This is a genomic window from Niallia oryzisoli, from assembly GCF_043641075.1.
GTDB classification, from domain to species: domain Bacteria; phylum Bacillota; class Bacilli; order Bacillales; family Cytobacillaceae; genus Bacillus_BD; species Bacillus_BD oryzisoli_A.
Genome location: NZ_JBHZRC010000001.1, coordinates 834855 through 950197 on the forward strand (window position 1 = coordinate 834855; position 115343 = coordinate 950197).

A 115343-nucleotide genomic window follows, 5' to 3' on the forward strand; every position below is an offset into this window, starting at 1 on the left:
ACTCCAATTGGACGGCGGAAACCGTAGTTAATTGCACCGTGAACTTCATCTTGGAATGCTTCTGTTCCTACAGAAATCATATAGTCAGCAAAGAAATGGAAGTTTGCTGCTGCACGTGGAGCATCAACGTGACGTGAGAATTTAAGGTGTTTACCAGTATCTAATGATTCTAATTGTGCGATTTCTTCTTGTCTTGCTTCTAAAATATCGCCAACCTTACGGATAATCTTTGAGCGTTCTTGTGTACTCATTTTACCCCATGGTCCTTCTTCAAAAGCACGTTTAGCAGCTGCAACCGCTAAATCAATATCCGCTGCACTTCCTTCAGCAACTGTAGCATATACTTCCTCTGTTACAGGGTTTACGTTATTAAATGTTTTTCCATCTACAGACGGTACAAATTGACCATCAATAAAGTGTAAACAATCAAATGCTTTTACGATAGGTTCAACAATAGTATTTTTAGCTTCTACTGCCATTATATATATCCCCCTTGATTATAAATCATATTGGTTTGTTTTTCTACAGTAATGATAACGCTCTCGTGTTTCATATACAACTCCGTAGTTGCTCTATACGCAACAACTGAAATAATTTGATAAATTTTTTCATCTATTCACTTCTTTTAGATTTTTATGAAAGAAAAAGTCTGGTTTACGAAAGAATTCGAGGCCCATCTCTTTTATTTATGATATTTTTCTGATATATTGTTTCATATATAGCAACTGCGTTTATTTATATGAAATTATTATAAAGGAGAAGTTACTATGCCGCAAACAAATGAAGGGGAAAATTATCTTTCCTCTGTAAAAAACGCTTTACGAATCTTAAATAGCTTTACAATGGATGAACCAGAAAAGAAAATCGGCGAAATATCTGCTTCTCTTGGATTAAACAAAAGTACGGTAAGCAGGACAATGGCAACGCTGGCAAGTGAAGGGTTTGTTTTTAAGGATCCCAAAACGAAAACCTATCGTTTAGGTTTTTCCATATTAACGTTAAGCGGAGTCATTAACAGCAACATGGATATCTACCGAGAATCACAGCCTGTTCTTAATAAGCTGGTTGAAACAATTGGTGAAACTGCGCATATATCCGTTTTTGATAATTTGGAAGTGATCTATATTCAAAAAGTCGAATGTAATCATCCTGTTCGATACTTAACCCATGTCGGCAAAAGAAATCCTCCGTATTGCACCAGCTCAGGAAAAGTATTCATGGCTTTCTCTAGCGATGCTGTCGTCGATGCCATTATCGGAAATGGATTAACAAAATATACGAAATATACGATTACAAACCCTGATGAATTAAGGGCGCATTTGAAAGAAATAAGAGAACAAGGCTTCGCCTACAGTTACGAGGAATTTTCGGAAGGAGTGGTAACAATTGCGGCTCCAATATTTGATTATACTGGAAAAGTAATTGCCTCCCTATCTATTGTGGGACCAAAACAGAGGATTAATCAACAAAAGGTTCCATCGTTTTCAAAAAAAATCATTAGTGCAAGTTTAGAAATTTCGCGGAATATGGGCTACTCAAAATAACATGACTAAATAGAAAGGACACTTAGATTCTAAATCTAAGTGTCCTTTCTATTTAATCACGTATACCAAGAGCAATTTTAGCGTAGCGAGACATCTTTTCCTTCCCCCACGGTGGATTCCATACAATATCAATCTGTATATCCGTTAATTCCTTCATATTCATCGATAATTTCATTTTTGCATCAGCCATAATTTGACCTGCCATTGGACACCCCATTGATGTCATGGTCATTTTAATAAAAGCTTTATTTTCTTCGTTTACCTCGACCCCATATACAAGCCCTAAATTAACAATATCAACACCGAGCTCCGGGTCTACTACCTCTTCAAGGACTTCATATATTCGATCCACTAATTCCTTACTCATGAACCTCACCTCTTTTAATAATGAATAAAATTATTCAAAACAAAAATAATTGATAACCTTTCTCAGTAATAATGTATCATAAAGCTTATGCAGGGACTGTGATTCCTATCATATCTCTAATGGTTTTCTCCATTAAAGCGACACGATTAAATACCATCATAGTCCTTGTGTCTTTTTGCAAAACAGGAATCACATATTGGATATCGATGGTCCCAAGGTAATGTCTTGCCGCATTGACGGCATTTTTTTTGCATATTTTTTACTTCAGTTTTCAGTTTTTCATGAACTAATAAACTGATTTCTTCACGTATTCTTTCCCAATAAACAGCATCCGTACGCTTGTTTAAGCGGTATAAAAATAATAGATGAAGTCCAATGGCTTTATAGGAAAGTTCCAGCTCCTCCAGTGTTCGTTTTTTAATTCGCGGCTCAGGTAATTCGTATCCTCCAACAATGGCTTCAACATTCTTCTCCCACTGCTTGATCAATTCAGGCTCCCGCGTTGAAAATGGCAAATGCAATAATCCATATAGATCAGTCAGTGCCAAACGTGCCTCCAATTCCGTACCTCTGATACGTTCATATAGCTCCCTTTCCTCTGAAAGCGATGCTTTTTTTGTTCCCTTTGGACTCTTAAACTTATCCCACAGTTCAAAAAAAGTTCCGAGATCACGATAATACCTTTGGAATCGCTCGAAAACACTGTTTGTTGGAGCAATGGCAAAGGTGTGTATCGGTTCATCCTCTTGAATAAGAAGTTGACTCATTTTTTTGCGATCATCAATAAATGCCACTTTTCCAATATTATAAAGACCTTTTCGTCCAGCACGCCCGGCAATCTGCTTTACTTCCTGTGATGTAAGAAACCTTCTTGAAATCCCGTCAAACTTACTATTTTCTAAAAAGACAATTCGTCGAATCGGTAAATTCAACCCCATACCAATTGCATCTGTTGAGACAACAATGCTTGTCTCACCATTGATAAATCGTTCAACCTGTTTTTTACGAGTTTCCGGCGGCATGCTGCCATATATCATACTGACGGAATGGCCATCATTTTGGAGACGTGATGCTGTTTCAAGAACTCTTTTTCTAGAAAAACAGATTAACGCATCACCTTTTTTTACATGTTTGATTTTAAATTCCTTTTCTTCTACCTGTAATGGAATATCCCGTTGGTATTCAACAAGTTCAATGGTAGAATCCCCCAACAGCTGAATAAGCATGTCTTTTGCATTCTTGCTTGCAATAATATGAACTTCGTTTGCCTGAACCTTTGTGATGGCCTTATACCAAGAAAAACCACGATCTTTATCAGAAATCATTTGCGATTCATCAATCACTACAACGTCATAAAAGTCCTTTTCATGGAACATCTCAACCGTACTTGATACATGTCTGGCATCCGGTATCACTTTTTCTTCTTCACCCGTCTTTAGTGTGCAAGGGGTGCCCTTTGTATTTAAAAAGTCATATACTTCAAGTGCTAACAATCGAAGCGGCGCCAAATACATGCCGCTTTCCGCATTCATCATCCGCTGAAGAGCATGAAAGGTTTTTCCTGTATTTGTTTCACCAATATGTAATACATAATGAACATTTCTACTAGACGGAGGATTGTACTCAAATTCAAAGATTTCTTGTAAAATTCTCGCTTCCTCCGCTTTTTTCCGGTCTCTTTCTGCCTGCTCTTCTGCTTTCCTTTTCTCTCTTAATTGAATATCCTCAAAGAAAATCTTTTCATGCAGTTCTTCATCAAAAGGAATCTCTGATAATTTAACTAAATCCGCGATATATTCATCAGCAATATATGTTAAGTATTCTCCGCTTAAATCATAAAGTAGATCATGGAATAATTCGGAAAGAACATCCTGTATAAGTGCTTCTTCATAACCGGAATAGGCCTTAGGTGAGAGCAGTTGTTTTACTTTATTCAGAACAGTGTCTGCTAAAAATTCCTGAATCCTAATGTCGTATACATGGTAAAAGGTTTCATACTCATAATCAGAGCTATATGAATAATTAACTTTTTGAATCGTTCCTGTGACTTCTTCAAAAAAATCTTTGGCAAATGAATAGTCCTCTACCAAAAAAAAGCCTTGCGGGATTAACCGTTCTTCAATATCATGCGGGTTTAGCTTTTGGTATCTTGTCCTTGTTGCAATGTCAGCTTTAAGACGGTCTGCCACAAATTTTCTCGTGTATAAATAAAATAGATGGTGATTTTTTCTTATGATCGAATAGACTTCGTTTTCTATTGCCTGGATCACCTGCTGTTTTTTCTGATGAAGTACTTCCTCCTCTTTCCTTTTTTGATAATCCATTCTTGCTTTTTCATACATACTTGTCCATTGTGCATCAGCATTTGAGAATGTCTCATAGAGCCACTCCTCAGTCGAAAATGGATCATACTCCTTTATTTCATTGCGAAATAATTTATTAATGGTTTTACGGTCAACGCCATCTACTTCAAAGCCACGGGACCGTAAATATTGTTTTTTTTCCTCGCGTGGAGTTTTGTTAGATGCAACATTTATCCATACATTTATCCAAATTTGTTCAACATAATGCTTACGATCATGGACATAGTCCGCAAAGGAAGGCATTATTTCTTTGTCTTGTAAGTAGGAAATAATATCATCACGAATTTTTTGCTTTGTATGTTCTACCGCGTCTGGATAAATGGAAGCTATTTTCTTCAATTTCATTCCCACCTTCAGATTCAATACTTTGTCTTAATCCAATTAGAGCAAATGTTCGATTTTAATCACCCAAAGTATACTATTATTATTGATCTTATTCCATTGAATCTTTCATCATCACGTAAAAAAGCAGGATAGATGGACTATCCTGCTTTTATTTAATCTATATCGATTTCGAGCATAATAGGACAATGATCGCTCCCTAAAATATCACAATGAATATGGGCATCCTTTAATTTATCTTTAAGTCGATCCGATACGAGAAAATAGTCAATTCTCCAGCCAATATTCCGCTCACGTACTTTGCTCATATAGCTCCACCAACTATAAACATCTGTACGATCAGGATAAAAATAACGGAAACTATCGATAAAGCCCGCTTCCAACAAATTGGTCATTTTGTTTCGCTCTTCAAAGGTAAACCCCGAATTCCCAATATTGGGCTTTGGATTTTTCAAATCAATTTCATGATGTGCTACATTTAAATCGCCGCAGAAAATAACCGGTTTTTGATTATTAAGCATGATTAAATGCTCTTTCATAGCATCTTCCCAAACTAAACGATAGTCTAGCCTTGTTAAGTCTCGTTTTGAATTTGGCGTATACACATTTACTACAAAATAATCGTCAAACTCCAGTGTAATCACTCGGCCTTCGGTATCTTCCTCAGGTAGCTCAATTCCATACGTTACAGCTAAGGGTTTCTTTTTTGAAAAAATAGCTGTACCGGAATAGCCTTTTCGTTCGGCATAATTCCAAAACTGATGATAGTCTCCGAGCTCAAGAGTTAGTTGCCCCTCTTGTAATTTCGTTTCCTGAATACAAAAAACATCTGCGTCAACATTTGTAAAATAATCTAAAAAACCTTTACGGACACATGCTCTAATTCCATTTACATTCCAAGATACTAATTTCATTCCATTTCCCCTTGATGTTTTCTAATAAAAGTATAGTCATTTTAAAATCGGCACTTAATAGCCATTGTCCTGCCGCTGATGATTAATTTCATTTTTTCGAACGTAAGCCTGTTCGATTTCCTCCGTGCTGAACCCAAGCATTCTTCCTAAGTCCAAATAAGCAGAAAATGCCTCAACATAGTGAAATACCGCCTTTGTTGATTTCATGGTAATAATCTTCTCTGTCACATGAATAAAGGCAGAAACTAAACTCTTTTCTTCTTCTTGCTGCTTAAAATCATTTGTATAGAGCTCAAGCAGGCGGTCTACTTCATATTCATTGTGATTGGCAATACTTAAAAAGAAATGTAATGAATCAACATATTCCTCTAATAACACGTGATTCTCGCTTGGCCCTTTTGTACTCCAATGTTTAAAGCAGCGCGTCTCATTTGCTAATTCACTAATTTCCACTAGCAAGGCCAGGATGATATTTTCCTCTAAATCTAGGTCTTCGAGTTTATGCTCATTAACGATTCTATCATCCAGAACCCTTTGCATTTGACATAGCCTTTTCAAATTCATCTCGTTTTTCATCCTCTTACCCTGTCATTATATTCTAGTTAACATAATAAAATTATATTCAAGTTACATTACCAATTGTTAACTAACACAATTTTACCAATCGCTTGGTTTGAATCTAAATATTGGTGGGCAGCGGCAACTTCATCGAAGGTAAATCGTTTTTGGTCGATTAACGGACGCAGCCTTCCTTCTTCAATAATTTCTGTAATTTTCTTTAAAAAGTCACCATTTTGCTTTCGGTGTTCTTCGTTTAATATATGCAAAAGCATGAAAACAACATGGAAAGATAAACCCTTTGAATGAAGCGGAGTTAAATCATGTGTGGACCTGGCAGCAATCGCAACCACTGTTCCATGCAAAGCGGCAGCAGCAAAGGAACGATCTAAGTTATCCCCTCCTACTGTATCAAATATATAATCAAAGCCTTTGCCATTCGTATACTTGTTTACATAGTCCTCGACTGAGGTTTGTTTATAATTTATTGCTGCATCAGCTCCAAGCTCTTTCGCTATCTGGAGCTTTTGTGGACTAGAAGCAGTTGTATATACTTTTGCTCCTGCCCACTTCGCTAATTGAATGGCTATATTTCCAACACCGCCTGTTGCTCCATGAATTAATATTTCATCTCCAGCAGATAATTTAGCACGGTCAAATAAGGCTTCCCATGCAGTTATGGCAACAAGCGGAATCGCTGCCGCTTCCTCCATTGTCAAATTCTTTGGTTTATGGGCTAGTAACCTAGCATCTGCAAGCATATATTCAGCAAGTGCACCGCCTGTCCCCTTGAACCCTCCGGCACAGCTGTATACCTCATCACCAGGTTTAAATTCCGAAACTCCTTCACCGACTTCCACTACAACTCCCGCTACATCTCCATGCAGAATGGCAGGAAAAGCCGGAGATACTGCCGGAACGAACCCGCTCCGTATTTTTGTATCTATCGGGTTGACACTTGAAGCCTTCACTTCAATTAAAACATGTCCCGGGATTACTGTTGGAACCGGCACTTCCTCAATTTGAAACACCGAAGGATCTCCAAATGAATGAATCACTTGTGCTTTCAATTAAATCACTCCCTGCTATTGCTATGTAAAAATAAAAGTTACATTGTATTTATTGTAACATGAAATTGAAAAAGAGAGCATCGCTGAACGATGCCCCCTGCTCTTCCTTTATTTTGAAACAATTGTTTCCCTTTCGTCAGACTTTTCATGACGAATCGTTGCTTGTGCTGCTGCAAGACGAGCTAACGGTACACGGTATGGTGAGCAGCTTACATAATCTAATCCTGCTTCGTAACAGAATGCAATGGATGATTTTTCACCGCCATGCTCCCCGCAGATACCTGTTTTTAATTGAGGCTTCACTTGACGACCAAGCTTAACACCCGTTTCAACCAGCTTACCAACACCTTGCTGATCTAGGACAGCAAATGGATTGTCAGGAAGCACCTTTTGCTCGATGTAGGCTTGTAAAAACTTACCTTCTGCATCATCACGGCTGTAGCCGAACGTCGTTTGTGTTAAATCATTTGTACCAAAGGAGAAGAAATCAGCTTCTTCAGCGATTTGGTCTGCTGTTAATGCAGCACGCGGAATTTCAATCATTGTTCCAACTAAATAATCAAATGATTTACCTGTTTCTCCTTGCACTTTTTCCGCTGTCTCTACAACAAGCTGGCGCATTGCCTTAAGCTCATTCACATGACCAACAAGTGGAATCATAATTTCAGGCTTGACTGGAAGTCCTTTATTAATAAGTGTGACAACAGCATTGAAAATTGCTTTTGCCTGCATTTCATAAATCTCTGGAAAAATCATACCTAAACGGCAGCCGCGGTGCCCAAGCATTGGGTTAAACTCAGCCAATTGATTTACTTTTTTCAATAAGAATTCTTTTTCCTTTAATTCAGGTGAATCAGCTGCTGTAATTTGGAGCTTTGTCACTTCAACTAAAAGCTCTTCTTTATCCGGTAAGAATTCATGCATTGGTGGATCAAGTAAACGTATCGTTACAGGATGACCTTGCATGGCTTCAAAAATCCCTTCAAAATCCCCTTGTTGCATTGGCAACAGTTTATCCAATGCGATCATGCGCTCTTCATAGTCTTCAGCTAAAATCATTTCTTGAACGATTGGAATCCGTTTAGGATCCATAAACATATGCTCTGTTCGGCATAGTCCAATTCCACCAGCACCAAATTCCAAGGCTTTCGCAGCATCCTCTGGATTGTCAGCGTTCGCACGAACACCTAATTTTCTTGTTTCATCTGCCCATGCAAGTAATAGTTGAAACTCATCAGATAGTTGAGGGTCAATCATTGGTATTTCACCAAGCATAATCTCCCCAGTTGATCCATCAATTGTAATGACATCACCATAATTTACAACGGTTTCACCAACTGAAAATTTCTTTCCAGCTAAATCTATTTTTAGTGCTTCACAGCCGCAAATACATGCTTTACCCATCCCCCGTGCAACAACAGCAGCATGACTTGTCATTCCTCCACGGCTTGTAACAATTGCCTGGGAAGCCACAATACCATGAATATCATCTGGAGTTGTTTCTGGGCGAACAAGGATAACCTTTTTTCCATCGTTTCCTAATTGTTCTGCTTCATCTGCATCAAAGACGACAAAGCCTGTTGCTGCGCCAGGTGATGCAGGCAGTCCTTTTGCCAATTGTTTACGCTCAAATGAATCATCAATTCGACGGTGAAGCAGCTGATCTAACTGCTCTGGATCTACACGTAATAAAGCTGTCTCTTTATCGATAATTCCTTCTTTAACCATTTCAACAGCGATTCGAATAGCAGCCTGAGCAGTCCTTTTTCCTGTACGTGTTTGAAGGATAAATAATTCTCCACGCTCTACAGTAAACTCGATATCCTGCATATCCTTATAATGATTTTCAAGCAATTGACAAGTTGCCGTGAACTTGCCATATACTTCAGGCATGTCTTTTTCAAGCACATGAATAGGTTGTGGTGTACGGATTCCTGCTACCACATCTTCCCCTTGAGCATTAATTAAATATTCACCATAAAGAATGGCTTCACCTGTAGATGGATTACGTGTAAACGCAACACCTGTACCAGAATCATTTCCCATATTACCGAATACCATGCTTTGGATGTTAACAGCTGTTCCTAAATGATCAGGAATTTTGTTCAAACGACGGTAAATAATGGCACGCTGATTGTTCCAAGAATCAAATACAGCATTAATAGCTAAGAACAGCTGCTGTTTTGGCTCCTGCGGAAAATCATTTCTTGTATGTTTTTTAACAATTTCTTTATATCCGGCAATGACTTCCTGCCAATCCTCTGCCGTTAGTTCAGGGTCTGCTTGATAGCCCTTTTTCTCACGTGTTTCTTCTAAATATTGTTCGAAATAAAAGCTGTCAATGCCGAGCACAACATTACTGAACATTTGAATAAAACGGCGATAGGAATCATAGGCAAAGCGGGCATTTTCTGTTAAACCGGCAACACCCTTTACTGTTTCATCATTCATTCCAAGGTTTAATACAGTGTCCATCATACCAGGCATAGAAAAAACTGAACCTGAGCGAACAGAAACAAGCAATGGATTTGCAGGATCACCTAATCTTTTCCCGGTTTTATCTTCTAATGTTTTTAATGCTGCCAATATTTCTTCTTCTACATATTGGGATATTTTTTTACCGGCTTCATAATAATCATTACAAGCCTGAGTAGAAATGGTAAAACCAAATGGAACGGGCAGACCGATATTCGTCATTTCAGCCAAATTTGCCCCTTTTCCACCAAGTAATTCTTTCATATTGCTATTTCCTTCATTAAATAGGTAAACAAATTTACTCATTATTACCTGCTCCTCTCACTTTTCAAAATATCAACTATTAGGTTAGCCGTTTCTTCAACAGCTTTGTTAGATACATTAATAACTGGACAGCCTATCCGCTTCATAATTTTTTCGGAGTATTCAAGCTCCTCGAGGATTCTTTCAAAGCTAGCGTAGTTAGCCTCAGACCTTAAGCCCAGTGCCTTGAGACGTTCTTTTCGGATTTCGTTCAGTTTGTCTGGTGTAATAACCAACCCAACACATTTATTACGCGGAATATTAAATACTTCTTCAGGTGGTGAAACCTCCGGTACTAACGGGACATTTGCCACCTTAAAGCCTTGATGTGCCAAGTACATCGACAGCGGCGTTTTTGATGTGCGCGACACTCCGATTAATACGATGTCCGCACGCATAACCCCTCGTGGATCACGTCCATCATCATATTTAACAGCAAATTCAATCGCTTCCACCCTGCGAAAATATTCATCATCAAGCTTCCTCATTAATTTCGGCTGATGATTCGGCTCTTTTTTAAATCTTTTCATAAAGGATTCCATAAGCGGATTTAATAAGTCAACAGCCATAATTCCCTCTTCATTTGCACGTTGATCCAGGTATTTCTTTAATTGTGGAATCACGATGGTATAAGCAATAATTGAATTCGTCTGCCTTGCCATTGCAATGACTTCTTCAATATCTTCTCTATCCTCTGCATAGGAATGCCGGCGTATGTCAACATAGCCCCCATTAAACTGGGTTGCAACTGCCTTTACGACAAATTCTGCAGTTTCACCGACAGAATCCGAAACAACGTAAACAACTTCTTTTTCTGATAAAATAATACTCACACCCTTTTCCTTTAACGAGGGATATCATAAATATTTTTGCAACGTTATTAGAGCAATCATCTATAATTTTTTCCCATAAATTCATTTAGCTAGAAACTACTTTATGAACCGCATGTTAGGTCTCGCTCATTACACTAAAAGCATTAATGATTAACAATCACTTAAATATGTTATACTTTTTATGAATATAGAATAACACATTTAAAAAATATCGTGAACATTTTTTTCGTTAAAAAGTGAACATTTTTACAAAGTGCAGGTAAATTAAATACATTATATAGCAAAAAAGGACAGATATATAGGCTTTTGCCCTTATTATCTATCCTTTTTAAATATTAAAATATTTTCCTAGTAAAATATTGTTTTTTTCACAAATACTTCAATCGTTTACAATTTCTTCAATCTTTTGCCCGACAGCAAGTGTCAGCTCCTCCGTCATTTCCGGTATACTTGTTTTTAAAAGTGGATTCATGACCTTCGCCAGTTTCCCGCCTGCTGTGATGTCCAAGAAGCCCGTCATACTCGTTTTATGTTCTGATATTTTAGCAGCTTTAAAATATCCATATCCATTAAATTTTTCATTAATGCCCATTAAATTAAATGTGACTTTTTCCGGTTCAATCCAATTTGTTATATCCACTTTAAGGTGTATTTTCTTCTTAATAATTCCGAACGCACTTTTGAAGGTCCAAGTAGATTCTCTTTCATTTATGATCTCATGGTCTATATAGCCTGGAATAAGCGGTGCCCAGGCATCCATTGATTGAACAAATTTCCAAACCGTTTCAATCGGGACATTCACTTCCATTTTGTGAACATGAGAAGACATTATGATCCATCCCCCTTTGTTGTAAAGGCATATGTATAGACTTATTCCAATTCTATCGGGATTATTCTTACATTAAGCAAAATGATAGTGAAAAAAATAAGCCCAGCCAGTCTGGCGGACTTATTTTCTCTCACCATACACTCTATCTATTTTTTGATCCAAGCGTTTTAAAAGACGGAAGGCCCGATTTGTTTCAATCTGTCGGTAGTGATGACTGCCCCCAGGCTCCTCATCTTTTTCATCTGCTTTTTTGACAATTTCCTGCAAAGGAGTCCTGACAATCTGGCCTCCGGGAAAATATGAATCTGTATGAAATAAGATCGCAAGGGCAATTTCCTTTGCTTTCACCGGATTTTCACCTAAACGTATCAATAATTTATGTGCTCTCTCAGCGCCTTTTATGGCATGGATATCATTTTGTCTATATAAATCATAATCCCATTTGCCATTTTTGTACCAAGTATAATGTCCAATATCATGCAGGAAGGCAGCTTTTGCTGCACTATCAACATCAACATCCTGCTCTTTAGCATACTGAAAAGCATGATACGCACAGGCAATTGCATGAACCAAACCAGATCGAGTAACATATTTTTGGGCTATGTGGTGGTTGAAAATATCCGTTAATGCAACATCTCTCATACGTTCTCCCTCCAGTTGAAATTTATCGGTGTTTGGAACATGAAGATATTTTATCTATATTACTCTTTTTTTGTATCTGCTGACAATTATTTTGTTCATCTATTATATTTTTCTTTTGGACAATTGGTCACTGCTAATTTAGGATAAAGGAATACATTGAAACCACCATTATGGTGTAATTCCCTTATATCTGACTAATTAAATAGGAAATGGATAAAATATGAATGAAAATTGACTTTTTTTTGTTAAAAATGTGTTAATATATGTTTGACGAAACTTGAAATAATTTATAAGTTTCACAAATAAATTTTACATAAGGAGTACGAATATGGAAAAAATTCTTGTTCTCGGACATAAAAATCCTGATACAGATTCGATCTGTTCCGCAATCGCTTATGCAAACTTAAAATCTGCGATTGGTTTAAATGCTGAGCCTGTCCGTCTTGGCGAAATTAATGGGGAAACAAAATATGCATTAGATTATTTTCAAGTAAACGTTCCCCGTTTAGTAGAAAAAGTTGCTGCTGAAACAAACCAGGTCATTTTGGTTGACCACAATGAGAGTCAACAAAGCGCGGACGATATTGATCAAGTCCGTATTCTTGAGGTAATTGACCACCATCGTATTGCAAATTTCCAAACAAGCGACCCGCTCTATTATCGTGCTGAGCCAGTTGGCTGTACAACAACGATTTTAAACAAGCTGTATAAAGAACATGGGGTTGAAATAAAGAAAGAAATCGCCGGATTAATGCTTTCAGCTATTATTTCTGACTCCCTATTATTCAAATCACCTACATGCACAGAGCAGGATATCGCTGCTGCACGTGAGCTAGCTGAAATTGCAGGCGTTGACGCTGAAAAATACGGCCTGGATATGCTAAAGGCTGGCGCTGACCTTAGCGACAAAACAGTAGAACAGTTAATCTCTCTAGATGCAAAAGGCTTTGACATGGGTAATTATAAAGTCATGGTAGCTCAAGTGAATGCTGTCGATACAAATGATGTGCTGAAAAACAAAAAAGAAATTGAAGAAGCCATTACAAAGGTCATTGCAGACCAAAATCTTGATTTATTCTTTTTTGTTGTGACAGATATCTTAACTAATGACTCCGTTGGTCTTGCGCTTGGAAAAATGACTAATGCAGTTGAAACAGCGTTTAATGTAGAGCTTGATAATAACGCAGCTATCTTAAAAGGCGTTGTATCTCGTAAAAAACAAATCGTACCGGTTTTAACTGATACATTAAAGGCTCTATAATAAAAAAGAAGCATGGAAATCCCATGCTTCTTTTTTATCCAATTATTAGACATACATGCTATCCTTCACGTACAAAATCATGGCAATTTCATCACAGTTATGCAGCTTAGGGCAGGTAATACAATCCTTCCATACCTTTTGCGGCATATTATCCTTTACTGTCACTTCGAAGCCGCATTTTTGAAAAAATTCAACTTGATACGTAAGAGAAATTAACTTTTCAATTCCTAATCGATTGGTTTCCTCGACTATTTTTTCCACGAGCATTTTCCCGATACCCAGCTTTAAAGCAGGAGTATCAACAACAAGCGAACGAATTTCAGCTAATTCCTTATCTAAAATGGTTATACTTGCGGACCCTACAACTTCTCCGTCCTTTTCTGCAACAAAGATTGAAAAAATATTTTGATAGAGTGATTCTTTCGTTCTTGGCAGCAATATCTCTTTTTCTGAATAAATATTGATTAACTCATGTAATCTATCAATATCTGAAATTCTTGCTCTTCTGATTTCAACCATTGTTGTCCTCACCTTTACGAATTATCTTTAATGTTTATTATCATACTTTATTTTTGGAAAAAGTCAATAAATAATCACAAAATTGTATAATTATAAATCATTTTATTTTACTGCCTACCTTTTTGTGCACGAAAAAAAGCAGCTAAGTTCTAAATCACTTAGCTGCTTTCTTACAAATGTTTGATTATGCGTCGAATACTTCAACTTTTTCCATTACATCGCCATTTTTCATGGAAAGTACTGTATCCATTCCGGATGTTACTTTACCGAAAACAGTATGTACTCCGTTTAAGTGCGGCTGTGGCTCGTGAACGATGAAAAATTGGCTGCCACCTGTATCTCTGCCTGCATGTGCCATTGATAATGAGCCTACCTCATGCTTATGTGGGTTTCCTTCTGTTTCACATTTGATTGTATAACCAGGACCGCCCATGCCAGTTCCTGTTGGATCTCCCCCTTGTGAAACAAAACCAGGGATTACGCGGTGAAATACAACACCATTATAAAAACCGCTGTTAGCTAGTTTTTCAAAATTTTCCACTGTATTTGGTGCTTCATTTGGGAATAAATCAAACTCGATTTTCTCACCATTTTGCATCTGTATGTATCCTTTTTTAGCCATTCGTATCCAACTCCTTTTTATTTTTATGAAACAAACAAAATAATCATAACATTATTTACATCATTACACAAAGATAAGGGAACAAACGATGGGGTCTTTATTTAGCATCATAGAAATTCGCTAGTTCCACAATCATTGCACCCATTCGTTCATGCTCTGGTACAACGATTCGGTCAACGCTCATTTCACGTAACGCTTCTGCCGTCACCTTACCAACTGCTGTGGCAACTGTGTTATCCGTAAAAGAAGCGATAAGTTGATTTTCAATTCCTTGTTCTTTCGCATAACTGAATAAGGAATGAACTTGAATAGCAGTTGTAAAACAAACAGCGTCAACTTTGCTATTTAAGATTTCCTTGCACAATGTTTCAACAGTATCCTGTAATGGTGGTATATGCTGATAAGGCAGAAGCTGAGTTGTCTCCGCACCTTTTGATGTTAGAAAGCTCATTAAGGCCGGAGCCTTTTCACCATGCAGCTGAACAACCACTTTTTTTCCCGAAAAATCTACATCCTTTAACTGACGGATCAGTCCCTGTGTCGTACCATCATCATCAGAGGCTTCACACTTCAATTCAAATTTCTTTATCGCAGCAGCTGATTTATAGCCTCTGGTCGCTATTTTTGCCTTATGAAGCTGTTTAATAAACGCCTCTTTAATAGCTAAATTCTCGGCAAGCTCGAGAAGGGTTTGAAAGCCAATGCCCGTTGTAAAAATCACCCAGTCTGCACCCTGTTCAACAAAGGTCACAAGATCCTGCCTTACTTCCTCATCTGCTTTAAATACGGTTCCCTGCAGAGAGCGTACTATGGCGGTTCCTCCCTGCTTTTCAATTAAGGCTGTCATTTCCTCTGTTTTACGCGATGCTCCAAGTACGATATGCTTTCCTGCCAATGCATTCCCCAATAAAATCACCCTTTTCCATTATTCATCCACTATTTATTTTTACATATATTAATTGTTTTTGATAGATTATTATGTGAACTTACCTCCTATACTATCAAAAAAGCCTCGGTTCATGGCTGAATCCGAGGCTAAGACTAGATCTCATATTAATGATGGTGACCATGATGAAGCCGGTCTTTTACAGGGTTTGTAATCACAAAGCCTTCGTTAGGAACATAGTAATATTGAATCCAAACACCGTCTAAAAACTCTTCTCTGGCATCCAGCAATATCTCAATATCCTTATCGGTTTGCACTACTTCATCATATTCTGTTGGCTCATCAAAACGAAGATCATAATGCGCGTGGTCACCATGCATATGGGTGATATAAACACGGATCATTTTCCCTGTTTCCCCTTCATTGGCTATCATTTCCTTCAATATCTTAGCTGCATGGCGGTTGATTTTACATTTCATTTTCTACTGACTCCTATCACAAAGAATAAAAATATAATCTCATTCTTACAGAAAAATTGCAAATACCTGGAGTCAGCCGAATTTCTAGTTTGATTCTTTCACTTTTAGGCTGTCTAAAATAGTAAAAAGCTCATCTAATTGTTTAATTTCATAGTCTGGTACCACTTCATTGCGTTCTTTATTTGTTCGGTTTATCCAGACTGATTGAATGCCTGCACGCGTTGCACCTAATATATCCGTCATTAAGTTATCCCCAACCATTAATACTTCATCCTTTTGAAGATCAAGCAATGATAGCGCATGCTCAAAAATAGATGGGTCAGGTTTCCCTTTTCCGAAAGCACCTGAAATGACAATCTGATCAAAATAAGGAACGAGTTCAGGTGTGATCGTAAGCTTTGTTTGCTGCAGGTCAGGTGAACCATTTGTTAGTAATAATAATTTATATTTTCCTTTTAGTTGCTCTAAAACAGAAAAACTATCTTCGTATACAAATGGTTTACGGCGCCTCTCTTCTGGAAAACGCTCAGCCAACAGGGCAGCAAATTCATCATCATTAATTCCATGCTGCTCCAGGCCTCTCTGCCATGATTCTTTTCGATAACCTGGTACAATCTCCTTCATTTTGCGGAATTGATCGTCATCATCGAGAAAGTTCCCCCATAGGCCTTCAAATGGATTGATTCCAATCATTTGCGTAAATGCATACGTTTCATAGCTTGAATACAATTTTCTTGCTTCTTCCCGAACAGACTCTTCAAGTTTTTCAGGGTCTACTTGGTATTTATCAGCCGCCACTCGACATGTAGCAGTAAAGGCTTCCTTCACACTTCTTTGGTCCCATAGAAGTGTGTCATCCAGATCAAAAAAAATCGCTTTTATCATGCTGTATTTCCTCTCCCCTTTAGAAACATGCTTCTATTGATTTATCGCTTTCTGCTCTACTTCGACTACCCATCCAAATGGATCTTGCTCTTTTCCAAGTTGGATACCTGTTAATGTATTATATAATTTCATTGAAAGCTCGCCTGTTTGGCCGCCATTTACGATTAACTTTTCATTATTCCAATATAACTCGCCAACTGGTGAAATAACTGCTGCTGTACCAGTTCCAAATACTTCTTCTAATTGGCCCGCTTGGTAGGCCTGATAGATTTCATCAATTGAGACTCTTTTCTCCACAACTGGTACATTCCAATGCTTTAATAAATGGATAATAGAATCTCTAGTTATACCTGGTAAAATACTTCCATTTAATTCCGGAGTTACTACTTCACCATTAATCCTAAAGAAAATATTCATACTTCCTACTTCTTCAATATATTTTCTCTCGACCCCATCAAGCCATAAAACCTGTGAGTACCCTTTCTCCTCAGCAACTTCCTGTGCTTTTAAGCTTGACGCATAGTTACCTGCGGTTTTTGCTTGACCTGTACCGCCAGCCACTGCACGAACATATTTATTTTCAACAGCAATTTTAACCGGATGGATTCCTTCCTTATAGTAAGAACCAACTGGTGACATAATAATCATGAATTTATAGTTATTTGCCGGATGAACCCCAAGTGTCGGCTCAGTAGAAATAATAAATGGACGAATATAAAGTGAGGTTCCCTCAGCCTGTGGAATCCAATCACGATCAATATTGATAAGTTCTTTCAGTGCTTCAAGCGCTAACGCTTCATCAACAGGAGGGATACAAAGTCGATCATTCGATTGATTTAATCTTTGCATATTTTTTTCAGGTCTGAACAGCAGCACTTTCCCTTCAACGGAGTAATATGCTTTTAGACCCTCAAATACCGTTTGTCCATAGTGAAAGATCATAGCAGACGGTTCAATTGTAATAGGTTGATATGGAATGATTTGCGGATCATGCCAGCCTTTATCTGATGAATAATCCATCACAAACATATGATCAGTAAAAACCTTACCGAATACAAGATTATTTACATCAGGTTTTTGTCTTTTATTTGTGGTTAGAGTGATACTAATGTTTTCGTTTGACATGATTTTCGTCTCCAATCTAAATATAAAACTAAAAAATGAAAAATCTGATAGTAATACTTTATCACAAAATATCAAATTTTAAAGAAGAATTATTTTGAAAAATGTTTATTTTATCATTTTTTATCGAATTACGTCATTACATTTTTACGGTTCAATGTAAGAATCTATTAGGTCCTTTAATTGTCTGCCCTTTTCTTTGGCATCATTGATTCCCTGATTTAATCTATCTCCCCATTTAGGTGCCTCTTCACTCAGCTTTTCTTTCCATTTTTCAGTTTGATCAATCAGCTGCTGTTTATAATCTGATTCCCCTGATTGTTGGGTACGAACAGATTCTGTATTAAATTCCTCTGATTCGATATATGGCTTTACACTCTCCATTATGGTTTTAAAAATGGGAACAACCGTTTCAGAGCTGCTGGAGGATAAATAATGCTCTCGGTCTGTTTGGTCATAACCTAACCAAACTGTACCAACAATGGTAGGTGTATAGCCAACAAACCATTGATCTTTTGTACCATTTATATCACTGTAGGGAAGCTGTGTTGAACCTGTTTTACCAGCAAGCTCCATACCAGGAATCTTAGCTCCCTTTCCTGTTCCAGTCTCTACAACGCCAAGCAGCATCGATGTGATATCCTGTGCTACTTTTTTCGAAGTAACTCTAGTTGATTTCTTCTTATACTGGGCTATTTCATTTCCCGTTGGGCCGATAATCTTCGCAATAAAATGGGAGGTTTCTTTTTTCCCGTCATTAGCAAACACGGAATAGGCCTCAGCCAATTGTAATGGTGAAATTCCTTTACTCATGCCGCCTAAGGCAATCCCTAAGTAATGATCCTCCTTTTCAAGTGGAATACCAAACTTCTCTAAAGAAGCGATCCCTTTCTCTAGACCAATTTCATTTAAAAGCCATACTGCCGGAACATTTAATGATTGTTCCAGTGCTTCATACATTGGAACTTCACCTTGAAAAGTACGCGAGAAGTTCTCAGGTGCGTAATCACCAATTTGAAGCGGCTCATCCTTTAGGATTGATGTTGTTTTATAGCCTTCTTCCAGAGCAGGAGTATAAACAGCAAGCGGCTTTAATGTCGACCCGGGCTGTGCTTTCATATGGGTTACCCGGTTAAAACCGCGAAAAACATAATCACCTCTGCCCCCCACAAGCCCAAGAACACCCCCGGTTTCGGGATTTAACAGAACAGATCCGCTCTGCACAAGCGTTCCTCCTTTTCCGGAGGGGAACACCGAATCCTGGCTATACACTTTCTCTAACATAGATTGGATATTTTGATCCATCTCTGTATAAATTCGGTAACCACGTGTCATAATTTCTTCCTGTGTTAATCCATATTTAGAAATGGCCTCATCTAAAACAGCATCCACATAATAGGGATATTCACGCTTAATATAGCTTCCACCGCCATCTTCTAAAATAATCTTCTCATTCTTTGCAGTATTGTATTCTTCATTTGTAATCACTCCAAGCTCCTTCATACTATGGAGGACAACATCTCTTCTTTCCATTGCCCTATCATAATGACGATATGGATCAAGGGCAGATGGCGACTGCAGGAGCCCGGCTAACATCGCAGCCTCACTAATTGTCACGGTTCTGATGTCCTTATTAAAATATTTCTTTGCTGCTTGGTCAATTCCCCATGAACCACTTCCGAAAAAAACTTGATTTAAATACATACTTAAAATTTCATCTTTTGAATAGTTCTTTTCAATTTCAACAGCCAAGAACAATTCTTCAATTTTCCTGCGATAGGTTTGCTCAGGGGAAAGAAGGGCATTTTTGGCGAGCTGTTGTGTAATCGTGCTGCCGCCGCCAGTAATACTGCCCGCAAAAAGGTTATTAAAAAACGCTCTTGCCATTCCTTTTAAATCGAAGCCATTGTGTTCCTTGAACCGACGGTCTTCAATTGCTATCACTGCATTTGGAACATATTCTGGCAGGTCCTTTACATCAATTCCCTCGGTCCGATTTGTATCAACCCTTGTTGCTACATCACCATCTTTATCGTAGATGACCGTTGTTTGTGTTAACCCTTCCTGAAGCGACTGAACATTAGCCTGAGATGCCGTAAAGGCAAAAAAGAGAATGGTCAATAGTACAAAGGTTAAACCGCTAAGTAATAAAATTTGCGTCAGATGCTTCTTCCTCCAAAACCTTCTAATTGCATTTATTAGTGGTTTTAGTAGTTTGATCATAGGAGGACTGATTACCCTCCAGATTTTTTTTATGACATTCCATATAGATTGAAATCTTTTCATTTCTTCTCCTCTAATCTATTTAAAGCTTTTCCTTATTATTTACTTATATTAGCTTATATTAAATAGAATTGAAAAGCCTAATACAAGGGCAGCATGGATGACAATTCATATAAGCTACTGAATTCAATTTTAAATTTTCTGATTTTTTATAAAAAACTGTTTTATTTTCCTCCAACATCATATATACTGTATTATAACAACAGGAAAATAAAATATACTGTATTATAAAAGGAGAGGGTAAGAATGAACATGTTAACAAGTAAAATTTGTCCTGAGTGTGGTCAAACGGTGAACGAACAAATAGAGTCACATTTAATGGAATGTGACCGCTGCCTCTCAAAGAAATCAGAATAACCACAACCATACATGTATACTCATAAAAACCATAAAAAAAAGCCCTCCATTGAAGGAGGGCTTTACTTTTAACACCTTTAGAGACCCAACCATTGTCATTAGCTGATATGCGAACACCGTTCAAAATATAGCCTGCGTTCATTTCACTATAATTCTAGCTTTTCAGCCAATGTGTGTTTGTTTCGCTATCACTTATTTGACTACTGCATTATCGAACTTCCCATTCGATAACTGGTTTTCAAGGGTATTTGGATTCTAATCATATACCAGAGTGAAATAATGATTTCACTTTTACGAGTATAATGATTTTTGGGTTTAGAGTTTAATTATTAGCGTATAATTTATTGAAATTCGTCATAACTCTTAACTGCTGTCATCTTGCTATAACCTAATACTGCTACTAATTTCAGTTGCTTTTTTACTAGTAACTGGAATAAATGTTTTGGCATTATGTTATAACTATGCCGGATGAATACAAGTTATTGCAGTTTGTTAAACTAGCGCATGTAACTTTTTAAGTTGTTGGCAACATCGCTATAACCATTGTACTTGCAACTATCTAGCTACCGTTTGTTCGTTATCACTTAGTGCTTGTAACTTTTAAAGCTGGCATATTGTTATAACACTTTGCTCCAGAACATTTTAAGTTCTTGCGGTTTATCATAACTATTGCTCATATCTTTTTAAGCTGCTTGCATTTTGCATAACCAATACTTGTAACTTTTGAAGCTGCTTGCATGTTGTTATATCTTATTGCTAATAAACTTTAATCGTTATTGCATTTAATTTAACTATCTGTTTCTAACCGATTTACCTCGCTAGCAGTTTGAATTACCTATGATTATTTACTGTTATCATAGATATTACATGCTATGCTTATTTCAAGATTATAGGCTTAATTTTCTACTCTATTCCGTTTGAATTCCCCCTTGTATTCAATTTTTTTGAAGCTCCCCTTCAAATTTCTTACTAAACAGTGTTGTGTTTGACTGTTAAACAATTACTGTCGTTCTCATTTGAAAGGATATTATAGTTTCATTTCTTTAACGAAACGAACACTATATGGTTGAGCCTCTAAAAGTGTTAATCTGTTGTAGAATGTTTTTTATCTTTTCTACACTTTTATTATAGCTTAAAATTTGTATCTGTAAACGCTTTAAATGTGAATTTTCCGTGAATAAAGTTTATTACAATAATTTATCTTGATTCTTTCGCAGGTGTCTCCGTGCCTTCCCCTGAAACCACCATCTGTTCATAATCAACATTTTGCTTTAGCACATAAAAAGAAAAACTACACGGATATGTGTAGTTTAAATCTTGGGCAGTTCCCGAATTTCCATCGTCATTTCGTGACCACATAAAGGACATTTTAAATCGTCGGATGCAAAGTCTTTCCTCATCCAGCCGTTACAAACAGAATCACTGCAGGAATATACTTCAACATCCTCCATGATATTTTCTAATTTATCATCCTGACCTTTTCTGTTAAAAAAAATCGGAATCGCCCCCTAGTTTTTATGGCAGTCCTTTCATTCATTAGATGAAATGGAACTACTCATGTTTAAGATACCCATCACTTAGATTAATGGGTTAAAAATTCAATTAGTCTCTAATAGTATAATCAACTTGAAAAAATTTAACAGGGAATCTAAAAAATAGCAGCTGAAGACGTTATTGTTTTGTTTACCTATCCGTACCATTTTATTTTCAAAAGCTAATCAATAGAATATTTAATGTTCAGAACTTTCTCCTCCTTTATTATTATACCATGACTTCAATAAAAATGATGGTTAACTCAGAGTTTATTCTATTCATGGAATGGTTTCTATGGCTGCAGCGCAAGACTGTTCTTTATTTTGCGAATAATCACTCATGTTCACATTTTATCCATATGATTCTCTCCTATTTTTATATATCTTAAACATGGGAGGGGTAAGCGTGAAAAAGATCTACATGATTAGTGCCATTATTGTCATTATCGGAATTACTGCAGGCATTTCGTTTTTTGTCATAAGAGATATATCTGCCAAAGTGCCTGATGATATCTCCCTGGTTACCATGCATGATAAAGAGTATGTGTTTGGAGAATCGGATAAGAAATTAAAGCTAGTTGAATTTATGTATACATATTGCCCGGACATCTGTCCAACAACTACATTAAAAATGAATATGTTAAAGAAGGATTTAGAAAAAGCAGGTGTATATGGAAAGAATATTCAATTTCTAACAATCACCATTGATCCATATCGTGATACAACGGATAGGCTAAAAAACTACATGAAAACCTTCGAAATTGAAGATGATGGAAACTGGCTACTTTTGACTGGTGATCCTAAAAATATCAAACAAGATCAGCAGGAAATACAAGAATTAGCTAATACATTCCAGTTCCAATATAGAGATCCTGGAGATGGTTTCTTTGTTCATAGCACATTTGTCTTTTTAATTGATGAAAAGAATAAATACATTAAAAAATTTCCAATGGGCGAGGAATTTAATAAAGAGGAAATCTATAATAAAATTATGGCTGAAATCCAATAACACTATAAAGCCTAACAGATAAATAGTAACGATAGGCAAGAATAGTAATCATTCTTGCCTGTATTCTTATACAAACTTAAGTACTGTCAGCTTTCTCTTACTTTTCCCGTCCTGTTGCAGCGAATTGTCTCCCATTTCTCTGGGCAGATCAGTTTTATCAGGTAAATACAATGACATTTTGGATCGCGGCTCTGAAAAGCTTATTTGTATCCCCGACTTTCTTAACCGATTTACTAAATTAATAAGCTGTTTACTAGGCATGCTAAAAACCCCTTTAACGATCTCTATGATTTTATTGTACTTGGTAATTATTAATATTATATGAACGAATAATGATAAATGGATGAAAAGCGCTGTTCCTTACTATTAAATACGTGTTCTCTTCACTGTTCTCCTGCAATAAGTTAAAACTTTCATAAAATTTACTACTTTTTCCTTACCTTTCCTCCATAGACATCTATAGGATTCCCATCCGCCCTCTTAAAACTGCGATATAACAGTACTTATCCTATTTGTAGACATGAAAGGTGTTCTTCCTCACTAAAAATGGTATAATCGTTTCATATTGTGTTTTGGAGGAATATACGTAAATGATTACTGTAAGCAATGTAGGTCTTCGTTATGGAGATCGTAAATTATTTGAAGATGTTAATATTAAATTTACACCAGGGAATTGCTATGGATTAATTGGTGCAAACGGTGCAGGAAAATCGACGTTTTTGAAAATTTTATCTGGCGACCTTGAGCCGCAATCAGGTTCTGTTCAAATGGGACCTGGAGAGCGTTTGGCCGTATTAAAACAAAACCATTTTGAATATGAAGAAGAAGAAGTTTTAAAAGTCGTGGTAATGGGTCATAGCCGCCTTTATGAAGTCATGCAGGAAAAAGATGCTATCTATATGAAGGCTGACTTTACGGATGAAGACGGTATGCGCGCTGCCGAACTAGAAGGTGAGTTCGCTGAATTAAATGGCTGGGAAGCAGAATCAGATGCAGCCATCTTATTAAAAGGTCTTGGAATCGAAGAAGACCTTCATACAAAGAAAATGGCTGATATTTCCGGTGCTGAGAAAGTAAAAGTATTGCTTGCACAAGCATTATTTGGAAGACCTGATGTACTTCTACTAGATGAGCCGACAAACCACCTCGATATTAAAGCTATTCAGTGGTTAGAGGAATTTCTTATCAACTTTGAAAATACGGTTATAGTTGTTTCCCACGACCGTCATTTTTTAAATAAGGTTTGTACACATATCGCTGATCTTGATTTTGGAAAAATTCAAATTTATGTAGGAAATTATGACTTTTGGTATGAATCCAGTCAATTGGCATTGAGAATGGCACAAGATGCGAATAAGAAAAAAGAAGAAAAAATAAAGGAACTGCAAAATTTCATTGCTCGTTTCAGCGCGAATGCGTCTAAATCCAAACAAGCAACGTCTCGAAAAAAACTACTTGATAAAATTTCCCTGGACGATATTAGACCGTCATCACGTAAGTATCCATATGTTGGATTTACACCTGATCGTGAAATCGGTAATGATTTGTTGCGAGTAGATGGAATTTCGAAAACGATTGACGGGGTTAAGGTATTAGATAATATCAGCTTCATCATGAACAAAGATGACAAAATTGCTTTGGTTGGAACAAATGAAACAGCTAAGACAACTTTATTCAAAATCCTAATGGGAGAAATGGAAGCTGACAGCGGCTCTTATAAGTGGGGTATCACTACCTCTCAAGCCTATTTCCCTAAAGATAACTCCCGCTATTTTGAACATGACGATGTAAATCTCGTTGATTGGTTACGCCAATTTTCACCGAAGGATGATAGCGAAAGCTTTTTAAGAGGATTTTTAGGAAGAATGTTATTTTCTGGTGAAGACGTACTGAAAAAAGCGAGTGTTTTATCAGGTGGAGAAAAGGTTCGCTGTATGCTTTCAAAAATGATGTTAAGCGGAGCCAACGTATTATTGTTGGATGAGCCGACAAACCATTTAGACCTTGAATCAATCACTGCATTAAACAATGGGCTCATTGCCTTTAAGGGTTCTCTAATCTTTTCGTCCCATGACCATCAGTTTATTCAGACCATTGCTAACCGCATTATTGAAATTACACCAAGCGGTATTGTTGATAAACAAGTAACATATGATGAATATTTAGAAGATAGTGAACTACAGAAGCAAATTGCAGCCATGTACCAAAATTAAAGCATTCTTCAATAAGAAAACGCAAAGGGAAATCCTTTGCGTTTTCTTTATGTCCGTTTTGTCTTTTTTCGTGCAGAGGATACTTCTCTCATACCTGTTTCCTCAGTTGTTGTTCCTTGTCCCTCTACCCGGGATGAGCTTAATCCTGTTTTAGATGGATCTTGCTTGCGTTTTCCCATATCCAAACACCTCCATCCTTATGGTGCCGAATTTCACGAATTCTTATGCTTGGATATTAAGCAGATTCTTTCATCATAAGGCAGACATCCCAAACATAAAAACAAGGTCATTATCCTTTATTTTTATTATTCTTCATGTATTCAGTATATTGATCATCTCTTGATAAAGCCGCATTGTATTGTCTTTTGACAAAGTGTTCAGCTTCAAGAAAACTGCTAAAAGAAAGCGGTAATGTTTTACTCCCGCTCTCTACAATCCATTGTTGATTATGTTCTTTAATAAGCCATTTCTCGCGATTATTATTTTCATAAAGCGAGCCTTCCGGATTATTTTTAAGATTGTATTGATTTTTTGGAGCATCCAGTCTGGAAGGGTCAAGAGGAAAAACCTCATGCACAAATAGCTTGTAGGCAGTTTCATTCATAGTGCAGCCAGAAGCCTTCACATGTCCACCGCCGCCAAATTTACTTGCTACCTCAGATACATCAACATGATCATGTATTGTACGGAAGCTTACCTTTTTCCCGCCCATGTTAAGGATAACAATATAATCAAGATGACTATTTTCTTTACCAAGCTCATTACCCAGCTCGGAGTGATACATTTCAGCATGTACGATACCAACACAATGCTCATCAATAAACGTTTGGACAAGCTCTCGATTTTTCTTGCGTATATAGCGATTAATTTTTTCCTCTTCCATTTTTAATAGCTGCTGCTCAAACTCATTAAAGCTGAAGATATCTTCTGATTTTAATCTTTCTATCATTTTTCCTTCAAAATCATCAAGCGATAGCAGTGAGAATAAATCATTTAACTGCTTGGCTTTTATTTCGTTATGTTTTTCCCATTCCCAAGTATCATATAATCTGATTAGCTCTACAAATTCTGTTATTGAGCCTTTTGCTGCAATCCATTGATTTTCTAGTAGATAATCAAAAAATAATGATGTAGCAGAAGTAAGTCTTCCATCATCATATTCAACGGTTACCTTTGCCCAGCTATATTCATTTAAATGCAAGGCTGTTTTATGATGATCGATAAACTGTGCCTTCCCTCCCTCATGAACAAATTGTTCAATTCGTTTACTGTTTGCCTCATTAACACTTAGATCTGTAATCCAAATTGTATTTTCTTTAACCTGATTTTGCTTCGTCCCGTCAAAAAATCGTTCAACCTGCGAGTTTAGCCTAGCTACAGAATTATAATGAACCTCCACTTCCTCACCAAAGGCAATTTTCGCTAATATTCCGCATCCTAAACCATCCAAATCATTATGAGTATATAAATGAATCAAAGTAACCCACCTCTCCGGTATTAATTAATTGTATGTAAAAGAAAAGCATAAGCTCTGCTTGAACGTCCCTTTCTAGCTTGACCAGTTTTCATGTATTCTCTAAGTACTATGGAAAGAACATAATATATAAAACATTATAACTTTACTTGCCTGTTGTCAAAAAGAAATCCTTGTTTCATACAAAATGTTTATTCGAGTGGAAAGAAAAAAAGTAATCCACCCTGATATAACTAAATCTTTTTTATTTGCTGACAAGTTGACACCCCTTGTCCGCATATACTGGCTAATAAGATTATTTTAGAATTGCAGCCTTAAAAATATAAGGAGGGAAATTATGAAGCTTGTCGTCATTAAAAAACGGCTCTTATTGTATTGTATTATTTTCTTGGTACTATTAGCATCTGCAGGAGGATGGATTTTTATAAACCAGCAGAACGAAGTAGTGTTTAATCAGGAGGAACAGCAAGGACATGTACGGGAAATCCATCTTGTTACAAGTGAGTTTTCTTCCGAATTGCCAAATGGCACCAAAATAGAAGCGTATCGTTGGGATCCAGGAACTATATTCATGGAGGTTGGCGAGAAGGTGAATCTTTCCATTTTAGGAGTAAATGGCAAAGAACACCCCTTTATGATTGAAAACACAAATATAAAAGGAACGGTGAAAAAAGGTGAGGAAACAGTCGTCCCTCTCCAATTTCAAAAAGAAGGTATCTATCGTTTAATATGCACTTCCCATTCCGATAAAAATCATGAAGGACCAATGATTGCCTATATAGTAGTAGATTAATCAAGTGCTATTTCAAAAGTAATGCAGGCTGGATATACCTGTCTTTATCCAGTCTGTTTTGTATAACAGCTAAACAATAGCTAGGTTGTTTATAATACAGTTTAGATAAATATAAATAATTATTAAAACTATCCAAATTCAAAGAAAAATTTAAACCCTTGTAAAATAAGGGTTTATTTAACATTCATAAAATGTTCATATATAATGTGAGTACTTTAACAATCTATCTGTTACACTACAAATATAGTCATTGTACTACTACCTACTAGCTAACAATGAAAAACTATTCTAACCCATGAGGTGACATAACAATGGAACAATGGAAAGGTTTTACAAATGGAGTATGGCAAAAAGAAGTGAATGTAAGAGACTTTATTTTAAAGAACTTTACTCCTTATACTGGTGATGATAGCTTTTTAGAAGGTGCAACTGAAGCAACAGCAAAATTATGGGATCAAGTAATGGAACTTTCTAAAAAAGAACGTGAAGCTGGCGGTATCCTGGATGCTGACACAAAAATCGTTTCTACTATTACTTCACATGGACCTGGATATTTAACACAAGAACTTGAACAAATTGTTGGTTTCCAAACAGATAAACCTTTTAAACGTTCATTAATGCCTTTTGGCGGAATCCGTATGGCAAAAACTGCTTTAGAATCATATGGATTTGAATTAGACAAAGAGGTTGAACATACATTTACTGATTATCGCAAAACTCATAACCAAGGCGTTTTCGATGCCTACACACCAGAAATGAGAGCAGCCCGTTCTGCTGGTGTCATAACAGGATTACCTGATGCTTATGGACGCGGACGTATTATTGGTGACTATCGCCGTGTGGCATTATATGGTGTTGATTTCTTAATGCAGCAAAAACTTAAAGAATATCAATATATTGGCGACGGTACTATGACAGATGATGTCATTCGTGATCGTGAGGAATACAGTGAACAATATCGTGCCTTAAAGGAATTAAAACAAATGGCTGCTTCATATGGCTTTGATATTTCACAGCCGGCAAAAAGTGCAAAGGAAGCCATCCAATGGTTGTACTTTGGCTATTTAGCTGCTATTAAGGAACAAAATGGGGCGGCCATGAGCCTTGGACGTACATCTACTTTCTTAGATATTTATATTGAGAGAGATTTACAGAATGGTACACTAACTGAAAAAGAAGCACAGGAATTAGTAGACCATTTTGTTATGAAGCTTCGTCTTGTAAAGTTTGCTAGAACACCGGAATATAACGAATTATACAGCGGTGACCCAACATGGGTAACAGAATCAATCGCAGGTATGGCACTTGACGGTCGTCCATTAGTAACGAAGAACTCTTTCCGATTCTTACACACACTAGATAACCTAGGACCTGCTCCAGAGCCAAACTTAACCATTCTTTGGTCTACTAAATTACCTGAAGCATTTAAGGCCTACGCTGCAAAAATGTCAATCAAATCAAGTGCAATACAATATGAAAACGACGATATGATGAGAGAATTATGGGGCGATGATTACGGTATTGCCTGCTGTGTATCCGCAATGCGAATTGGTAAACAAATGCAATTCTTTGGAGCTCGTGTTAACATTGCAAAAGCATTGTTATATGCAATTAATGGCGGTATTGATGAAAAGAAAAAGATACAAGTTGGACCTGCTTACCAGCCTATTACTTCTGAGTATTTAGATTACGAAGAAGTTGCCAGCAACTATGATAAAATGCTTGACTGGCTATGCGGATTGTATGTGAATACACTTAATGTAATCCATTATATGCATGATAAATACAGCTATGAAAGAATTGAAATGGCACTTCATGACCGTGAGATTCTGCGTACGATGGCTTGTGGTATTGCTGGACTTTCTGTTGCAGCTGACTCACTTAGTGCCATTAAATACGCAAAAGTTAAAACAATTCGTGATGAAAACGGACTAGTTGTTGATTACGAAATCGAAGGTGACTATCCTAAATATGGTAACAATGATGATCGTGTCGATCAAATTGCTGTAGATCTTGTTAATGGTATTATGAACCGAATTAGAAAACATAAAACCTATCGTGGTGCAGTACCAACACAATCAGTGTTAACCATCACATCTAACGTTGTATATGGTAAGAAAACTGGTGCAACTCCTGATGGTCGCGAAGCTGGTAAACCATTTGCACCAGGAGCTAACCCAATGCATGGCCGCGACACTAAAGGAGCACTTGCTTCACTTACTTCTGTTGCAAAATTACCTTACGAAGCATCATTAGATGGGATTTCCAATACCTTTACCATCACACCAAAGGCACTTGGACGTGAAGATCAATCACAAGTAAGTAATCTAGTGGCAATGCTTGACGGATATATAGCAAAACGCGGCCATCATATCAATGTGAACGTCTTGAATCGTGACACATTATTAGATGCTGTGGAACATCCAGAACTATATCCACAATTAACAATTCGTGTATCTGGCTATGCCGTTAACTTTATTAAGCTTACTCGTGAACAACAAATCGACGTAATTAATCGTACATTCCATGAAAGCATGTCTGCTGCCGAAACGAAAGTACCTGTTCATGTAAAATAAGTACTAAGAGTTTAAGAGAAGGGCCTTTCCCTTCTCTTTGAATTTTTTTACAGCATAACGGTAGATGGGAACTTATTAACAATAATTAACTAGATGGGAGTTTATCAACATGAAGGGAAATATTCATTCCATAGAGACATTCGGAACAGTTGACGGACCTGGAATTCGTTATGTAATTTTCACACAAGGCTGTCTGCTTCGTTGTCAGTATTGTCACAACGCAGATACTTGGGAGATTGGAATAGGAAAGCAAATGTCTGTTGCTGACATTATAGAGGATTTAACCTCCTACCTTCCTTTTATCGAATCCTCAGGCGGCGGCATTACGGTAAGCGGCGGTGAACCTTTATTACAAATTCCTTTCCTTATTGAATTGTTTAAGGAATGCAAAAAATTAGGGATTCATACAACGATTGATTCATCCGGCGGCTGCTATTCAACAGCTCCCCTATTCCAAGAGCAATTCAACGAGTTATTAAACTATACAGATTTAATTTTAGTAGATTTAAAGCATATTAACCGAAAAAAACACATTCAATTGACAGGGATGGCAAACGAGCACATTATCCAATTTGCAAAGCATTTATCCAAGCGCCACATTCCTGTTTGGATTCGTCATGTTTTAGTCCCTACCATTACAGATAATGAAAAGGACCTAGAAGAGCTTGGTGAGTTTATCGGCACGCTTGAGAATGTCGAGAAGTTAGAGATACTACCCTATCATAAGTTAGGCGTTTATAAATGGGAGGCTCTTGGTTTAGATTATCCACTAAAAGACGTCGAGCCGCCGAGTAACGCGAAAGTAAATGCTGCATATGAAATTTTAACAAAAACACTTAAGTTCAACAAAAAAGTGCTGTCTTGAACATCAGGACAGCACTTTCTATCTTCACTTTTATCAGCTAATTGACGGATGCCTATTTCCACCAGTCATCAAACATATTTGCTGGCATTTCTCTTTTATGCTGTGTCACCAAATATCTCTTTTCAATTTTCTCCGCGCTTTCTAAAGGAACCGACTTACCTTCTAGATAATCATCTAATTCTTCATATGAAATACCAAGCTCTGTTTCATCTGCCTGTCCTGGCCGTTCATCTAATAAATCTGCGGTTGGAACCTTTAAATAGATTCTTTCTTCCGCACCCAAGACCTTTAATAACTCTTTCCCTTGTCTCTTCGTTAAACCAGCAAGCGGAACAAGGTCTGCACCTCCATCGCCATATTTCGTATAAAAACCTGTCACAGCCTCTGCTGCATGATCTGTCCCAATGACAAGTAAATTTTCTTGGCCGCCAATCACATATTGAGCAATCATCCTCATTCTAGCCTTGACATTTCCTTTATGATAATCTCTTAAAGGTGCACCTTTTGTTTTACTGTCATACTCTTTTTTTACTTCATCAACCGCTTTTTCAATATTAAAGGTAAATTCCTCATCCGCTTTGATAAAGTCTAGAGCAGCCTTGGCATCGTCTTCATCCTTCTGCACGCCATACGGAAGCCGGACAGCAACAAATTTCGCATCATGCCCCTCAGCTCTCAGCCCCTCAACAGCTAACTGAGCTAGTCTTCCGGCAAGGGATGAGTCTTGACCTCCGCTGATTCCAAGGACAAACCCTTTTGCTTTTGTTTTTAAAAGATACTCCTTTAAAAACTGAACTCTTCTTTGCACCTCCACCTTCGGATCAATTTCAGACTGAATATGTAACTCCTTCATGATTTGCTTTTGCATACTCATTTTTCAACCTCCCCATTAATTATGTAATACTGTCATTCATTAATACGATCCAGCATACACAGAAACCTTTTGGTTTACACTCTCAATGAGCTGTAGCTTATTTTCCCAACATTTTGGACTTAAATCCACTGGGTATTCCTCTGGATTTAATGAACGCTTATATTCTTCCCAGAGATAGTTCAAATTCTGATGGCAGTATTGTTGAATTTCTTCCAATGACGGCTGCTGATAAACTGGTACCCCATTGATAAAAATATCATGATGAAGATCTTTCGCCACAAAATTTGTAACATCCTTCTTTATATAGGTATGGACTGGATGGAACATATTTAAACTAGCTTCTTCATTTGGGCGTTCATCATCTAGGGCAATATAATCACCTTCTGATTTTTGATTCGCTAAATTAATAATCCGGTAGACTCTTTTTAATCCAGGTGTCGATACTTTTTCCGGATTCCCGCTAATTTTAATCGTGTCAACCATTTTCCCTTTTTCATCCTCTATCGAGACAATCTTATATACAGCACCTAGAGCCGGTTCATCATAGCCTGTGATCAGCTTTGTTCCAATCCCCCAAACATCAATTCGCGCTCCTTGAGCTTTTAAGTTCATAATTGTATATTCATCAAGGTCATTTGATGCAACAATTTTTGTTTTGGTAAAGCCTGCATCATCGAGCATTTTCCTTGCTTCTTTTGATAAATAGGCAAGATCTCCACTGTCTAACCGAATCCCGACAAAATTGATGGAGTCAGCCAGTTCCGTTGCGACACGGATAGCATTAGGTACCCCTGATCTTAACGTATCATATGTATCAACTAAAAACACACAATCTTTATGACGGCGTGCATATTTATGAAAAGCTGTGTATTCATCAATATAAGCCTGAATAAGCGAATGCGCATGTGTACCCGAAACAGGTATTCCAAATAGCTTTCCTGCTCGCACATTAGATGTCGAGCTAAAACCACCAATGTAGGCTGCTCGTGTTCCCCAAATAGCGGCATCCATTTCCTGTGCTCGTCTTGTACCAAATTCCATTGCTATCTCATCACCAATTATATATTTAATTCTTGCTGCTTTTGTTGCAATTAATGTTTGGTAATTCACAATATTTAGAATAGCCGTTTCAACTAATTGTGCTTCGGCAAGGGTTGATTCAATGCGGATAAGAGGCTCATTTGCAAAGACGATTTCTCCTTCTGCCATTGCTCTAACAGATCCTGTAAAACGGAGGTTTTTTAAATAATCGAGAAAATCCTCTTGATACTTTAATTCCTGTCTTAAGTAGGAAATATCATCCTCTGTAAATCGTAAATTTTTTAAATACTCGGCCACCTTTTCTAAGCCAGCGAATACTGCAAACCCATTCCCAAAGGGCAGTTTTCGAAAAAACACTTCAAAAACAGCTTTGCGATTATGTATACCGTCTTCCCAATAGGTCTCGATCATATTTATTTGATACAAGTCTGTATGTAACGTTAAACTGTCATCCAAAAACATTTTCGCCATAACTAAACCTCCAACCATTCAATTAGCTTACCATTATAATCATAATTGAGAGCCCGTGATTATATCCGTGAGTTTACTCACTTTCATTACGCATTTTCCTATTAATATTATAGTCTTTTATAGACTATTGTCTAATTAATAGATTTTTTCAATTTTTATATGTTCATTTCTATCAATGTTTGTAAAAATTTGCTCCATTGCTAAATCACTCAAAATCAATTATACTTGCACCAAACACTTGCTGTTTGAATGCAATTTTGAGGTGAATTATTTGTTAGAATTTCTTCTGGATACAACAAATCTGCAAGTTGATTATACTTTGTATGTGAGTATCCTTTTTGGACTTTCGGTAAAATTGCTATGGATGCGGAATATTGAATTCAATTTCATTGATTCTATTTATTCATCATCAGATGTACATCTTCAAGGGAAAAATCTTTTACTACAGAAAGAAAAGCATGTCCCTATTAACAAACAATTGCTGTCGATTCTAAAATATATTCGACGAAAAAAGAATTTAAGCGAAGAACCTGATAGTACTATTTCCTCTGCGGCTTTTTAATAAAAAAACTACGTTAAATGGAGGAAATAGGAAAAATGAAAGAACTTTTTAACACTTATTTTATTGAACCTTTTACAGAGCTAATCATATGGACATCACATCTATTTCATGATAATTATGGTTTGGGTATTATCCTAGTCACACTTCTTGTCCGAATCGTATTGCTACCTTTAATGTTAAAGCAATATAAAACGCAGGCCACGATGAAAGAAAAAATGGATAAATTAAAGCCTGAAATGGATGCTATCCAGCAAAAATTAAAGGCAACAAAGGATCCAAAGGAACAGCAAAATCTTCAGAGAGAATTAATGGGATTATATCAAAAACATGGCGTAAATCCGTTAAATATGGGTTGTCTGCCTATGCTTATTCAAATGCCAATATTAATGGCATTTTATTACGCGATTCGTAATTCCCATGAAATAGCAACACATTCATTTTTATGGTTCAGCCTAGGTGAATCTGATATTTGGATTACGGCACTTGCAGGTATCGTTTATTATTTTCAATTTAAAGTGTCCTCATCAACTATGCCGGAGGCACAAAGGCAGCAAATGAAATATATGGGCCTTGTATCACCCATTATGATTGTTTTTGTATCGCTGAATGCTCCAGCAGCCTTACCTTTATATTGGGTAGTCGGTGGAAGCTTTCTTATTTTTCAAACCTATCTCGGACGTAAAGTATACCAAAGCCCTAAACAAATGAATTCTGTTAATGCTAACAAGATATAAAGTGAAGTAAGCATCCGCCATGGCGGATGCTTTTTTTGTCTATAAGGAGTCCGATTTGGTCAATTATTCCCAATTTCTTTTTACGAATAGTAAATAGCTATCAAGTCAAACTAAAACTGTACAATTTACTTAAGGAGGGCTATCGATATGAATTGGAAATCCTTGCTAACTACCATTTCCCTATCATCATTTATCCTAAGCGGGTGCGGAACGAATGATGATACCGCCATGAACAATTCGGCAAGAATGAACCAGGACACGACAAATTTACGTACTGTCTCAAATAATCAAACAAATGGAAATCGCAACAATTGGGATGATGATATAGTTGGAAATGATAACAGGGGAATTTTAACCAATGTGAGTGACAATAATGCCTATTGGAATGGACGATTCAATGACAGACTTGTGGATAATTATGATATAGATAACTGGGTTTCAAGAGAAATTAGTAACAATGATAATACAAATAGGGATGATCTTTACTCAGATCGATCAATAAATAATCCATCATCAACGATTCAGAATCGAACCCGAAATGTTAATTACAATGGCTCAAACAATCAAACCAATCGAATAACAACTAGAAATGTCAATACCAATCAAAATAGAGATATTACAGCGAGAAATATTGGAAACAATACTGCAGATAATAACCAAAATCAAACGAATGTAAGAGGCCAGAATAATCGAATGGATGTTGCAGACCGGGCTGCAGAGAAAATTGCCCAAATGCGCGAGGTTGATCGTGCCAACGTAATTGTAACGGATAACAATGCCTATGTAGCAGTAAAATTAGCAGATAATGCAGGAAATAATTTAACAGCTGATATAGAGAAAAAAATCTCTGATATGGTAAAAGCAACAAATCGTGGAATTAACCATGTATATGTCTCTGTTAATCCTGACTTTTATAAACGGACCGCATCGTATGCTGAAGATATTCGAGATGGTCGTCCTGTCGAAGGGTTTTTTAATGAATTTGGAGAATTAGTCCGCCGCGTTTTCCCAACTGAAAGATAAACACGAAAAGTGCAAGTTCAAATAGCATAAACAAAACAAGCTGCTTACACTTGACTACCTTTATCAACAAAAGTGACTCATCACTGTTTCGTAAAACACGAACAGCAATGAGTCATTTTTTTTAAGCTTTTTCAAAGTAATCCTTATAAAACCCGCCGACTTTTCCGCTATTATCAATAATGAAATAAAACTCTTCCGTTTCATTTTTTACATCATAGGTTTCCCCAGGTGTCAGCACATGATTGACAATATACTTTTTCGCATTTGTATGTATACACTTCACCTTTTTGATTGTTTTGCGTTCATGCCAGTCTAAATGAATCATTTATAAGTCTCCTTTTATACATTTACTCTCTAGTATATAAGTATCCACCTTCTAGAGCAACTATATATTCTCCTTTCTATTCTGTGAACATTTTGTTAACAAAATGGGATCTCGGTTTAACAAATTTGTGAATTTTTTATTATTCTCTGTTAAAATCTTCATAAATTCTTTAAAATAGAATAATATTGAATATTCTAACCTTTACCTTGGAGGTATGCACAATGAAAATTATGAGTAATGAACAGTTAATTGTCTCGTATCGTGATGCATTAAAATCAGGTAATGATAAAGATTGGATTAGAGTATTGCAAGGAGAAATTAAAAAGCGTGGCTTGAAGCCAATTAAAAATTAACAAAAAGAGCAAAGGGACACCCTTTGCTCTTTTTATATGCTTTTAAGCAAATAATAATGATTCAGGATCTTCAATAAGCGTTTTTATGCTTTTTAAAAATGTCACGGCTTCTTTTCCATCAATCAGTCGATGGTCATATGATAATGCAACATACATCATCTGGCGATTTTCCATTTGTTCCGAATCAACAGCAACCGGCCGCAGTTGAATGGAGTGCATACCTAATATGGCTGCCTGAGGACCATTCAGAATCGGAGTAGACAAAAGCGAACCAAATACCCCTCCATTTGTAATGGTAAACGTCCCTCCTTGTAAATCATGAATAGCTAAGCAGTTGTTTCTAGCCTTTTCAGCAAGTTCAGAAATCTCCTTTTCTAATTCAGCCACATTTTTATGGTCCGCATTTCTTACAACAGGAACGACTAACCCTTTATCCGTAGATACCGCAATCCCAATATCATAATACTTTTTAATCAGAATCTCATCATCTTGTATTTCAGCATTTAATAATGGTAAGCTTTTTAGGCTCGCTACAGCTGCTTTAGTAAAAAAGGACATGAACCCCAGCTTAACCCCAAATTCCTTCAAAAACTGGTTTTTTCGCCTATTTCGCAGCATGATGAGGTTTGTCATATCTATTTCATTAAAGGTCGTCAGCATCGCAGTATTTTGCTTGATATCAACTAAATTTTTGGCAATTGTTTGCCGGCGCCTGCTCATTCGAATCCTCTCAACTGGCTTTTCCACTTCATTAAGTATTTTTTGATTGTCCTCCGGCGATGGAATGAAGGAATTCACCGGGATAGGCTGCTTATTCAATTGAATATCCTGCAGCCGAATTCTCCCTAATGGATCAATGGCCGTAACCTTTTGTAGATCAATTCCTTTCTCACGTGCCCATTTTCTTGCTGCCGGGGATACTACCAGTCGCTGATTCTTTATGGCCGCAAGTGGATTATAGGGCTGAAAAGTGTCTGCGACGGCGATGTTTACTGACGGGGCTACAGAATGATGATTATCTATCTTTAGCTCCTCCTCTTCCTCTATGACAGCAATCACATCTCCTACTTTTACCGTACTCCCTTCCATCACATGAACTGTAGTCAGAATTCCGGAGTATATAGAGCTAATTTCGATATTTACCTTATCGGTTTCAAGTTCAACAAGCCTATCCCCTTTTGTAACGACGTCGCCTATTTTTTTTAACCATTGAACGATCGTTCCTTCCGTTATCGATTCCGCGAGTTCAGGTACAATAATTTCTGCCATCCTATTGCCCCCCTTTTGTTATCGCTTGGGAGATAATTCTTGCTTGATCCTTTTTATGAACATATGGGTCACCTTCTGCAGGACTTGATCTCCGACGTCTGCCTATATAGTTGACAGACAAATGGTTAAGCACTCCAATTGTTCTTAAAAACGGTTCAACAAAATACCAAGCCCCCATATTTTTCGGCTCCTCCTGTACCCATATTAGTTCCTTAAGATTTGGAAACCTTTGAATGATTGCCCCTATTTCCTTCTCAGGAAAAGGATACAGCTCTTCTATCCTTACGATATGAAGCCATCCTTGATCCGCTTCATTCTGAAGCTGCTGTGCCATTTCAATTGCTATTTTCCCAGTACAAAATACAACTCTTTCCACCCTTTCTGTCCCGCTTCCCAGATTAGGCTGCTCTATTACCTTTTTGAATTCACCCTGACTTAAATCTAAGCCTGAGCATGTGACAAAAGGATGTCGAAGCAAACTTTTTGGTGTCATGATGACGAGCGGCCTAACAACATCTGTGGTTAAAATTGCAGCCTGGCGTCTTAATATGTGAAAATATTGCGCGGCATTGGTTAAATTGGCAATGGTCCAATTATTCTCTGCAGCCAGTAATAAGAAGCGCTCGACCCTTCCGCTTGAATGCTCCGGTCCCTGTCCCTCGTAACCATGTGGAAGCAGGATAACTAGGCCTGACTTTTGCCCCCACTTTGCCCTGCCTGCTGCAATAAATTGATCAAATATCACTTGAGCTGCATTAGCAAAGTCACCGTATTGTGCTTCCCATATGACGAGTGTCTCAGGGGCAAAGACATTATAACCATATTCAAACCCAAGTACGGACCCTTCCGATAATGGGCTGTTATGAATAGCAAAGGATGCTTTTGCTTTTGATAAGACATGTAATGGAGAATAGCAATTATCTGAAATAGAATCATGAATGATAAGATTTCTTTGAGCAAATGTGCCTCTTTCAGTATCCTGACCTGTCAATCTTATTGGCGTTCCATCTGTAAGAATTGAAGCAAAGGCAAGAGTTTCAGCTAAACCCCAATCTACTTTTCCATCCTTTTCAAATTGATCTCGTCTTCTTTGCAATATTTTTTCCAACTTATGATGGATAGAAAAGGAAGTCGGACAAGTATGAAGCTCCCGATTGTATTCCAATAATGTCTCCAATGGAAGTGCTGTTATAACATTCCCAAAGCCTTTTTCAATTGTGGAAGGGGGATTTTGAATGTCTGCCTCTGGTTTTTCTGTCGCTATTTTTCCATATGCCTTTTGCAGCTTCTCCCTTACATCCTCTTCAAATGATTGTTTAGTTTTTTCAACTATCACACCCTGTTGCAGGAGTTCTTCTCCATACAGTTCCTTCACAGTTCGATGCTGTTGAATAGCCCTGTACATGAGTGGATTGGTGAACATCGGCTCATCCATCTCGTTATGACCGAAGCGGCGGTATCCGATTAAATCGATTAAAAAGTTCTTCTGGAATTTCCTCCGATAGTCACACGCTAGTTTTACAGCCCTCAGGCAGCTTTCAGGGTCATCAGCATTTACATGAACGATGGGAATTTCAAACCCTTTCGCCAAATCACTTGCATACCTTGTTGAGCGGGAATCATGGGATTCAGTTGTAAAGCCAATTGAATTATTGGCAATAATATGGATGGTTCCATTTGTCCGATACCCTTTTAAGTTTTCAAGGTTAAGTGTTTCCGCTACAATTCCCTGCCCTGGAAACGCGGCATCCCCATGAATAATAATCGATAGTGCCGCTGCCTGATTCTCCTTTGGAAATCCGGTTTCAGATCGTATATCCTGAGCAGCTCGTGTAAATCCTTCAACGACAGCTCCTACGTACTCTAAGTGACTCGGGTTATTAGCTAGGTTTAATCGTACCCTTCTAGTACTTTCTTTTTTAATTTGCCGATTTAGCCCTAAATGGTACTTCACATCCCCTGTCCACCCAAAGCTTATTCCAATGGATCCTTCTGATGGAACTAACATTTTATTCGGGGCATGCTGAAACTCGGCGAATATCATTTCATATGGTTTACCCAGTACATGGGCAAGAACATTCAACCTTCCTCGATGAGCCATCCCAATATTGATTGTGTCGGTACCAGCCTTAACTGTCTCTTCAATCATTTCATCTAACATGGGAACGAGGGAATCAAGCCCTTCTATTGAAAAACGTTTCTGTCCCACAAAGGTTTGATGGAGAAACTTCTCAAATTCCTCGACTTCGATTAACCTTTTAAATAAATTTATTCGTTTCCCTGTAGTGAAGGAGGTCCATGCTGAACCAGTTTCAACTCTTTCCTGCAGCCACTTTTTTTCTGCTATATTGCTTACATGATGAAATTCATAAGCAAGCTTACTCGTGTATACCCTCTTCAAATATTCAAATGCATCGTTCCCATTCCGAATCGATTCCGGACCGTACTGGCAGATGACCTCAGCCGGTATTGATGCTAAATCAGTCTTATTTAATCCAAATTGTGCAGGCTCTAGAAGTGTGTAGTCAGATGTATGAATGTTCAAAGGGTAAATATCAGCTGCTAAATGCCCATAATCACGAATTTTATCAGCCAGTTTTATTGCTGACTTTAACTTTTGATACCTTTCATTTGAGTATTTCGGTTTATGATCAATTTTAAGGTCATCATTTAGGCTATTTCCCCAAACGTGAAAATAATTTCTCATCTCATCATCAACAGATAGAGGATCTTCCCTATATTTTTCATACAGGTCTAGAACATAGCCAAGATTAGGACCATAAAGGTCTTTAAAACCATGCTGTTCCCTGTTTGATTTCTCCATGAAGAATGGACTCCTCTCCCAAGTGGTTTACTATTACTAGCATGTTTATTTTCTCGCATCGGAGTTTATGAACCTTTCTTCACAAACATTGTAAAAACAAAAAAACCGGGTATATCCCGGTTTTATAAATCATCAATTATATGAAAATAAAGCTGCGTTCTGCTTTCTAAAGTGGAGGTATCTCTTATTTCCATCGGAATCAATGGATTGTCAACATGTAGATAGAATAACCATTTTTTTGTTGGACCTTTTGTGACAGATAGTTCAATTCCATCCTGTTTCGTATAGGCAAGGCTCTCTTCAATCGTATTATAGCGATGATGACAATGAGTACTTTGTTCTAACATGTTTGAATTCCTCCTTTACTCATAATTATATAAGCTATCTTCATAATAGAAAGTGAATATTATGAACTTATTTTAACAATTTTCATTACAGATTTAAGTTTACATAATAAAATTATTGTAAATAAATTCTTGCTGGGATCTTTTGGCTTTTATTTCTTTGTCTGTTATATATGATTGTTGAGAAAAATTAATATTGTGATTTAACATAGCGATTTCTTTAAAAAGTGTAAATTATCGTTCTTTTTGCAAAAAAAGAATTGCAAGTTTTATTCTAGTGTAGTAAAGTTTAAGAAATTAATCATGATTTCTTATCAAGAGAGGTAGAGGGTATGGCCCAGGGACACCTCAGCAACCTTCAATGCATTGCATTGAAAAGGTGCTAATTCCAGCAAGTTTATCCTAAACTTGAGAGATAAGAAGAAGTCCTGTTTATTTATTAAACTAAAGTCTTCTTCTTATAGGAAGACTTTTTTTATTTTCAACAAAGCAGTCTTCTTAACCTAGTACACTAATATGAAAAATCAGCATAAAAAGGCGGTTAGGTCGATTCCTCCCCTTTTTCTAGAGAATAAGGAGTGTTTTTTACATGTATAAGACAGATACAAAGTTAGCGCAAATTGGAAATAGAAGTGAAGAAACAACAGGCACGGTTAGTGCACCTGTATATTTTTCTACTGCATATCGGCATGCAGGTATCGGCCAGTCTACCGGCTTTGATTACAGCCGTACAGCTAATCCAACAAGACAGCTTCTTGAGGAGGCAATTGCGGATTTAGAAGGCGGTGACCAAGGATATGCATGCAGTTCAGGCATGGCTGCCATTTTAACTGTACTTTCACTGTTTCAATCAGGCGATGAGTGGATTGTTTCAAAGGATTTATATGGGGGTACATATCGTATCCTTGAGGAAGGCTTCAAAAAATGGGGATTAAATTGCCGTTATACCAATACAAGTGATGTCCAAAATATTGAAAAAGAAATCACCCCTCAAACAAAAGCAATTTTCATTGAAACTCCGACAAACCCTCTCATGGAGCAAACGGATATTTCTGAAGCTGCACGTATCGCAAAAAAGCACGGTGTCTTATTGATCGTCGATAATACATTCTATACACCTATCCTGCAACAACCAATTCTCTTAGGAGCAGATATTGTGATTCACAGCGCTACTAAATACTTAGGCGGGCATAATGATGTCCTAGCAGGCTTAATTGTTGCCAAAGGAACGGAGCTTTGTGAGAAACTCGCTAAGTACCATAATGCTGCAGGCGCTGTGTTAAGTCCATTTGATTCATGGTTATTAATGCGCGGCATGAAAACTCTATCATTAAGAATGGAACGGCATGAGCATAACGCAAAAGAAATTGTTGCATTTTTGAAGGAACACGAAAGCATTACAGATGTTCTTTATCCGGGACAGGGCGGAATGGTTTCCTTCCGTATTCTAAGTGATAAATGGGTAAATCCTTTCTTACAAAATCTAAAATTAATCTGTTTTGCTGAAAGTCTAGGCGGGGTTGAAAGCTTTATTACCTATCCGGCCACACAAACACATGCAGATATCCCTGAAGAAATACGCAATGAAACAGGTGTCGATAATCGTTTATTACGTTTTTCTGTCGGGATTGAAAATGTACAAGATATTATAAATGATTTAACGCAGTCACTAGCTGCAGTCAAAAAGGAGATTGTTATTCATGAGTGATCAATATACATTCCAAACCAATTTACTTCATAATAAACATAAAGTAGATCCAGCAACAGGAGCTGTTAGTGTCCCTATTCAACATGCTTCAACGTTTCATCAAATGGATATTGATACATTTGGTAAATATGATTATGCTCGAAGCGGAAATCCAACTAGAGAAGCGTTAGAGGAGGTAATTGCAGAACTAGAGGAAGGCTGTCGAGGCTTTGCCTTTTCTTCCGGTATGGCTGCCATTTCGACTGCCTTTTTATTACTTTCCAAGGACGATCATGTCGTGATTTCTGAAGATGTATACGGCGGTACCTTTAGAATGGTCTCACAGGTATTGACTCGCTTTGGTATCAGTCATACGTTTGTTGACATGACTGACCTAGCAGCAATCAAACAAGCCATTCAACCGAACACAAAGCTGTTTTATGTTGAGACACCTTCCAATCCGTTACTAAAAGTTACAGATATTAAGGCGGTAAGTGAATTAGCCAAAAGCAATGGAGCTCTAACCTTTGTAGACAATACGTTCCTAACACCTGCGATTCAAAAGCCGCTTACACTTGGTGCTGACATCGTCCTGCACAGTGCCACTAAGTTCTTATCAGGGCATAGTGATGTTGTAGCAGGTCTCGCTGTTGTAAAGGATCCTGAACTAGCTCAACGACTTTATTTCTTACAGAATTCATTTGGTGCAGTTCTTGGTGTACAGGATGCTTGGCTTGTGCTTCGCGGCTTAAAGACTCTTCATGTCCGCCTTGAGCATTCCGTTAAAGCTGCAGAGAAATTGGCAAACTTCTTTAAGGAGCATCACCTTATTAATAACGTTTATTATCCTGGACTGACTGACCACCCGCAATATGACATCCAGCGTAAGCAAGCATCTTCAGCAGGTGCTGTTCTTTCTTTTGATTTTAAGAACGAAGACGTTTTTAGGACCTTTGTTGAAAATGTGAAGATTCCTGTTTTTGCTGTCAGTCTTGGTGCAGTTGAATCGATTCTCTCCTATCCAGCAAAAATGTCCCATGCTGCTATGCCTGAAGAAGAACGTGCACAGCGTGGCATTACAAATAGTCTCTTACGTCTTTCTGTTGGTCTTGAAAATCCTGATGACTTAATTAAGGATTTTTCCAATGCGCTTGATAAAGCAGTACAATTAAATTTGAATTTTGACCGGGGTTGATTACATGAACTTTTTAAAAAGGCTGGAAAATGAAATATTAATAGCTGACGGCGCAATGGGTACTCTCCTCTATTCATATGGGAAAGACAGTTGCATTGAACAGCTGAACCTTTCACACCCAGATCAGATTATGGATATCCATAAAGCCTATTTGGATGCTGGTGCTGAAATCATCCAAACAAATACTTATGCGGCTAATTATTTAAAGCTTAGCCGCTATGGACTTGAGGAATCTGTCAAAGAAATCAACAGCCGGGCTGTCCAGCTTGCTAAGCAAGCTGTTCAATCAAAGGCTTATATTGTTGGCAGCATGGGTGGGAATCGTGGAGTCAACCCACAGTCACTTTCAATGGAAGAAATAAAACGAAGCTTTCGTGAACAATTGTACTGTTTACTGCTAGAAGGTATAGATGGTATTTTACTAGAAACCTATTATGATTTAGAAGAGCTTGAATCCGTTCTTGCGATTGCTAGAAAAGAAACGGATATTCCAATTATTGCACAAGTTTCGATGCAGGAAGTTGGTTTACTTCAAGATCATACTACCTTAGGGGAGGCTCTCAATCGCCTAGAAGGCATAGGTGCAGACATTGTTGGTTTAAATTGCCGTTTTGGTCCCCACCATATGTTAAAGGCATTAGAACAAGTACCTATTCCGGCAAAGGCTTTTCTATCAGCCTATCCAAATGCCGGACTGCCTGCCTATACTGATGGAGTCTTTCATTATGATGGTGATGCTGACTATTTCCGAAAATCAGCGCAAGCCTTCCGTAAACAAGGTGTCCGCCTCCTCGGCGGTTGCTGCGGCACAACACCGGAACATATTCGTGCATTTGCGTTAGAGCTTAAAAGTGCCGAACCTATTCGTGAGAAGAACTTAAAAGTTAAGGAAGAAAGAATCATAGTTTCTCCGTCAACAACTGAACGTGAATTCCTTCCGTTGCAAAACATTGTAAAAGAAAGACCTTCGGTGATTGTTGAATTAGATCCACCAAAAAAACTAGATACAACCAAGTATTTTAAAGGTGTTGAAGCTTTAAAAGAAAAAGGCATTGATGCCATCACAATGGCTGATAATTCCCTTGCTTCACCAAGGGTATCTAATTCAGCATTGGGCTATTTGGTGAAGCAGCAAACCGGGGTACGACCGCTTATCCATATCACATGCCGTGATCGAAATATTATCGGATTACAATCCCATTTAATGGGATTACACACATTGGGATTACACGATTTGCTTGCGATTACCGGTGACCCGGCAAGAGTCGGGGACTTTCCTGGGGCTTCATCTGTATATGATGTTTCTTCTTTTGAGTTAATCCAAATGATTAAGCAATTTAACGAAGGACTATCATTTTCAGGAAAGGATTTAGGACAAAAAACATCGTTTTCCGTTGCAGCAGCCTTTAACCCTAATGTCCGCCAGCTTGATAGAGCAGTGGAAAGATTAGAGAAAAAAATAGCCTATGGTGCGGATTATTTTATTACCCAGCCTGTATATTCGGAAGACAAAATAATCAGTATATATGAGGAAACAAAGCATTTAGATACACCAATCTATATTGGTCTAATGCCATTAACAAGCAGTAAAAATGCGGAATTTCTGCATCATGAAGTACCTGGAATTAAGATTGCTGATTCAATTCGTAATTCAATGGCTGCTCATATGGATGATCCAATCAAAGCAGCACAGGAAGGAATCAATATTACAAAATCACTTATTGATACTGCTGCTGAGTTATTTAACGGGATTTATCTAATTACACCGTTTTTACGTTATGAAATGACCGCTGAATTATCAGAATATGCAAAACAAACATCAGAGAGATTAAGGAGGAAACACCGTGTCTAAAGCTTCAATCACAGAACAATTGAACAAGAAAATTCTCATAATGGACGGTGCCATGGGAACGATGCTCCAGCAAGCTAATCTTTCTGCAGAAGACTTTGGCGGAGAACACCTAGAAGGCTGTAATGAGAATTTAAACATCACCCGTCCTGACGTCATTGAGTCCATTCACAGACAGTATTTAGAAGCAGGCGCAGATATAATCGAGACCAATACATTTGGCGCCACGAGAATTGTTCTTGATGAATATGATCTAGGTGCCAAAGCTTATGAAATAAATAAAATTGCAGCACAAATTGCGAGACGTGCAGTAGATAGCATATCTACCCCATTATGGCCAAGATATGTTGCCGGCTCTATGGGACCTACCACCAAAACATTAAGTGTTACAGGCGGAACAACCTTTACTGAGTTAACCAGGGATTATGAGGAGCAGGCCCGCGGACTAATCGACGGTGGAGCTGAGGTTCTTTTACTTGAAACAAGCCAGGATTTACTAAATGTAAAAGCAGGCTTTCTAGGAATCCAACAGGCTTTTGAAAAAACGGGAATCACTCTCCCCCTCATGATTTCAGGAACCATTGAACCGATGGGCACGACTTTGGCCGGACAGTCAATTGAGGCATTTTATATTTCAATCGAACACATGAAGCCAATTGCCATTGGACTGAATTGTGCAACCGGTCCAGAATTTATGCAAGATCATATTCGTTCTTTGGCAAAGCTTTCCACCGCCGCTGTCAGCTGTTATCCTAATGCCGGTCTTCCAGATGAAGAAGGTCATTATCATGAAACCCCTGAGTCTCTTGCACAAAAGCTGTCAGGATTTGCCCAAGAAGGCTGGCTTAATGTTGTCGGCGGCTGCTGCGGTACAACACCTGAGCATATTAAAGCCATTTCAGAAGCTATGCAAGAATATAAACCAAGACAGCGTGAAGAACATATGCTTCACATGGTGTCGGGAATAGAACCATTTATTTATGATGACCCGACGCTTCGTCCCATTATGGTTGGTGAACGAACAAATGTCATTGGTTCAAGAAAGTTTAAACGCCTAATTGCTGAAGGGAAGTTTGAGGAAGCAGCCGAAATTGCCCGTGCACAGGTAAAGAAAGGTGCACATGTTATTGATATCTGCCTTGCAGACCCTGACCGTGATGAAATGGCTGATATGGAAAACTTTATTAAAGAGGTTGTAAAAAAGGTCAAGGTACCTCTTGTCATTGATTCAACTGATGATGCCGTGATTGAAAAAGCATTATCCTACTCTCAAGGTAAAGCCATAATCAATTCAATTAACCTTGAAGATGGTGAAGATCGGTTTAAAGCGATCGCTCCCCTTGTCCACAAATATGGGGCTGCTGTCGTGGTAGGAACGATTGATGAAAAAGGAATGGGTGTTACCGCCGAAAAGAAATTGGAAATAGCTGAGAGATCCTATCAACTGCTAGTGGAGAAATATGGAATTCCACCACAGGATATCATCTTTGACCCGCTTGTATTTCCTGTTGGAACCGGTGATGAGCAATATATTGGATCCGCTAAAGCAACGGTTGAAGGGATCCGGCTGATTAAAGAAAAATTCCCTGAAGTCCAAACCATACTTGGTGTGAGCAATGTTTCCTTCGGATTGCCGCCGGTTGGCCGAGAAATCCTAAATTCGGTTTATTTATATCACTGTACCTTAGCCGGACTGGATTATGCTATTGTTAACACGGAAAAGCTTGAACGCTTTGCATCAATATCAAAAGAAGAAGTCGCAATGGCCGAACGTCTCCTTTTCGATACAACGGATCAATCATTAGCTGAATTCACTGATTTTTACCGTGATAAGAAAAAAGAAACAAAAAGCGGCCTGCCAGATATGACGCTTGAAGAACGCCTCGCTTACTATGTTATCGAAGGTACAAAGGAAGGCTTGATTCAAGATTTGGAGCTGGCATTAGCAGAATTTCCAGCACCGCTTGATATTATCAACGGTCCGCTTATGGACGGTATGAAGGAAGTTGGCCGATTATTTAATGATAATCAATTAATTGTTGCTGAGGTTCTTCAAAGTGCGGAGGTCATGAAAGCCTCTGTTTCCTACTTAGAGCCGTATATGGAAAAGAATGATACAACGGCTGCAAAAGGAAAAATTGTTCTTGCTACTGTAAAAGGTGATGTCCATGATATTGGAAAAAATCTAGTTGATATTATTTTAACGAATAACGGCTATGAAGTAATCGATCTTGGCATCAAAGTGGCTCCTGCAGATTTAATTCATACGATTAAAAAAGAAAAACCTGATATGGTTGGGTTATCAGGCTTACTTGTGAAATCTGCCCAGCAGATGGTCATTACCGCTCATGATATGAAGCAGGCTGGAATTGACATTCCAATATTAGTCGGCGGTGCGGCATTATCAAGGAAATTTACCGATAACAAAATATCCAAAGAGTATGATGGTGTTGTTCTTTATGCAAAAGATGCAATGAATGGTCTAGCACTCGCGAACCAGCTTCAAGACCCAGCTGAGCTTGAAAAGCTTGTACAAGCCAAAATCGAAAAGGAAAATGCTGTACCTCTCGAGCCTTACGTGCGACCAACTGGCTCTGTTGCTGTGAAAGTCCGCAAAAAAGTTAATACAGATGCACCTGTTTTTGTTCCTCAGGATACATCACGTCACTTATTGAAGTCATATACCTTATCCCATGTGGAACCGTATATAAATAAGCAGACGTTAATTGGCCATCATCTCGGTTTAAAAGGGAAGCTTGAAAAGCTGTTAAAAGAAAGAGATGAAAAAGCACTGAAGTTGAACGATATGGTCAATGGATTAATCGAGGATGCTGTTACCAACAGTTGGATTACACCAGCTGCCGTTTATCAATTTTTCCCAGCACAATCAGACGGTGACAAAGTTCTGATCTATGATCCAAATGATACAGGAAAAGTGATTGAAACATTCGAATTCCCTAGACAGGAATCAGACCCTTTTCTTTGCTTAGCAGACTTTTTAAAACCAGTTGATAGTGGTGAAATGGATTATGTGTCTTTCTTTGCCGTTACGGCCGGTAAAGGAATCCGTCAAATTGCAGATAGCTTAAAGGATGAAGGTAAATTCTTGGAGAGTCATGCCCTCCAAGCGTTAGCATTAGAGACAGCTGAAGGGCTAGCTGAGTTAATTCACCGCCAAATTCGTGATCGCTGGGGATTCCCTGACCCTGTGAACTTTACAATGAAGGATCGCTTTGCTGCCAAATATCCAGGGCAGCGCTTCTCATTCGGCTACCCGGCATGCCCTGATTTAGAGGATCAAAAGAAGCTATTTAACTTAATTTCTCCTGAAGATATCGGGATTGAGCTTACAGAAGGATTCATGATGGAGCCTGAGGCAAGTGTAACAGCAATCGTCTTTGCCCATCCCGAAGCAAGATATTTTAATGTGTTACGATAAAGTAAAAAGAAATCGGTGTTATTTTAGCCGATTTCTTTTTTGTTCCATCACACTATAAATTCTCATTTTGCTGCGCTATTTCATCACCCGTTAGGAGGATATTGGCTTCTTCTATTCTCTTATGCTCGTCTACGGAATCACCTGGAACAATTTTATCATTTGGAAAAATGGATCCATTTTCAATCGTTACGGCTTCTTTTTTGGGGGCTGTTGTAAGATAATCCTTTGTTTTCGCTTTTGCCACAGCTATCACTCCTTACTATTTAGGCACTGCTTATGATTTATGGTCACCTTTAAGGGTTTCACTTATGTTTGCCATTTTTAACTAAAAAAAACAGCTTGCCATCAAAAAGATGACAGGCTGTTAACCTGACCCGTGCGATTTTTTTCATTTTGAGGGATGTTTTGCTCAATGTATTTTTCAATTTCAACAATTGCAGCTCCCAAATCATCTGCTTGGATTTCTGTAAATTCATTTTTGTATTCATGCTGTTTAAATTGATAGCGTGGATCATAATAAAATTCAAGTAATAGTCGTATGACCTCTTTATACTGCTGCTTTCTTGTATTTTCTAACAAATTGTTATAAATTTCTTCATTTTTTATGCGCCTTTGTAATAAATCGACCTTTTCTAGGATGGTATCATGAAACCACTGCTCATTTTCATTTGGTCTTACATACTCCTCATAAATACGCATGACTCTTGTTGCAATAGATGCTCGTAAATAGATATTTAATCCATGTATTTTTTTCTCATACAGCTCATCAGGCTGTCCAGCTTTTCCAATTCGCTTGCTTTCTGCCTCAACGATAAAATACGAAGAACCTTGTAGCTTCCGCAGGCTATCAAATAATAAGCTGTCAAAGACTTTTTGATTATTTCCATCAACAGCAAATCCTACAGTTCCAAAAAGCGATCCGCGGTGTGCAGCATACCTTTCTAAATCTAAGACAGGATAACCTTTTCTTTCCAGTTCTACTAGAATTTCCGTTTTTCCTGTACCTGTCATGCCATGCAATACAAGAGCCTGACCGGGTATTAACGCTGGAATCTGCTCTATTATATACTGTCGATACGCCCGATAACCTCCAGAAATGCGGATCGAATCAATCCCTGCGAAATCTAAGAAGGTCGCAACCGATGCACTTCTATTCCCTCCACGCCAGCAATATAAAACCGGTTGTTTTTTTTCTTCCTTTATTTCTTTAATAGTACCCAGAATATGCGCAAGCTTTGGGGAAACAATCTCCATTGCCCGCCATTTAGCCACTTCTGTCCCTTCTTGCTTATAAAGGGTTCCAACCTCTTTTCTCTCCTCATTTGAAAAAAGTGGAATATTGACTGCACCTGGAATTGACGCTTCCTCAAATTCACCTGGAGATCTCACGTCAACTGGTACAACATTTTCCATTTCTAATAATTCTTTAACCGTAATATCCTTCAAAATAACTGCCTCCACCTATTTCTTCACGTTAAAAAGGATATTAGTTATTCTAATATCCTTCTCGATTTCCTTGAGAATGATTGTTTGTCAATTCTTTTCGAATCTGTTCTTCTTCTTCCTTCACACATATATAAGCAATCTGTTCTTCTAAAAGATGATGAAAGATGTCTTTTTCATCAACGCATTCACTGTTTTTCTCCTCTTTCATGCCCATTCCCTCCGTTAACTTGTTTACGTATAATTTTTCACAATTATTGCAATCTTATACGTGGACATGCTGAGGAATGATAGGACTATTATTAAAAGTCAGAGTTACGTGAACTTTTTTCCTGTTAATTTCTCAAGAGCACGGCAAAGCTTTGTCCAGCCTTTCGGAAAACTTTGCAGCCCTTCACTTTTATATTTTTTAGATCTTGTTTGAAGACAAATAGACCAGCTCGTGCCATCGAGAACAATTCCATCCTTCTCGTAGTTTGATTGCCAGTCCCAAATATTTAAGCGGTATATCTCCTGCTTAAATTCATCTGTACTGCCGGGTGCCACAGGCCTATATTGTAAATCTGAGGATGGATCTAGATTTAGTTCAAAGAAGATAAACGTTTTACGAATAAAGTCCACTTTTACTTGTATCCAGGGACACCCACACTTTTCTATTTTTGCCGTTAATGAAACTATATTTCTTTCCGGCAGCAATGAAACAATATCGTTTTGAACATAAAAAAGGTCCCTTTTCCTACTTATGACGGATTTGATATGTGTTTGCTTTACAGGCTTGTCTCTTTCTTTCATAAATAGAGGGTCCTTATTTACTTGATGGCAAATAGAAGGAATACTCGCAGGTCCTGTTTGATCGAGATAAGAAAGAATCAATTCATACATATTCATTTTTTTGTACCTCCGAAAGATATCCTTTCATGATTATTTCTATTAATTACACACCATAATTTAGTAACACGATGAATAAAATATCTGCTTTACTTTATATACAAACAGTATACAGCAATCCCTTCTATTCATCTGTAACAATTGACACTAACTTATGGAATTAACCATCATGCTTTGGATATTTTCCGACAATATGGATAGCTTGAATAATCTTCTTATTAATCCACTTGAGATTTTCTTCTCTGTTTAAATACTCAAATACTCGATTTCGCCCTTCTTCAGTTGTTACATAATGACTAGGTAAATTATTTAAGCTTAGTGCAATGATATCATTTCTGCATTTAGCGCAATGACAGAATGTTTGATAATCAGGACTCATCATGAACACATTAACAAGCGTTGAGATTACTTCTTCCATCACATTCAAAAATCCTTTTTCCATCGTTTCGTCCAATCTAGAGTATTTTCATGCCTATACTAGTTTACCACTATCATACCATAGTATTTGTCCTTTTTACATGAATAGTAATTGGTTATCTGCCACATACTTATAATGATATCCTAAGGGGTATCACTAGTTTCAGCGATCCTAATGAAGAGGTGATTCGATGAGTTACAGAGATCATGTAGATTCTCACTCCGAGCTTTTCCTTCATACTTGGACGAGACCTAAGCATCAAAAGTCACAGGTGAATGGTCAAACAAAGAGAAGTCAAAATAATATTATTTTGCGAAGTAACGCGAAGGCCCATCATTGGTAAAAGCTGATACGTGTAGAGGGGAGCTGTCAAATCAGCTTCCTTCTTTTTGTATAAAAATCACCTAAATTGGAAAAGAATAGTTTTATGTACAACGAGTTTTTTATTATTAAAAATAATGTCAGATTTTGATGGCTTTTTTTTAATTATTCTTCCATTATTTGTGTTAAAATATTTAGAATAATATAAATTTGTGTGATACATCACATGTAAATAAATCCAGTATATTAAATAGTTCGGGGGTATATGATGGATATCCTGGTTACCAATCATCCATTATTTAAAACTAAATTACTTCAGCATATACAGTCACTAAGAGAGCAGCTTGTTCTTACCGGGCTAAAAGAAGGATTAAATAATGAAAAGACAATCCATCTTAGTCAAGAACTGGACGAGTATATCTATTTATATCAATCCTTTGAAAAACAAAGCTGTATCGGGACTTCCGATAATTAAATTCATTTGAATCATGAGACAGAAAAAGCCTAGACAAAACACGATACTGTTTGTCTAGGCTTCTCTAATGTAACTTTTTCTTTTTCATCACCTAAAGAATCTTAATCTCATGAATGTTTGAATACCTGCTGCCATTTAGATTTCTTTCTTTGTTAGAGACCAGCCATCCCCGAAAGGAGGCTTCCTAACGCAGCAATGCCTAATGTAATCAAGAAGAAAATAATAACGATTGTTATTGATACTGCTTTTGAAAGCTGTCCCACCTTATGTAAGCCAAGCGCAGTTAGAATCATCGTCCAAATACTAAATAACTCAAATGCCTCTATAATAGCTGATTTACTATTTAATACATAAGCCAGACTCGTAATATATCCCTCTGCACTGCTTGCACCGATTGCAGCCATTATAGCAAAATTCACCAATACTCCAATCGCACTAATAAATGAAATATGTGTATTCATGGAAAATAATTGTTTAAAGGATGTCTTTTTCCTAGCTATTTTTACAATAATAAAATGAATGAGTGATGAAAATAAAATAGCAAAAATGGGTGCTGCAAATCCTGATACTGCCGTTGTTGCTTTTGCTATAGCTAGTGTCATTTCAGCTTCCTGTGCCGTCATACCTGGAAGCATTAGATCATCCGCTGTCATCGACATCGCTATAATTAAATACGCTGCTATATTTAGTATGGTTACAACCAACAATGGTATCCAAATACGCGGGTTCTCACGAATTCTACTAAATTGCTCCCCTGGACGCCAAATCATTCCCAACAGGTTGGGACCTGGCTTTTTCGCCTGTACGTCTTTTTCCATCCCTAAAAACACTCCTTATGTATAATAATGAATCTACCTGTTATTGATACGGAAAGCTCGACAAAAAGTTTCATCTTTTGATGAAAGACAGAAAGCATTACGTTTTATTTACTATACTATTATTAAAGCAATAGTGTATCAAATGAAAAAAAACGTATCAAAGTACAGATACGTTTTGCTTTTGTTCTAATTCTAATTCATTTTCCAACCAATTACGAGTAGTTCTAATTAAGTCAGAAAAATGAACAGAATTCGAAATGGTGTGATTGGCACCGAGAATTTCATAACTTGTCGCTTTTCCGTTTAACCGTTTTGAAAATGCTGCTTCATATTCTTTTGCATATTTGACCGGTATATCCTCATCATCAGTACCATGTAAAATCAGTACATTTCCAGGAAAATGTGCGGCCATCTGTAATGGTTGATAGTAAGACAGCGATTCAAAAAATGGTTTTGTTAAGGAATAACCACAATAATCAACTTCTGCACCATTTTTTAACGATCGACCTTTTTCCTTCCCCACAATTCTCCTTATATCTTCATATGGATTTGCTACGGAGGACCAGAGAATTAACCGTTTAATACGCTTATCACCTGCAGCTGTTAAAACAACCGTTGCTCCACCTAAACTGTGTCCAAGTAAGGTAATCTGCTCTGGATCAATCTGTTGTAAATGACAGGCATAATCAATCACCGTTCTTAACTGATCAATAAAATCATGTAATCCTGTTTTTCCGTAATCCCCACTGCTTTCTCCGCAGCCCGAAAGGTCAAAACGTAAAACGATCGTTTGATCCTGATTTAACTCCTGCGCCGTTTTAACGAAAAGCCTGTCAACTCCAACTTTGCTTCCGATAAAGCCATGACAAATAATCACTAGGGGATATTTTTCTCCTTCAACCATATTTTCCGGATAATCAATACTAGCAGATAATGTTTCCTGTTTCCAATCAATGAATATTGATGTTTTCAAATAAATCTCCCCCTCTTCTTCTTGACATCCACTTAGTATTTCAAATATTTCATATGTGTTTACTTGGTTTTATAAGTAAAAAAATCTTCATTAAGTATATAAGATAACTATAATTAATGAAGATGTATTTGTCAATTAAATTCCGACTAATTTTATGTGTTTTTATAAAATTTACTTATCACTATTTTTTAGGGCATGTTCAAAGGGCGCGTAAAATTTCCCTTTCGGAGCAATGATATCAGAATCAGAAATTAACATTTCCCCCTCAACCTCGTATTCCGCTTCAGGAAAAAAGTCAAATAGTCCGCTATTTATATGCAGGTCAATAAAATAATCATATAATTCATACATCAACTGACGATATTCATCATAATCTAGAATTTCACCAAATTCATCCAGTTCGAAATTCTTTTTCAATGCCTCGTGAAATTCGAAATGATTGGCAGTAGCTATCTCTAAATCAACATCAGCACATTCCAAACAAAGAAGAATCTCTTCATCTTTTATTTCATCATATGATTTTTTTACGATTGACTGTAGTATTTCAATCACTTCTTGTTCGTTTACTAACTTTTTCGTTGTTTTTAGCATATATTCTCCCCCATTACTATATTTACTATTTTAAGGAGGAACATGATATTTTCAAGTAAGAAGCATTGAAAGATTGAGAGAAGGCGAGGAAATATTACAGAATCCAATACCGAATCGCTTCCGAAACTCCATCTTCTATATTTGATGCCGTTACCCAATCTGCCGACTCCTTCACTGCTTTCTGGGCATTTCCCATTGCAATGCCAAGACCAGATTGTTGAATCATCGCGATATCATTCAGACTATCCCCGATAGCCATCACATTTTCCATCGAAATATTAAGACGTTCACAAACCTTTACAATGGCACTGGCCTTATTGATTCCAGCCGCATTAATCTCAATATTAACAGGACTTGAATTACTAATTTCAAGTTGAGATTGATTTAACAGAAGCTTTAAGACCGATTCCCGTATCTCATCATCCTCGATTTCAAAACCAAATTTGAGCCATTGATGGTTGGCTATACATTCCGGTATTTGATTTCTCCATACATGATCAGTGCTTGTAGCCCAATAGTTTGTTTTGTATGATTGTGAAAGCTCCCACATCCATTGAACGAGTTCCGTTTGAAGAGGATTTCTCTCTAAAATCTGACCTCTTTCCCAAATCTCACTGCCATTGACAGTGATTACGTATGATAAAAGATTCAGGGACTTTGCATATTCTTGACAGGTCAGGATCGATCGGCCTGTACTTAGGATTACAGTTACTCCTTTTTCCCGTGCCTTCTTGATTGCTTGACGGTTCCCTTCTGATATTTCCTGCTTTTCATTTAAAAGTGTACCATCCATATCTAAAGCGATTAATTTGATATCTCTATTTAACTTATCATTCATCAATATTTCTCTCCCTTGCAAAAACATTGTTGTATTCAAGCTTAACATAGCCTTAAAAAAAGAAGAAGGATAGTCTTTTTAATGACTATCCTTCTGTATCGTGATTATCCGCGGACCTGTCCTTCTCCACGAATAAAATACTTATTTGAGGTTAACGCTTTTAGACCCATTGGACCACGTGCATGTAATTTTTGCGTGCTGATTCCAATTTCTGCACCAAAGCCGAACTCAAAGCCATCAGTAAATCTTGTTGATGCATTATGATATACTGCCGCTGCATCTACCGAAGTTAAAAACTGATCTGCATGGTTTTGGTTTTCTGTGATAATTGCCTCGGAGTGTCTTGTGCCGTATTTGTTAATATGATCGATTGCTTCCTCTACATTAGAAACAGCCTTTATACAAACAGTAAGTGATAGATATTCAGTATACCAGTCTTCCTCTGTTGCACGCTTTGCAGATGGAATCTTTTGACAAACCTTTTCATCGCCAATAATCTCTACTCCTTTTTCTATTAAAGCAGCTGCAAGCTGTTCGCCATATTGATTAAACCAGCTTTCATGAACGAGGATTGATTCAATTGCGTTACAAACTGATGGACGCTGCGTTTTACCATTAATAGCAATTGTAACAGCCATTTCTGCTTTAGCACTTTCGTCGATAAATAAATGGCAGTTACCTGCACCAGTCTCAATCACCGGTACAGAGGACTCCCTTACCACCGTATCAATTAAATTTTTACCTCCGCGCGGAATCAACACATCTAGATAATCATTCAAATGGAATAATTCTTGAGCACTTTCTCGATTAGTGTTTTCAATCGATTGAACTGCTTCAATCGGCAAATTTGTTTTTGCAAGGGCGCGATGAATAGACTTTGTTAATACTTGATTTGAATAGCAGGCTGATGAACTTCCCCTTAAAATAATGGCATTCCCCGTCTTCAATGCCAATGTAGCTGCATCGACAGTTACATTGGGTCTTGCTTCATAGATCATCCCAATAACGCCAATCGGTACCCGTTTACTTTCAATAATTAAGCCGTTTTCTTTTTGAATCGTCTCAAGTGTTTCACCAACGGGATCTTGCAGATTGATTAATTGATGAATCGCTTCTGACATATCTTTTATTCGTTTTTCATTTAGCATGATTCGATCTAATACTGATGCTGACAATCCTTTTTGTTTACCATTTTCCAAATCCTTAGCATTTTCCGCCAATATTTCTTCCTGGTCCATGAGTAACTGCTCGGCAATTCTCGCTAATGCTTCATTTTTTTCAGTCGTTGTCTTACCGTTTAATTGAAAACTCGCCTTTTTAGCTGCTCTCCCTTTTTCCACCACTTCGCTCATGATTTTCCTCCTTATTTTTTCACTTTTACCCAATTATCACGATGAATGACTTCTATTGCTGCCACTACCATTTCCTTCTCTACCTCATCACTACGTTTTCCCATGACTTTTTTCAATTCTTCTGATGAATAATAAACTTCTCCTTTGCCGATAAGGCCTGATGAACCAAATACCTCAACAACATCCCCTTTTTCAAAGGCTCCAACAATATCATAGATTCCAGCAGGTAATAGACTTCTCCCCTCAATTGTTAAGGCCAGCTCAGCACCCTGATCAATATAGATTTTTCCAGCTACTTCAGAATGGAGGGCAATCCATTGTTTTGGAGAATTTACCGTTGTAAGAGTGTCATTGCCAATATAGGTGCCATCGCCATCACCTGCTAGGATTTCTAATAATTTTTGCTTTCCTGATCCTTTCCCAATGAAGACCTTGACACCAAGAGTTAATGCTGTTTTAGCTGCTTCCAGCTTCGACTTCATACCGCCGGTACCAACTTTTGAACCTGAATCCCCTGCCATTCCCATAATATCATCTGTAATATCTGTAATGTGGGTCCATCGCTTTGCTAATGGATTCAGCTGCGGATTCGAATCATATAGGCCGTTAATATCCGTTAAGATAATCAATTTATCTGCATGCACGAGTCCGCTGACAAGAGCAGACAGCATATCATTATCTCCAAACGTCAACTCCTGAACAGATACCGTATCGTTTTCATTAATAATCGGCAGAATGCCCCGCTCCAATAATTCAGAAATCGTTTGAAAAGCATTTCGATAACGGTCCTTTTTGGAGAAATCATTTCTTGTTAATAAAATTTGCGCAGGAACAATATTGAAAGTACTAAACCGTTCAATATATGACTGTATTAATAAACTTTGCCCTACAGCTGCAGCAGCCTGTTTTCCTTTTAATGTTACAGGTCTTGATGGATAGCCTAATCGGGAAAAACCCGCAGCCACTGCTCCAGAGGAGACTAAAAGAACTTCATGACCTTGTTCTCTGAGTGCAGCTACTGCTTCAATATGATCGTTTAACTTTTCCTGATCAATTTCACCCTTTGAATTTGTTAATGAACTGCTCCCAATTTTAACAACAATTCGCTTCTTCTCCATTATGCAACCCTCTACCTTTACTATTTTATCAAACATATTCGTAATTTTCAGTTTTAAGACATAGAACAGTATCCGATAATCTAAATAATTGATGACAATATATAAAAAAAGCCCTGCTCATCCTTATAGTAAAGGACGAAAAGGGCTTTTTTCCGTGGTACCACCTTAATTGAATGCATGCGCATTCCACTTTATATGATAACGCTAAAGTCTTAGCGCCTATGCTTTCACATAGGACTCGGATGGCAGGTTCTGAGGCTTTCCTGTGATGAGGTCTTCCAGCTACAAACCCCACTCTCTGTCACTTAAAGTATCTCATACTAATCCATCGTCACACGTTCAAATATCGTTCATTTTTTACTATTATGCACATGAAGCGTTAAGTTGTCAACAGCTCAACAGGACTCATTTAACTATTTAGAAATGAATGGCTAATAATAATATTGATATTTTTTTACATTATTCTACAATATAGATAAAGCTAAGAATGCGAATAATAAAGAAAATTACTCCGAGGTGAGAAAAATGAAAAGACGAGCAATTGTAAGTGTGGTTGGCAAAGACCAAGTAGGTATTATTGCAAAGGTAACAACTATTTTAGCAGAAAACCAAGTGAATATCCTTGATATAAGCCAAACTATTTTACAGGACTTTTTCACTATGATGATGCTAGTTGATGTGACTGATTATCAGGATCTTGAAGGATTGCAAAAGCATTTAACTGAAATCGGAAATGCTCTTAATTTAAACATTACACTGCAGCTGGAAGAGATTTTTCAAGCAATGCATCGAGTTTAAAGAAATGAAAGGGGGTAACATCCATGAATATTGCGATAAATGAAATGATTGAAACGATTCGCATGGTACAGGTTGAAAATTTAGATATTCGTACCGTAACGATGGGAATTAATTTACGGGATTGCGCTGATCGTGATTTTGCGAAGATGAATGAGCTAGTATATGACAAAATTACAACATACGCAAAGGATTTAAAAGAAGTGGCCGAAAAAGCCGAAAAGGAATTTGGCATTCCGATCATCAATAAAAGAATTTCCATTACACCCATTTCAGAAATATTGGGTCATGCTACTAAAGAAGAAGCTGTTGAATTGGCCAAGACACTTGACAGGGCAGCAATTACACTTGGAGTTGATTTTATTGGCGGTTTTTCAGCACTCATACATAAGGGAGTTTCAAAGGGTGATCAAACATTACTCGATGCACTTCCCGAAGCACTAAGTGTTACAGAACGTGTGTGTGCCTCTGTTTCTGTGGCTTCCACCCGCTCCGGCATCAACATGGATGCAGTCAAACAAATGGGGCTTATCATTAAAGAAGCGGCCGAAAGAACGAAGCATACAAATGGACTTGCCTGTGCAAAGCTTGTCGTGTTCTGCAACCCTGTTGAAGATAACCCTTTTATGGCTGGAGCTTTTCACGGAGCAGGCGAAGGTGAAGTTGTTTTAAATGTCGGTGTCAGCGGACCTGGAGTTGTATTAAATGCCCTAAAAAGATATCCAGATGCAGATCTTGGTGAAGTAGCCGATATTATAAAGAAAACAGCCTTTAAAATTACTCGTGCCGGAGAATTAATTGGCCGTGTTGTTGCGGATCGTCTTAACGTACCTTTTGGAATTATGGATTTGTCACTTGCACCAACAAACGCCCAAAATGACAGTGTTGCCGAAATACTTGAAGAAATTGGTTTAGAAAGAGTTGGTACCCACGGGACTATTGCCGCACTCGCCTTAATGAACGATGCCGTAAAAAAAGGGGGCGCTATGGCAAGCTCCTATATCGGCGGCTTAAGCGGTGCGTTTATCCCAGTAAGTGAGGATAACGGAATGATTCGCGGCATCATTGACAATGCTCTTACATTGTCAAAGCTCGAGGCTATGACCTGTGTATGCTCTGTAGGGCTTGATATGATTGCTTTAACGGGTGATGTAACGCCTGAAACACTCTCTGCTATTATTGCTGACGAGGCAGCTATCGGCATGATTAATAAAAAAACAACTGCTGTTCGGGTCATTCCAGTTCCAGGTAAAAAAGAAGGAGAAATGGTAGAATTCGGCGGATTGTTGGGACGTGCGCCAGTTATGGGTGTAAACCCATACAGCTCCGAAAAAATGATCAGGCGTGCTGGTCGAATACCGGCGCCTCTACAGTCACTTATCAATTAACTGTCAAGAAGAAACGAAACTGATAAGCTTGGATGATTCATATCCAAGCTTTCGGATTCTAGTCAATCATTCAATGTTTCCTCCATTTATTTTCCTTTTGAATTCCAAACTGTGCGTTGATTTGCCCGCGCAGCATTTCCTTTCTGAATTTATCCTTTTCTTCCTTCTTTTTCTTTTTATTTAGTTCGTATCTAATTTCATCTGTACTTACACCCTCTTCTCGCTTATTTGCTATTTCAATTAAACATTCCACATCTGAAAAGGAATATTTCCGATTTCCACGATCAGTTCTTTCTGGAAAAATAAGTTTTCTTTCTTCATAATAGCGAATTTGTCTTTCTGATAATCCAGTTAAGTCACTTACGACACCAATTGTAATAACCTTTCTTTTTTTGTAAGAAGGATCTTGGTCCATTTGTCCTCACCTCCACTATTCTGATTATTCATATTATACACTATTTTTCTTCTTTTACATTATTTAATGTTAGTTTTTCTAACATTAAATCGTAAATTTGATGTTATCTTATTTGACATAAATAAGGCGCTACTGTCATTTACAAAATAAAATAAGATCAAATATCTTAAAGGAGTGATAGGAATCATGCCGTATTTACGTCAAGCTGTTGAGAAGCAGCGCCAACACTATATAAAAAGTCTCGTCGAAATGAAGGTTTGTGAAAAAAATGACCAAAACGTAATGGGAATGACATTGACTGAATTAAAACAAATCTTTCTAATGTATAAAGGTAAGCTGCAAAACACGGAGAGCAATCTATTATGATACAGCAGACAGCGGCGATATATAAAAAAGAAGCGGAATATCATATTCCGCTTCTTTTACTTTTTTTTATGTAAATACAGCTATTTTTGTTATAATAACCCTATCAAAGTTGAAAAGGTGAAGCGTTTGGCAAAGAAGAAATTTCAATACTGGACATTACAAATTCTCATTATCGTCGGTATTATCTATTTATCAACGAAAATCTCGTTTTTATTTGAACCAATCGGGATTTTTTTCTCGACATTATTTTTCCCAATCCTTATTTCAGGTTTTTTGTTTTTTCTATTAAACCCATTCGTCGGTTATCTGCAACGGCTTAAACTCCCGCGCTTATTAGCAATCATTGTCATTTATGTCGTTATTATTGGTCTTGTTGGCCTTATTATCGGCAATCTAATCCCAATGATATCGAAACAGGTTACAGCTTTCGTCAACGATGTTCCGAGGTATTACCGTCAAACCATGCTGTTCTTAGATCAGCTTTCAAAATCGGAGCAATTTAAGTGGGTTATGACACAGGATTATATTTCTATTAATAATATTGTCGAAGAGCTTAATAATTATGCTGCCACTCTTCCTACGAGAATCACTGACAGCATCTCAAACATTTTCGGTGTAGTAGCTGATATCGCTATTACCATTGTGACTGTTCCTTTTTTGTTATTTTATATGTTTAAAGACGGGGACAAGTTCCCGAAATTGATATCAAAATTTCTCCCTCCCTCCTATCGAAAGGAAGGCCTAAATACTTTAAAAGAAACAGGTGAAACACTGGCAGCATACATAAACGGACAAGTAACCGTTGCATTATTTGTGGGAACACTTTCCTTCATCGGCTATATCATTATTGATTTACCATATGCACTTGTTATGGCCCTGATTGTAGCTGTTACGAATATCATTCCGTACGTCGGCCCATTTTTAGGCGGGGCACCAGCTGTTATTATTGCATTATTCGATTCACCGACAAAAGCGATTTTGGTAATTGTTGTCATTACAATAGCACAGCAGGTGGAGGGAAATGTTCTATCACCACTGATATTGGGAAAGAGACTGGATACCCACCCAGCCACCATCATTATCATTCTCCTTGTCGCCGGAAATTTAGCCGGTATTCTCGGAATGATATTAGCTATCCCTTTTTATGCAGTCACTAAAACAATTATTCTTAACTTTGTCCGTTTTTTACAATTACGGAAATCAACGATTGATACAGACGGATAAAAAACCAGCCACATTCCTGTGGCTGGTTTTTCTTAAATAATCTTCCTATTGACTTATACACTTGCCCGAACAATAAATAATTGCCCATTTAACGCAAAGGAAATTCGACCCGTTTCTTCTGATACTACAATCACCACTGCATCGGTTTTTTCAGATAATCCAATTGCAGCACGGTGTCTTGTTCCAAGCTTATGATGCTGATACGTAATATCCGTTAAAGGGAAAATATTTCCTGCTGAATGAATCGAGCCCTCACGTATGACTACCCCTCCATCATGCAAAGGATTCCCTGGATAAAACACCGTTTCAAGTAAAATATGACTGATGTCTGCCTCAATCAACGTACCATTATGAATAAATGGATCTAATCGGTCTGATCGTTCGACTGCGATTAATGCGCCATGCCGTTTTTCCGATAGATACTGCGCTGCAAGTGAAATATTGATATATTGTTCCGTATAGGGAGCTAAATATGTTTGCAGATAATAAACAGCAGCAAGATTTTGAGCCTCAGATACAAGTCTTTGCATTTGATCAAGCTCTGATAATATGCAGCAGTCATTCTCATGGATCGTTGCATTAATTTTATTTAGATGGGATTCAATATGCCCCATATAACGATGTAAATGTTCCATATATTGTTCTTTTTGTTCCATTGCTGTCATTCCTTTTGGCATACCTTGCTGTATCTTGTCCTTAACCACTTTCAGTTTCTTCACTTAGATTTCCCTAAATCGCACTAAATACAACGATAAAGTAAAATTATACCGACACTGATTTTGCCGTACGTATTAATTCGTTTATCTTCGTCTCATCGTTTTGTTCAAACAGCTCAACGATTTTGCTGCCTACAATCACACCATCACAGAATTGCGTCATTTCTTTTATATGATCGGGTGTCGAGATACCAAAGCCGGCAAAAACAGGCAGAGGAGAGATGTCTTTTACGCGCTGCAAGTGTTTATGCAGTTCTTCATGAAAGCCTTGTCTTGCTCCTGTAATTCCATTGATCGTTACAGCATATAAGAAGCCGCGGCCTTTAGTGGAAATCGTTTTTATTCTTTCATCTGAACTATTTAATGTTACCAAGCGAATAATTTCAATCCCGGCAGCTTCTGCGAGTGGTGCCAGGGTTTCCTCTTCTTCAATTGGTAAATCAGGCAGGATTAATCCATCGATCCCTACCTTTTTACAATCAGCGATAAAAGCTTCCTTTCCATACGCTAAAATCGGATTCATGTAGGTCATAAAAATAAGCGGAATTTCTACCTTTGCACGAAATGATTCAATGGTTTCGATTATCTTTTTAACAGTCGTTCCTGCTTTTAGCGCTCTGATTCCTGCCTGCTGAATAACCGGACCATCTGCAACTGGGTCTGAAAAAGGGATCCCGATCTCAATTGCGGTTGCTCCGCATGCTTCTAAAAAGCGAATCCGATTTTCAAGGACCTCTAGGCCTCCATCTCCTGCCATGATATATGGAACAAATGCTTTTTCGTGTCCAAGCTTTACGTTATGCAACGCTTTTTCCAAACGATTCATTTTAGTTTTCCCCTTCCAAATAAGCTTTGACGGCTTCAACATCTTTATCTCCACGGCCCGATAAGCAAACGACAATACCTTCATGCTGCTTCATCGTTGGCGCCAGCTTCATCGCATATGCAACGGCATGGGCACTTTCTAAAGCTGGGATGATCCCCTCAACTTGAGATAATGTCTGTAATGCGGCTAAAGCCTCTGCATCTGTAATGGAATCATAGCGGACACGGCCAAGATCCTTAAGGTAGCTATGTTCTGGGCCTACCCCTGGATAATCAAGACCGGCTGAAATGGAATGTGCCTCTTGAATTTGTCCATCTTCATTTTGCAGCAAATACATGGACGCCCCGTGCAGAACACCCGGTTTTCCTTTTGTCAATGATGCAGCATGGTATTCCGTATCAATTCCCTTACCGGCAGCTTCGACTCCGTACAATAGAACATCATTATCTTCAATAAATGGATAAAACATCCCCATCGAATTACTGCCGCCGCCAATACAAGCAACTAGTGCATCCGGGAGTTTGCCTTCTTTTTCAACATATTGCTGCTTTGTTTCTTTTCCTATGACACTTTGAAAATCACGGACGATCATTGGGAAAGGATGTGGACCCATAACAGAACCAATAATATAGTGCGTATCATTGACATTTGCAACCCAGTAACGCAGCGCTTCGTTCGTAGCATCCTTTAATGTTCTGCTGCCGGATGTCACACTAATTACTTTTGCACCTAATAGCTCCATCCTGAAAACATTTAGCTGTTGTCGCCTAATATCCTCTTCCCCCATAAAGATCATACATTCCAAATTTAAAAGCGCACAAACCGTTGCCGTTGCCACTCCATGCTGGCCTGCTCCTGTTTCAGCAATAATTTTTCTTTTCCCCATCCGCACGGCTAGCAGTGCCTGACCGATTGTATTATTAATTTTATGGGCGCCGGTATGATTTAAATCTTCCCGCTTTAAATATATTTTTGCCCCGCCTGCTTTTTTAGTTAAATTCGCGGCGTAGTAAAGCGGTGTTTCACGTCCTACGTACTCCTTTAACAAATAGTTAAGCTGTTGATAGAAGTTCTCATCCTGACTCGCCTTTTTGTATTCTTCCTCTAATTCCAAAATCGCTGCCACCAGCGTTTCTGGAATATAACGGCCTCCAAATGGTCCGAAATGACCTGTTTTATCCGGCAATGTATATGTGTTCATTTGATTTCCTCCATTTGCTGCGTATTTTTTACACAGTCTAAAAATTTCTTTATTTTATTCAAGTCCTTCTGACCGTTACTTTCGACGCCACTTGACACATCTAACATATAGACATTGGTTTCCAAGGCGTCAGAAGCATTTTCTGGATTTAACCCTCCAGCCAATATGACCTTTTTATCTTTAAAGTCAAAGCCCGACAAGATATTCCAATCAAAGGCAATCCCATTTCCACCATGATATTTACCCTTTGGTCCGTCTAAAAGAGCGAATTCACATTTATAATGATGAATAGTTTCCAAGTCTGTGGAAGACTCTATACTAAAGGCTTTAATTATCGGGTATGGAATCGACTCACAGAACTCAGGGGTTTCATGACCGTGCAGCTGTACTGTATCAATACCTGTTTCAGATACGATTTCCTCAATATATTCCTTACTTGGATTGACAAATACGCCTACTTTTTTTACTTCCTTAGGCATGGCGGAAATAATCTGTTTTGCCATTCGAGGCGTAATTTGACGTTGACTCTCTGCAAAAACAAATCCTATCGCATCAGCACCATTTTTAACAGCATATAATGCTGCTTCCACATTTCTCAGGCCGCATATTTTAACTTTCATATCCCGGCACCCTTTTGAATCGGCAGCTTCATATCCTGTAGAGTTCGAGCAAGATTTTCTGCCCTCATAAAGGTTTCACCGACTAATATTCCATTTGCCCCTGCATGAACAACCCGTTTTACATCTTCAATTGTTTTAATACCGCTTTCGCTAATTAGATACGCTCCAGCCTTTTTCACAATAGGAGCCAGCCTTTCGGTAACAGATAGATCCACTTCAAAGTTCTTTAAATTGCGGTTATTCACTCCGATTATTTCTGCTCCAACTCTAAGTGCAGCTTCTACTTCTTCTTCATTATGAACTTCCATTAGGACATCAAGATTTTTCGATTTTGCATATTGATACAGCTCAGCAAGCTTTTCTTCCTTCATCGCAGCTGCAATCAACAAAACAATGTTTGCCCCAGATGCTTTAGCAACATCTATTTGAATGGTATCAACAACGAAATCCTTACACAGGATTGGTGCAGAAACGGCCTTTCGCACTGCTTCTAAATCCGAGAAACTTCCTTTAAAGAAACGTTTATCTGTCAATACCGAAACCGCACTCGCACCATGCTGAATATAAGTGCTTGCTTGTTCAGCCGGATCTATTCCTTCGTTAATAACCCCTTTTGATGGACTTGCGCGTTTAAATTCTGCAATAATCGCCAAATCCTCTGCATTTTTTAAAATTGACAGAAACGAATGCTGTGATTGGTTGTTTCCCCCCGCCACCTTTATCTGATTCTTGTATAAATTATCAACTTCAACTTTTTTCTCTGCTAAAATGGTATCTAATATTGTTGCCATTTATATCACCTCTGACTTTACTTTGCTAGCTTCAATTAAGCGATTTAGTTTTTCAAATGCTGCTCCAGAATCAATTAATTCCTCTGCCATTTCTACACCATGTTGAATACTTTTTGCTTTTCCCCCAACATAAATACCAATGCCGGCATTGAGTAAAACAGTATCGCGATAGGCTCCTTTTTTTCCTTTTAGGACATTTCGCAATATTTCGGCATTTTCACGTGCATAACCGCCGACTATTGCTTCATTCGGATATGTCGGCAGCCCCACTTCATCTGGATGAAGAGTCTTTTCTGTAATGATACCATTTTCTAAAATGACTAAATAATTATCACCCTGAAGGGATGCTTCATCTATTGATCCAGCACCATTTAGGACAACGGCCCGTTTTCGTCCCAATGCATGAAGGACCTCAGCAAACATTTTAGCTAAATCGCGGCGGTACACACCTAAGAATTGTGTATCTAAATCAACAGGATTCATTAAAGGTCCTAATAGATTGAATACGGTTGGGATTCCTAAATCCTTGCGAACCTTTTGAATTCGTTTAATTTTTGGATGGACATTAGGAGCAAACAAAAAGGCAATACCTACTTCTTCAATAATCTCTTCGATTCTCCCAGATGAGAGATTCAATTCAATCCCCAGCTCCTCTAGAACATCTGCACTGCCCGTTTTACTTGAAACGCTGCGATTTCCATGCTTAGCGACCGGTATGCCGGATGCTGCAATCACAAATGCTGAAGTTGAGCTTACATTAAAGCTTTTGACTCCATCACCGCCTGTGCCGCAATTATCCATAACGTCAGGGAATCTTTTCTTGAACTTTAATGCTTTTGCACGAATTCCATTCACAAGTCCTGCTATTTCTTCAACCGTTTCACCCTTTGTTTTTAAACCGATTAGAAAGGCTGAAATTTCACTGTCCGTAATGTCATCAGAAAATAAATGCTCCATCGCCTGCTTTATTTCCTGATCTGTCAAGGCCTCTCCCGCCGTTAAACGAACTAATATCTCTTTCATATTACAACTTCCTTTCTAATTTCGGATAAAAAATTAGCTAGCATTTGCTTGCCATCGCCCGTTCCAATTGACTCAGGATGAAATTGCATCCCATATAACGGAAACCTATTATGTTTAATTGCCATAATCTCGTCATCATCGATTGAAAAGGCTGTAACTTCGAAGTCCTGCAATGTTCCCTTTTGGATCACCAATGAGTGATACCGCATCACTTCTATCTCCTTGGGGAGTGTCTGAAATAAATCCTTTTCTACATGCTTTATTTTTGAAACCTTTCCATGCATGATTTTTTCCGCCTTCTTTATCACAGCCCCAAAACTGTAGCCGATCGCCTGATGGCCCAGACAAATGCCAAGGATAGGAATGCTTTCGTAAAAGGACCGGATCACATCAACACAAATCCCTGCCTGCTCAGGCCTTCCTGGTCCTGGTGAAATGACAATAGCCTCGGGCTGGAGTTTTTCAATCTCAGCAATGGTTACATCATCATTTCTTTTTACAACAAGATTTTCACCTAGTTCACCAAGATATTGATAAAGGTTATACGTAAAGGAATCATAATTATCAATCAATAAAATCATTTACCTTCCCCTCCCAAAAACATTCTTAGCTTGTGAAGCGTTTCCTCATATTCCTTTTCAGGAATGGAATCATATACTATCCCTGCTCCAGCCTGGATATAGGCTTCCTTCCCCTTAATGACCATTGTTCGTATCGCTAAAGCAAAATCGAGATTTCCATTAGCTGAAACATATCCAATCGCACCCGAATAAATGCCTCTTTTGCTGTTTTCCATTTCATTAATAATTTCCATGGCCCTTATTTTCGGAGCACCCGAAACTGTTCCTGCTGGTAAGCACGAAATTAAGGCATCAATTGGGGAGTAATTTTCCACCAATTTCCCTTCTACCTCTGAAACAAGGTGGATGACATGCTTGTATTTTTCAATTTCAAGGAATTTAGTTACCTGAACGGACCCAAATTCACAAACTCTCCCTAAATCATTCCGACCAAGATCCACGAGCATTTTATGCTCAGCCAACTCCTTTTCATCAGCCAGTAAATCCTCTGCTAAACGCGAATCCTCTTCTCCATTCGCTCCTCTCGGTCTTGTACCGGCAATCGGATTCGTAATGACCTGCCTTCCTTTTACTTTAATCAAGCTCTCAGGTGATACACCGGCAATGGAGTATGCTTGAAAATCGAAATAGTACATATACGGTGAAGGGTTTTTTACTCTTAATTTCCGATACAATGAAAAAGAATCTCCTTCAATTTCTGCTTTTAATCGCTGCGATAAAACAACTTGGAAAATGTCACCATCTTCAATGTATTTTTTTGCTTTTATGACATGGTTCATAAAATGCTCTTTCGGAATCGATGCTTGAAAAGCTGAAAGGTTTACCTCTTTCACAACGTCTTCAGCAACGCCCATTCTTATTTGTTCCTTTGTCTGTTCAATTTGGTTTGCCAATTCTTCAAGAGTGGATCCGTTTTGCTGCTGTGATGCCACAATATAAACCTTTTGCTCAAGATGGTCAAACACTACAAGGACTTCAAAAAATAAAAAGTGGACATCTGGGAGCATTAATTCATCGTTAGGAATCTTGCCTATCTTTTCATATTGACGAATAGCATCGTAACCCGCATAACCTACTGCACCGCCGATAAATGGGAATAACGGCTCCATCTTTGGAGACTTTTCAGGTAATAATGTTTTTAACACCTCAAGTGGTTTTTGATTGATATATTTATTTTCACTATTATTAATAATCTGACTACTATTCCCATTACCAATTAGCTCCATGAATGGTTCTGCACCAATAAAGGAAAATCTACCTGAGTTTTCATGCTTTAACGAGCTTTCAAGCAAAAATTTCTTTTTTCCCTTTAATTTTTGATAAATAGAAATGGGTGTTAGGGTATCCCCTTCTATTTCCTCGATAATCAACCCTTCTGTACTCAGCTCTTCTCTACTCAACTTCATTTCACTGTACCTCCAACTATTTATGAAATAAAAAAAGTCCCCTATCCACATAGCAATCATGTGAATAGAGGACGATATAGACCGCGGTGCCACCTCAGTTAAAGCCAATTAAGGCTTTCTCTTTTCAGGTACAAATTCTTATACCCTATCCTTTTAACGGTGGAAATCCGTGCAGCCCTACTATGGTTCAGACTGCCTCTCGTAAGTCCATTCCAGCGATCTATTCGTACCGGTTTCCACCATTCCCGGCTCTCTGCAACGAAACTCAATCGTGTACTACTCTTACTCAACAATTTACATATAGTTTTTAAAATACAAAAAGGGCTTCCGTCAAAAAAGGACGAGAAACCCGTGGTGCCACCTTCATTAGCTGTTTAAACAGCTCACTTAACAAGCATCAAAACAAATGTTTTAACACTTGTCTCTTGTAACGATGAGACATTCGCCAAAGCCTACTGCTCAAAAGGTTCGGTTTGGGGCTCAGAAGTCCATTCGCTTTTCTTCCCACACTGATTTGCACCAACCATCAGCTCTCTATAGTGTTTGGAAAAGTTACTACTCTTCATCAAAGCCGTTCGATTTATTTGATTTTTATAATAATACTTAATTTATGTTTCGTCAACCTTATTTATTAAATAAATATTCAAAAAAATTTCCCGTCAACATTGTTGATTTTTGATCCATCTAAGGAAAATGTACATTTCAAACGCCTTTCAGCTATGCTGAAAGGTAACGAAATAGAAATGAGTCAAAAATCTTGTGCATACATTTTTCGTTTACTTAGCTCTTCATATTTTTCCCATGCTACTTTCAAGAAAAATGGCTATCCTACTAAGGTGACTATAAATAAAAGGCGGTTTATGACATGGATCATGTAGAAGAATTATTATCATTGGATCTTAAACAGTCCATAAAGAAAGGTAATGGTGCTAATAAACACAAATGGGCAATTCTCTCTATGTCATCAATCCCCCTCATCATGACATTAGGGAATTCCATGTTTATCCCGGTACTTCCAACAATGGAAAAAAAATTATCCATTTCATCCTTTCAATCAAGTATGATCATTACCGTTTACTCGATTGTCGCCATTATCTTGATACCATTAGCCGGCTACCTGTCCGATCATATCGGGAGGAAAAAGGTTATTATTCCAAGTTTGTTAATTGCAGGTATTGGAGGATTTATTTCTGGCTGGGCAGCATGGAAAATGACAGATGCCTACTGGCTAGTATTGATTGGCAGAGCATTACAGGGGGTCGGTGCGGCTGGAGCATCTCCTATCGTTATGCCTTTGGTCGGAGATATGTTTAAAAATGAAAAAGATGTTAGCAGCACCTTAGGCATCATTGAAACCTCCAACACATTTGGTAAGGTATTGAGTCCAATTCTAGGGGCTCTTTTGGCTGGTGTCAGTTGGTTTTTACCTTTTTTCTCAATCCCGGTTTTTTGTGTGTTTTCTACCTTACTGATGATGTTCTTTGTAAAAGCGCCTAAATCAAAAGAAAAGCCGATACCATTCAAACAGTTTTTTCGGAATATTAAACAAACCTTTACACACAACGGAAAATGGCTTAATGCAATCTTTCTAATAGGAGCCATTTTAATGTTTGTACTATTTGGAGTTCTTTTTTATCTATCAGAAATGCTCGAAGCGAAGTTTGACATTATAGGTGTGAAAAAAGGTCTGATATTAGCCATTCCATTAGGTGCTTTATGCCTAACTTCCTTTTTTACCGGTAAAAAAATCAAAGAGAATAAAGTATTGATGAAATGGATTATTTTTACTGGAAGCATACTTTTGGGAATTTCAGTAATTGTCCTGAGTTTTTCCCATAAGCTTTGGTTTCTAATAAGTTTGTTTTTCTTTTGCGGCATTGGAATTGGGGCCGTTCTCCCCTGTCTTGATGCACTTATTACGATCGGCATTGAAAAAGAGCATCGCGGTACCATTACTTCCATATACAACTCTATGCGCTTTATCGGGGTTGCGGCAGGTCCTCCTGTCCTCGCCATTCTAATGGACAAAACCGGACATTTATTATTCTATGTCCTTTGCGGCTGCAGCCTGCTTGCTGCTTTTGCAACGTTCATAGCAATTAAACCAGACAAGGAAACGGCCCATTAAATAGAAAAATCGCATTGATTTCACAATCAATGCGATTTTTCTATCCTTTCAACCATATATCCAATAATAGTTTGGTTTACTAGCTGCCAGTTTTTTGTTGGTAGTTGATGAGAAGTCTTTGGAAAAATAACAGCCTGATGATTTGCATTCTTTTCATATGTCCTTAGATGTTGATTCGTAAAATCCTTTGACCCATACATAAGTAGCAGTGGCACAGAAATTTCATTTATTCTTTGGGAACAATTGTAATGTAAAGCTTGCTCATAGAATTGAAACCACATTCTTTGATTTGCTTTTTTCATATGAATACTTATTTCATCACGAAGTATTGGGTCTTCTGTATGGCTTGTTGCGATAACATAACGAAGAAAAGCAGGAAATTTCTTCGCAAAATATATACCTGCTAAATGCTCGTATTTAAACCCTAACGATTGTACTTCGGAATAGCCGCTGATGAGAATTAAACCCAGCACCATTTCAGGAAATTCTAATACAAACTCCTGTGCAATACAGCCTCCTGCCGAATAGCCGCAAATAACCGCTCTCCTTATAGTAAGATGCTCTAATAACGCCTTCACTTCTTTCGCGTAACCTTCTATCGTCACATGATGTTCAGGTCCAATCGAGTCACCTGTCCCACTTAAATCCGGCATGATAACGGTAAAGTGTCTGTTTAACTCTTCTTGTAACCGGAACACAATCCTTCCCATTGCAGGCGGATGAATAAACACGATTGGAATCCCTTCCCCGCTTTTATCATAGTGAATAGTAGTCCTATTATATTGGAATTTGGCCATTACTTTTATGAGCTCCTTTGTATGGATAGTAGTAAAAAAGTATCTATCTTTATCATTCCCCCTACCTGTACTATGTCAACAAAAAAAAGACCGTAAAGCTATTGCTTTACAGTCTTTTCTCATTAATCATTTATTGGTTTTTTCAGTAATCCAATCATAACGGCTGAAACAATGGCCCCAATGACGATTCCAGCAAGATAGATAAGCCAATTGCCATCTACAAATGGAATGACAAATACTCCTCCGTGCGGTGCACGTAAACCGATTCCTGAAGCCATTGATATTGCCCCAGCAATGGCAGAACCTACCATAACAGAAGGAATCACACGCAATGGATCTGCTGCAGCAAACGGAATAGCACCTTCAGTAATAAAAGAAAATCCCATAATATAGTTTACTTTACCAGCATCTCGATCAAGCTTTGTAAAACGGTTTTTGAAAATGGTTGTTGCCAACGCAATCGCTAATGGAGGTACCATCCCTGCTGCCATGATAGCTGCCATAGGATCAAATACTCCACTTGCTAGAAGACCTGTACCAAATACATAGGCAGATTTATTTACCGGTCCGCCCATATCAAAAGCCATCATAAGACCTAAAATAATTCCTAGAAATACTGCATTTCCAGTACCGAGCGAGGATAACCATTCAGTAATCGTAGTATTTATCGCTGCAACCGGTGTATTCACAATATATTTCATTGCAAATCCAGTCAGCGCAACCCCAAGCAATGGATACAAGAGAATGGTCTTGATTCCTTCCAAAGATGCTGGAATGTTAGCAAATACCTTTTTCAAGCCAACTACTATATACCCGGCAAGGAAACCTCCGATTAAGCCCCCAAGAAAGCCTGCTCCACCGCTTGCGGCCATCAAGCCCGCTACCATTCCTGGCGCAAATCCAGGACGGTCTGCGATACTCATGGCAATAAAGCCTGCTAGAACTGGAATCATTAAGGCAAATGCATTTCCACCGCCAATTTCATTTAAGGCCGCAGCAAAAGCATTATACGAAGGATCATTCGGATCAGATGAATTATAACCAAACATAAAAGATATTGCTATTAGAATTCCTCCGCCAACAACAAATGGCAGCATGTTCGAAACGCCATTCATTAAATGCTTATAAATTGTACCGCCGATACTCCGCTTTCCTGTGTCCTCAGATGAGGTGTCCGCTCGGCCTCCACCACCCTGATAAACGGGAGCATCCTGTTTGAGCGCTCGGTTTATCAATTCTTCAGGCTTACGAATTCCGTCAGCAACAGCCGTTTCTAATACATGCTTTCCTTTAAAACGCTCCATTTGTACTTTTGTATCAGCTGCAACAATAATCGCCACTGCTTTGTCAATTTCCTCTTGGGTCAATACATTTTTTGCTCCGCCAGACCCGTTTGTTTCAACCTTTATGTCAACCCCTAATTCTTTTGCTTTTGCTTTTAATGAATCAGCGGCCATATAGGTATGAGCAATTCCGGTTGGACAAGCAGTAACGGCAACAATAAAGTTCTGTTTATCTGCGACAGATACTTCCTCTTCCCCTTCTTCATGATCATAGCTGTCGATAATGGATAACACTTCATCGGCAGTCGCTGCTTTCAATAATTTTTGCCGTGCATCATCCTTCATAAGGATTGTGGCTAATCGGGACAATGCTTCTAAATGGGTATTGTTTGCTCCTTCTGGCGCAGCAATCATAAAAAACAAATGTGATGGTTGTCCATCAAGTGCTTCATAATCAACACCCGCTACAGACTTACCAAATGCAATTGCCGCTTCTCTTACAGCAGCGTCCTTTGCATGTGGAATGGCAATTCCATCTCCAATACCTGTTGTACTTTGTTCTTCTCTTTTTAAAATCGCTGCTTTATATTGTTCACGATTGGATAATTTGCCCGCACCATCTAATACATCAACTAATTCATTAATCGCATCCAGCTTATTTTTTCCATGTATGGTTAATAAGACCGTTTCTTTTGATAATAGTTTGGTTATTTTCATAGAAAGCTCTCCCCTCTTTGTTGATTCTATATCTTACTTGACGTTTCACTAATTTCTACTTGTGAAAGCAATTCCTCAATCAGTTCTTTTGTACAAAGATCAAGTGAAAAAGCCGTCGCACTCCCTGCAGCCACACTATATTGAAATGATCCTTGTATATTTTTGGAAACGGTGTATTTAGCGAGGAAACCGGCAACCATCGAATCACCTGCACCAACAGAACTTTTTACTTCACCTTTCGGAACAGTTGACGTGAATACGGTATGTTCATTCACAAAAACAGCTCCATCACCTGCTAAAGAAACGATGACATTTTTCGCTCCTTTATCAATTAACTTTCTCGCATAAGGAATTACTTCCTCTATTGTGGAAAGAGTGGTTCCAAATAAATCCCCTAGTTCATGATGATTGGGTTTGATAAGAAATGGCTTGTACGGCAATACCTTCATCAATAAGTCACCCTCAGCATCAACCATAAATGCAGTACCGTTATTCGAACAAATTTCCGCTAACTCTTCATATGTTGTTTTAGGAAGGGTTGCAGGAATACTTCCTGCTATTACTAAGACATCTTCATCGGTTAAAGACCGAACAATTTCTTTCAGTTCTTCATAATGCTCAATTGATAAAGCAGGTCCTTTTGCATTAATTTCTGTTTCTTGACCTGTTTTCAACTTAACATTTATCCTTGTATCCTCATCGATTTGGACAAAATTTGTTTCAATACCTTCGTTACGAAGATACTTTTCAATATAAGCACCTGTAAAGCCTCCAACAAAACCCAGCGCTTTACTTTTAATTCCTATATTGTTTAATACCCTTGAAACATTAATTCCTTTACCACCTGGGAATTTGGTCTCGCTACTTGACCGATTAAGTTCACCAATGTGAATGGTATTGTCTAGCTTGACAATATAATCCACAGATGGATTTAGCGTTAATGTATATATCATATTGTCACAACCTTTATTTTCGTTTTACCCACATATACTTTCCTGATTTCTTCATCTAACTCATTCGTAAGGATTGTCGCTTTATTGATTTCAGTTATCTTTGCAAATGATACTTCTGAAAACTTTGTATGATCACTTAGTACAAAAGCTTCTCTTGAAAGTGATATTGCTTGTTCTTTAATCATGGCTTCATCCTGATCTGGTGTTGTAAAGCCAAGTTCAGGATGAATGCCATTTACACCAATAAAGCATTTATCAAATCGATATTTCTGGAGGCTTTCCAATGCGCCTCTCCCAACTACTGCAGCTGTCTTTTGCTTGCAAAACCCACCGATAACATATGTCGGGATCTGCTTTTCAAGCAAAGGCATGACATGCGTTAAGCCATTCGTCACTACTACAATATTTCTAGATGGTAGAAATTCAATCATTTCTCTTACAGTAGACCCGGCATCTAAATAGATTGAATCCCCTTCCTCCACCAAGCCGGCCGCATATTTCGCAATTTCTTGTTTTTGTTGAAGGTTTCTGGAGGATTTTTCAATCATGGTTGGTTCTTGAAGCTTTCCTTGTAGTCTTGCTGCCCCGCCATGAACACGTTTCAATTGCTTTTCTTCTTCTAATTGGATTAAGTCTCTGCGAATGGTTGATTCAGATGTATTTGTTATATCAATCAGTTCTTGTAATTTTACGATACCCTTCTCTTTTAACAGCTGTAAGATCAACTGGTGCCGTTCAGGAGTTAACAAGTCCATGCCCCCCTTATTTACACTTTTCTATTTCTAGTTCATTGTACTGTAACCGATGTCATAAATCAATCAACTTCTTTCAAAACCCTTCAAAAAAATTTATAAAAATGAATGTTTTTGAACGTTATATGGATTTTGATGAAACATTAGTGATATTTTTTATCACACATTCATTTTAAGAATGAAGTGTTTTTCATTTACTATTTGATATTTATTCCAGTTTGGGTATAGTAAAATATATATATCAATGAATAAAGAGGAAAAAACATGAGCACAAAAAAGAAAGAATCAAAACAGATAGCTTTATATTCACTCATTATTATGGGAATCGGTTTTATTGCAACCATTCCGTTCCAAGGAACATTTTGGATTGATTTATTACAAGGGGGATTTGAGGCCGGACTTGTTGGTGGATTAGCAGATTGGTTTGCTGTAACGGCACTTTTTCGTCATCCGCTCGGAATTCCCATTCCACACACAGCTCTGTTGCCAAATAATCGTGACCGAATTACAAATGCCCTTGTCAATACAATCAAAAGGGATTGGCTTTCAAAGGAGAGCATACAGGAAAAGATCCAAAATATTTCTTTTACAGAAAAGCTTATTCCGCTTTTATCAGGACAGCTCCAGTCGGAATTAACACGCAAAGCCATTCTCAAGCTTATAAAGCGGACCATCGTATCCATTGATATTGAAAGGTTTGTCCCTGTCATTAAAAAACAACTAATTACAACCCTTTCTGATATTGAAGTGAACAAAATTCTTCAGTACATAAGCACAAAGTTACTAAATGAGCAATTTGATAAGAAGGCGTTAGATTATATTTTACAAAAAGCTGAAATATGGTTAAGCCAGACGCAAACAAAATATAAACTAGGCTCAATTTCCATGAACGTACTTAATAATATTGAAGTAGAGGGGTTTCTTCAGTTTGCTGTAAAGTCGCTTCAAGGGATTCTTAATGAGGAAAAGCTCGGCAGTATCATTAAAAATCTTCTATTAAGTGGGATAAATAGTTTGAAGCATGAAGAGGATGCTAATCGTAAAGCATTGGTGGAGTATATCCAAAATGAGATACAAGGTCTAAGCGAGAATCCAAAGCTTGTCGATATGCTAGAAACATGGCGTCGGGATGCTTTAGATAAATGGGAACCTAATCAAAAGATAATAGATATCCTATCTAATATACAGAAGCAGACAGTAGAGTTCGTCGAAAATGAAGCATTCTTCGATCGTTATCTGATTCCCATTATGAATCAACTATTTCATTACCTAGAAGAAAATCGTTCCCATATTGATCAATGGATACAGAACCAAATTACGTTGTTTGTAGAGAAGAATCATTCGCAAATTGGCAACCTTGTCCAAGAAAATTTAGATAAATTAACAAATGAGGAACTGATTGATATGGTGGAAAATAATCTAGGTAAGGATTTGCAATGGATTCGTGTTAATGGAGCTGTATGCGGATTTATCATCGGATTATTTCTTACCGGAATCCACGCGCTATTAAGACTCATCTAACACAAACCACTTCTATTCGAATAATATCTTTGTCTATACAGAAGCATATTTACTGAAAAAAAGAACAACTTATAAAAGAGGGATTTACTAAAAAAGACGAGCTATCTCGTCTCTTTTTTATGGTAAAATGTATGAGGTTCAATCAGATTTCTATCTACATCAATGTCTATATCATAGTGAATTGAATTGGAGTGTTTTTATGGTGTCACGGACCGTTATTCGCGTCATTTGTTTGGGTTTATGTGCTTGCCTTTTTGCGTTTGCATTTAATGTTTTTCTTTTACCCCATCACCTTTTGTCCGGAGGCGTTGCAGGATTAGCCGCACTTATTCATCATTTTATTAGTATTAATACAGGAATTATACTTTTTACCATCAATATTCCTGTCTTTATCATAGGACTTATTTACTTAGGAAGAAGGTTTGTCCTTTTTACCATATATACCGTAACTGTCCTGTCAGTAGCAATGAAATACATACCGATTATTCCAATAAGTGACGATATCTTTTTATCCTCCGTTATTGGGGGTGCATTATATGGATTAGCAGTGGGAATTATTATCCGGTTAGGAAGTTCAACCGGAGGGACGGATATTATCAGTTTAACCGTCTCGAAAAGGACAAATATGCAGGTTGGATTTTTAAATATTTGCATGAACATACTTATTGTATTTAGTTCCGGCTTTGTCTTTGGCTGGGATATTACGTTATATACCATTATCGCCATTTATGTAGCTGGTCGAGCTGTTGACATGGTTTATACAAATCAAAATAAATTGACCTTGACCATTGTAACAGACCAAGCGGAGCGATTGTCTGAAGAATTGCTAAAGCTGCACCCAAGAGGGATAACCATTTCTGAGGCAGAGGGTGCCTATACGCATCGACCAAGAAAAATATTAACAACAGTCATTACAAAATATGAACTAAATGAAACCAAGCATAAAATTAAAGAAGTCGATTCTAATGCATTTGTAAACATCACACAAACGCTTGAGGTAATGGGAAAGTTCAGAAGAGATTAATGAACTAATAGTAAAGAGTTGCTGAAAACTCGTATTTCTACGACTTTTCAGCAGCTCTTTATTGTGTTTCCTGCATTTGTTCAATTCGCTTGGAAAATTCATTTATAGCGGTGTAGCCTTGTTGCTGTAAACGCCAGTTTTTTGCTGCAACCTCGATAAGCGCAGCAATGTCCCTCCCTGGTCGAACGGGAATTTCAATCTTGGGAACCGCAACATCCAGGTATTCAATCATATCATTATGGTGAACCATCGCATCATAATATTTCTTTTCATCCCATGCAGATAAGATAATATCCAGCTTTATTGTCGTTTCATCCTGAAACGCACCCGACCCATACAATCTTGGTACATTAATCATACCAATCCCTCTCAATGATAAAAAGTCTCGATTCGTTTGATTATGTGTACCAATCAATGTTTCTGGGTCTATTCTTTTTAGAATGACTAAATCATCAGAAATAAGCCGATGACCCTTTTCGATTAATGAGAGTGCTGTTTCGCTTTTCCCAATCCCGCTTTCCCCTCTAATTAATAAGCCCACCCCGAAGACATTCATACATACAGCATGAATACCAATACTTTTGGCTAATTCTTTTTCTAGGTAATTATTGAGGGTACTGATTACTCTCGTTGTTTTTTCCTTTGCACGCAGAAGCGTAATTCCTTCCTCGTTGCAGTGTTTAATCAAGTAGTTAAGACCTTCCTGATTATGAGTAATTATGATGCATGGCGGATGTTTCTTAATCACATTGCCGATTCTTTCATCGCGTTGTTCCTTTGTCAGGGAATGTAAATAGGTTATTTCTTGTCTTCCTAATAATTGAATTCTTTCTTGAGGAAAAAAACGAAAATATCCAGTTAATTCTAAACCAGGCCGATGAATATCGTCATTATCAATGATACGATCTAGACCCTGTTTTCCAGCAAGTATTTCTAATTTTAGTTTTTCAGCCAATTGCTGAATCGTTATGCTTCCCATAAAGAACTCCTGCTGTCTTTTTTTTTGCTTTTCGTTCATATTATGGTTTGTTTAGTTAAAATAATAAGTTGAAAATTGTGCTAAGTATCTCACACGATAACCTGCTGTGTTGAGGAATAGAATAGGAAGTTCCTGCTGCATTCTTTTTCCCTGAGAATAAATAAGGCGCTCTGGAACACAATTAGATGGAGAAAGCCTTTAGATAAGTAAAATAATCACCGTTCACTTGTAAATTTTGTAAGCACATACAATTCATTATGAAACTTATCTAAAAGCTCATTGTAGGAGGAATGTATCAAAAACGGAAATAATGTTTCCACTGCTTCATTGTATGGCTGTCCTAAAGCCGTACGTAAAATCACAAATCGATGAAAAAGCAAACCCTTTTCAAAATCAATCCCTAAATTATACAGGCCTTTATGCAGTTCTTCCTGGGGAATTAGTTTAATTTTCTTTAAAATTTTCTCATTTTTTTCAATAAATTTCACCTTTACATAATGAGTGACATAATCTGTATAAATCATTTGTCCAATATTATTGGAATCCTTTTTCGTATAATTAAAGCCAATCACTCGATTCTCCTTATTTTCACTAAGAATAAAGGTTTTATTGCCCTGTAAATGAGTGATAAAATTCTTCACTCGCTTATCAAACAGTTTATTGAATTCAATAATCTGGTGAAGCTTAATCGCAAAGTCCGTATGTTCTTCACCGACTACAAATAGCCGGTCCACAATTGGCAAAAGACTTAAGACTCCTTCTGACAGTTGGCTTGATGCATCATAAATAATAATATTGTATTCTTTTTTCATTTTTTTAATTTTTTGTTTCTGCTCCGTGAGCGTTAGTTTGGAAAACTCATGAATGAGTTCATCGGAAGTTTCCTCTTTTTCTAAGGTGCCATAGGAAATAAAAGCGGAACGTAAATCTGTATTGTCCTTTAACCAATGATAGATCGATAAAGATAATTCAGTTACACCTGACTTTGATTTCGGAGAATAGAAACCAATCATATACATATTACTCACCTGCCTTTTATTACTATAGTATGAAAAAGAAGGATGAGTGATATGGACAACCCCCTACCTTCCATACAATATAAAAAAATTCATCACATAATAGTGATGAATTTTTTACCGGCTTTTAATTAGCAATTCTACCGCTTCTTTTACAAGGTGTTCCGTATCTTCGCCCTTTTCTACATTAACCCGGACACAATGCTCTAAATTGGTACTAACAATAACACCCATTGTACGATCAAGCGCATTTCGCGCTGCAGATAATTGGGTAATAATTTCTCTACAGTCCTTTCCCTGCTCCATCATGCCAAGTACACCTTTAATTTGTCCTTCAATACGTCTTAGACGATTTTTCACACTTTTATCGTATTCCATTATTCATCCACCTTTCTTATAAATGGATCATTCAATATCTCGCAAATGAATAAATTATTATCTATACTAAGTAAGTCTTATGTTATACCTCAAGGGGTATTATGTCAAATTTCAACGTAAATCAATAAAAGGATACCTTATAAAGTATCCTTTCTTCATCATAACCCTATTCATTTTGACAGTCCACTTACAACTACATATTTATAGACTTTTTAAGAACTCTCTTACTTGATCAGGTGTTTTTGCGTTTGCACTATGTAAATGGGCCAGCTTTTCACCGTTTTTAAAGACTAATAAGGATGGAATCCCCATTACCTGTTGTTCCTCTGAAATTTCCGGGAACTCATCGCGGTCAATAGTAAACCACTCTTTATCCTCGTTTTCTTCAATAATTTCATCAATAAACATGCTTAAACGTTTACAATCTGGGCACCAGGTGGTTGTAAAAATCCCAATTGTTAATTCACTTTGATTAATTTGTTCCTTGTATTCCTGCTCTGTTATGATTTTTTTCATTTGTGACTTCCTCCAGTCTGTACGAATCTTAAGTAGCTTTTAGGACAGCTCTTCTACTCTAATAAAAAAAGTATCATCCAAAAAAAGTGTACCATAAGTGAGAATAAAAGAAAAAAAGGATGATTGACCGTTTCCATCAATTAAAAGAAATAATTGATTTTATCGTATGGTATACTAGAGCTATTGTTCTAGTTTTGAAAGCGGGGATGATGATGTATGCCTACTACAATAAAACCAACTCATTCCATTGAGATAAAGGAATTATTAAACATAGCAGATCGAACAGTAAAAATTGAAAAAGGCCAGTTTTTGTACCAAGAGGGACAAGTAGCTGAAGAACTTTATTTAATTATTTCCGGAAGAGTACAGATTAGTAAAATTACTTCAGACGGTAGAGAATTGGTGTTAAGAATTTGTGGTTTAAATGACATTTGCGGAGAGTTAACGTTATTTACAGATTCACCTAAATACCTTCTTAGTGCCATTGTCCTTGAAGTAGGAGAAGCAGCTATCATAAAAAAAGATGTACTCGAGAATCAAATTTTCCAAAACAGTGCACTTGCTTATGAATTTATGAAATGGATGAGTGACCATTTCCGAAAAACACAAACAAAGTTCCGTGACCTTGTATTGAACGGAAAAAAAGGAGCTTTATTTTCAACACTTATTCGGATGACAAATAGCTATGGTATCCAGAAAAAAGATGGAATTCTGATTGATCTTCCATTAACAAATCAAAAGCTAGGTGATTTTTGTGGAACCTCAAGAGAAAGCACTAATCGAATCTTGAATGATTTAAAAAGAGATGGTGTGATATCATTAACGAAAGGAAAAATTACCGTTCATAACCTCCAGTATTTACGAAAAGAAATCGACTGCGAAAATTGCCCTGCTGTCTATTGTAATATTGAGTAAGCATAACCATACCAAAACAAAATGATAAGAAGGCTCTCGCTGTTAAAAGCGAGAGCCTTCTTATCATTTTTATACTGTTACAGCGTCCTCTTCTAATGTACCTGCTGGACCAAAGAATTCAAAATGAATGGATTCTTCTGAAACTCCCCATTCCTTTAGCGTGCGATACATAATTTTCATAAATGGAACTGGACCACAGAAATAAAATTCTGCTTGATTGCTCGGTAAAATAGACTTCAGCCAATCTAAATCGATATAACCTTGTTTATCAAAGTTCATTTCAGCAAGATCCTGTTCAGTTGGTTCAGAATAGGCTACATAGCTTGCTGCATTTTCATGTTCATTAACAACTTTTTCTACTTCATCCTTTAGTGCATGAACCTGGCTGTTTAAAGCACCATGAATAAAGGTTACCTTACGTTCTGGCTGTTCTGCAACGATCGTTTTTAACATGCTGACCATCGGTGTAAGACCAACTCCGCCACTGATTAATATAGCCGGAACAGCTTTTGTATCAAGAACAAATTCCCCTGCTGGAGCACTTATCTGAATAATATCCCCTGCTTGAACGGAGTTATGTAGATAATTAGAAACTACTCCATCTGGTTTTTCTCCCATACCTGCTTCTCTTTTTACACTGATACGATAGTAATCTTTTCCTGGAGCATCTGATAAACTATAATGTCTTAGACTTGTGTATTTTTCTCCTTCAGGCAGCACCTTGACAGTAATGTACTGACCTGCTTGATAGGAGGCAATGGCTGACCCATCTTCAGGCTTCAAATAAAATGACGTAATAACATCACTTTCTTTTACTTTTTTGTCAACGACGAAATTTCTGAAGCCTGCCCATCCTCCTGGCTGCTCCTTAGCTTCTTTGTACATATCTGCTTCAATGCCAATAAATGCATCCGCAATTACCCCATATGCCTCTGCCCAAGCATTAATAATCTCATCAGTCGCCGCATCACCTAGTACATCTTTAATGGCCCCTAATAAGTTTTCACCTACAATTGGATAGTGCTCCGGTTTAATTTCAAGTGCTCTATGCTTTGTTCCGATCTGTTTTACCACCGGAATGATGGCTGCTAAATTATCAATATTAGCGGCAGCTGCATATACGGTATTTGCCAGGGCTGTTTGCTGGCGTCCTTGTTTTTGGTTCGCATGGTTAAAAATATTCAATAGCTCAGGATTGTTTGTAAACATTCTTTCATAAAATCGTGTCGTAATATCTTTTCCATATTTCTCAAGTACTGGAACTGTGCTTTTTACAATTTCGATTGTTTTTTGACTTAACATGATTCCATCCACCTTTTAAAGATATATTTATTTTACACCTTTAATAATATAACAACAGTGGTAATAAAGATATATTTTAAATACATCTTTCAAAAAGTTGTCACAATTACTTTTATTCCCCTTTGATGCTATAATGAGATGAACTCAAATCATAAGAGGGGTTACAAAGATGAGATTAACAAATTACACAGATTACTCTTTACGTGTACTTATTTTTTTAGCATTAAAAAATGAATTTGAGCTTTGTACAATAAAAGAGATTGCCGAAACCTATCAAATTTCTAAAAATCATCTTATGAAGATTATTCATGAGTTGGGAAAACTTGGATATATCGAAACGATTCGAGGCCGCCACGGGGGTATTCGATTGGCTAAACTACCCGCAGAGATAAATATTGGAGAAGTCATATCAAAGACAGAGGAAGACTTTCATATTGTCGATTGCTTTAACAAGGACAACAATTATTGTGTCATTACACCATCCTGTAAATTAAAGTTCATCCTAAATGATGCTCTAAAGGCATTTTTGAATGTGTTAAAGGAGTATACATTAGAGGATTTAATTCAAAATAAGGAGGATCTAATGCAATTCCTAGGTTCTTAATATAAAACCATTAGTCACCGTTTGGACTAATGGTTTTATTGTGCTGTCAATCATTCAAATATCTTCCCTTGCCGTATCCATTTCGTTGCTACCCATTTTTCACCCATTATAACGGGTGTACTGCTATGTGATGATAACCGGTCTGTCTGACCTTTACTATTTCCATAATGAAAATAAATCGCTGATCCTTTTTTAGGTGAAATCGATAAGCCTAATTTAGGAAAGATGGTTTTCCCGCCTGCTTCAACATCGTTTAAATACATTAGAAGTGTTGCAATCCGCTGCCCGCCTTTTGAAGCATCAACCTTACTTTCAGGGAAAAAATCATAGTGTGTTTTATATTCTTCCCCTCTATTATAATGAAGCAACTGCAGGCTTTCTCCATGATTAATTGGATAGTCTGTCAGTTCGGCAATTCTGTTCTCAATCCTTGTAATAAGCTCGTTCTCCATAACCATAAATTCAGTGCCCTCACTTGTTCTTCCTGAAACGATTTTGACCTCTCCTGTTTCTGAATCGATTACCTGTGAACGTCTTAAGCGATCTTTTGCAAGAGAGATTAGATTGTCACATTCTTGAGCACTTAATAGATTATCTAAATACAAGATAAAAGGCTTTTCCATTCGTAAAGTGACTTTTATAGCATTGTGATCACTCGTTTGAATCAGGCTGTCCTTCTTTGCGATCGGCGGCAGTTCATATATATAAGGATCCTGTTGGTCCATGGTTTGAACCGTCTGATTTCGAATCAGACGAAAAATCGTTGTATAGGAATATCTGGGATCAAACCCCTTTTTTATCATGGCATCGACTATTAATTCGGGATTAACCCCGCTGTTTAATGTATTTTGAATCCATTCTTTTAACTCATTTGAGATGGTGCTGATTTTTTTCACTTTAACCTTCTCCTTTGAATATTCGATAACTTTCTATATTAATAGAATGAATCAATTATTTGAAAACCCTTTCAATTCAGACTATATATCATAAATATATTATAAAATACCTTCTGTCATAAGAAAAATTGGACAATTGGTTATTTTCTATTTATTAAAAGAATTTCACTATATATAATAAAAAAATATCATGTCTTTTGAAAAATATGTTAAAATATTTCTAATATATCCATATTTCACAATTACGGAAATCTTTAAGGAGGCTATTGGAAAACTTGTACAGAATTGTAATTGAACGAGAAGATGACGTGTACATGGCTAGTACAATAGGGAAAAGAGTTTCTGAAGAACATGGTTTGACCAAAAGCCAGCAAACCAAATTAGTTGTTTCCATCATGGAACTCACTCGGAACATTGTCTTTTACGCAGGTAAAGGAGAGCTTTTTATTAAACCAATACCCTCCTATGGAATAGAAATCATTGCAATTGACCAAGGTCCGGGAATTCCTAATCTTGATCAAGTCTTAAATAATTCGGTCCCTTCCAAAACGGGTTTAGGATTGGGATTATCAGGAGTGAAACGTCTAATGGATGAATTTGAAATCACAAGTACTATTCATCTAGGCACAAAGGTTCGGGCCGTCAAATGGTTTAACGAAGGGAAGGCTAAGTATAAATGATTAAATCACCTATGACAAATGAATTACTTTATGGTTTGATTGAACTTAGTCCTGAGGGTACAATTCAACGGGCTAACAATGAAGCCAAAAAACTATTATTTTCTGAAGAAAATGATTCAAACTATCTTTTTCATCAGATCAAAAATACTGAAATTAAGACAAAATTGCACGAGTGCTTCATGGGGAGAGCCAATGAATTTATAGCTACGATTGATTCGCAGCCATACTTTTTTTTATTCCATCGTTCCTATAAGGATGAACTATTAAATAGTATACACATTTATCTATTCAATTTTCAAAACCTACAAAACTCTTATGAGCATAATAACTGGAATAATCATTTATTATCTTCTGTTGGTGAAATGGCAGCTGGGATCGCTCATGAAGTGCGTAATCCGTTAACTGCGGTGAAAGGTTTTCTGCAATTAATGGATCAAACCTATAAGGAAGAATATTCTCAAATAGCTCAGAGCGAATTAGAACGGGCCATTCATATTCTAAATGATTTAATGAGTGTTTCAAAGCCAGAATTTATACAAGAGAAGCAGTCAAATTTCAATGTCATTTCTGAGATCGAGTCTATTCTGCTTTTGTTTCAGAACCAGCTCTATTCCATCAATGTGATTAAGCACTTTGAAAATGAAAGCGCCATGATTGTCGGCAGAAAAGACCAAATTAAAAAAGCTCTATTTAATATCATAAAAAATGCTATTGAAGCCATGCCTAAAGGTGGTACCTTGGTTATTGATCAAAGTGATGAGTCACAGAATGTCATTATCTCCATATCTGATTCTGGAATTGGTATACCAAAAGACAAGCTAAGATTATTAGGAACTCCCTTCTTTACCATGAAACAGGACGGAAAGGGCATGGGTTTAGCGCAAGTATTTAATGCAATCCAAACCAATAATGGCAAAATAAGTGTGACGAGTGAGGAAGGTCACGGAACCTCTTTTATTCTAACCTTTCCTAAAACAATCAAGCATGCAGAAACATTTATAGGAGGACAATCAATGCTTACTACAATTGATTCAAGATTTGAATTATCGAAGTTTTTAAATGAAAATGTTTCTTTTTATTCAAAACAATGGCTTCAATATCTTCAAGAAAATAAAAGCTATATCACATCATTATTACAGGAAAACGGTGATATAGCCTATTACGAGGAATTTGGTAATCCATTTTTCAGATTACTTGCTGCCAATATCACCGAGCTAAAAACTGAAGAAGTGATGGATCATGCAAAAATGAGAGGTGTAAAGAGCGCCAAAACAGACTTCCCCATTCATTTAGCATGGGAACTTTTCCAATCAAGCAGGGGAATTATATGGAGTGCGATTAAAACGTTTTATATAGAAAATGGAATTAACCTCGAAACAGAAGAGTTTTTTATCTTGGAACGCCATGTAAACGATATTGTGGATTTATATATTGATTCATACACCGCTTACTATGTCAACTATAAAGAGGAATTATTGAAAAGCCATCGTGAGACCGTTGATGAATTATCAGTACCAATTATTCCAATAACTGAAAAGGTTTGCATACTTCCGATTGTCGGGAATGTTGACACTTACCGGGCTAAGAAAATAAGAGAAAGAACACTTGTTCGTGTCAATGAATTAAAAGCCCACCAGCTTATTATCGATATTTCCGGTGTTCCCTATGTAGATACGGCAGTCGTCAATCATCTGTTTAAAATTGTTAAAGGTATTAAATTACTAGGCTGCTCAACAATTTTAACAGGTATCAGCCCTGAAATCGCTGACACGATGATTGAACTCGGAATTGAAATTGATAATGAAGTAAAAACAAAATCTGATTTACAGCAGGCCTTGCAAGACATCCATTTATTCCCAGGTAAATAAAGGTATAAGATATACATTGAGGCGGACTTGTTCCGAAACGATTATGGAATGCTGTTTATTTTAAGTTTTTTTGGGAAATGACCATTTTTTTCTAAATTTAATACAACACAACAACATTCAGGTTTCCAATTCAGGAGGATATTTAATGGAGCAAGCCGTCAATCTAAAATTAGACTTAGGACAGTTTATTAATAACAATCTATCATTCTATACAAATGAATGGATAAATTATATAGAAAATACAAAAGGATACCTCACAACATTGCTAAAAGAAACAGGTGAATGGACAACTCTTGTAGAAAAGGGAAATCCGCTTTTAAAATCTGTTGCCAATTACATGTTAAACAGTAATCCGGAATATGTGATGGCCGAAGCAAAAATAAGCAGCGAAAAGCATGCCAAGATTGATTTCCCGATTCATTTAGCATGGGAACTTTTCCAATCTACTCGCGGAATTATTTGGAATGCAGTGAAATCCTTTTATATTGAAGCAAGTATCCATTTCGATATGAAAGAATGCTTTGAAATAGAAAGATTTATAAATGATATCATTGATCAATTTGTTGAAGCCTACACGGCTAGTTACGTCAGCCATAAAGATAATTTGTTAAGAAGTCACCGTGAAACGGTAGACGAATTATCCGTTCCAATTATCCCGTTATCGGACAAAATTTGTATTCTTCCAATCGTCGGTAATGTTGATACGTATCGAGCAAAAAAAATCCGCGAAAGAACATTGGTGCGGATTAGTGAGTTAAAATCACAAAAACTCATAATTGATATTTCAGGTGTTCCATATGTAGATACTGCTGTGGTCAATCATTTATTTAAAATTGTCAAAGGAATAAAATTTTTAGGATGTGCAACGATTATTGTGGGTATTGGCCCTGAAATTGCTGATACGATGATTGAATTAGGAATTGAGATAGACAAGGAAATTAAAACCAAATCAACGCTGCAGCAGGCACTGCAGGACATGCTGTTTTTTTCATAAATAATAGAAAAAAAGAGGGTATCCAATTATTAATTGATACTCTCTTTTTTAACTAATGCTACTCTTGTTCAAACACGAGATCATTACTGCGAAGTGTCATTAGCTCGTGACGATCATAGTTATTTTGCATCAGCAATCTCATTGCTTGAGTTCGAATAGATTTTTCAAGTACATTTCTTATATAACGTCCATTTGAAAAGCTGCTAGGATTTAACGTTGTTTTTATCCATAATAGGTGTTCTCGAAGTTTTTTTTCTGCTTCATGACTTAAGGTATATTCTTTTTCCTTCAACATTCGTTCGGCAATCTCCATAAGCTGATTGATATTATAATCAGGAAAATCAATAACAAGCGGAAAGCGGGAGTGCAGACCAGGATTAAGCGTGAGGAAATAATCCATTTCTCGTGAATACCCAGCTAAGATTAGTATGAATTCATGCTGTTTATCTTCCATATGCTTTACAAGCGTATCGATTGCTTCTTTACCGAAATCCTTTTCCCCGCCGCGACCTAGTGAATAAGCTTCATCTATAAAAAGGATACCGCCAAGGGCCTTTTTAATTAGGTCTCTTGTTTTTTGTGCGGTATGGCCAATATATTCTCCCACTAAATCTGCCCGTTCCGCTTCGATTAAATGACCTTTTGAAAGCACGCCCATCTTTTGAAATAATTTCCCAATTAATCTTGCGACTGTCGTTTTTCCTGTTCCTGGATTTCCTTTAAACATCATATGAAGAGCCTGTTTACCAGCCTTTAAACCATTTTCTTCCCTTTTTTTATTAATATAAATCCATGCATAAATTTCTTTAATCATCTTTTTCATTACTTCCATACCGACAAGTGAAGCAAGCTCTGCTTCAATTTCTTTTAACGCAGTATGTTCCGGCGGAATTGACTTTGGAGCAACAGAAGTTGGATTGATATCTCCTGAAATAGGACTTCGCTTCTGTGAATTTAAAACAATACTAATTTGTCCATTGTTTTTCATTCGCATCGGTTGTTCCAAACTCTTCACCTCACATTCTCTAAACAGTATACGCCCAGAAACATTTATTTGTGACAGTTCAGAATAAAGGCACTTATTCTATTTGTATTCAAGCAGCAGTTCATTCATGAACAATTACGGGAGCTCCTAGGACAGAACATCCATATTCAAACAACAAAAAAACATTCACATAACTATGTGAATGTTTTTTATTTTTTATTATTTTGGTTGAGGTGCTTCTATATCAATATGTACATTTCTTTGCGGAGCAAAGGTAGAAATTGCATGCTTATATACAAGCTGCTGCTTTCCTTCACATTCAAAAAGTACAGTAAAATTATCAAAGCCTTTTATTTGGCCTCTAATTTGAAATCCATTTAATAAAAATACCGTACAATTGGTTCCATCTTTACGGAGTTGATTTAAGAATTGGTCTTGAATATTTACTGATTGCTTCATGTATAAAGCTCCTCCTCTTTTGTCTCTACCATTATGTATTCGATTTAATTTTAAGCTTTCCTTCAATATAAGAGAAAATTTCATTTATTTTTTTTTCTGGCTCTTGGTCTGCTGCTGTCATATCAAACCATTTTACATCCATTTTATTACGAAACCAGGTAAGCTGTCTTTTGGCATACCGGCGTGAATTCTGTTTTAAATTTTCAACTGCAGCATCAAGGGAAACCCTGCCATCAAAGTAATCATACAGTTCTTTATAGCCAATCGCTTGGATGGACTGACAATCTCTTATTCCTTGCTGAAATAGCTGTTCTACCTCAGTTATTAGTCCTTCTTGTATCATCATGTCAACACGTTTATTAATTCTAGTATACAGTTTGTCACGCTCCATGGTTAAGCCAATAATGGCCGCATCGTATAAGGGCTCTCTCTCTTGCGTTTCCTGCCATTCGCTCATTGTTTTTCCAGTACAATGATAAATCTCTAATGCCCTTATCACCCTTCTTACATTATTGGGATGAATTTTAGCAGCACTTTCAGGATCAAGCTCTAATAATTGATTATGCAAGAAGAGGTTCCCTTCTTTTTCAGCCTGCCACTCTAATCTGTTACGAAACTCATCATTTGATGGTGCTTCCGAAAATTGATAATCAAATAAAACCGATTGAATATAGAGTCCTGTTCCACCGGCTATGATCGGCAGTTTTCCTCTGCTTGTGATTTCAGAAATTTTTCCCCTTACCAACTCTTGAAATTCCGCTGCTGAAAAAGAATCCGACGGATGTTTAATATCAATTAAATAATGGGGAATCCCTTCCATTTCTTCCGGCTTAATCTTTGCAGTCCCAATATCCATGTGTTTATAAATCTGCATGGAATCCCCACTGATGATTTCCCCGTTAAAAGCTTTTGCCAGCTCAATACTGGTCTTTGTTTTACCAACGGCAGTTGGCCCGATTAAAACAATAAGCTTAGATTTCAAAGTCAATCTCTACACTACCTTTTACGTAAATATACGGTATTGCTGCCATCTATTGGCTACCATCCTTATCATACCATATTTAGTTAGTAAAGCAGTCAAACATCTATTCATTATGACCATTTTATAAAGAACTATTCATTTAGATGTTAGGATTAAGGTTTCTTTTTATTAAATATTATTAATTCATAAATTTTACTCATGTAACAGCCTTGTGATTGAAAGATTACAGCTCATTTAAAATTGTATAACAATCACATTCTGTCCTCATTTTCGTGCTAAGGTTAGATGAGTGAGTGAATTATTATGAATTGGGTGAGAATAGGAATGTTTTCGAATGTAGAAATAGGGATTGATTTAGGTACTGCTAATACACTTGTCTATAGTAAAAATAAAGGAATTGCTATAAATGAACCTAGCGTCGTATCCATTGATACAGTAACAAAAAAAGTTATTGCAGTAGGGAACGAAGCAAAGGAAATGATAGGAAAAACACCGGAAAACATCGTTACAGTGCGTCCCTTGAAGGAAGGTGTAATCGCAGATTATGATACAACAACAGAAATGCTGCGTCACATTATTGGGAAGGCTTCTAAGGCACTCGGATTTTCATTAAGAAAACCAAATGTAGTGGTTTGTACACCTTCCGGCTCTACAAGCGTTGATCGAAGAGCCATCCAGGATGCAGTCCGTAATGCGGGAGCGAAGAAAGTCTATATCATTGAAGAACCGGTAGCAGCTGCTATTGGGGCCGGAATGCCTGTGGATGAACCGGTGGCAAATGTTGTCATAGACTTTGGCGGTGGATCTACTGAGGTTGCAATCATTTCCTTTGGAGGCGTCGTCGCCTGTCATACCGTTAAAATTGGCGGTGACCGCTTAGATGATGATATTATTCAATTTGTTAGAAAAAAATATAACGTTCTTATCGGAGAACGTACAGCAGAAAATATTAAAATGGAAATCGGTTATGCCTTAGTTGACCATGAAGAGTTAACAAAAGAAGTACGTGGGCGTGACCTAGTTAATGGCCTGCCGAAAACGATTACTTTATCTTCTTTTGAAATTCGTGATTCTATAAAAGAATCATTGTTACAAATTTTAGAGGCAATAAGGGCAACAATGGAAGAAAGTCCTGCAGAACTTAGCGGTGATATTGTGGATCGCGGGATCATCCTGACCGGTGGAGGAGCATTATTAAAGGGAATGGAAGAATGGCTCGCAAAAGAAATTGCCGTTCCGATAGACCTAGCAGAAAATCCACTTGAATGTGTCGCAATCGGAGCAGGTAAATCACTGCAATATTTGAATAAATTGTTATATGCAGCAAATTAAAAATGTCCATTTGTGGTGCTATGCACCATAAATGGACATTTTTTTGTATATAGATAATCTGTATACATCTACATCACACGCTTGAACATTTTTTCAAGTTCATAGACAGATGTATGGATGATGATAGGACGGCCGTGCGGACAGGTAAACGGATCAGAGGTTTGTCTAAGTTCATCTAATAATGCTTGAATTTCATCATTTCGCAAATGGCGGTTCGCTTTGATCGAGCCCTTACAGCTCATCATTATCGCCGCTTCTTCCCGCAACTTTTTAATATCCACTTTCTTCATCGAGAGCAGCTGTTCAATCATATCTTCAATGATTTCCTTTTCCTCACCTTTGGGGAACCATTGCGGATGTGCTTTAACAATGTAGCTGTTAAAACCAAATGGTTCGAGAAACACACCCACCTTTTCAAGCTCTGACTTGTGTTCCTCGATTTTAACCGATTCATCTGTTGAATATTCAAACGTGATGGGTACAAGGAGTTCCTGTAATTCAGAAGCTACCATGCCTACTTTTTCTTTATAGAATTCATACTTGATTCGTTCTTGTGCAGCATGCTGATCAATAATATACAGTCCTTTATCATTTTGAGCAAAAATATAGGTTCCGTGCATTTGTCCAATTGGATAAAGTGGCGGTACTCTGCTATTATCTACTTCCTCAGGCAGTACTTGTACATCCTCACTCCCCAGATCATTTGCATTTACATATGAAGAACCAGCCTGCGTCCATTCTTCAGGAGCCATTGGCTCGATAGAATCCGAGTAATCTAGTAGTTCCTGATTATCCTGCTTTGATGGCCAGCTCACGTCTCTATCTTTGTCAAAATGCTCTTCTCTTATGGCAAGTACCCCTTTAGCTTCCGGTTGTTGTTTACCGTAATCCATAAGAGAAGCATCAGTCATTAGAGAAACGGCTTCTGTACCTGCGGCGTGAGGTACAGCTTCTTCCTTTCTTATAAAAGCACGTTCAGGTACAGATATGTGATCAAGCCGCATCACTGTTTGTTCTGATAGCGGTTTTTCGACCCTGTTTTTTGATAAACCGGACGGTATTAGTTCCTTTTTTTGAAATGCCTCTTTGATGCTTTTCGTAACAAGTTCATTCAATTCCTGTTCTTTACTAATCCGTACCTCTAGTTTTGACGGATGAACGTTCACATCAACAAGAATCGGATCCATGACAATATTTATCAATGCAATTGGAAACCTGCCGATTGGAAGCAGAGTATGATAACCTTCTTGAATTGCCTTCACAAGCGGATAGTTTTTAATAAAACGTCCATTTATCATGGTCGATACATAATTTCTTGATGCTCTTGTTATTTCAGGAAGAGCGATAAATCCATCAACTGTATAATCAAGCGAGGTCACATGAAGTGGAATCATCTTTCTGGCTATATTGATTCCATAAATAGCCGCCAACACTTGTCTAACATCACCATTCCCCGCTGTATGAAGTAGCTTTCGTTCATTGTGAAACAAACGGATCGACACTTCCGGATGTGCAAGTGCAAGGCGATTCGTTACATCTGTTATATTACCTAGTTCTGTATGGACCGTTTTCATATATTTTAAGCGTGCCGGTGTGTTATAAAATAATTCGGTTATCGTAATATCTGTACCCTTGCGAGCAGCAGCTTTTTCCAGTGCTGTTATTTTACCTCCTTCGAGGACAATCCTAGTCCCCTCAAGTCCCGTTGAAGTAATCAGCTCAAATTTCGAAACAGAGGCTATACTAGGTAGCGCCTCACCTCGAAATCCTAGTGTACGAATACGGAACAAATCATGCTCATTTTTTATCTTGCTTGTAGCATGACGTTTGAACGCCATTGGAACATCCTTTTCTTCGATTCCATCTCCATTGTCACTTATCCGAATCTTCGCAAGTCCTGCTTCTTCAATTTCAATGTCGATTATAGAAGCACCAGCATCAATGGCATTCTCAACTAATTCCTTCACAACAGATGCAGGCCGTTCAACCACTTCTCCTGCGGCTATTTTATTTGAAAGCGCATCGTCAAGCTGTATTATTTTCCCCAATGTTCACACACCTCCGTTAGCTTTTGATCCTTTTATGAAGGTCATAGAGTATATTCATTGCTTGCATCGGAGTCATGTCTAATATATCCAACTCTTTAATCTTATCAAGAACACGTTTTTCCTTTACATCCAACTGGATTTTTTTCGGCTGTAGCGGTTCCTCAGCAAAAAAGGAAAGCTGTGTTTCTTCTACCTTTGATTGTGCTGGTTGCGGCTCAGCGTGTTTTTCAGCAGCCACATCAAGGTGTGGTTCCTGTGATTCTTCTATACCTAAAGGAATGGATTGCTTGCTGTTTTCTTCGGCATCTTTGAAGTTTATTTTAAGATCTTGTTGTTCTAAAGACATTAATATTTCATTGGCCCGTTTAATCAGCTCTGGAGGTAACCCAGCAAGCTGAGCAACATGGATACCATAGCTCTTATCTGCAGGTCCCTCTTTAATTTTATGAAGGAACACCACCTTACCATTTTGCTCAATGGCGCTGACATGAATATTCCTTAATCGCTCTAATTCTTCCTCAAGCACAGTCAATTCATGATAGTGTGTAGAAAATAATGTTTTTGCCCCGATATGATCATGAATATATTCAATAATCGCTTGTGCTAAGGCCATCCCGTCATATGTAGACGTTCCACGGCCAATTTCATCAAATAGAATAAGGCTGTTAATCGTTGCATTGGAAATAGCATTTTTCGCTTCCAGCATTTCAACCATAAATGTACTTTGTCCAGAAATTAAATCATCTGCTGCACCAATCCTTGTAAATACTTGATCAAATATCGGTAGAACAGCTTCTGTTGCAGGTACATAACAGCCAATTTGTGCTAAAATTGCCGTTAAGGCAATTTGGCGCATATACGTACTTTTCCCAGACATGTTTGGACCCGTAATAAGAAGAAGTTCCCGTTCATAATGCATAACACAGTCGTTTGGTACATACCGGTCGGCATTCATCACCTTTTCTACTACAGGATGACGGCCCTCTTTTATCACAATGCGGCGGTCATCTGAAAAAACAGGTTTAACATAATGCCGTTCTTCACTAATTGTAGCAAAGCATTGCAAAACATCTAATTCACTTATTGTTTTGGCCAAAGCTTGTAATCTTGGAATATATTCTTTTACATGCTCCCGAATCTCAGTAAATAATTGATATTCCAAATCCATACTTTTTTCTTCTGCCTGTAAAATTAATGCTTCTTTTTCTTTCAATTCCGGTGTTATAAAACGTTCAGCATTTGTTAATGTCTGTTTACGTTCATATCTGCCTTCTTCAAGGTGGTGTAGATTGGCTTTTGTTACTTCAATATAATAGCCAAACACCCTGTTATAGCCTACTTTTAATGATTTAATGCCGGTTTTTTCCCGCTCCTCGCGTTCGAGCTGAGCAATCCAAGTCTTCCCGTTTCTTGTTGCATCACGATAGCGGTCAAGCTCTTCATTATAGCCATCCTGAATCATATTGCCCTCTTTAACTGACAGTGGCGGATTATCAACAATCGCCTTTTCCAGCAAATCGGTAATCTCTTCACAGGGATCAAGCCGAGCCGCTAACTGTCTGCTCTCCTCATTACCAAGCTGCTCAATGAGATTATAAATAAATGGAATCTGCTCAAGCGAACGTCTTAATTGGACAAGATCACGGGCACCTACATTTCCGAATGCCACTCTGCCTGCAAGACGCTCCAAATCATAAACCTCTTTTAGTTTTTCCCTTAATTCCTGGCGTTCAAAAAAAGCATTCAGTAAGGTTTCAACCATCACGAGACGCGTTTGAATAGATTCTTTATCAATTAACGGCCGGTCAATCCATTGCTTTAATAACCGTCCTCCCATTGCCGTTTTTGTCTCATCAAGGAGCCAGAGAAGTGATCCCTTTTTCCCTTTTGAACGAATCGTTTCAGTCAGCTCAAGATTTCGTTTTGAATAATAATCAATCTTCATATGTTGATAGACTTGATAGCTGGAAACAGGCTGAAGATGACCAAGACTTCTTTTTTGTGTTCGGTGCAAATAATTTAGTAGTCTTGCCATCGCAATTTGAAGCTTTTCTTCTGTTATATCACGAAAAAGTGACTGGTAGGATTCCTTAATAACTTCATCATCTTCAAAGGATATCGTGACATTCATACGTTCACGGGTTTTCCGCTGCCAATCACCTTCAAAGGTTGATGCTACAACAAGCTCTTTGGCACCTAACAATGCCAGCTCATTGATGACTTCCTCAAAATTCCCGCTTATTATTGTAGCCTTACTCTCTCCCGTCGATAAATCATTATAGGCGAATCCATAGGTTCCATCAGGAAAATAAGTAATAGCTGCAATATAGTTGTTTTCTTTTTCTTGCAGACCTCTACCCTCCATCATTGTTCCTGGTGTAATCAGCTGTACCACCTCGCGGCGGACAACTCCTTTTGCCTGTTTAGGGTCCTCCGTTTGTTCGCATATCGCCACTTTATACCCTCGTTCAACTAGCTGCTCGATATATGAAGAAGCGGAGTGATAGGGAACACCACACATGGGAATACGTTCTTCTCCTCCACCCTCACGGCTAGTTAATGTAATTTCCAATTCCTGTGATGCTTTTATCGCATCATCAAAAAACATTTCATAAAAATCTCCAAGACGAAAAAATAAAAAGGCATCTTGATAGTCTGCCTTTACTTGTAAATATTGTTGAATCATCGGCGTATAAACGACCATCATTTCCTCCAATAACTAAAGATATTTATCATTACTTATTAGTCAATTATAACATACAAGAAATCATTCTCGTATGGGAGGTTTTTCTAATGGCTGGAATCATTTCCCACGGCTGTTCAAGCAAAGAAAAACTAGGAAGTAAAGCCTTCCTAGTTATCAATCATTTATCTTTTTTTCCGTGTAAGAAGTCGGGATCCAGATCTTCAAAATCTTCGTCATCTACATCATCTAAACACCAATCATCATCATTATCATATTTATCCGGATAAACAGCTACACAGACTTTTGTTTCTCCGATCACTTCAACCATAAACTCTCTTTCCACATGAACAATGATTTTATCTCCTTTTTGGGAAATAACACATTCAACACAGTTTGGCTGCTGCAATACTCTTGCTATAACATCTTGATCGTCCAGGCAATCAGGGTCACGGTATTTTAGTTTAATGACATCACAATATTCGACACGTTCAGTTACAACTTCTGTCTTTGTATTTCTATTAAAAGAATACCAAACGTTAATATCATAATAGCCCTTAACTTCTACCGTTTTCCCTACCTTTTTCGCCTCGTACGTATGGTTTATTATCCAACAGCCAAGAATGCTTGACGGCTGGTGTGAAGGGCAGATCGTATGATTGGACTGCGTACTTTTACGTCCTTTTGCAACGACCGCTTTTGTGATTATCTCTCTGTAATCTCCCATTGCGAGCGAAACCTCCTCATTTATTTTCAATTCATCCTATGCTTGATATTAGGCTGGTGTGCGATTATTTTTTAAATGAATATCAGAAAAATATAGGCATGTTGCATTGTATGCTTTTTGAAAGAGAAGGTTCCTATTTTCGCAATAAGGTCATTGTTTGTCGAAAAAGAGAAAAGGTCCGGATACCATATCCGGACCTTTCAAGCTATTAATTATAATTAATGATGGGAACAGTTTTTGTTTTGAATTTCTGCACCTGTTTCCCCACTTAATAAATTTCCGCCTGTTGTCTCGAGAATTTCATCTGTAACGGCATTAGAAATAGTTGTAGCAACGAGCTGTAATAAATCATTTACATCTGCTTGTGATTGCTTGAATTCATAAACGACAGGGATCTCATCTAACTCCTGCTCAAGCGCGGCAATTTTTTCTTCAGTCTTTCTTAACGCTTCAACTTTTCCATAATGCTGGAAATTGACTGCCTGTTTTTGCAGAGCTTTAATGGATGAAATATTGTTACGTACCTTTTCATTTTCATGAATATGTGCTTCAGCACGTTTAAAATAATCCACTTCTTCTGTCTCAGCAATCATTTTAGCTAAATCTTTTGCCTTTGCAATGATTTCATCCTTTGTGTATTTCCCCATCATTTCCACCCCGATCGGTTCTTGTTATTCCACTATTTCTCCATTTAAAGACCATGTTTTCGCTTCATTAATTTTGACTTTCACAATCGTTCCAATGGCTGACTTTGGTGCGATAAAGTTAACAAGCTTGTTTCTACGTGTATAGCCAGCCAATACTTCTGAATTATTTTTACTTTCCCCTTCAACAAGGACTTCAACAATTTGACCCTCATATTTCTTCAAGCTTTGAGCAGACATTTCATTTACAACGGCATTTAAACGCTGCAAACGCTCCTTTTTGACCTCCACCGGAACATTATCCTGCATTTTGGCTGCAGGTGTCCCTTCACGCGGCGAATAAATAAATGTGTAGGCAGCCTCAAAACCAACTTCGCGATAAAGTGATAATGTCTCCTCAAATTGTTCATCAGTTTCATTTGGATAACCAACAATGATATCCGTTGTTAAAGCAACATTAGGAATGGCTGCTTTAATTTTCTTTACCAATTCTAAATACTGCTCTCTAGTATACTTACGTGCCATGATTTTTAGTACATCCGTTGAACCAGATTGTACAGGCAGATGGATATGTTCAACAAGGTTTCCACCCTTAGCCAATACTTCGATTAAATGATCATCAAAATCGCGTGGGTGACTCGTCGTAAATCGAATTCTAGGAATATCGATTTTTCTCATTTCATCCATTAAGTCGCCAAGCCCATATTCAATATCAGTAAAATCTTTTCCATAAGCATTAACATTTTGACCAAGCAATGTTATTTCCTGATATCCCTGTGCAGCAAGATGTCTAACCTCTTGGATGACATCCTCGGGACGACGGCTTCTCTCTTTACCTCTCGTATACGGTACAATACAATACGTGCAAAATTTATCACAGCCATACATAATATTTACCCATGCCTTAATATTGCCTCGTCTCACCTTTGGAAGATTCTCAATAACGTCTCCTTCCTTAGACCAAACTTCAACAATCATTTCTTTAGACATGTAAGCTTCCTGTAAAATATGAGGTAGGCGGTGAATATTGTGGGTTCCAAAAATCATATCAACTTGCTGATAAGTTTTTAAGATTTTATTTACAACGGATTCTTCCTGTGACATACAGCCGCATACACCAAGCAATAAATCCGGTTTTTCTAATTTTAAGTGCTTCAAATGGCCCAGTTCACCAAACACTTTGTTTTCAGCATTTTCACGGATCGCACATGTATTTAATAAAATAACATTGGCATCCTCCACTGTATCAGTAGGCTCATAGCCAAGAGCCAGGAAGATACCCGCCATAACTTCTGTATCATGCTCATTCATTTGGCATCCGTAGGTACGGATATAGAATTTACGGCCTTCGCCCATCCCTCTAAATTCTTCTGCAATTTCAAAATCCTTATGATATTGCACGTCTTCTTTGCCACGTTTTTTTGCATCTTTTAAGGATGGTGCAGTAATAACCGATTCAAAATATTTACTATAATCCTTGCCGGATTTTTTGTCCGAAGGATTTGCTGTAACTACTTGTTGACCTTCTAATCGTTGTTTTTCATTCATATAATTATTCTCCTTTCGCTATCTTTGCATAAAAAGATAGAGTCATGCACATTATAATAGTATAATGCCTTAAATGAATGAAAACAATAGACATCATTGATTGAAAACTAGAAAAAGCCTCAGGATTATTACCTGTTTGGCAAAATAATGTATGTATGCACAAAATAAGCAAGTGATTTCTTTATAAAATCACTTGCTTTTTTGTCATTTATTACTTAAATTCTGCTACTAGCTTATCAAAGTATGCATTATCTAAATTTAAATCCATTTTAGTTAATGGTGTTTCAGAGTAGCCATGAAGTAATTCTTGGTATGACTTACGTTCAGTATCTTGATAAATTAAGCCCGTTACAAGACCCTTATGCTCCATTAATGTTTGCATTGCAGCTTCACGATTAGATGGGTCATATCCTTCAATATCACTTAATTTTGTTAAATTCTCTTTAAACCAATCGTAAGTGTTAATCTTATTGTACGTTACACATGGACTGAAAACATTGATTAAAGAAAATCCTTTATGATTGATTCCTGCTTCAATGAGTGCAGTTAAATCCTTTAGATCAGTAGAGAAGCTTTGTGCAACAAATGTAGCCCCTGCTGTTAAAGCCATTTCCATAGGTGCAATCGCTTGTTCAATTGAACCTTTAGGTGTTGATTTAGTTTTGAACCCTGCCTGTGAACGAGGAGAAGTTTGTCCTTTTGTTAAACCATAAATTTGGTTGTCCATAACGATATAAGTAATATCAATATTTCTTCTAATTGCATGAATCGTATGACCCATACCAATTGCAAAGCCATCTCCATCACCGCCGGAAGCAATGACTGTTAAATCACGGTTTGCCATTTTTACACCTTGAGCGATTGGTAAAGAACGACCATGAATACCATGTACACCATATGAATTAATATACCCCGAAATACGTCCAGAACAGCCAATTCCGGAAATTACGGCTAAATTTTCCGGTTCTAAACCAACATTTGCTGCAGCTCTTTGAATGGCAGCTTGTACGGAAAAGTCTCCGCAGCCAGGGCACCAGTTTGGTTTCACATTATTTCGAAAATCTTTAAATGTTGCCATTTAGAACAACTCCTTGCGCTTCGTGTATATTTTTACATTTTGTATAAACTTCATATGGTTTATATGGATTTCCATCATATTTTAATACTTTCTTAATTTTATCAGCGTATCCAACATTCATTTTAATAATATTAGCCAATTGTCCAGTTGCATTGTTTTCAATAACAGCTACCTTCTTGGCCTTCTGGATTAAAGGTAACAGTTCGTCTGTTGGGAATGGATGAATTAAGCGAATATGTGCATGATTCACTTTTATGCCATCTTCTTCAAGACGTACCATTGCTTCTTCGATTGCTCCGCGTGTTGAGTTAAAACCGATAAGCAATAAATCAGCTTCATCATGCGGGCAATTTTTATATACAGGAGTATTAAATTTAATGTTTTCTACTTTTCTAAAGCGCTTATCCATCTGTAAGTTACGGTTCAGAGCTGCTTCAGACGGCTTACCAGTCTCATCATGCTCTACACCAGTAACGTGGTGAATACCGTTCTTCACACCAGGGATTACACGTGGAGAAATTCCATCTTCTGTTACTTCATAGCGCTTGAAGTAACCTTTATTTTCCTGTTCAGGAATTCCTTCTGTAATCAATTTACCGCGACGAATTTCAACTTTATTAAAGTCTAGTGGTTCAACTGTTTGTTTACCTAATGATAGTTGTAAATCAGATAATACAATGACAGGGCATTGATACTCTTCAGCTAAGTTAAAGGCCTCAGCTGTATCATAAAATGCTTCCTGGACCGTACTTGGAGCAAGAACAATTTTAGGAATCTCACCATGTGTTCCGTAAATCATGGCCATTAAATCTGATTGCTCTTGTTTTGTCGGCATACCAGTAGATGGACCGCCGCGCTGTGTATCTACAATGACAAGTGGTGTTTCTGTAATCCCAGATAAACCAATTGCCTCCATTTTAAGTGAAAGTCCAGGGCCTGAAGATGCAGTAAGAGTACGAACACCGCCATAGTTCCCTCCGATTGCCATTGTAACAGCAGCAATCTCATCTTCTGTTTGAATGACTGCTCCGCCCAGTGGAGGTAATTCTTTAATTAAATATTCCATTATTTCTGAAGCTGGTGTAATCGGATATGCAGCCATAAAGCGGCAGCCGCCTGCAAGGGCACCTAATGCAATCGCATCATTTCCAATCATAAATAGTCTGTTTTGACCATCCGCTTCAGCTAATTCCATTACTTCTGATTCATCATTTAATTGATTTTTTAAGTAATCATATCCAGCTTTGATTGCTTCCATATTTTTCGCAACAACCTGCTGACCTTTTTTCCCGAAAATCTCTTGAACTACTTCTTCAAATACATTAATATTAAGATTTAGAATTGCACATGTTGCGCCAACAGCAACCATATTTTTCATTAATGATGTTCCCAAATCAGTAGCAATATCTGTAAATGGAACCGCATACAATGATGCTTCTGTATCTTCAGGTTTCTTTGGATTTATCTTAGAATCTGCAATTATAATACCTTTGTCATGCAATTCCTTATAATTCACATCAATTGTTTCCTGATCAAAAGCTACTAGAATATCAAGATCATCAGAAATAGTGCGAACTTCTGTCGTACTTACACGAATTTTGTTATTTGTATGTCCACCTTTAATACGGGACGAAAAGTGACGATACCCATATAAATAATAACCTAATCGGTTTAATGCGATAGAGAATATTTCTCCAGTACTTTCGATTCCTTCACCTTGTTGCCCGCCAACCTTCCATGAAAGCTGATTTACCATAATTCCACCCCTTTGGATACGTAAAAAATTATGTCACTATGACATAAAGTATAGCACCAGTCGATTAAATTCTCTAAGAAAATGCCTGACTAAATTGTTTTCTAGGAATTTTCATTATATTTGGAAAATCGTATAGTACTAAACGATTTCAATTCTAGACCTATAACATAAAAAAAGCAACCTTTTCCGACGAAATTTTGACGAAAATATGAATATTTTTTCAAAGATTGAAAAAAATTATATTAACTTATCGAATTTATGCATAAAACGTTGTAAAATGACTGCATTTTGTTAAAAAATAAAACGATTTCATTCTTGTCATACATATCAACTCCTTTGTTTGCAGCATGAGCAAATATTAATCCGTTAATTTTTATATTAGTATAACACTATTTTTTCTTTATTCATGAAGGTTTTCTCCTTATACATTGAAAAACCTGTTTGCAGTGGCAAACAGGTTCTACATATTTTCATGTTGTTTTATCTTGGTTCAATTATCAACTTGATCGCAGTTCTTTCTTCACCATCAATCAAAATATCGGTGAAGGCTGGGATACAAATTAAATCCACCCCGCTAGGTGCGACAAATCCTCTTGCAATGGCTACCGCTTTAACCGCTTGATTTAATGCACCCGCACCAATTGCTTGAATTTCTGCTCCACCTCTTTCACGCAGAACCCCAGCAAGCGCACCAGCTACAGAATTAGGATTAGACTTTGCTGAAACTTTTAATATTTCCATTCCTAGCTCCTCCTTGTTTGGTCCCTCCTATATGTTCGTTGAAACGAACAATTCAGGTTATATCATTCCAATGTTACTATATTCGGGAAACAAATCAGTTATTCCGGCTTGGTCGAAAAAAGCCGCGTAAGAATTAAGATAAAAAAACATACTATATACCGCCACCCTAAAAAAGGAGACGGTATATAGTATGTTTCTTGTTAGATCATTATGAATAAAACGGATGATCATCATTGATTAAAATTCGTTCCATTTTCTTCGCAATACCACTTTTTATATCAACTTCAATGCATACTGCGCTTAATTGTGTTCGGCCTGTTTTTGGAACCTCAAATCGAGCCGGCATATTGGTTAAAAATCTTTTCAATACAACTTCCCTGTCCATTCCTAATATTCCATCATACGGGCCCGTCATACCGACATCAGAAAGATATGCAGTACCTTTTGGAAGTATTCGATTATCGGCTGTTTGAACATGCGTATGGGTCCCAATGACAGCTGAAACTCTTCCGTCCAAATACCAGCCCATCGCTTGTTTTTCACTTGTTGCCTCTCCATGGAAATCGACAAAAATAATTGGCGTTCTCTCTCTTGCCTCTTTGATTAATTGATCTGCCTTCTGAAATGGGCAATCACTCGGAGGTAAAAAGGTTCTCCCCTGCAAGCTGATGACAGCTACCTCATCGCTATTCATCTTTAAATAAGCAATTCCTTTTCCCGGATTATTCTCTGGAAAATTCGCCGGTCTGACAAGGTACTTTGCCCCTTCAATAAAATCATAGATTTCACGATTGTCCCATGTATGATTTCCTAACGTCACAGCCTGGGCACCTGCTTCGAGAAAGCCACGATAAATCTTTTCGGTTATTCCTTTTCCTCCGGCCGCGTTCTCGCCGTTTATTATCGTTATATGTGGACGGTATTTGTCTTTTAGCTTAGGTAAATATTCATTAACCATATCACGCCCTAACGAGCCTACAACATCTCCGATAAATAATATATTCATGTAATAACCTTTCTTTATATAATTTATTTGTTCATAAAACCTGGTCGACTACATAAAATAAAAGCGGTGTAATCACACCGCTTTATTTTGCATATTCAACCGCTCTGGTTTCACGAATAACCGTGACTTTAATATGGCCTGGATAATCAAGCTCATCTTCAATCTTTTTACGAATATCACGCGCAAGACGATGTGCTTCTAAATCGTCAATTTGCTCTGGTTTTACAGAAATCCGCACTTCACGGCCTGCTTGAATAGCAAACGATTTCTCAACTCCATCAAACGACTCGGAGATTTCTTCTAACTTCTCAAGACGGCGAATATAGTTCTCAAGCGTCTCTCTTCTTGCTCCAGGACGCGCTGCAGATAATGCATCAGCAGCTGCAACGAGAACGGCAATAATGGAAGTTGGCTCCGTGTCACCATGATGTGATGCAATACTGTTAATTACGACAGGATGTTCTTTATATTTCGTTGCTAGTTCAACCCCAATTTCAACATGGCTGCCTTCCACTTCATGGTCAATTGCTTTACCAATATCATGAAGCAAGCCTGAACGGCGAGCTAAAGTCTCGTCTTCTCCGAGCTCTGCTGCAAGCATTCCGGTCAGCTGTGCGACTTCGATCGAATGCTTTAACACATTCTGTCCATAGCTAGTACGGAATTTCAAGCGGCCAAGAATTTTAATGAGGTCTGGATGCAATCCATGTACACCCACTTCAAATGTTGTTTGTTCTCCAATTTCACGGATATGTTCATCGACTTCCCGCCGCGCTTTGTCCACCATCTCTTCAATTCGTGCAGGATGTATTCTGCCATCTTGGACAAGCTTTTCTAGCGCTAAGCGTGCAGTCTCACGTCTAATTGGATCAAACCCGGAAAGAATAACAGCTTCCGGTGTATCATCAATAATAAGATCAATACCAGTTAGGGTTTCTAAAGTCCGAATGTTTCGACCTTCCCTACCGATAATGCGACCCTTCATCTCGTCATTTGGAAGATTTACAACCGATACAGTTGTTTCAGCAACATGATCAGCTGCACATCGTTGGATAGCCAGTGACAAGATGTCTTTTGCCTTCTTGTCAGATTCCTCTTTTGCTCTTATCTCGCTTTCTTTTATCATTACAGCGACATCGTGTTTTAATTCATGTTCGACCCGCTCTAAAATGATGGTCCTTGCCTCTTCACGAGTTAAGCCCGAGATTCGTTCTAACTCTAATTGCTGTGTTTTTACGATCTCGTCCACTTTGCTTTCCATCTCTTCAATATGCTGTTGTCTTTTGTTAAGAGAATCATCTCTTTTCTCTAAAAGTGCTTCACGTTTTTCTAACGATTCGTCTTTACGGTCAAGATTTTCCTCTTTTTGCAGTAAACGATTTTCTTGTTTTTGCAGTTCATTCCTTCGCTCACGAATTTCACGCTCCGCTTCGTTACGAAGTTTATGAATTTCGTCCTTTGCTTCCAGCATGGCTTCTTTCTTTAAAGAATCCGCATCACGTTTCGCATCTTCTACAATTTGTTCTGCTGCATTTCGTGCTCCTGCAATCTTTGCTTCAGCAATGGATTTACGAACAAAATAGCCAACAACTACACCGACGATAAGGCCAAGCAAAATGGAGATGATTGCAGCTAATAGGTCCATCATTTCACCTCCTTCTGCTATGAACTTGTTTTGAGTTACGTTTCTAAAGTGTCGACATGTACATTGTTCAAAATTCAATATACAGCTCAATGGCTTTTAATACTCATAGAAAAGTAAAATATACATACTTAATTGTAAAGGTGAGTATTTTCAATGTCAAGTGATTGTCCTTACAGCTTTTGCTAATTTTAAATATCAAAAAGTTATGAAAAGCGGAAGTGCCTTTCTTAGCCCGCACCAAAAAAAAGGGCATAGCCAATTGCAGACTACGCCCTTTCAAAATTATTCAATAAAATCCAACTCATCCTGCTCTGGATCATCGGTTAATGGCGTAACTGCCCCTTCACCGTCTAAACCATAATGTTCGCGAATCTTTTGTTGAATTTCAAAAGCAAGTTCCGGATTTTCCTTAATAAACTGCTTGGCATTTTCCCTTCCTTGACCAAGCCGCTCATCATTGTATGAATACCAAGACCCACTTTTTTGAACGATATCCAGTTCTGCACCAATGTCGATGATTTCACCCTCTTTTGAAATACCAACACCATACATGATATCTACTTCAGCAGTACGGAATGGAGGCGCCACTTTATTTTTAACAATTTTGATTTTTGTTCTATTTCCAACAATATCATTACCCTGCTTAATTGCTTCAGCACGACGTACCTCAAGACGTACAGATGAATAGAACTTTAACGCACGGCCACCAGGAGTTGTTTCTGGATTTCCGAACATAACGCCGATTTTTTCCCTGACTTGGTTAATAAAAATCGCAATGGTCTTTGATTTATTAATGGCTCCAGAAAGCTTACGAAGCGCTTGTGACATCAAACGGGCTTGCAGACCCATATGTGAGTCTCCCATTTCTCCTTCAATTTCTGCCTTTGGTACAAGAGCAGCAACCGAGTCCACAACAATAATATCAACAGCTCCACTTCTTACAAGGGCTTCAGCAATCTCTAATGCCTGCTCTCCTGTATCCGGCTGTGATAAAAGCAGCTCATCGATATTAACACCTAATTTTTCTGCGTATACTGGATCAAGCGCGTGCTCAGCATCGATAAATGCTGCCTGTCCGCCCTTTGCCTGTACCTCTGCAATAGCATGCAAGGCAACCGTTGTTTTACCAGAACTTTCAGGACCATACACTTCAATAATACGTCCTCTTGGATATCCACCCACTCCAAGGGCTGCATCTAATGCCAAAGAGCCGCTTGGACATGTTGAAATTCTCCTGTCTGTTTGTTCTCCCAGCTTCATGATAGAACCTTTTCCAAATTGCTTTTCTATTTGCTTTAACGCCTGTTCAAGGGCTGCTTGACGATCACCCACTGTATTTCCTCCTTTATATAAAAAAACTATCAAAAGCCGAATACTATCGGCTATCTCATCTCAAAATCTATCTTAACTATATCTTGTTTTTTCATTTTTGTCTATCAAAATATCGAACATTTATTCGTGGTTTTTCGAAGCTATAATTCTTTGAAAATGCTTATTATTAGTACCAATTTGTCTATTTTCAGCTAGATAAATTTGATAAAAATTAAGAAATTGACGGGTATCTTAATATTGAAAATAATAATCTTATCAATGTAATCATGTATAGTCAAGCACAAAAAACTCCTTTCACAGTGAAAGGAGTCCGGTAATACCTTCCTTATTAGGTTTTAAATACTTTTTAATAAGTAGTGGCAGCCATATTGGACTGTACGGATGCGGATTAAAGTCCGATTGCCGCCAAGCTTTAATTCTTCTACCCGAGTCGGCTGATTTTTAATTTTAATCCCAATAAATACTGTACCAGCCGGTTTACCTTCTAATTCTTCAGGACCTGCAACGCCTGTAAAACTAATACCAATATCTGCATTCATCAACGTTGCTACATTTTCCGCAAGCTCTTTAGCACATTCTGCACTCACGACTCCTTGCTCGGCAATCGTTTCTTCTTTCACATGCAGAACATTTTGTTTTACTTGCGGGTTATAACAAACAACCCCGCCCATGAGCAGTGATCCTGCGCCTGGTATAGATGTTAGCTCTTTCTGGAACATACCTCCGGTTAAACTTTCAGCTGCTGCTATTGTCAGCTTCTTTTCCTTTAGCAGCTTTGAAAGCTCACTCATTAGTGACGTTTCATCATAGCCATAGAAGTATTCTCCAACGCGATTGAGAATCAATTTTTCCGTATCATCTATTAATTGCATGGCAGCTGCTTCTGATTGATGCTTAGCAGTAATCCTGAGCGTCACTTCACCTTCTCCCGCAAGCGGCGCAATCGTTGGGTTTGTCTGAGCGTCAATTAAATCATCAATTTCCGTTTCCAATTGCGACTCACCAATGCCAAAAAACCGCAGTACCCGGGAAACAATTTTTTCCTTGACTTGAAGTTTATTCATGATGATTGGACGGGCATAGGTTAAAAACATCGGCTCCATTTCTTTTGGTGGTCCAGGAAAAAGCATATAAATATGATTTTCTGTAGAACAAATCATTCCTGGCGCCATCCCATGGTCATTTTCCAGCACTTCTGAACCTTCAATGACCAAAGCTTGTTTTCGATTGTTCTCAGACATCGTTCTACCAACACGTTTATAATATGCTTCTATTGAAGCCATCGCATTATCATCTGTAACAAGCGGTCTATGTAAATGAGCTGCAATTGTTTCCTTTGTTAAATCATCTTTTGTCGGTCCAAGACCGCCTGTAAAAATAATCATTTCAGCACGGCTTTCGGCAATGTCAATCGCAGCCTTTAATCTGCCGGCATTATCTCCTACGACTGTATGATAATAGACGTTAATTCCCATATCCGCAAGCGTTCTTGATAGAAAACGAGCATTCGTATTGACTATCTGTCCTAATAATAATTCAGAACCTACTGCAATAATTTCTGCATGCATAAACAAACCCCGATTCTAAGTAGTTTTTTATCCCTGACCGCGACAAGGCAAGGCACTTCCGCTTGTCTTTGTCTAGCTCCAGTGTCTAGCCGCTCGAGGTCTTAAGATGAAACGCAGAGAAGGTTAAAGTACAACCTTCTCCCCGTTCCATCTTAAGCTTGTCGCGGCTTGGCAAGGCACTTCTGCTTTTCTATTTTGAATTGATAAATGGTTCTTTATTTTTTACAAAATAATCCCATCCAGACCAAACCGTAAAGAATAAAGCAACCCAGAGTGCGATCATATCAAATGGAATTGAAATCATTTCAAATAGAATATTGTGCAGCAGCAGTGCAGAAATTGCTACGATCTGTGCCCAGGTTTTGATTTTCCCAAGCATATTGGCTGCAACAACTTCTCCTGCTCCTGCCAATACAAGACGCAGACCAGTCACGGCAAACTCACGACTGATAATAATGATAACGATCCACGATGGAGCCAAGCTAAGTTCAACTAGAACTATTAAAGCCGCAGAAACTAGCAGCTTGTCCGCAAGGGGATCAAGAAACTTACCTAAATTCGTAACCATATTATATTTACGAGCGTAATGCCCATCAATCCAGTCTGTTGTAGATGCGATAATAAAAATTAAAGCCCCTACAAAATGAGTTACCGGCATGCTGGTTCCCAGTAGAGATATCTCTCCCCATGAAAAAGGCACAACCATAATGATAAGAAAAATAGGAATTAGAAAAATACGTGATATTGTAATCTTATTTGGCAAATTCATTAACTTTCCCTCCAAAACAAATAACGCAAACTATCGATGAGTCTACGAGAAAAAATAGTCATCACCTTTCATGATGACTATTGATTCGTTTTTACATAACGGATGATAATATCCTGACGTACAACTTCAGTAGGAGATATGGCATATTCCAGCTTTTGGTCATTAATATAAATTTCTGTTGCGGTAGAATTACCAGCTACCACTACCACTTCTGTTTCTTGGGACATATCAAGGATTTGACTATCTGTTTCACCCTTTTTCAGCATACCTTGAAAGAACGAATATCCTTTACTATTTTTAATATTCACCCAAGTATCACCAGTAGAAATAACCTTCAATTCAAATTTTGCTGTATTAGTCAGTTCATAAATGGATTGATCTCCATTTGCTTCAACGACCTTTAGCTCCTGAGAAGGTGGCACAGGCACCTCCTCAGCCTTTTCTTTTTTAGCATCTTCTACATCAGCATTTTCTTCAGTCTGATCCTGTTGATCTTTTTTACTGTCTTTCGTAAGATCTGCTGATTCCTCATATGTAATTTCCTGCTTACTTTCTTTTGGTACCGCTTCTTCTCCATCATTACCGGAATACTTTTGTGCTAAATACCAGATAAAAACAAAGACTCCAATAATCAGAACCCCTATCAAAACCTTCGGCAGCACATCCAGTACCTTTGAGCCGTTTTCAGAAATAGATTTTCTTGTTTGAACACGAGAAAGTTGTCCAGGAATATCCTCGCTTACGATACTAGGTATTTCATCTTTAAACTCTTCAAAAAGCACCTCGGGTTCAAGACCAACTGCTTCAGCATATTGCTTGATAAAGGCCCTTACATAAAACTTGCCTGGCATCGAACTATAATTACCTTCTTCAATTCCAACCAAATAACGTTTTTGAATCTTTGTTGCTTCCTGTAAATCATCTAGACTCAAACCTTTTTCTAAACGCGCTTCTTTTAAGCGATTACCCAATTCTGTCAATTGTAACACCTTCCAACTAGCTAAAAGTCAAACTCTCCAAATTCCGCAGAAGAGAATAGAGTGTTTTTTTCCACTATATCATATGTGATTTCTTCATCCGGATCGTTACGCAGCTCTATCATATAATCAAAATCATCAAGTGTGTACTCTGTATTTTGCACAAAAATATCTGGATGCTCGATTACTTTTACGGCAGGTAATCTCATTATTTCTCGAATGAGCTGCCAATGCCTTTCATTTGCCCTTCTAGTCGAGACAATCCCATCAATAATGAATAGATTATCTTTGTTATATTCATCTTCTATCAATTGATTTCGGATCGTTTGCTTTAATAATGTTGATGAAACAAATAACCAACGCTTATTAGCACAAACACTTGATGCAACAATTGATTCAGTTTTTCCAACCCGAGGCATCCCACGAATTCCAATTAGTTTATGGCCCTCCTGTTTAAATAGTTCTGCCATAAAATCAACTAAAATTCCAAGGTCATCCCGAACAAAACGAAAGGTTTTTTTATCATCCGCATCTCTTTGTATGTACCGACCGTGTCTCACCGCAAGACGGTCCCTGAGCTTTGGCTTTCTTAACTTGATTAGTTTTATTGTATCCATAGTATGTAAAATAGACTCTAGTCTTTCAATTTGTTTGTCATCTTTTGCTAAAATTAAGAGTCCGCGTCTGCCTTCTTCAACTCCGTTTATCGTGACAATGTTGATGGACATCATTCCTAATAAAGATGCGATATCTCCTAACAGTCCAGGTCTATTAGATTGGATTTCATATTCTAAATACCACTCTTCTTTCTCCATTCCATACCCCCTCCTTCTATAGGCCAATTCTGATACCAAGATAAAAGGATGTTCAAACCGTTCGGAAGTATGAAACTCATACACCCTGCAAAACCAATCATCACTGGTGGCTTTTGAACCCCCAACTTCTATCATATCTGATTTTAATTGAAGATGAAAGAGAAAAGCGGTTAGTCTAGCAAAATTCACCAAAAACAGCAGCTGTACATTTGGATAAATACTCAACTAGTTGTTCCGTTATTATTATATTTATATAATGAAATCTAAAAAAAGAGAGGTTATTGGTTCCGAATGAACACAATCTCCTCTCTCACCTATTAATATAAGGGGTATTAGGTCACTTTGTTATGACTGGTTGGTTCCGTTATTTTCAACAAGTTTGACCATAATGCTTGCGATTGCCTGTTGTTCTTCAGGAGTTGCAACTGACCATAAATCAGCAAGAACTCTTTCCTGCTCATTTTTAGGGTCTACTTGTTTTGCTAAATAGTCTCCAACCTGATAAGCCAGATCATTGATTGTACCTTTGTCCATGCCTTGCTGTTCTGCTTGATTTAAACGATCACCTAAAAAGTCTTTCCATTGCTGCCAGTTTTCTAAAATAGACATAATTTTGAACCTCCTATGTTGGTATTACCTTTTTATTTTGCATAGTTAGGATTCAAAATATACATCCTTTATTACTTAAAGAAACTCCTTTACATATACCACCCGCCATTTACCCCTACTATCTGTCCTGTTATGTATCCTGCTTTTTTAGATAGCAAAAAAGAAACACTTTCAGCAACATCTTCCGGCTCGGCCAATCTCCCCATTGGGATATCTCCTTTAATTATGTCCAAATCCTCCTCATTAAAATGGGCCAGCATTGCTGTATTGACAGCACCGGGAGCCACACCATTTACGCGGATTCCGTTCAATGCTAATTCCTTGGCCAAGGATTTCACTAATGAAATTTGGGCACCTTTAACGGTTGAATAAATCACTTCACAGGCAGCACCTGTTTGTCCCCAAATAGACGTAACAAACAAAATAGTACCTGACTGCTGTCTAATCATTTTCGGAAGCAGTTCCCTTGTTAACATAATAGGTGAAGTGACATGAACCATCATCATCTTATCAACGGTTTCGATCTCTGTATCCACGAATAATCCATAATGACTGATTCCACTGTTATGGATGATAGAATCAATCGAAAAAATATTGTCTGACAGTATTTTATAGCCTTCCTTTTTTGACAAATCCGCTTGAATAGGAATAAACTCGCCGTCATAAATGGATAATTCCTCTAGCAAACCTCTGATCGATTGCACATTTTGATGATAATGCAAATAAAGAGAATAACCATCCTTTGCTAATTTAAGCGCAATCGCACGTCCAATACCTCCGCTCGCACCGGTAACTAAAGCATATTTCCTCATGCACAAACCACTTCCCCAATAGATTTTTCACCTATTGTATCAAAAAAACGCCGACTAAGGCGGCGTTATTTTTTCGGGACCACCTGACAAACGGTGATTCGTTCTTGTGCAATAAATTTAGCTGCTGCTGCTTTTAATTCATCAACTGTTATACTTTCCAATGTAGGAACAACATCGAACAGGTTCATGTCATTAAAGGCATAACGGGTAAATTGATTAGCAATATACTCTGGTGAATTAATAGCCCGCAGGAATGTTCCGATTTTTTTCCTTTTCGTCCGTTCCAGATTTTCAGTCGTAAAAACATTTCCTTCTTTCGCCAATAACAGCATTTTCTCTAAATCTTCAGCCAAACGATCAGGATTATTTGTGTCCCCGCCGACCATCGCAAATCCGAAGCCCTTTTCCTGACTATAATCGAATGAAAATGAATCATCAATCAAGCCAGCTGAATATAATTCATGATAATTTTCTGAACTTTTTCCAAATAAAACCTCAAGCATCATATTTAAAGTCAGTTCATGCTTTAACATCTCTGCACCCGATTGCTCGTTCGATTCCGCTTTTACGCCAACAAGACATTTTGATGTTTGGACATTCATTTTTAATACTTGTTTTTTCTCCGCTACCTCATCAGGCTCTGCTTCAAACCGCCGCTTTATTTCCGGTACACTATCATAGTGCTTTTTACTTTGATTCGCTTTAATCTGCGTCATAATTTTAACCGGATCAACTGGACCGACAACAAACAATAGCATATTGCTTGGATGATAGAAGGTACCGTAGCATTCATACAACAGGTCTTTCGTAATATGTGAAATGGACTCCACTGTTCCTGCTATATCAATTCTGACAGGATGATTACGATACATATTTTGAATGATACCATAATACAACCGCCAGTCTGGATTATCATCATACATCGTTATTTCTTGACCAATAATCCCTTTTTCCTTTTCAACTGTTTTTTCACTAAAATAGGGCTCTTGAACAAAATCCATTAAGGTTTCAAGGTTCAGCTCTACATCAGATGTACTTGAAAACAAATAAGCTGTCCTGGTAAAAGAGGTAAAGGCATTAGCCGAAGCACCCTGTTTACTGAATTGCTGAAAAACGTCGCCATCCTCTTTTTCAAAAAGCTTATGCTCTAAAAAGTGGGCTATCCCATCCGGAACCTTTAAATATTCCTCTTTTCCAAGTGGAATAAAATGATTATCAATGGAACCATACTTCGTTGTAAAAGTAGCATATGTTTTATTAAATCCATTTTTTGGCAAAATATATACTTCTAATCCATTATCAAGCTTTTCATGAAAAAGCTTCTCTTGGAGTTGATTAAATTCAATTTTTTCCATCCTATTGCTCTGCCCCCTCAGTTAAAAAATAGATGGTGTCTAATTCGATCTTTCCAGCTACTTTTATGATTTCGTCTTTGGTCACTTGGTCCATTTTAGCTATCCAATGATCAAGTGAAATATTTTCATTGGAGACAACATTATGATATAAAATTTCTACCATCCCTCTTGCATTATCAATCGTTTCCAAAAGCTGATTTTTAATTACTGCTTTTGTTTGGTTGATTTCCTCTTCAGTGAATTCACCTGCATTCATTGCTTTCATTTGCTCTTTTATAATAGAAACCGCTTGATCATAATTTTTATTATCAATACCGGACATCACAAGCATGAGTCCTTTATGACTTTCCAATCGACTTGCCACATAATAAGCGAGACTTGCCTTTTCCCTAACATTTATAAAAAGTTTAGAATGAGAAAAACCACCAAAAATACCATTAAACAATTGCAGTGCAT

Annotated in this window: 110 protein-coding genes, 1 riboswitch and 3 other annotated features (2 of these 114 cut by a window edge); of the genes, 30 read left to right on the plus strand and 80 right to left on the minus strand. The window is 37.6% G+C overall.

Translation table 11 applies throughout. From position 1 onward, the window contains the following. Positions 1-479: the beginning of an aldehyde dehydrogenase gene (locus tag ACHUFV_RS04290; protein ID WP_394232364.1), read on the minus strand. It extends 1009 nt beyond the left edge of the window; 479 of the gene's 1488 nt are visible here — the first part of the coding sequence; the start codon lies at positions 477-479; its stop codon lies beyond the left edge, outside the window. A 288-nt stretch (positions 480-767) separates the two neighbouring features. Here ACHUFV_RS04290 and ACHUFV_RS04295 point away from each other — a divergent pair, with 288 nt between their 5' ends. Beyond that, positions 768-1544, plus strand: coding sequence for an IclR family transcriptional regulator (locus tag ACHUFV_RS04295; RefSeq protein WP_394232365.1), 777 nt, complete (start codon positions 768-770; stop codon positions 1542-1544). A gap of 52 nt (positions 1545-1596) precedes the next feature. Here ACHUFV_RS04295 and ACHUFV_RS04300 read toward each other — a convergent pair whose 3' ends face one another. The 9 genes from ACHUFV_RS04300 to ACHUFV_RS04340 form a co-directional block, all read right to left on the minus strand. Continuing rightward, positions 1597-1911: a metal-sulfur cluster assembly factor gene (locus ACHUFV_RS04300; protein ID WP_394232366.1), complete on the minus strand. Its 315-nt coding sequence runs from the start codon at positions 1909-1911 to the stop codon at positions 1597-1599. A gap of 146 nt (positions 1912-2057) precedes the next feature. Beyond that, positions 2058-4613: a helicase-related protein gene (locus tag ACHUFV_RS04305; RefSeq protein WP_394232367.1), complete on the minus strand. Its 2556-nt coding sequence runs from the start codon at positions 4611-4613 to the stop codon at positions 2058-2060. A 158-nt stretch (positions 4614-4771) separates the two neighbouring features. Continuing rightward, entirely contained in the window at positions 4772-5530 is a 759-nt protein-coding gene (locus ACHUFV_RS04310) for an exodeoxyribonuclease III (protein WP_394232368.1), read from the minus strand. A gap of 54 nt (positions 5531-5584) precedes the next feature. Beyond that, positions 5585-6094, minus strand: coding sequence for a dUTP diphosphatase (locus ACHUFV_RS04315; protein WP_394232369.1), 510 nt, complete (start codon positions 6092-6094; stop codon positions 5585-5587). Positions 6095-6162: 68 nt separating this feature from the next. Further along, positions 6163-7158, minus strand: a complete 996-nt coding sequence (locus ACHUFV_RS04320) for a zinc-dependent alcohol dehydrogenase family protein (protein WP_394232370.1) — start codon at positions 7156-7158, stop codon at positions 6163-6165. A 108-nt stretch (positions 7159-7266) separates the two neighbouring features. Next, complete coding sequence (gene ppdK / locus ACHUFV_RS04325; RefSeq protein WP_394232371.1) at positions 7267-9939, minus strand: pyruvate, phosphate dikinase; 2673 nt, start codon at positions 9937-9939, stop codon at positions 7267-7269. A 2-nt stretch (positions 9940-9941) separates the two neighbouring features. Then, the gene (locus ACHUFV_RS04330) at positions 9942-10769 is read right to left on the minus strand and encodes a pyruvate, water dikinase regulatory protein (protein WP_394232372.1); all 828 of its coding nucleotides are present in this window, start codon (positions 10767-10769) and stop codon (positions 9942-9944) included. A gap of 379 nt (positions 10770-11148) precedes the next feature. Then, a complete protein-coding gene (locus ACHUFV_RS04335) occupies positions 11149-11598 on the minus strand; it encodes a CoxG family protein (RefSeq protein WP_394232373.1) in 450 nt (149 codons plus the stop codon). Between the two features lie 120 nt (positions 11599-11718). Then, complete coding sequence (locus tag ACHUFV_RS04340; RefSeq protein WP_394232374.1) at positions 11719-12240, minus strand: HD domain-containing protein; 522 nt, start codon at positions 12238-12240, stop codon at positions 11719-11721. Between the two features lie 328 nt (positions 12241-12568). Between ACHUFV_RS04340 and ACHUFV_RS04345 the strand changes: the two genes are divergently transcribed. Beyond that, the gene (locus ACHUFV_RS04345) at positions 12569-13501 is read left to right on the plus strand and encodes a manganese-dependent inorganic pyrophosphatase (RefSeq protein WP_394232375.1); all 933 of its coding nucleotides are present in this window, start codon (positions 12569-12571) and stop codon (positions 13499-13501) included. A gap of 45 nt (positions 13502-13546) precedes the next feature. Here ACHUFV_RS04345 and ACHUFV_RS04350 read toward each other — a convergent pair whose 3' ends face one another. From ACHUFV_RS04350 to ACHUFV_RS04380, 7 genes are all read right to left on the minus strand, one after another. After that, positions 13547-14020 (minus strand): N-acetyltransferase, encoded by a 474-nt coding sequence (locus ACHUFV_RS04350; RefSeq protein WP_394232376.1) that lies wholly within the window; start codon positions 14018-14020, stop codon positions 13547-13549. Positions 14021-14204: 184 nt separating this feature from the next. After that, positions 14205-14642 carry a peptidylprolyl isomerase gene (locus ACHUFV_RS04355; protein ID WP_394232377.1) on the minus strand — a complete coding sequence of 146 codons (438 nt, stop codon included), beginning with the start codon at positions 14640-14642 and terminating at the stop codon, positions 14205-14207. A gap of 97 nt (positions 14643-14739) precedes the next feature. Next, on the minus strand, positions 14740-15549 hold the full coding sequence (locus ACHUFV_RS04360) for a uroporphyrinogen-III synthase (RefSeq protein ID WP_394232378.1): 810 nt from the start codon (positions 15547-15549) through the stop codon (positions 14740-14742). Between the two features lie 146 nt (positions 15550-15695). Beyond that, positions 15696-16007: an iron-sulfur cluster assembly accessory protein gene (locus ACHUFV_RS04365; RefSeq protein ID WP_394232379.1), complete on the minus strand. Its 312-nt coding sequence runs from the start codon at positions 16005-16007 to the stop codon at positions 15696-15698. A gap of 84 nt (positions 16008-16091) precedes the next feature. Next, positions 16092-16892 (minus strand): HAD family hydrolase, encoded by an 801-nt coding sequence (locus ACHUFV_RS04370; RefSeq protein WP_394232380.1) that lies wholly within the window; start codon positions 16890-16892, stop codon positions 16092-16094. A gap of 33 nt (positions 16893-16925) precedes the next feature. Beyond that, positions 16926-18017 (minus strand): branched-chain amino acid aminotransferase, encoded by a 1092-nt coding sequence (locus ACHUFV_RS04375; protein ID WP_394232381.1) that lies wholly within the window; start codon positions 18015-18017, stop codon positions 16926-16928. Between the two features lie 144 nt (positions 18018-18161). Beyond that, positions 18162-20237, minus strand: a complete 2076-nt coding sequence (locus ACHUFV_RS04380; RefSeq protein WP_394233378.1) for a transglycosylase domain-containing protein — start codon at positions 20235-20237, stop codon at positions 18162-18164. 306 nt (positions 20238-20543) lie between these two features. Here ACHUFV_RS04380 and yhfH point away from each other — a divergent pair, with 306 nt between their 5' ends. Then, a complete protein-coding gene (gene yhfH, locus ACHUFV_RS04385) occupies positions 20544-20654 on the plus strand; it encodes a protein YhfH (RefSeq protein ID WP_394232382.1) in 111 nt (36 codons plus the stop codon). A 1197-nt stretch (positions 20655-21851) separates the two neighbouring features. Here the strand turns inward: yhfH and ACHUFV_RS04390 are convergent. Both ACHUFV_RS04390 and ACHUFV_RS04395 read right to left on the minus strand, forming a co-directional pair. Continuing rightward, a complete protein-coding gene (locus tag ACHUFV_RS04390; RefSeq protein ID WP_394233462.1) occupies positions 21852-22013 on the minus strand; it encodes a hypothetical protein in 162 nt (53 codons plus the stop codon). After that, positions 21965-22105 (minus strand): cold-inducible protein YdjO-related protein, encoded by a 141-nt coding sequence (locus ACHUFV_RS04395; RefSeq protein ID WP_394232383.1) that lies wholly within the window; start codon positions 22103-22105, stop codon positions 21965-21967. The genes ACHUFV_RS04390 and ACHUFV_RS04395 overlap by 49 nt, the downstream gene beginning before the upstream one ends. A gap of 487 nt (positions 22106-22592) precedes the next feature. Between ACHUFV_RS04395 and ACHUFV_RS04400 the strand changes: the two genes are divergently transcribed. Beyond that, entirely contained in the window at positions 22593-23195 is a 603-nt protein-coding gene (locus tag ACHUFV_RS04400; RefSeq protein ID WP_394232384.1) for an SCO family protein, read from the plus strand. 66 nt (positions 23196-23261) lie between these two features. Here the strand turns inward: ACHUFV_RS04400 and ACHUFV_RS04405 are convergent, their stop codons facing one another. After that, positions 23262-23456 carry a hypothetical protein gene (locus ACHUFV_RS04405; protein ID WP_394232385.1) on the minus strand — a complete coding sequence of 65 codons (195 nt, stop codon included), beginning with the start codon at positions 23454-23456 and terminating at the stop codon, positions 23262-23264. Positions 23457-23785: 329 nt separating this feature from the next. On the opposite strand from ACHUFV_RS04405, the gene ACHUFV_RS04410 reads away from it, so the two are divergent. Continuing rightward, a complete protein-coding gene (locus ACHUFV_RS04410) occupies positions 23786-25408 on the plus strand; it encodes an ABC-F family ATP-binding cassette domain-containing protein (RefSeq protein WP_394232386.1) in 1623 nt (540 codons plus the stop codon). Positions 25409-25455: 47 nt separating this feature from the next. On the opposite strand, the gene ACHUFV_RS04415 is transcribed toward ACHUFV_RS04410, so the two are convergent. Together ACHUFV_RS04415 and ACHUFV_RS04420 are read right to left on the minus strand one after the other, a co-directional pair. Next, complete coding sequence (locus ACHUFV_RS04415; RefSeq protein WP_394232387.1) at positions 25456-25587, minus strand: YuzL family protein; 132 nt, start codon at positions 25585-25587, stop codon at positions 25456-25458. A gap of 110 nt (positions 25588-25697) precedes the next feature. Further along, on the minus strand, positions 25698-26885 hold the full coding sequence (locus ACHUFV_RS04420; RefSeq protein WP_394232388.1) for a DHH family phosphoesterase: 1188 nt from the start codon (positions 26883-26885) through the stop codon (positions 25698-25700). 334 nt (positions 26886-27219) lie between these two features. Here ACHUFV_RS04420 and ACHUFV_RS04425 point away from each other — a divergent pair, with 334 nt between their 5' ends. The 3 genes from ACHUFV_RS04425 to pflA all read left to right on the plus strand — a co-directional run bounded on the left by ACHUFV_RS04425 (position 27220) and on the right by pflA (position 31116). After that, positions 27220-27675 carry a cupredoxin domain-containing protein gene (locus ACHUFV_RS04425; RefSeq protein WP_394232389.1) on the plus strand — a complete coding sequence of 152 codons (456 nt, stop codon included), beginning with the start codon at positions 27220-27222 and terminating at the stop codon, positions 27673-27675. A 311-nt stretch (positions 27676-27986) separates the two neighbouring features. Next, a complete protein-coding gene (gene pflB, locus ACHUFV_RS04430) occupies positions 27987-30251 on the plus strand; it encodes a formate C-acetyltransferase (RefSeq protein WP_394232390.1) in 2265 nt (754 codons plus the stop codon). 109 nt (positions 30252-30360) lie between these two features. Continuing rightward, the gene (gene pflA, locus ACHUFV_RS04435; protein WP_394232391.1) at positions 30361-31116 is read left to right on the plus strand and encodes a pyruvate formate-lyase-activating protein; all 756 of its coding nucleotides are present in this window, start codon (positions 30361-30363) and stop codon (positions 31114-31116) included. Between the two features lie 52 nt (positions 31117-31168). Here the strand turns inward: pflA and nadE are convergent, their stop codons facing one another. Together nadE and ACHUFV_RS04445 are read right to left on the minus strand one after the other, a co-directional pair. Further along, on the minus strand, positions 31169-31990 hold the full coding sequence (gene nadE / locus ACHUFV_RS04440; RefSeq protein ID WP_394232392.1) for an ammonia-dependent NAD(+) synthetase: 822 nt from the start codon (positions 31988-31990) through the stop codon (positions 31169-31171). Between the two features lie 39 nt (positions 31991-32029). Then, complete coding sequence (locus ACHUFV_RS04445) at positions 32030-33502, minus strand: nicotinate phosphoribosyltransferase (RefSeq protein WP_394232393.1); 1473 nt, start codon at positions 33500-33502, stop codon at positions 32030-32032. A gap of 597 nt (positions 33503-34099) precedes the next feature. Between ACHUFV_RS04445 and yidC the strand changes: the two genes are divergently transcribed. Then, on the plus strand, positions 34100-34798 hold the full coding sequence (gene yidC, locus ACHUFV_RS04450; RefSeq protein ID WP_394232394.1) for a membrane protein insertase YidC: 699 nt from the start codon (positions 34100-34102) through the stop codon (positions 34796-34798). 147 nt (positions 34799-34945) lie between these two features. Beyond that, complete coding sequence (locus ACHUFV_RS04455) at positions 34946-35821, plus strand: YhcN/YlaJ family sporulation lipoprotein (RefSeq protein WP_394232395.1); 876 nt, start codon at positions 34946-34948, stop codon at positions 35819-35821. A gap of 121 nt (positions 35822-35942) precedes the next feature. On the opposite strand, the gene ACHUFV_RS04460 is transcribed toward ACHUFV_RS04455, so the two are convergent. Next, positions 35943-36146, minus strand: a complete 204-nt coding sequence (locus ACHUFV_RS04460; protein ID WP_394232396.1) for a DUF6501 family protein — start codon at positions 36144-36146, stop codon at positions 35943-35945. A 221-nt stretch (positions 36147-36367) separates the two neighbouring features. Here ACHUFV_RS04460 and sda point away from each other — a divergent pair, with 221 nt between their 5' ends. Beyond that, a complete protein-coding gene (sda, locus tag ACHUFV_RS04465; protein ID WP_394232397.1) occupies positions 36368-36499 on the plus strand; it encodes a sporulation histidine kinase inhibitor Sda in 132 nt (43 codons plus the stop codon). 42 nt (positions 36500-36541) lie between these two features. Here the strand turns inward: sda and odhB are convergent, their stop codons facing one another. The 3 genes from odhB to ACHUFV_RS04480 all read right to left on the minus strand — a co-directional run bounded on the left by odhB (position 36542) and on the right by ACHUFV_RS04480 (position 40939). After that, positions 36542-37768 carry a dihydrolipoyllysine-residue succinyltransferase gene (gene odhB, locus ACHUFV_RS04470; protein WP_394232398.1) on the minus strand — a complete coding sequence of 409 codons (1227 nt, stop codon included), beginning with the start codon at positions 37766-37768 and terminating at the stop codon, positions 36542-36544. A 1-nt stretch (position 37769) separates the two neighbouring features. Then, a complete protein-coding gene (locus ACHUFV_RS04475) occupies positions 37770-40592 on the minus strand; it encodes a 2-oxoglutarate dehydrogenase E1 component (RefSeq protein ID WP_394232399.1) in 2823 nt (940 codons plus the stop codon). Between the two features lie 122 nt (positions 40593-40714). Then, on the minus strand, positions 40715-40939 hold the full coding sequence (locus tag ACHUFV_RS04480; protein WP_394232400.1) for a hypothetical protein: 225 nt from the start codon (positions 40937-40939) through the stop codon (positions 40715-40717). A 305-nt stretch (positions 40940-41244) separates the two neighbouring features. Beyond that, positions 41245-41358: riboswitch (SAM riboswitch) on the plus strand. Positions 41359-41525: 167 nt separating this feature from the next. Between ACHUFV_RS04480 and ACHUFV_RS04485 the strand changes: the two genes are divergently transcribed. From ACHUFV_RS04485 to metH, 4 genes are read left to right on the plus strand one after another with little or no spacing between them, the layout of a single operon-like run. Then, positions 41526-42644, plus strand: coding sequence for a methionine biosynthesis PLP-dependent protein (locus tag ACHUFV_RS04485; RefSeq protein ID WP_394232401.1), 1119 nt, complete (start codon positions 41526-41528; stop codon positions 42642-42644). Beyond that, positions 42637-43818 (plus strand): cystathionine beta-lyase, encoded by a 1182-nt coding sequence (gene metC, locus ACHUFV_RS04490; protein ID WP_394232402.1) that lies wholly within the window; start codon positions 42637-42639, stop codon positions 43816-43818. The genes ACHUFV_RS04485 and metC overlap by 8 nt, the downstream gene beginning before the upstream one ends. A 4-nt stretch (positions 43819-43822) precedes the next feature. Continuing rightward, complete coding sequence (locus ACHUFV_RS04495) at positions 43823-45670, plus strand: bifunctional homocysteine S-methyltransferase/methylenetetrahydrofolate reductase (RefSeq protein ID WP_394232403.1); 1848 nt, start codon at positions 43823-43825, stop codon at positions 45668-45670. 40 nt (positions 45671-45710) lie between these two features. Next, positions 45711-49106, plus strand: a complete 3396-nt coding sequence (gene metH / locus ACHUFV_RS04500) for a methionine synthase (RefSeq protein ID WP_394233380.1) — start codon at positions 45711-45713, stop codon at positions 49104-49106. Positions 49107-49158: 52 nt separating this feature from the next. On the opposite strand, the gene ACHUFV_RS04505 is transcribed toward metH, so the two are convergent. The 5 genes from ACHUFV_RS04505 to ACHUFV_RS04525 all read right to left on the minus strand — a co-directional run bounded on the left by ACHUFV_RS04505 (position 49159) and on the right by ACHUFV_RS04525 (position 51879). Further along, a complete protein-coding gene (locus ACHUFV_RS04505) occupies positions 49159-49350 on the minus strand; it encodes a hypothetical protein (protein ID WP_394232404.1) in 192 nt (63 codons plus the stop codon). A 101-nt stretch (positions 49351-49451) separates the two neighbouring features. Further along, on the minus strand, positions 49452-50552 hold the full coding sequence (mnmH, locus tag ACHUFV_RS04510) for a tRNA 2-selenouridine(34) synthase MnmH (protein ID WP_394232405.1): 1101 nt from the start codon (positions 50550-50552) through the stop codon (positions 49452-49454). 49 nt (positions 50553-50601) lie between these two features. Next, complete coding sequence (locus ACHUFV_RS04515; RefSeq protein ID WP_394232406.1) at positions 50602-50760, minus strand: hypothetical protein; 159 nt, start codon at positions 50758-50760, stop codon at positions 50602-50604. A 104-nt stretch (positions 50761-50864) separates the two neighbouring features. After that, positions 50865-51437 carry a hypothetical protein gene (locus ACHUFV_RS04520; protein ID WP_394232407.1) on the minus strand — a complete coding sequence of 191 codons (573 nt, stop codon included), beginning with the start codon at positions 51435-51437 and terminating at the stop codon, positions 50865-50867. Between the two features lie 160 nt (positions 51438-51597). Next, positions 51598-51879 carry a late competence development ComFB family protein gene (locus ACHUFV_RS04525; protein ID WP_394232408.1) on the minus strand — a complete coding sequence of 94 codons (282 nt, stop codon included), beginning with the start codon at positions 51877-51879 and terminating at the stop codon, positions 51598-51600. A gap of 166 nt (positions 51880-52045) precedes the next feature. On the opposite strand from ACHUFV_RS04525, the gene ACHUFV_RS04530 reads away from it, so the two are divergent. Beyond that, positions 52046-52198 (plus strand): YpzG family protein, encoded by a 153-nt coding sequence (locus ACHUFV_RS04530; RefSeq protein WP_338452173.1) that lies wholly within the window; start codon positions 52046-52048, stop codon positions 52196-52198. Between the two features lie 246 nt (positions 52199-52444). Further along, positions 52445-52651, plus strand: coding sequence for a Spo0E family sporulation regulatory protein-aspartic acid phosphatase (locus tag ACHUFV_RS04535; RefSeq protein WP_394232409.1), 207 nt, complete (start codon positions 52445-52447; stop codon positions 52649-52651). Between the two features lie 152 nt (positions 52652-52803). On the opposite strand, the gene yknW is transcribed toward ACHUFV_RS04535, so the two are convergent. The 6 genes from yknW to proB all read right to left on the minus strand — a co-directional run bounded on the left by yknW (position 52804) and on the right by proB (position 58341). Further along, positions 52804-53469, minus strand: a complete 666-nt coding sequence (gene yknW / locus ACHUFV_RS04540) for a YknW family membrane protein (RefSeq protein ID WP_394232410.1) — start codon at positions 53467-53469, stop codon at positions 52804-52806. A gap of 157 nt (positions 53470-53626) precedes the next feature. Further along, positions 53627-54442 (minus strand): alpha/beta hydrolase family protein, encoded by an 816-nt coding sequence (locus tag ACHUFV_RS04545; RefSeq protein WP_394232411.1) that lies wholly within the window; start codon positions 54440-54442, stop codon positions 53627-53629. Positions 54443-54613: 171 nt separating this feature from the next. Further along, positions 54614-55033 carry a hypothetical protein gene (locus tag ACHUFV_RS04550; protein ID WP_394232412.1) on the minus strand — a complete coding sequence of 140 codons (420 nt, stop codon included), beginning with the start codon at positions 55031-55033 and terminating at the stop codon, positions 54614-54616. Between the two features lie 94 nt (positions 55034-55127). Continuing rightward, positions 55128-55871, minus strand: a complete 744-nt coding sequence (locus ACHUFV_RS04555) for a Cof-type HAD-IIB family hydrolase (RefSeq protein ID WP_394232413.1) — start codon at positions 55869-55871, stop codon at positions 55128-55130. A gap of 104 nt (positions 55872-55975) precedes the next feature. Beyond that, on the minus strand, positions 55976-57223 hold the full coding sequence (locus ACHUFV_RS04560) for a glutamate-5-semialdehyde dehydrogenase (RefSeq protein ID WP_394232414.1): 1248 nt from the start codon (positions 57221-57223) through the stop codon (positions 55976-55978). An 11-nt stretch (positions 57224-57234) separates the two neighbouring features. Beyond that, on the minus strand, positions 57235-58341 hold the full coding sequence (gene proB / locus ACHUFV_RS04565; RefSeq protein ID WP_394232415.1) for a glutamate 5-kinase: 1107 nt from the start codon (positions 58339-58341) through the stop codon (positions 57235-57237). A 128-nt stretch (positions 58342-58469) separates the two neighbouring features. Next, positions 58470-58686 (minus strand) — a binding site (T-box leader). A gap of 180 nt (positions 58687-58866) precedes the next feature. Here proB and ACHUFV_RS04570 point away from each other — a divergent pair. Beyond that, positions 58867-59139: an ACT domain-containing protein gene (locus tag ACHUFV_RS04570; RefSeq protein WP_394232416.1), complete on the plus strand. Its 273-nt coding sequence runs from the start codon at positions 58867-58869 to the stop codon at positions 59137-59139. A gap of 23 nt (positions 59140-59162) precedes the next feature. Then, positions 59163-60524: a PFL family protein gene (locus ACHUFV_RS04575; protein ID WP_394232417.1), complete on the plus strand. Its 1362-nt coding sequence runs from the start codon at positions 59163-59165 to the stop codon at positions 60522-60524. Between the two features lie 70 nt (positions 60525-60594). On the opposite strand, the gene ACHUFV_RS04580 is transcribed toward ACHUFV_RS04575, so the two are convergent. Continuing rightward, on the minus strand, positions 60595-60939 hold the full coding sequence (locus tag ACHUFV_RS04580; protein ID WP_394232418.1) for a MerR family transcriptional regulator: 345 nt from the start codon (positions 60937-60939) through the stop codon (positions 60595-60597). A gap of 186 nt (positions 60940-61125) precedes the next feature. Between ACHUFV_RS04580 and ACHUFV_RS04585 the strand changes: the two genes are divergently transcribed. Both ACHUFV_RS04585 and ACHUFV_RS04590 read left to right on the plus strand, forming a co-directional pair. Further along, entirely contained in the window at positions 61126-61305 is a 180-nt protein-coding gene (locus tag ACHUFV_RS04585) for a hypothetical protein (protein ID WP_394232419.1), read from the plus strand. A 126-nt stretch (positions 61306-61431) separates the two neighbouring features. After that, complete coding sequence (locus tag ACHUFV_RS04590; RefSeq protein WP_394232420.1) at positions 61432-62529, plus strand: AI-2E family transporter; 1098 nt, start codon at positions 61432-61434, stop codon at positions 62527-62529. 53 nt (positions 62530-62582) lie between these two features. Here ACHUFV_RS04590 and cdaS read toward each other — a convergent pair whose 3' ends face one another. From cdaS to trpE, 8 genes are all read right to left on the minus strand, one after another. Further along, complete coding sequence (cdaS, locus tag ACHUFV_RS04595) at positions 62583-63194, minus strand: sporulation-specific diadenylate cyclase CdaS (protein WP_394233382.1); 612 nt, start codon at positions 63192-63194, stop codon at positions 62583-62585. A 97-nt stretch (positions 63195-63291) separates the two neighbouring features. Continuing rightward, positions 63292-64071, minus strand: a complete 780-nt coding sequence (gene trpA, locus ACHUFV_RS04600; protein WP_394232421.1) for a tryptophan synthase subunit alpha — start codon at positions 64069-64071, stop codon at positions 63292-63294. Position 64072: 1 nt separating this feature from the next. Then, entirely contained in the window at positions 64073-65272 is a 1200-nt protein-coding gene (gene trpB, locus ACHUFV_RS04605) for a tryptophan synthase subunit beta (protein WP_394232422.1), read from the minus strand. Further along, the gene (locus tag ACHUFV_RS04610; protein ID WP_394232423.1) at positions 65269-65892 is read right to left on the minus strand and encodes a phosphoribosylanthranilate isomerase; all 624 of its coding nucleotides are present in this window, start codon (positions 65890-65892) and stop codon (positions 65269-65271) included. The genes trpB and ACHUFV_RS04610 overlap by 4 nt, the downstream gene beginning before the upstream one ends. Beyond that, positions 65889-66683, minus strand: a complete 795-nt coding sequence (gene trpC, locus ACHUFV_RS04615; protein WP_394232424.1) for an indole-3-glycerol phosphate synthase TrpC — start codon at positions 66681-66683, stop codon at positions 65889-65891. The genes ACHUFV_RS04610 and trpC overlap by 4 nt, the downstream gene beginning before the upstream one ends. Beyond that, the gene (gene trpD / locus ACHUFV_RS04620; RefSeq protein ID WP_394232425.1) at positions 66684-67706 is read right to left on the minus strand and encodes an anthranilate phosphoribosyltransferase; all 1023 of its coding nucleotides are present in this window, start codon (positions 67704-67706) and stop codon (positions 66684-66686) included. Next, positions 67703-68287, minus strand: coding sequence for an anthranilate synthase component II (locus ACHUFV_RS04625; RefSeq protein WP_394232426.1), 585 nt, complete (start codon positions 68285-68287; stop codon positions 67703-67705). The genes trpD and ACHUFV_RS04625 overlap by 4 nt, the downstream gene beginning before the upstream one ends. Continuing rightward, positions 68284-69693: an anthranilate synthase component I gene (gene trpE / locus ACHUFV_RS04630; protein WP_394232427.1), complete on the minus strand. Its 1410-nt coding sequence runs from the start codon at positions 69691-69693 to the stop codon at positions 68284-68286. Before trpE ends, ACHUFV_RS04625 begins: the two co-directional genes overlap by 4 nt. A gap of 64 nt (positions 69694-69757) precedes the next feature. After that, positions 69758-69992 (minus strand) — a binding site (T-box leader). Between the two features lie 34 nt (positions 69993-70026). Then, positions 70027-70271 (minus strand) — a binding site (T-box leader). A 287-nt stretch (positions 70272-70558) separates the two neighbouring features. Here trpE and ACHUFV_RS04635 point away from each other — a divergent pair. After that, positions 70559-71821: an MFS transporter gene (locus tag ACHUFV_RS04635; protein WP_394232428.1), complete on the plus strand. Its 1263-nt coding sequence runs from the start codon at positions 70559-70561 to the stop codon at positions 71819-71821. A 26-nt stretch (positions 71822-71847) separates the two neighbouring features. Here ACHUFV_RS04635 and ACHUFV_RS04640 read toward each other — a convergent pair whose 3' ends face one another. The 4 genes from ACHUFV_RS04640 to ACHUFV_RS04655 all read right to left on the minus strand — a co-directional run bounded on the left by ACHUFV_RS04640 (position 71848) and on the right by ACHUFV_RS04655 (position 76320). Next, complete coding sequence (locus tag ACHUFV_RS04640; protein WP_394232429.1) at positions 71848-72618, minus strand: alpha/beta fold hydrolase; 771 nt, start codon at positions 72616-72618, stop codon at positions 71848-71850. A gap of 122 nt (positions 72619-72740) precedes the next feature. After that, positions 72741-74618 carry a PTS fructose transporter subunit IIABC gene (locus tag ACHUFV_RS04645; protein ID WP_394232430.1) on the minus strand — a complete coding sequence of 626 codons (1878 nt, stop codon included), beginning with the start codon at positions 74616-74618 and terminating at the stop codon, positions 72741-72743. Positions 74619-74644: 26 nt separating this feature from the next. Then, the gene (pfkB, locus tag ACHUFV_RS04650) at positions 74645-75571 is read right to left on the minus strand and encodes a 1-phosphofructokinase (protein WP_394232431.1); all 927 of its coding nucleotides are present in this window, start codon (positions 75569-75571) and stop codon (positions 74645-74647) included. Beyond that, on the minus strand, positions 75568-76320 hold the full coding sequence (locus tag ACHUFV_RS04655) for a DeoR/GlpR family DNA-binding transcription regulator (RefSeq protein WP_394232432.1): 753 nt from the start codon (positions 76318-76320) through the stop codon (positions 75568-75570). The genes pfkB and ACHUFV_RS04655 overlap by 4 nt, the downstream gene beginning before the upstream one ends. A gap of 267 nt (positions 76321-76587) precedes the next feature. Between ACHUFV_RS04655 and ACHUFV_RS04660 the strand changes: the two genes are divergently transcribed. Both ACHUFV_RS04660 and ACHUFV_RS04665 read left to right on the plus strand, forming a co-directional pair. Then, on the plus strand, positions 76588-77844 hold the full coding sequence (locus ACHUFV_RS04660; RefSeq protein ID WP_394232433.1) for a DUF445 domain-containing protein: 1257 nt from the start codon (positions 76588-76590) through the stop codon (positions 77842-77844). Positions 77845-78046: 202 nt separating this feature from the next. After that, positions 78047-78868 carry a YitT family protein gene (locus tag ACHUFV_RS04665; protein ID WP_394232434.1) on the plus strand — a complete coding sequence of 274 codons (822 nt, stop codon included), beginning with the start codon at positions 78047-78049 and terminating at the stop codon, positions 78866-78868. A gap of 58 nt (positions 78869-78926) precedes the next feature. On the opposite strand, the gene hprK is transcribed toward ACHUFV_RS04665, so the two are convergent. From hprK to ACHUFV_RS04685, 4 genes are all read right to left on the minus strand, one after another. Beyond that, the gene (hprK, locus tag ACHUFV_RS04670) at positions 78927-79847 is read right to left on the minus strand and encodes an HPr(Ser) kinase/phosphatase (protein ID WP_394232435.1); all 921 of its coding nucleotides are present in this window, start codon (positions 79845-79847) and stop codon (positions 78927-78929) included. A 215-nt stretch (positions 79848-80062) separates the two neighbouring features. Beyond that, positions 80063-80866, minus strand: coding sequence for a hypothetical protein (locus ACHUFV_RS04675; protein WP_394232436.1), 804 nt, complete (start codon positions 80864-80866; stop codon positions 80063-80065). Positions 80867-80980: 114 nt separating this feature from the next. Further along, entirely contained in the window at positions 80981-81241 is a 261-nt protein-coding gene (locus tag ACHUFV_RS04680) for a metal-sensitive transcriptional regulator (RefSeq protein WP_394232437.1), read from the minus strand. A 201-nt stretch (positions 81242-81442) separates the two neighbouring features. Further along, positions 81443-81757: a thioredoxin family protein gene (locus ACHUFV_RS04685; RefSeq protein ID WP_394232438.1), complete on the minus strand. Its 315-nt coding sequence runs from the start codon at positions 81755-81757 to the stop codon at positions 81443-81445. 216 nt (positions 81758-81973) lie between these two features. On the opposite strand from ACHUFV_RS04685, the gene ACHUFV_RS04690 reads away from it, so the two are divergent. Continuing rightward, the gene (locus ACHUFV_RS04690; RefSeq protein ID WP_394232439.1) at positions 81974-82672 is read left to right on the plus strand and encodes a Crp/Fnr family transcriptional regulator; all 699 of its coding nucleotides are present in this window, start codon (positions 81974-81976) and stop codon (positions 82670-82672) included. 69 nt (positions 82673-82741) lie between these two features. Here ACHUFV_RS04690 and hmpA read toward each other — a convergent pair whose 3' ends face one another. Then, positions 82742-83974 (minus strand): NO-inducible flavohemoprotein, encoded by a 1233-nt coding sequence (gene hmpA / locus ACHUFV_RS04695; RefSeq protein ID WP_394232440.1) that lies wholly within the window; start codon positions 83972-83974, stop codon positions 82742-82744. Positions 83975-84143: 169 nt separating this feature from the next. Between hmpA and ACHUFV_RS04700 the strand changes: the two genes are divergently transcribed. Then, positions 84144-84578 (plus strand): RrF2 family transcriptional regulator, encoded by a 435-nt coding sequence (locus ACHUFV_RS04700; protein WP_394232441.1) that lies wholly within the window; start codon positions 84144-84146, stop codon positions 84576-84578. A gap of 50 nt (positions 84579-84628) precedes the next feature. Here ACHUFV_RS04700 and ACHUFV_RS04705 read toward each other — a convergent pair whose 3' ends face one another. Beyond that, on the minus strand, positions 84629-85474 hold the full coding sequence (locus ACHUFV_RS04705; protein ID WP_394232442.1) for a 2OG-Fe(II) oxygenase: 846 nt from the start codon (positions 85472-85474) through the stop codon (positions 84629-84631). Between the two features lie 275 nt (positions 85475-85749). Here ACHUFV_RS04705 and ACHUFV_RS04710 point away from each other — a divergent pair, with 275 nt between their 5' ends. From ACHUFV_RS04710 to ACHUFV_RS04720, 3 genes are all read left to right on the plus strand, one after another. Next, a complete protein-coding gene (locus tag ACHUFV_RS04710; RefSeq protein ID WP_394232443.1) occupies positions 85750-86154 on the plus strand; it encodes an anti-sigma regulatory factor in 405 nt (134 codons plus the stop codon). Then, entirely contained in the window at positions 86151-88022 is a 1872-nt protein-coding gene (locus tag ACHUFV_RS04715) for an ATP-binding protein (RefSeq protein ID WP_394232444.1), read from the plus strand. Before ACHUFV_RS04710 ends, ACHUFV_RS04715 begins: the two co-directional genes overlap by 4 nt. Positions 88023-88167: 145 nt before the next feature. Continuing rightward, the gene (locus ACHUFV_RS04720; RefSeq protein WP_394232445.1) at positions 88168-89016 is read left to right on the plus strand and encodes an STAS domain-containing protein; all 849 of its coding nucleotides are present in this window, start codon (positions 88168-88170) and stop codon (positions 89014-89016) included. A gap of 58 nt (positions 89017-89074) precedes the next feature. Here ACHUFV_RS04720 and spoVK read toward each other — a convergent pair whose 3' ends face one another. The 3 genes from spoVK to miaA form a co-directional block, all read right to left on the minus strand. Beyond that, positions 89075-90022, minus strand: coding sequence for a stage V sporulation protein K (spoVK, locus tag ACHUFV_RS04725; RefSeq protein WP_394232446.1), 948 nt, complete (start codon positions 90020-90022; stop codon positions 89075-89077). Between the two features lie 198 nt (positions 90023-90220). Beyond that, positions 90221-90460 (minus strand): RNA chaperone Hfq, encoded by a 240-nt coding sequence (gene hfq / locus ACHUFV_RS04730; protein ID WP_394232447.1) that lies wholly within the window; start codon positions 90458-90460, stop codon positions 90221-90223. A gap of 31 nt (positions 90461-90491) precedes the next feature. Continuing rightward, positions 90492-91442: a tRNA (adenosine(37)-N6)-dimethylallyltransferase MiaA gene (miaA, locus tag ACHUFV_RS04735; RefSeq protein ID WP_394233384.1), complete on the minus strand. Its 951-nt coding sequence runs from the start codon at positions 91440-91442 to the stop codon at positions 90492-90494. 324 nt (positions 91443-91766) lie between these two features. On the opposite strand from miaA, the gene mreBH reads away from it, so the two are divergent. Continuing rightward, entirely contained in the window at positions 91767-92774 is a 1008-nt protein-coding gene (mreBH, locus tag ACHUFV_RS04740; protein WP_394232448.1) for a rod-share determining protein MreBH, read from the plus strand. Between the two features lie 68 nt (positions 92775-92842). Here the strand turns inward: mreBH and mutL are convergent, their stop codons facing one another. The 19 genes from mutL to yfmF form a co-directional block, all read right to left on the minus strand. Beyond that, positions 92843-94822 carry a DNA mismatch repair endonuclease MutL gene (mutL, locus tag ACHUFV_RS04745; protein ID WP_394232449.1) on the minus strand — a complete coding sequence of 660 codons (1980 nt, stop codon included), beginning with the start codon at positions 94820-94822 and terminating at the stop codon, positions 92843-92845. Positions 94823-94838: 16 nt separating this feature from the next. Continuing rightward, positions 94839-97526, minus strand: coding sequence for a DNA mismatch repair protein MutS (gene mutS / locus ACHUFV_RS04750; RefSeq protein ID WP_394232450.1), 2688 nt, complete (start codon positions 97524-97526; stop codon positions 94839-94841). Between the two features lie 160 nt (positions 97527-97686). Beyond that, on the minus strand, positions 97687-98232 hold the full coding sequence (locus tag ACHUFV_RS04755; RefSeq protein ID WP_394232451.1) for an outer spore coat protein CotE: 546 nt from the start codon (positions 98230-98232) through the stop codon (positions 97687-97689). A 218-nt stretch (positions 98233-98450) separates the two neighbouring features. After that, positions 98451-98879, minus strand: a complete 429-nt coding sequence (locus ACHUFV_RS04760) for a YlbF/YmcA family competence regulator (RefSeq protein ID WP_394232452.1) — start codon at positions 98877-98879, stop codon at positions 98451-98453. A gap of 24 nt (positions 98880-98903) precedes the next feature. Next, positions 98904-100424, minus strand: a complete 1521-nt coding sequence (gene miaB / locus ACHUFV_RS04765) for a tRNA (N6-isopentenyl adenosine(37)-C2)-methylthiotransferase MiaB (RefSeq protein WP_394232453.1) — start codon at positions 100422-100424, stop codon at positions 98904-98906. A 211-nt stretch (positions 100425-100635) separates the two neighbouring features. Beyond that, positions 100636-101502 carry a 2-oxoacid:ferredoxin oxidoreductase subunit beta gene (locus ACHUFV_RS04770; protein ID WP_394232454.1) on the minus strand — a complete coding sequence of 289 codons (867 nt, stop codon included), beginning with the start codon at positions 101500-101502 and terminating at the stop codon, positions 100636-100638. Continuing rightward, positions 101489-103258, minus strand: a complete 1770-nt coding sequence (locus tag ACHUFV_RS04775; RefSeq protein WP_394232455.1) for a 2-oxoacid:acceptor oxidoreductase subunit alpha — start codon at positions 103256-103258, stop codon at positions 101489-101491. The genes ACHUFV_RS04770 and ACHUFV_RS04775 overlap by 14 nt, the downstream gene beginning before the upstream one ends. 480 nt (positions 103259-103738) lie before the next feature. After that, complete coding sequence (gene spoVS / locus ACHUFV_RS04780) at positions 103739-103999, minus strand: stage V sporulation protein SpoVS (RefSeq protein WP_071395267.1); 261 nt, start codon at positions 103997-103999, stop codon at positions 103739-103741. Between the two features lie 208 nt (positions 104000-104207). Continuing rightward, positions 104208-105005 carry a TIGR00282 family metallophosphoesterase gene (locus ACHUFV_RS04785; protein WP_394232456.1) on the minus strand — a complete coding sequence of 266 codons (798 nt, stop codon included), beginning with the start codon at positions 105003-105005 and terminating at the stop codon, positions 104208-104210. 82 nt (positions 105006-105087) lie between these two features. Beyond that, positions 105088-106650, minus strand: a complete 1563-nt coding sequence (gene rny / locus ACHUFV_RS04790; protein ID WP_394232457.1) for a ribonuclease Y — start codon at positions 106648-106650, stop codon at positions 105088-105090. Between the two features lie 282 nt (positions 106651-106932). Next, a complete protein-coding gene (recA, locus tag ACHUFV_RS04795) occupies positions 106933-107982 on the minus strand; it encodes a recombinase RecA (RefSeq protein ID WP_394232458.1) in 1050 nt (349 codons plus the stop codon). Between the two features lie 335 nt (positions 107983-108317). Then, positions 108318-109550 carry a competence/damage-inducible protein A gene (locus tag ACHUFV_RS04800; protein ID WP_394232459.1) on the minus strand — a complete coding sequence of 411 codons (1233 nt, stop codon included), beginning with the start codon at positions 109548-109550 and terminating at the stop codon, positions 108318-108320. A gap of 190 nt (positions 109551-109740) precedes the next feature. Next, positions 109741-110319 (minus strand): CDP-diacylglycerol--glycerol-3-phosphate 3-phosphatidyltransferase, encoded by a 579-nt coding sequence (gene pgsA, locus ACHUFV_RS04805; protein ID WP_394232460.1) that lies wholly within the window; start codon positions 110317-110319, stop codon positions 109741-109743. A gap of 77 nt (positions 110320-110396) precedes the next feature. Next, on the minus strand, positions 110397-111299 hold the full coding sequence (locus tag ACHUFV_RS04810; protein WP_394232461.1) for a helix-turn-helix domain-containing protein: 903 nt from the start codon (positions 111297-111299) through the stop codon (positions 110397-110399). Positions 111300-111319: 20 nt separating this feature from the next. Further along, positions 111320-112111: a DUF3388 domain-containing protein gene (locus ACHUFV_RS04815; protein ID WP_394232462.1), complete on the minus strand. Its 792-nt coding sequence runs from the start codon at positions 112109-112111 to the stop codon at positions 111320-111322. 345 nt (positions 112112-112456) lie between these two features. Beyond that, positions 112457-112720, minus strand: a complete 264-nt coding sequence (locus tag ACHUFV_RS04820; RefSeq protein WP_394232463.1) for a DUF3243 domain-containing protein — start codon at positions 112718-112720, stop codon at positions 112457-112459. Between the two features lie 89 nt (positions 112721-112809). After that, positions 112810-113532, minus strand: coding sequence for an elongation factor P 5-aminopentanone reductase (gene ymfI / locus ACHUFV_RS04825; protein ID WP_394232464.1), 723 nt, complete (start codon positions 113530-113532; stop codon positions 112810-112812). Positions 113533-113597: 65 nt separating this feature from the next. After that, on the minus strand, positions 113598-114887 hold the full coding sequence (yfmH, locus tag ACHUFV_RS04830; RefSeq protein ID WP_394232465.1) for an EF-P 5-aminopentanol modification-associated protein YfmH: 1290 nt from the start codon (positions 114885-114887) through the stop codon (positions 113598-113600). A 1-nt stretch (position 114888) separates the two neighbouring features. After that, positions 114889-115343, minus strand: partial view of an EF-P 5-aminopentanol modification-associated protein YfmF gene (yfmF, locus tag ACHUFV_RS04835; protein WP_394232466.1) — the 3' portion only. Its footprint extends 823 nt past the window's final position; 455 of the gene's 1278 nt are visible here — the last part of the coding sequence; its start codon lies beyond the right edge, outside the window; it ends in the stop codon at positions 114889-114891.

Coding starts and splice junctions, on each gene's coding strand:
- ACHUFV_RS04295 (WP_394232365.1), top strand. CDS start 768: ATGCCGCAAACAAATGAAGGGGAAAATTATCTTTCCTCTGTAAAAAAC.
- ACHUFV_RS04300 (WP_394232366.1), bottom strand. CDS start 1,911: ATGAGTAAGGAATTAGTGGATCGAATATATGAAGTCCTTGAAGAGGTA.
- ACHUFV_RS04310 (WP_394232368.1), bottom strand. CDS start 5,530: ATGAAATTAGTATCTTGGAATGTAAATGGAATTAGAGCATGTGTCCGT.
- ACHUFV_RS04315 (WP_394232369.1), bottom strand. CDS start 6,094: ATGAATTTGAAAAGGCTATGTCAAATGCAAAGGGTTCTGGATGATAGA.
- ppdK (WP_394232371.1), bottom strand. CDS start 9,939: ATGAGTAAATTTGTTTACCTATTTAATGAAGGAAATAGCAATATGAAA.
- ACHUFV_RS04335 (WP_394232373.1), bottom strand. CDS start 11,598: ATGTCTTCTCATGTTCACAAAATGGAAGTGAATGTCCCGATTGAAACG.
- ACHUFV_RS04340 (WP_394232374.1), bottom strand. CDS start 12,240: ATGAGAGATGTTGCATTAACGGATATTTTCAACCACCACATAGCCCAA.
- ACHUFV_RS04345 (WP_394232375.1), top strand. CDS start 12,569: ATGGAAAAAATTCTTGTTCTCGGACATAAAAATCCTGATACAGATTCG.
- ACHUFV_RS04350 (WP_394232376.1), bottom strand. CDS start 14,020: ATGGTTGAAATCAGAAGAGCAAGAATTTCAGATATTGATAGATTACAT.
- ACHUFV_RS04355 (WP_394232377.1), bottom strand. CDS start 14,642: ATGGCTAAAAAAGGATACATACAGATGCAAAATGGTGAGAAAATCGAG.
- ACHUFV_RS04365 (WP_394232379.1), bottom strand. CDS start 16,007: ATGAAATGTAAAATCAACCGCCATGCAGCTAAGATATTGAAGGAAATG.
- ACHUFV_RS04370 (WP_394232380.1), bottom strand. CDS start 16,892: ATGATAAAAGCGATTTTTTTTGATCTGGATGACACACTTCTATGGGAC.
- ACHUFV_RS04375 (WP_394232381.1), bottom strand. CDS start 18,017: ATGTCAAACGAAAACATTAGTATCACTCTAACCACAAATAAAAGACAA.
- ACHUFV_RS04380 (WP_394233378.1), bottom strand. CDS start 20,237: ATGATCAAACTACTAAAACCACTAATAAATGCAATTAGAAGGTTTTGG.
- yhfH (WP_394232382.1), top strand. CDS start 20,544: ATGAACATGTTAACAAGTAAAATTTGTCCTGAGTGTGGTCAAACGGTG.
- ACHUFV_RS04390 (WP_394233462.1), bottom strand. CDS start 22,013: ATGTGGTCACGAAATGACGATGGAAATTCGGGAACTGCCCAAGATTTA.
- ACHUFV_RS04395 (WP_394232383.1), bottom strand. CDS start 22,105: ATGGAGGATGTTGAAGTATATTCCTGCAGTGATTCTGTTTGTAACGGC.
- ACHUFV_RS04405 (WP_394232385.1), bottom strand. CDS start 23,456: ATGCCTAGTAAACAGCTTATTAATTTAGTAAATCGGTTAAGAAAGTCG.
- ACHUFV_RS04410 (WP_394232386.1), top strand. CDS start 23,786: ATGATTACTGTAAGCAATGTAGGTCTTCGTTATGGAGATCGTAAATTA.
- ACHUFV_RS04415 (WP_394232387.1), bottom strand. CDS start 25,587: ATGGGAAAACGCAAGCAAGATCCATCTAAAACAGGATTAAGCTCATCC.
- ACHUFV_RS04425 (WP_394232389.1), top strand. CDS start 27,220: ATGAAGCTTGTCGTCATTAAAAAACGGCTCTTATTGTATTGTATTATT.
- pflB (WP_394232390.1), top strand. CDS start 27,987: ATGGAACAATGGAAAGGTTTTACAAATGGAGTATGGCAAAAAGAAGTG.
- pflA (WP_394232391.1), top strand. CDS start 30,361: ATGAAGGGAAATATTCATTCCATAGAGACATTCGGAACAGTTGACGGA.
- nadE (WP_394232392.1), bottom strand. CDS start 31,990: ATGAGTATGCAAAAGCAAATCATGAAGGAGTTACATATTCAGTCTGAA.
- ACHUFV_RS04445 (WP_394232393.1), bottom strand. CDS start 33,502: ATGGCGAAAATGTTTTTGGATGACAGTTTAACGTTACATACAGACTTG.
- yidC (WP_394232394.1), top strand. CDS start 34,100: ATGAAAGAACTTTTTAACACTTATTTTATTGAACCTTTTACAGAGCTA.
- ACHUFV_RS04455 (WP_394232395.1), top strand. CDS start 34,946: ATGAATTGGAAATCCTTGCTAACTACCATTTCCCTATCATCATTTATC.
- ACHUFV_RS04460 (WP_394232396.1), bottom strand. CDS start 36,146: ATGATTCATTTAGACTGGCATGAACGCAAAACAATCAAAAAGGTGAAG.
- sda (WP_394232397.1), top strand. CDS start 36,368: ATGAAAATTATGAGTAATGAACAGTTAATTGTCTCGTATCGTGATGCA.
- odhB (WP_394232398.1), bottom strand. CDS start 37,768: ATGGCAGAAATTATTGTACCTGAACTCGCGGAATCGATAACGGAAGGA.
- ACHUFV_RS04475 (WP_394232399.1), bottom strand. CDS start 40,592: ATGGAGAAATCAAACAGGGAACAGCATGGTTTTAAAGACCTTTATGGT.
- ACHUFV_RS04480 (WP_394232400.1), bottom strand. CDS start 40,939: ATGTTAGAACAAAGTACTCATTGTCATCATCGCTATAATACGATTGAA.
- ACHUFV_RS04485 (WP_394232401.1), top strand. CDS start 41,526: ATGTATAAGACAGATACAAAGTTAGCGCAAATTGGAAATAGAAGTGAA.
- metC (WP_394232402.1), top strand. CDS start 42,637: ATGAGTGATCAATATACATTCCAAACCAATTTACTTCATAATAAACAT.
- ACHUFV_RS04495 (WP_394232403.1), top strand. CDS start 43,823: ATGAACTTTTTAAAAAGGCTGGAAAATGAAATATTAATAGCTGACGGC.
- metH (WP_394233380.1), top strand. CDS start 45,711: ATGGACGGTGCCATGGGAACGATGCTCCAGCAAGCTAATCTTTCTGCA.
- ACHUFV_RS04515 (WP_394232406.1), bottom strand. CDS start 50,760: ATGAAAGAGGAGAAAAACAGTGAATGCGTTGATGAAAAAGACATCTTT.
- ACHUFV_RS04520 (WP_394232407.1), bottom strand. CDS start 51,437: ATGAATATGTATGAATTGATTCTTTCTTATCTCGATCAAACAGGACCT.
- ACHUFV_RS04525 (WP_394232408.1), bottom strand. CDS start 51,879: ATGGAAAAAGGATTTTTGAATGTGATGGAAGAAGTAATCTCAACGCTT.
- ACHUFV_RS04530 (WP_338452173.1), top strand. CDS start 52,046: ATGAGTTACAGAGATCATGTAGATTCTCACTCCGAGCTTTTCCTTCAT.
- ACHUFV_RS04535 (WP_394232409.1), top strand. CDS start 52,445: ATGGATATCCTGGTTACCAATCATCCATTATTTAAAACTAAATTACTT.
- yknW (WP_394232410.1), bottom strand. CDS start 53,469: ATGGAAAAAGACGTACAGGCGAAAAAGCCAGGTCCCAACCTGTTGGGA.
- ACHUFV_RS04550 (WP_394232412.1), bottom strand. CDS start 55,033: ATGCTAAAAACAACGAAAAAGTTAGTAAACGAACAAGAAGTGATTGAA.
- ACHUFV_RS04555 (WP_394232413.1), bottom strand. CDS start 55,871: ATGAATGATAAGTTAAATAGAGATATCAAATTAATCGCTTTAGATATG.
- ACHUFV_RS04560 (WP_394232414.1), bottom strand. CDS start 57,223: ATGAGCGAAGTGGTGGAAAAAGGGAGAGCAGCTAAAAAGGCGAGTTTT.
- proB (WP_394232415.1), bottom strand. CDS start 58,341: ATGGAGAAGAAGCGAATTGTTGTTAAAATTGGGAGCAGTTCATTAACA.
- ACHUFV_RS04570 (WP_394232416.1), top strand. CDS start 58,867: ATGAAAAGACGAGCAATTGTAAGTGTGGTTGGCAAAGACCAAGTAGGT.
- ACHUFV_RS04575 (WP_394232417.1), top strand. CDS start 59,163: ATGAATATTGCGATAAATGAAATGATTGAAACGATTCGCATGGTACAG.
- ACHUFV_RS04580 (WP_394232418.1), bottom strand. CDS start 60,939: ATGGACCAAGATCCTTCTTACAAAAAAAGAAAGGTTATTACAATTGGT.
- ACHUFV_RS04585 (WP_394232419.1), top strand. CDS start 61,126: ATGCCGTATTTACGTCAAGCTGTTGAGAAGCAGCGCCAACACTATATA.
- cdaS (WP_394233382.1), bottom strand. CDS start 63,194: ATGACAGCAATGGAACAAAAAGAACAATATATGGAACATTTACATCGT.
- trpA (WP_394232421.1), bottom strand. CDS start 64,071: ATGAATCGTTTGGAAAAAGCGTTGCATAACGTAAAGCTTGGACACGAA.
- trpB (WP_394232422.1), bottom strand. CDS start 65,272: ATGAACACATATACATTGCCGGATAAAACAGGTCATTTCGGACCATTT.
- ACHUFV_RS04610 (WP_394232423.1), bottom strand. CDS start 65,892: ATGAAAGTTAAAATATGCGGCCTGAGAAATGTGGAAGCAGCATTATAT.
- trpC (WP_394232424.1), bottom strand. CDS start 66,683: ATGGCAACAATATTAGATACCATTTTAGCAGAGAAAAAAGTTGAAGTT.
- trpD (WP_394232425.1), bottom strand. CDS start 67,706: ATGAAAGAGATATTAGTTCGTTTAACGGCGGGAGAGGCCTTGACAGAT.
- ACHUFV_RS04625 (WP_394232426.1), bottom strand. CDS start 68,287: ATGATTTTATTGATTGATAATTATGATTCCTTTACGTATAACCTTTAT.
- trpE (WP_394232427.1), bottom strand. CDS start 69,693: ATGAAGTTGAGTAGAGAAGAGCTGAGTACAGAAGGGTTGATTATCGAG.
- ACHUFV_RS04635 (WP_394232428.1), top strand. CDS start 70,559: ATGGATCATGTAGAAGAATTATTATCATTGGATCTTAAACAGTCCATA.
- ACHUFV_RS04640 (WP_394232429.1), bottom strand. CDS start 72,618: ATGGCCAAATTCCAATATAATAGGACTACTATTCACTATGATAAAAGC.
- ACHUFV_RS04645 (WP_394232430.1), bottom strand. CDS start 74,618: ATGAAAATAACCAAACTATTATCAAAAGAAACGGTCTTATTAACCATA.
- pfkB (WP_394232431.1), bottom strand. CDS start 75,571: ATGATATATACATTAACGCTAAATCCATCTGTGGATTATATTGTCAAG.
- ACHUFV_RS04660 (WP_394232433.1), top strand. CDS start 76,588: ATGAGCACAAAAAAGAAAGAATCAAAACAGATAGCTTTATATTCACTC.
- hprK (WP_394232435.1), bottom strand. CDS start 79,847: ATGGGAAGCATAACGATTCAGCAATTGGCTGAAAAACTAAAATTAGAA.
- ACHUFV_RS04675 (WP_394232436.1), bottom strand. CDS start 80,866: ATGTATATGATTGGTTTCTATTCTCCGAAATCAAAGTCAGGTGTAACT.
- ACHUFV_RS04680 (WP_394232437.1), bottom strand. CDS start 81,241: ATGGAATACGATAAAAGTGTGAAAAATCGTCTAAGACGTATTGAAGGA.
- ACHUFV_RS04685 (WP_394232438.1), bottom strand. CDS start 81,757: ATGAAAAAAATCATAACAGAGCAGGAATACAAGGAACAAATTAATCAA.
- ACHUFV_RS04690 (WP_394232439.1), top strand. CDS start 81,974: ATGCCTACTACAATAAAACCAACTCATTCCATTGAGATAAAGGAATTA.
- hmpA (WP_394232440.1), bottom strand. CDS start 83,974: ATGTTAAGTCAAAAAACAATCGAAATTGTAAAAAGCACAGTTCCAGTA.
- ACHUFV_RS04700 (WP_394232441.1), top strand. CDS start 84,144: ATGAGATTAACAAATTACACAGATTACTCTTTACGTGTACTTATTTTT.
- ACHUFV_RS04715 (WP_394232444.1), top strand. CDS start 86,151: ATGATTAAATCACCTATGACAAATGAATTACTTTATGGTTTGATTGAA.
- ACHUFV_RS04720 (WP_394232445.1), top strand. CDS start 88,168: ATGGAGCAAGCCGTCAATCTAAAATTAGACTTAGGACAGTTTATTAAT.
- hfq (WP_394232447.1), bottom strand. CDS start 90,460: ATGAAGCAATCAGTAAATATTCAAGACCAATTCTTAAATCAACTCCGT.
- mreBH (WP_394232448.1), top strand. CDS start 91,767: ATGTTTTCGAATGTAGAAATAGGGATTGATTTAGGTACTGCTAATACA.
- mutS (WP_394232450.1), bottom strand. CDS start 97,526: ATGGTCGTTTATACGCCGATGATTCAACAATATTTACAAGTAAAGGCA.
- ACHUFV_RS04755 (WP_394232451.1), bottom strand. CDS start 98,232: ATGGGAGATTACAGAGAGATAATCACAAAAGCGGTCGTTGCAAAAGGA.
- ACHUFV_RS04760 (WP_394232452.1), bottom strand. CDS start 98,879: ATGGGGAAATACACAAAGGATGAAATCATTGCAAAGGCAAAAGATTTA.
- miaB (WP_394232453.1), bottom strand. CDS start 100,424: ATGAATGAAAAACAACGATTAGAAGGTCAACAAGTAGTTACAGCAAAT.
- ACHUFV_RS04770 (WP_394232454.1), bottom strand. CDS start 101,502: ATGGCAACATTTAAAGATTTTCGAAATAATGTGAAACCAAACTGGTGC.
- ACHUFV_RS04775 (WP_394232455.1), bottom strand. CDS start 103,258: ATGGTAAATCAGCTTTCATGGAAGGTTGGCGGGCAACAAGGTGAAGGA.
- spoVS (WP_071395267.1), bottom strand. CDS start 103,999: ATGGAAATATTAAAAGTTTCAGCAAAGTCTAATCCTAATTCTGTAGCT.
- ACHUFV_RS04785 (WP_394232456.1), bottom strand. CDS start 105,005: ATGAATATATTATTTATCGGAGATGTTGTAGGCTCGTTAGGGCGTGAT.
- rny (WP_394232457.1), bottom strand. CDS start 106,650: ATGGACCTATTAGCTGCAATCATCTCCATTTTGCTTGGCCTTATCGTC.
- ACHUFV_RS04800 (WP_394232459.1), bottom strand. CDS start 109,550: ATGCATGCAGAAATTATTGCAGTAGGTTCTGAATTATTATTAGGACAG.
- pgsA (WP_394232460.1), bottom strand. CDS start 110,319: ATGAATTTGCCAAATAAGATTACAATATCACGTATTTTTCTAATTCCT.
- ACHUFV_RS04815 (WP_394232462.1), bottom strand. CDS start 112,111: ATGGAGAAAGAAGAGTGGTATTTAGAATATGAAATCCAATCTAATAGA.
- ACHUFV_RS04820 (WP_394232463.1), bottom strand. CDS start 112,720: ATGTCTATTTTAGAAAACTGGCAGCAATGGAAAGACTTTTTAGGTGAT.
- ymfI (WP_394232464.1), bottom strand. CDS start 113,532: ATGAGGAAATATGCTTTAGTTACCGGTGCGAGCGGAGGTATTGGACGT.
- yfmH (WP_394232465.1), bottom strand. CDS start 114,887: ATGGAAAAAATTGAATTTAATCAACTCCAAGAGAAGCTTTTTCATGAA.